The 112001-nt window shown below is 63.7% G+C and carries 113 protein-coding genes, 4 tRNA genes and 1 other RNA gene (2 of these 118 cut by a window edge); 66 read left to right on the top strand and 52 right to left on the bottom strand.

Features of this window, described 5'->3' with window-relative positions:
• Positions 1–160, bottom strand: partial view of an ATP-binding protein gene (locus tag K3163_RS03625; RefSeq protein WP_221552409.1) — the beginning only. Its footprint begins 1289 nt before the window's first position; only the first 160 of its 1449 coding nucleotides appear in the window; it begins with the start codon at positions 158–160; its stop codon lies beyond the left edge, outside the window.
• 120 nt (positions 161–280) lie between these two features.
• Here K3163_RS03625 and K3163_RS03620 point away from each other — a divergent pair, with 120 nt between their 5' ends.
• The 3 genes from K3163_RS03620 to K3163_RS03610 all read left to right on the top strand — a co-directional run bounded on the left by K3163_RS03620 (position 281) and on the right by K3163_RS03610 (position 5852).
• Positions 281–2485 carry an acylase gene (locus K3163_RS03620; protein ID WP_221552407.1) on the top strand — a complete coding sequence of 735 codons (2205 nt, stop codon included), beginning with the start codon at positions 281–283 and terminating at the stop codon, positions 2483–2485.
• Between the two features lie 41 nt (positions 2486–2526).
• A complete protein-coding gene (locus K3163_RS03615) occupies positions 2527–5385 on the top strand; it encodes a M16 family metallopeptidase (RefSeq protein ID WP_221552404.1) in 2859 nt (952 codons plus the stop codon).
• 161 nt (positions 5386–5546) lie between these two features.
• A complete protein-coding gene (locus K3163_RS03610; RefSeq protein ID WP_221552395.1) occupies positions 5547–5852 on the top strand; it encodes a hypothetical protein in 306 nt (101 codons plus the stop codon).
• 149 nt (positions 5853–6001) lie between these two features.
• Here K3163_RS03610 and K3163_RS03605 read toward each other — a convergent pair whose 3' ends face one another.
• Positions 6002–6247 carry a hypothetical protein gene (locus K3163_RS03605; RefSeq protein ID WP_221552394.1) on the bottom strand — a complete coding sequence of 82 codons (246 nt, stop codon included), beginning with the start codon at positions 6245–6247 and terminating at the stop codon, positions 6002–6004.
• A 40-nt stretch (positions 6248–6287) separates the two neighbouring features.
• Between K3163_RS03605 and K3163_RS03600 the strand changes: the two genes are divergently transcribed.
• The 5 genes from K3163_RS03600 to K3163_RS03580 are packed head-to-tail and all read left to right on the top strand — an operon-like array spanning position 6288 to position 9223.
• The gene (locus tag K3163_RS03600; protein ID WP_221429170.1) at positions 6288–7073 is read left to right on the top strand and encodes a hypothetical protein; all 786 of its coding nucleotides are present in this window, start codon (positions 6288–6290) and stop codon (positions 7071–7073) included.
• A gap of 15 nt (positions 7074–7088) precedes the next feature.
• Positions 7089–7703 carry a hypothetical protein gene (locus K3163_RS13550; RefSeq protein WP_247712447.1) on the top strand — a complete coding sequence of 205 codons (615 nt, stop codon included), beginning with the start codon at positions 7089–7091 and terminating at the stop codon, positions 7701–7703.
• Between the two features lie 23 nt (positions 7704–7726).
• Positions 7727–8215 (top strand): hypothetical protein, encoded by a 489-nt coding sequence (locus K3163_RS03590; protein ID WP_247710165.1) that lies wholly within the window; start codon positions 7727–7729, stop codon positions 8213–8215.
• Between the two features lie 23 nt (positions 8216–8238).
• Positions 8239–8700: an META domain-containing protein gene (locus K3163_RS03585; RefSeq protein WP_221552393.1), complete on the top strand. Its 462-nt coding sequence runs from the start codon at positions 8239–8241 to the stop codon at positions 8698–8700.
• On the top strand, positions 8690–9223 hold the full coding sequence (locus K3163_RS03580) for a hypothetical protein (protein WP_221552391.1): 534 nt from the start codon (positions 8690–8692) through the stop codon (positions 9221–9223). Before K3163_RS03585 ends, K3163_RS03580 begins: the two co-directional genes overlap by 11 nt.
• 6 nt (positions 9224–9229) lie before the next feature.
• Here K3163_RS03580 and K3163_RS03575 read toward each other — a convergent pair whose 3' ends face one another.
• From K3163_RS03575 to rpsU, 11 genes are all read right to left on the bottom strand, one after another.
• On the bottom strand, positions 9230–9466 hold the full coding sequence (locus K3163_RS03575; protein WP_221552389.1) for a hypothetical protein: 237 nt from the start codon (positions 9464–9466) through the stop codon (positions 9230–9232).
• Between the two features lie 86 nt (positions 9467–9552).
• Positions 9553–11715 carry a S46 family peptidase gene (locus K3163_RS03570; protein ID WP_221552386.1) on the bottom strand — a complete coding sequence of 721 codons (2163 nt, stop codon included), beginning with the start codon at positions 11713–11715 and terminating at the stop codon, positions 9553–9555.
• Positions 11716–11917: 202 nt separating this feature from the next.
• Positions 11918–12940 carry a hypothetical protein gene (locus K3163_RS03565; protein WP_221429175.1) on the bottom strand — a complete coding sequence of 341 codons (1023 nt, stop codon included), beginning with the start codon at positions 12938–12940 and terminating at the stop codon, positions 11918–11920.
• Positions 12937–13527 (bottom strand): hypothetical protein, encoded by a 591-nt coding sequence (locus tag K3163_RS03560; protein ID WP_221429176.1) that lies wholly within the window; start codon positions 13525–13527, stop codon positions 12937–12939. The genes K3163_RS03565 and K3163_RS03560 overlap by 4 nt, the downstream gene beginning before the upstream one ends.
• 101 nt (positions 13528–13628) lie before the next feature.
• Positions 13629–15128, bottom strand: a complete 1500-nt coding sequence (gatB, locus tag K3163_RS03555; protein WP_221552384.1) for an Asp-tRNA(Asn)/Glu-tRNA(Gln) amidotransferase subunit GatB — start codon at positions 15126–15128, stop codon at positions 13629–13631.
• Complete coding sequence (locus tag K3163_RS03550) at positions 15125–15466, bottom strand: hypothetical protein (RefSeq protein ID WP_221552383.1); 342 nt, start codon at positions 15464–15466, stop codon at positions 15125–15127. The genes gatB and K3163_RS03550 overlap by 4 nt, the downstream gene beginning before the upstream one ends.
• Positions 15463–16239, bottom strand: coding sequence for an FkbM family methyltransferase (locus tag K3163_RS03545; protein ID WP_221552381.1), 777 nt, complete (start codon positions 16237–16239; stop codon positions 15463–15465). The genes K3163_RS03550 and K3163_RS03545 overlap by 4 nt, the downstream gene beginning before the upstream one ends.
• Complete coding sequence (gatA, locus tag K3163_RS03540; RefSeq protein WP_221552379.1) at positions 16236–17717, bottom strand: Asp-tRNA(Asn)/Glu-tRNA(Gln) amidotransferase subunit GatA; 1482 nt, start codon at positions 17715–17717, stop codon at positions 16236–16238. The genes K3163_RS03545 and gatA overlap by 4 nt, the downstream gene beginning before the upstream one ends.
• Complete coding sequence (gene gatC, locus K3163_RS03535) at positions 17717–18019, bottom strand: Asp-tRNA(Asn)/Glu-tRNA(Gln) amidotransferase subunit GatC (RefSeq protein WP_006834589.1); 303 nt, start codon at positions 18017–18019, stop codon at positions 17717–17719. Before gatC ends, gatA begins: the two co-directional genes overlap by 1 nt.
• 59 nt (positions 18020–18078) lie before the next feature.
• Positions 18079–18645 carry an FKBP-type peptidyl-prolyl cis-trans isomerase gene (locus K3163_RS03530; protein ID WP_221429180.1) on the bottom strand — a complete coding sequence of 189 codons (567 nt, stop codon included), beginning with the start codon at positions 18643–18645 and terminating at the stop codon, positions 18079–18081.
• Positions 18646–18723: 78 nt separating this feature from the next.
• A complete protein-coding gene (rpsU, locus tag K3163_RS03525; RefSeq protein ID WP_034952298.1) occupies positions 18724–18930 on the bottom strand; it encodes a 30S ribosomal protein S21 in 207 nt (68 codons plus the stop codon).
• Positions 18931–19135: 205 nt separating this feature from the next.
• Between rpsU and crcB the strand changes: the two genes are divergently transcribed.
• The 6 genes from crcB to K3163_RS03495 all read left to right on the top strand — a co-directional run bounded on the left by crcB (position 19136) and on the right by K3163_RS03495 (position 22726).
• Positions 19136–19546: a fluoride efflux transporter CrcB gene (gene crcB, locus K3163_RS03520; protein WP_221552377.1), complete on the top strand. Its 411-nt coding sequence runs from the start codon at positions 19136–19138 to the stop codon at positions 19544–19546.
• Complete coding sequence (locus tag K3163_RS03515) at positions 19543–20679, top strand: RluA family pseudouridine synthase (RefSeq protein ID WP_221552375.1); 1137 nt, start codon at positions 19543–19545, stop codon at positions 20677–20679. Before crcB ends, K3163_RS03515 begins: the two co-directional genes overlap by 4 nt.
• On the top strand, positions 20676–21329 hold the full coding sequence (locus tag K3163_RS03510; RefSeq protein ID WP_221552373.1) for an HAD-IA family hydrolase: 654 nt from the start codon (positions 20676–20678) through the stop codon (positions 21327–21329). The genes K3163_RS03515 and K3163_RS03510 overlap by 4 nt, the downstream gene beginning before the upstream one ends.
• Complete coding sequence (locus K3163_RS03505) at positions 21322–21534, top strand: hypothetical protein (RefSeq protein WP_221429184.1); 213 nt, start codon at positions 21322–21324, stop codon at positions 21532–21534. Before K3163_RS03510 ends, K3163_RS03505 begins: the two co-directional genes overlap by 8 nt.
• Positions 21531–22226, top strand: coding sequence for an ATP12 family chaperone protein (locus tag K3163_RS03500; RefSeq protein ID WP_221552371.1), 696 nt, complete (start codon positions 21531–21533; stop codon positions 22224–22226). Before K3163_RS03505 ends, K3163_RS03500 begins: the two co-directional genes overlap by 4 nt.
• Positions 22227–22357: 131 nt before the next feature.
• Positions 22358–22726: a hypothetical protein gene (locus tag K3163_RS03495; RefSeq protein WP_221552362.1), complete on the top strand. Its 369-nt coding sequence runs from the start codon at positions 22358–22360 to the stop codon at positions 22724–22726.
• Positions 22727–22729: 3 nt separating this feature from the next.
• Here K3163_RS03495 and K3163_RS03490 read toward each other — a convergent pair whose 3' ends face one another.
• From K3163_RS03490 to K3163_RS03475, 4 genes are read right to left on the bottom strand one after another with little or no spacing between them, the layout of a single operon-like run.
• Positions 22730–23314 (bottom strand): ABC-type transport auxiliary lipoprotein family protein, encoded by a 585-nt coding sequence (locus K3163_RS03490; RefSeq protein ID WP_221552360.1) that lies wholly within the window; start codon positions 23312–23314, stop codon positions 22730–22732.
• Positions 23315–23331: 17 nt separating this feature from the next.
• Complete coding sequence (locus K3163_RS03485; protein WP_221429188.1) at positions 23332–24279, bottom strand: MlaD family protein; 948 nt, start codon at positions 24277–24279, stop codon at positions 23332–23334.
• A 3-nt stretch (positions 24280–24282) separates the two neighbouring features.
• Positions 24283–25182, bottom strand: coding sequence for an ABC transporter ATP-binding protein (locus tag K3163_RS03480; RefSeq protein ID WP_221429189.1), 900 nt, complete (start codon positions 25180–25182; stop codon positions 24283–24285).
• Positions 25182–26291 (bottom strand): MlaE family ABC transporter permease, encoded by a 1110-nt coding sequence (locus K3163_RS03475; RefSeq protein WP_221429190.1) that lies wholly within the window; start codon positions 26289–26291, stop codon positions 25182–25184. Before K3163_RS03475 ends, K3163_RS03480 begins: the two co-directional genes overlap by 1 nt.
• A 104-nt stretch (positions 26292–26395) precedes the next feature.
• Between K3163_RS03475 and K3163_RS03470 the strand changes: the two genes are divergently transcribed.
• Genes K3163_RS03470 through K3163_RS03460 form a run of 3 tightly spaced genes read left to right on the top strand, consistent with a single transcriptional unit; the run spans position 26396 to position 30204 of the window.
• Complete coding sequence (locus K3163_RS03470; RefSeq protein WP_221552350.1) at positions 26396–29104, top strand: valine--tRNA ligase; 2709 nt, start codon at positions 26396–26398, stop codon at positions 29102–29104.
• A gap of 4 nt (positions 29105–29108) precedes the next feature.
• Positions 29109–29468: a VOC family protein gene (locus K3163_RS03465; protein ID WP_221552342.1), complete on the top strand. Its 360-nt coding sequence runs from the start codon at positions 29109–29111 to the stop codon at positions 29466–29468.
• A gap of 1 nt (position 29469) precedes the next feature.
• Positions 29470–30204, top strand: a complete 735-nt coding sequence (locus K3163_RS03460; protein ID WP_221552340.1) for a 7-carboxy-7-deazaguanine synthase QueE — start codon at positions 29470–29472, stop codon at positions 30202–30204.
• A gap of 17 nt (positions 30205–30221) precedes the next feature.
• Here K3163_RS03460 and K3163_RS03455 read toward each other — a convergent pair whose 3' ends face one another.
• The 6 genes from K3163_RS03455 to K3163_RS03430 form a co-directional block, all read right to left on the bottom strand.
• Entirely contained in the window at positions 30222–30572 is a 351-nt protein-coding gene (locus tag K3163_RS03455; protein WP_221552338.1) for a hypothetical protein, read from the bottom strand.
• Between the two features lie 87 nt (positions 30573–30659).
• A complete protein-coding gene (locus K3163_RS03450; protein WP_247712446.1) occupies positions 30660–32678 on the bottom strand; it encodes an ATP-binding protein in 2019 nt (672 codons plus the stop codon).
• A gap of 99 nt (positions 32679–32777) precedes the next feature.
• Positions 32778–33488, bottom strand: a complete 711-nt coding sequence (locus tag K3163_RS03445) for a TIGR02186 family protein (protein ID WP_221429464.1) — start codon at positions 33486–33488, stop codon at positions 32778–32780.
• 35 nt (positions 33489–33523) lie between these two features.
• Positions 33524–34432, bottom strand: coding sequence for a sulfite exporter TauE/SafE family protein (locus K3163_RS03440; RefSeq protein ID WP_221429195.1), 909 nt, complete (start codon positions 34430–34432; stop codon positions 33524–33526).
• 79 nt (positions 34433–34511) lie between these two features.
• Positions 34512–34889 carry a hypothetical protein gene (locus K3163_RS03435; RefSeq protein WP_221552336.1) on the bottom strand — a complete coding sequence of 126 codons (378 nt, stop codon included), beginning with the start codon at positions 34887–34889 and terminating at the stop codon, positions 34512–34514.
• Positions 34886–36250: a glycosyl transferase family protein gene (locus K3163_RS03430; RefSeq protein WP_247712445.1), complete on the bottom strand. Its 1365-nt coding sequence runs from the start codon at positions 36248–36250 to the stop codon at positions 34886–34888. Before K3163_RS03430 ends, K3163_RS03435 begins: the two co-directional genes overlap by 4 nt.
• A 119-nt stretch (positions 36251–36369) precedes the next feature.
• Here K3163_RS03430 and nhaA point away from each other — a divergent pair, with 119 nt between their 5' ends.
• Positions 36370–37587: a Na+/H+ antiporter NhaA gene (gene nhaA, locus K3163_RS03425; RefSeq protein WP_221429197.1), complete on the top strand. Its 1218-nt coding sequence runs from the start codon at positions 36370–36372 to the stop codon at positions 37585–37587.
• Between the two features lie 27 nt (positions 37588–37614).
• On the opposite strand, the gene K3163_RS03420 is transcribed toward nhaA, so the two are convergent.
• A complete protein-coding gene (locus K3163_RS03420) occupies positions 37615–38052 on the bottom strand; it encodes a VOC family protein (RefSeq protein WP_221429198.1) in 438 nt (145 codons plus the stop codon).
• Between the two features lie 80 nt (positions 38053–38132).
• Complete coding sequence (locus K3163_RS03415) at positions 38133–38888, bottom strand: TorF family putative porin (protein WP_221552334.1); 756 nt, start codon at positions 38886–38888, stop codon at positions 38133–38135.
• A gap of 272 nt (positions 38889–39160) precedes the next feature.
• Here K3163_RS03415 and K3163_RS03410 point away from each other — a divergent pair, with 272 nt between their 5' ends.
• The gene (locus K3163_RS03410) at positions 39161–39964 is read left to right on the top strand and encodes a metallophosphoesterase family protein (RefSeq protein WP_221552332.1); all 804 of its coding nucleotides are present in this window, start codon (positions 39161–39163) and stop codon (positions 39962–39964) included.
• Positions 39965–41275, top strand: coding sequence for a UDP-glucose dehydrogenase family protein (locus K3163_RS03405; protein WP_221552330.1), 1311 nt, complete (start codon positions 39965–39967; stop codon positions 41273–41275). It abuts the gene before it with no gap.
• A 15-nt stretch (positions 41276–41290) separates the two neighbouring features.
• Here K3163_RS03405 and K3163_RS03400 read toward each other — a convergent pair whose 3' ends face one another.
• From K3163_RS03400 to K3163_RS03375, 6 genes are all read right to left on the bottom strand, one after another.
• Positions 41291–42073 carry a hypothetical protein gene (locus K3163_RS03400; RefSeq protein WP_221552312.1) on the bottom strand — a complete coding sequence of 261 codons (783 nt, stop codon included), beginning with the start codon at positions 42071–42073 and terminating at the stop codon, positions 41291–41293.
• Positions 42074–42114: 41 nt separating this feature from the next.
• Positions 42115–42519, bottom strand: an RNA gene (gene rnpB, locus K3163_RS03395) — RNase P RNA component class A.
• A 43-nt stretch (positions 42520–42562) separates the two neighbouring features.
• Complete coding sequence (locus K3163_RS03390) at positions 42563–42928, bottom strand: carboxymuconolactone decarboxylase family protein (protein WP_221552310.1); 366 nt, start codon at positions 42926–42928, stop codon at positions 42563–42565.
• 76 nt (positions 42929–43004) lie between these two features.
• Positions 43005–43733, bottom strand: coding sequence for an N-acetylmuramoyl-L-alanine amidase (locus K3163_RS03385; protein WP_221429466.1), 729 nt, complete (start codon positions 43731–43733; stop codon positions 43005–43007).
• A gap of 17 nt (positions 43734–43750) precedes the next feature.
• Positions 43751–44410: a histidine phosphotransferase family protein gene (locus K3163_RS03380; RefSeq protein WP_221429204.1), complete on the bottom strand. Its 660-nt coding sequence runs from the start codon at positions 44408–44410 to the stop codon at positions 43751–43753.
• 34 nt (positions 44411–44444) lie between these two features.
• Positions 44445–44840 (bottom strand): M67 family metallopeptidase, encoded by a 396-nt coding sequence (locus K3163_RS03375; protein ID WP_221552299.1) that lies wholly within the window; start codon positions 44838–44840, stop codon positions 44445–44447.
• 17 nt (positions 44841–44857) lie between these two features.
• On the opposite strand from K3163_RS03375, the gene K3163_RS03370 reads away from it, so the two are divergent.
• The 7 genes from K3163_RS03370 (at position 44858) to K3163_RS03340 (ending at position 50706) form a co-directional block, all read left to right on the top strand.
• Complete coding sequence (locus K3163_RS03370) at positions 44858–45802, top strand: RluA family pseudouridine synthase (RefSeq protein ID WP_221552292.1); 945 nt, start codon at positions 44858–44860, stop codon at positions 45800–45802.
• A gap of 140 nt (positions 45803–45942) precedes the next feature.
• The gene (gene rpoH, locus K3163_RS03365) at positions 45943–46830 is read left to right on the top strand and encodes an RNA polymerase sigma factor RpoH (RefSeq protein WP_221429467.1); all 888 of its coding nucleotides are present in this window, start codon (positions 45943–45945) and stop codon (positions 46828–46830) included.
• A gap of 137 nt (positions 46831–46967) precedes the next feature.
• Positions 46968–47636: a monofunctional biosynthetic peptidoglycan transglycosylase gene (mtgA, locus tag K3163_RS03360; protein ID WP_221552290.1), complete on the top strand. Its 669-nt coding sequence runs from the start codon at positions 46968–46970 to the stop codon at positions 47634–47636.
• Positions 47637–47819: 183 nt separating this feature from the next.
• Positions 47820–48758 carry a cation diffusion facilitator family transporter gene (locus K3163_RS03355; protein ID WP_221552287.1) on the top strand — a complete coding sequence of 313 codons (939 nt, stop codon included), beginning with the start codon at positions 47820–47822 and terminating at the stop codon, positions 48756–48758.
• The gene (locus tag K3163_RS03350; RefSeq protein WP_221552285.1) at positions 48758–49327 is read left to right on the top strand and encodes a sigma-70 family RNA polymerase sigma factor; all 570 of its coding nucleotides are present in this window, start codon (positions 48758–48760) and stop codon (positions 49325–49327) included. The genes K3163_RS03355 and K3163_RS03350 overlap by 1 nt, the downstream gene beginning before the upstream one ends.
• Positions 49324–50049, top strand: a complete 726-nt coding sequence (locus K3163_RS03345) for an anti-sigma factor (RefSeq protein WP_221552283.1) — start codon at positions 49324–49326, stop codon at positions 50047–50049. Before K3163_RS03350 ends, K3163_RS03345 begins: the two co-directional genes overlap by 4 nt.
• A gap of 84 nt (positions 50050–50133) precedes the next feature.
• Entirely contained in the window at positions 50134–50706 is a 573-nt protein-coding gene (locus K3163_RS03340; protein WP_221552274.1) for a fasciclin domain-containing protein, read from the top strand.
• A gap of 174 nt (positions 50707–50880) precedes the next feature.
• Here the strand turns inward: K3163_RS03340 and clpX are convergent, their stop codons facing one another.
• From clpX to K3163_RS03325, 3 genes are all read right to left on the bottom strand, one after another.
• A complete protein-coding gene (gene clpX / locus K3163_RS03335) occupies positions 50881–52137 on the bottom strand; it encodes an ATP-dependent Clp protease ATP-binding subunit ClpX (protein ID WP_221429212.1) in 1257 nt (418 codons plus the stop codon).
• Between the two features lie 201 nt (positions 52138–52338).
• Positions 52339–53052 (bottom strand): ATP-dependent Clp protease proteolytic subunit, encoded by a 714-nt coding sequence (locus K3163_RS03330; RefSeq protein WP_221429213.1) that lies wholly within the window; start codon positions 53050–53052, stop codon positions 52339–52341.
• 308 nt (positions 53053–53360) lie between these two features.
• The gene (locus tag K3163_RS03325) at positions 53361–55028 is read right to left on the bottom strand and encodes a methyl-accepting chemotaxis protein (protein ID WP_221552272.1); all 1668 of its coding nucleotides are present in this window, start codon (positions 55026–55028) and stop codon (positions 53361–53363) included.
• A 280-nt stretch (positions 55029–55308) separates the two neighbouring features.
• On the opposite strand from K3163_RS03325, the gene K3163_RS03320 reads away from it, so the two are divergent.
• The 4 genes from K3163_RS03320 (at position 55309) to K3163_RS03305 (ending at position 62626) form a co-directional block, all read left to right on the top strand.
• A complete protein-coding gene (locus K3163_RS03320; protein WP_221552254.1) occupies positions 55309–57402 on the top strand; it encodes a TonB-dependent receptor plug domain-containing protein in 2094 nt (697 codons plus the stop codon).
• A 225-nt stretch (positions 57403–57627) separates the two neighbouring features.
• On the top strand, positions 57628–59724 hold the full coding sequence (locus K3163_RS03315) for a TonB-dependent receptor plug domain-containing protein (protein ID WP_221552252.1): 2097 nt from the start codon (positions 57628–57630) through the stop codon (positions 59722–59724).
• Between the two features lie 43 nt (positions 59725–59767).
• Entirely contained in the window at positions 59768–61246 is a 1479-nt protein-coding gene (locus K3163_RS03310; RefSeq protein ID WP_221552250.1) for an amidase, read from the top strand.
• Between the two features lie 15 nt (positions 61247–61261).
• Complete coding sequence (locus tag K3163_RS03305) at positions 61262–62626, top strand: cation:proton antiporter (protein ID WP_345719694.1); 1365 nt, start codon at positions 61262–61264, stop codon at positions 62624–62626.
• 58 nt (positions 62627–62684) lie between these two features.
• Here the strand turns inward: K3163_RS03305 and tig are convergent, their stop codons facing one another.
• Both tig and K3163_RS03295 read right to left on the bottom strand, forming a co-directional pair.
• Positions 62685–64265, bottom strand: coding sequence for a trigger factor (gene tig / locus K3163_RS03300; RefSeq protein ID WP_221552242.1), 1581 nt, complete (start codon positions 64263–64265; stop codon positions 62685–62687).
• A 59-nt stretch (positions 64266–64324) separates the two neighbouring features.
• Positions 64325–64409 (bottom strand) — tRNA-Leu (locus tag K3163_RS03295).
• 158 nt (positions 64410–64567) lie between these two features.
• On the opposite strand from K3163_RS03295, the gene K3163_RS03290 reads away from it, so the two are divergent.
• The 6 genes from K3163_RS03290 (at position 64568) to K3163_RS03265 (ending at position 69407) form a co-directional block, all read left to right on the top strand.
• Positions 64568–64741, top strand: coding sequence for a hypothetical protein (locus K3163_RS03290; protein ID WP_221429220.1), 174 nt, complete (start codon positions 64568–64570; stop codon positions 64739–64741).
• Between the two features lie 39 nt (positions 64742–64780).
• A complete protein-coding gene (locus K3163_RS03285; RefSeq protein WP_221429221.1) occupies positions 64781–65065 on the top strand; it encodes a DUF3297 family protein in 285 nt (94 codons plus the stop codon).
• Between the two features lie 216 nt (positions 65066–65281).
• A complete protein-coding gene (gene der, locus K3163_RS03280) occupies positions 65282–66721 on the top strand; it encodes a ribosome biogenesis GTPase Der (RefSeq protein WP_221552219.1) in 1440 nt (479 codons plus the stop codon).
• A complete protein-coding gene (locus tag K3163_RS03275; RefSeq protein WP_221552217.1) occupies positions 66714–67202 on the top strand; it encodes a DUF2721 domain-containing protein in 489 nt (162 codons plus the stop codon). The genes der and K3163_RS03275 overlap by 8 nt, the downstream gene beginning before the upstream one ends.
• Positions 67203–67287: 85 nt before the next feature.
• Positions 67288–69063, top strand: a complete 1776-nt coding sequence (locus tag K3163_RS03270; RefSeq protein WP_221552216.1) for a tetratricopeptide repeat protein — start codon at positions 67288–67290, stop codon at positions 69061–69063.
• 131 nt (positions 69064–69194) lie between these two features.
• Positions 69195–69407 (top strand): hypothetical protein, encoded by a 213-nt coding sequence (locus tag K3163_RS03265; protein WP_221429225.1) that lies wholly within the window; start codon positions 69195–69197, stop codon positions 69405–69407.
• Here the strand turns inward: K3163_RS03265 and bfr are convergent.
• The 4 genes from bfr to K3163_RS03245 all read right to left on the bottom strand — a co-directional run bounded on the left by bfr (position 69404) and on the right by K3163_RS03245 (position 72663).
• Positions 69404–69895, bottom strand: a complete 492-nt coding sequence (bfr, locus tag K3163_RS03260) for a bacterioferritin (RefSeq protein ID WP_221429469.1) — start codon at positions 69893–69895, stop codon at positions 69404–69406. The two genes, K3163_RS03265 and bfr, sit on opposite strands and share 4 nt — an antisense overlap.
• A 121-nt stretch (positions 69896–70016) precedes the next feature.
• Positions 70017–70211, bottom strand: a complete 195-nt coding sequence (locus K3163_RS03255; RefSeq protein WP_221429226.1) for a (2Fe-2S)-binding protein — start codon at positions 70209–70211, stop codon at positions 70017–70019.
• A gap of 70 nt (positions 70212–70281) precedes the next feature.
• On the bottom strand, positions 70282–71565 hold the full coding sequence (locus tag K3163_RS03250) for a DUF418 domain-containing protein (RefSeq protein ID WP_345719693.1): 1284 nt from the start codon (positions 71563–71565) through the stop codon (positions 70282–70284).
• 102 nt (positions 71566–71667) lie between these two features.
• On the bottom strand, positions 71668–72663 hold the full coding sequence (locus K3163_RS03245; protein ID WP_221552214.1) for an SPOR domain-containing protein: 996 nt from the start codon (positions 72661–72663) through the stop codon (positions 71668–71670).
• 210 nt (positions 72664–72873) lie between these two features.
• Here K3163_RS03245 and K3163_RS03240 point away from each other — a divergent pair, with 210 nt between their 5' ends.
• From K3163_RS03240 to K3163_RS03230, 3 genes are read left to right on the top strand one after another with little or no spacing between them, the layout of a single operon-like run.
• On the top strand, positions 72874–73590 hold the full coding sequence (locus K3163_RS03240) for a ParA family protein (protein WP_221429228.1): 717 nt from the start codon (positions 72874–72876) through the stop codon (positions 73588–73590).
• A 31-nt stretch (positions 73591–73621) separates the two neighbouring features.
• Positions 73622–74362 carry a hypothetical protein gene (locus K3163_RS03235; RefSeq protein ID WP_221554020.1) on the top strand — a complete coding sequence of 247 codons (741 nt, stop codon included), beginning with the start codon at positions 73622–73624 and terminating at the stop codon, positions 74360–74362.
• Between the two features lie 42 nt (positions 74363–74404).
• Positions 74405–75775, top strand: a complete 1371-nt coding sequence (locus tag K3163_RS03230) for a tetratricopeptide repeat protein (protein WP_221552211.1) — start codon at positions 74405–74407, stop codon at positions 75773–75775.
• A gap of 69 nt (positions 75776–75844) precedes the next feature.
• Here K3163_RS03230 and K3163_RS03225 read toward each other — a convergent pair whose 3' ends face one another.
• Both K3163_RS03225 and K3163_RS03220 read right to left on the bottom strand, forming a co-directional pair.
• A complete protein-coding gene (locus K3163_RS03225; RefSeq protein ID WP_221552209.1) occupies positions 75845–77077 on the bottom strand; it encodes a dihydroorotase in 1233 nt (410 codons plus the stop codon).
• Positions 77074–78099: an aspartate carbamoyltransferase catalytic subunit gene (locus tag K3163_RS03220; RefSeq protein ID WP_221552207.1), complete on the bottom strand. Its 1026-nt coding sequence runs from the start codon at positions 78097–78099 to the stop codon at positions 77074–77076. Before K3163_RS03220 ends, K3163_RS03225 begins: the two co-directional genes overlap by 4 nt.
• 113 nt (positions 78100–78212) lie before the next feature.
• On the opposite strand from K3163_RS03220, the gene sppA reads away from it, so the two are divergent.
• The 4 genes from sppA to K3163_RS03200 all read left to right on the top strand — a co-directional run bounded on the left by sppA (position 78213) and on the right by K3163_RS03200 (position 82826).
• Positions 78213–80093: a signal peptide peptidase SppA gene (gene sppA, locus K3163_RS03215; RefSeq protein ID WP_221552204.1), complete on the top strand. Its 1881-nt coding sequence runs from the start codon at positions 78213–78215 to the stop codon at positions 80091–80093.
• A 72-nt stretch (positions 80094–80165) separates the two neighbouring features.
• Positions 80166–80240 (top strand) — tRNA-Val (locus tag K3163_RS03210).
• 228 nt (positions 80241–80468) lie between these two features.
• Positions 80469–81668: an acyl-CoA dehydrogenase family protein gene (locus tag K3163_RS03205; RefSeq protein ID WP_221429233.1), complete on the top strand. Its 1200-nt coding sequence runs from the start codon at positions 80469–80471 to the stop codon at positions 81666–81668.
• Between the two features lie 27 nt (positions 81669–81695).
• Complete coding sequence (locus tag K3163_RS03200) at positions 81696–82826, top strand: acyl-CoA dehydrogenase family protein (protein WP_221552202.1); 1131 nt, start codon at positions 81696–81698, stop codon at positions 82824–82826.
• Between the two features lie 296 nt (positions 82827–83122).
• Here K3163_RS03200 and K3163_RS03195 read toward each other — a convergent pair whose 3' ends face one another.
• Entirely contained in the window at positions 83123–83560 is a 438-nt protein-coding gene (locus tag K3163_RS03195) for a helix-turn-helix domain-containing protein (RefSeq protein ID WP_221552185.1), read from the bottom strand.
• Positions 83561–83831: 271 nt separating this feature from the next.
• Here K3163_RS03195 and K3163_RS03190 point away from each other — a divergent pair, with 271 nt between their 5' ends.
• From K3163_RS03190 to K3163_RS03170, 5 genes are read left to right on the top strand one after another with little or no spacing between them, the layout of a single operon-like run.
• Positions 83832–85193 (top strand): alginate export family protein, encoded by a 1362-nt coding sequence (locus tag K3163_RS03190; protein WP_221552183.1) that lies wholly within the window; start codon positions 83832–83834, stop codon positions 85191–85193.
• A 40-nt stretch (positions 85194–85233) separates the two neighbouring features.
• On the top strand, positions 85234–85620 hold the full coding sequence (locus K3163_RS03185) for a hypothetical protein (RefSeq protein ID WP_221429237.1): 387 nt from the start codon (positions 85234–85236) through the stop codon (positions 85618–85620).
• A 3-nt stretch (positions 85621–85623) separates the two neighbouring features.
• A complete protein-coding gene (locus tag K3163_RS03180) occupies positions 85624–86073 on the top strand; it encodes a hypothetical protein (protein ID WP_221429238.1) in 450 nt (149 codons plus the stop codon).
• A 24-nt stretch (positions 86074–86097) separates the two neighbouring features.
• Positions 86098–87441 carry a serine hydrolase domain-containing protein gene (locus K3163_RS03175; RefSeq protein ID WP_221552182.1) on the top strand — a complete coding sequence of 448 codons (1344 nt, stop codon included), beginning with the start codon at positions 86098–86100 and terminating at the stop codon, positions 87439–87441.
• Between the two features lie 58 nt (positions 87442–87499).
• Positions 87500–88801, top strand: a complete 1302-nt coding sequence (locus K3163_RS03170) for a mechanosensitive ion channel family protein (RefSeq protein ID WP_221552180.1) — start codon at positions 87500–87502, stop codon at positions 88799–88801.
• 126 nt (positions 88802–88927) lie between these two features.
• Here the strand turns inward: K3163_RS03170 and K3163_RS03165 are convergent.
• Both K3163_RS03165 and K3163_RS03160 read right to left on the bottom strand, forming a co-directional pair.
• Positions 88928–89003: transfer RNA gene (locus K3163_RS03165), tRNA-Thr, on the bottom strand.
• 19 nt (positions 89004–89022) lie between these two features.
• Positions 89023–89096: transfer RNA gene (locus K3163_RS03160), tRNA-Cys, on the bottom strand.
• A 114-nt stretch (positions 89097–89210) separates the two neighbouring features.
• On the opposite strand from K3163_RS03160, the gene K3163_RS03155 reads away from it, so the two are divergent.
• From K3163_RS03155 to K3163_RS03145, 3 genes are all read left to right on the top strand, one after another.
• Positions 89211–89990, top strand: a complete 780-nt coding sequence (locus K3163_RS03155; protein ID WP_221552178.1) for an acyl-CoA thioesterase — start codon at positions 89211–89213, stop codon at positions 89988–89990.
• A 130-nt stretch (positions 89991–90120) separates the two neighbouring features.
• Positions 90121–90939, top strand: a complete 819-nt coding sequence (locus K3163_RS03150) for a transglutaminase-like cysteine peptidase (protein WP_221552174.1) — start codon at positions 90121–90123, stop codon at positions 90937–90939.
• 100 nt (positions 90940–91039) lie between these two features.
• The gene (locus tag K3163_RS03145; RefSeq protein WP_221552173.1) at positions 91040–92473 is read left to right on the top strand and encodes an amidohydrolase family protein; all 1434 of its coding nucleotides are present in this window, start codon (positions 91040–91042) and stop codon (positions 92471–92473) included.
• A gap of 35 nt (positions 92474–92508) precedes the next feature.
• Here K3163_RS03145 and K3163_RS03140 read toward each other — a convergent pair whose 3' ends face one another.
• The 3 genes from K3163_RS03140 to K3163_RS03130 form a co-directional block, all read right to left on the bottom strand.
• Positions 92509–93303, bottom strand: coding sequence for a crotonase/enoyl-CoA hydratase family protein (locus K3163_RS03140; RefSeq protein WP_221552170.1), 795 nt, complete (start codon positions 93301–93303; stop codon positions 92509–92511).
• Entirely contained in the window at positions 93275–94045 is a 771-nt protein-coding gene (locus tag K3163_RS03135; protein WP_247710172.1) for a winged helix-turn-helix domain-containing protein, read from the bottom strand. Before K3163_RS03135 ends, K3163_RS03140 begins: the two co-directional genes overlap by 29 nt.
• A 104-nt stretch (positions 94046–94149) precedes the next feature.
• On the bottom strand, positions 94150–95334 hold the full coding sequence (locus K3163_RS03130) for an LL-diaminopimelate aminotransferase (protein WP_221429245.1): 1185 nt from the start codon (positions 95332–95334) through the stop codon (positions 94150–94152).
• 135 nt (positions 95335–95469) lie between these two features.
• On the opposite strand from K3163_RS03130, the gene K3163_RS03125 reads away from it, so the two are divergent.
• From K3163_RS03125 to K3163_RS03090, 8 genes are all read left to right on the top strand, one after another.
• Positions 95470–97347 carry a PHA/PHB synthase family protein gene (locus K3163_RS03125; protein WP_221429246.1) on the top strand — a complete coding sequence of 626 codons (1878 nt, stop codon included), beginning with the start codon at positions 95470–95472 and terminating at the stop codon, positions 97345–97347.
• Between the two features lie 123 nt (positions 97348–97470).
• Entirely contained in the window at positions 97471–98280 is an 810-nt protein-coding gene (locus tag K3163_RS03120; RefSeq protein ID WP_221429247.1) for a phasin family protein, read from the top strand.
• A gap of 246 nt (positions 98281–98526) precedes the next feature.
• The gene (gene clpS, locus K3163_RS03115) at positions 98527–98868 is read left to right on the top strand and encodes an ATP-dependent Clp protease adapter ClpS (RefSeq protein WP_244922094.1); all 342 of its coding nucleotides are present in this window, start codon (positions 98527–98529) and stop codon (positions 98866–98868) included.
• A 37-nt stretch (positions 98869–98905) separates the two neighbouring features.
• Positions 98906–99379: a DUF427 domain-containing protein gene (locus K3163_RS03110; protein ID WP_221552168.1), complete on the top strand. Its 474-nt coding sequence runs from the start codon at positions 98906–98908 to the stop codon at positions 99377–99379.
• A 63-nt stretch (positions 99380–99442) separates the two neighbouring features.
• The gene (locus K3163_RS03105; RefSeq protein WP_221552165.1) at positions 99443–100663 is read left to right on the top strand and encodes an LptF/LptG family permease; all 1221 of its coding nucleotides are present in this window, start codon (positions 99443–99445) and stop codon (positions 100661–100663) included.
• Positions 100660–101760, top strand: a complete 1101-nt coding sequence (lptG, locus tag K3163_RS03100) for an LPS export ABC transporter permease LptG (RefSeq protein WP_221429251.1) — start codon at positions 100660–100662, stop codon at positions 101758–101760. The genes K3163_RS03105 and lptG overlap by 4 nt, the downstream gene beginning before the upstream one ends.
• Positions 101757–102275, top strand: coding sequence for a GNAT family N-acetyltransferase (locus tag K3163_RS03095; protein ID WP_221552163.1), 519 nt, complete (start codon positions 101757–101759; stop codon positions 102273–102275). The genes lptG and K3163_RS03095 overlap by 4 nt, the downstream gene beginning before the upstream one ends.
• Before the next feature lie 69 nt (positions 102276–102344).
• Positions 102345–102584 carry a hypothetical protein gene (locus tag K3163_RS03090; RefSeq protein WP_221429253.1) on the top strand — a complete coding sequence of 80 codons (240 nt, stop codon included), beginning with the start codon at positions 102345–102347 and terminating at the stop codon, positions 102582–102584.
• 79 nt (positions 102585–102663) lie between these two features.
• On the opposite strand, the gene K3163_RS03085 is transcribed toward K3163_RS03090, so the two are convergent.
• The gene (locus tag K3163_RS03085; protein ID WP_221552161.1) at positions 102664–103755 is read right to left on the bottom strand and encodes a fatty acid desaturase family protein; all 1092 of its coding nucleotides are present in this window, start codon (positions 103753–103755) and stop codon (positions 102664–102666) included.
• Between the two features lie 162 nt (positions 103756–103917).
• Between K3163_RS03085 and K3163_RS03080 the strand changes: the two genes are divergently transcribed.
• Together K3163_RS03080 and K3163_RS03075 are read left to right on the top strand one after the other, a co-directional pair.
• Positions 103918–105075, top strand: a complete 1158-nt coding sequence (locus tag K3163_RS03080; protein WP_221552158.1) for a GNAT family N-acetyltransferase — start codon at positions 103918–103920, stop codon at positions 105073–105075.
• Positions 105076–105213: 138 nt separating this feature from the next.
• Complete coding sequence (locus K3163_RS03075) at positions 105214–105651, top strand: response regulator (protein ID WP_221552140.1); 438 nt, start codon at positions 105214–105216, stop codon at positions 105649–105651.
• Positions 105652–105902: 251 nt separating this feature from the next.
• Here the strand turns inward: K3163_RS03075 and K3163_RS03070 are convergent, their stop codons facing one another.
• Positions 105903–106649 (bottom strand): Crp/Fnr family transcriptional regulator, encoded by a 747-nt coding sequence (locus tag K3163_RS03070; RefSeq protein WP_221429257.1) that lies wholly within the window; start codon positions 106647–106649, stop codon positions 105903–105905.
• 155 nt (positions 106650–106804) lie between these two features.
• On the opposite strand from K3163_RS03070, the gene K3163_RS03065 reads away from it, so the two are divergent.
• The gene (locus K3163_RS03065) at positions 106805–107596 is read left to right on the top strand and encodes a response regulator (RefSeq protein ID WP_221552138.1); all 792 of its coding nucleotides are present in this window, start codon (positions 106805–106807) and stop codon (positions 107594–107596) included.
• Between the two features lie 116 nt (positions 107597–107712).
• Here K3163_RS03065 and K3163_RS03060 read toward each other — a convergent pair whose 3' ends face one another.
• Positions 107713–109371 (bottom strand): CHASE domain-containing protein, encoded by a 1659-nt coding sequence (locus tag K3163_RS03060; protein WP_221552130.1) that lies wholly within the window; start codon positions 109369–109371, stop codon positions 107713–107715.
• Positions 109372–109590: 219 nt separating this feature from the next.
• On the opposite strand from K3163_RS03060, the gene K3163_RS03055 reads away from it, so the two are divergent.
• From K3163_RS03055 to K3163_RS03045, 3 genes are read left to right on the top strand one after another with little or no spacing between them, the layout of a single operon-like run.
• Positions 109591–109761, top strand: a complete 171-nt coding sequence (locus K3163_RS03055; protein WP_221429260.1) for a NepR family anti-sigma factor — start codon at positions 109591–109593, stop codon at positions 109759–109761.
• The gene (locus K3163_RS03050) at positions 109761–110369 is read left to right on the top strand and encodes a sigma-70 family RNA polymerase sigma factor (protein ID WP_221429261.1); all 609 of its coding nucleotides are present in this window, start codon (positions 109761–109763) and stop codon (positions 110367–110369) included. Before K3163_RS03055 ends, K3163_RS03050 begins: the two co-directional genes overlap by 1 nt.
• Positions 110370–110411: 42 nt before the next feature.
• Complete coding sequence (locus tag K3163_RS03045; protein WP_221552128.1) at positions 110412–111590, top strand: AI-2E family transporter; 1179 nt, start codon at positions 110412–110414, stop codon at positions 111588–111590.
• Between the two features lie 55 nt (positions 111591–111645).
• Here K3163_RS03045 and K3163_RS03040 read toward each other — a convergent pair whose 3' ends face one another.
• Positions 111646–112001: the 3' portion of a superoxide dismutase gene (locus K3163_RS03040; RefSeq protein WP_221429263.1), read on the bottom strand. The gene runs 256 nt beyond the window's last position; 356 of the gene's 612 nt are visible here — the last part of the coding sequence; its start codon lies off the right edge, out of view; the stop codon is at positions 111646–111648.

The raw sequence follows: 112001 nt of genomic DNA, 5'->3' as shown, positions 1-112001 counted from the left end.
GGACCATGCCCGCGCTCTCTTCGAGCAGGCGGCGCAGCAGGTGCGACTTACCGCTTCCCGAATTGCCCTGCACGAGCAAGCGGGTGGCGAGGAGTTCCTCGATGTCGAATTCGACCGGCTTTCCGGACGTCTCGTGGCCGATGGTGATCTGCGCTGTCACGCGCATGTGGCTAGCGGGCCGAATCCGGAAGGCGGAAGGGCGCTAACCATCGTTTTGCCCAGTACGATTGCGAGTCCGGCCTTCGCTCGCTAGGCAGGCTCCAAGAGAGGACTGAATTCTATGCGGAAGTGGTTCGGGCGAATCCTGTTCGCCCTGTTCGTGGTCGTGCTGGTCGGTTTCGTCGCATTGGCGAGCTGGGAACCCTTCTGGGCCAAACGTGACCAGGTTGCGCTCACGACAGAAAGTTATTCCGCCGAGATCATCCGCGACGATTACGGCGTGCCGCATATCTACGGGGAGCGCGATCGCGACGTCGCCTACGGTGTCGCCATCGCCCATGCAGAAGACGATTTCGCCACGCTGCAGGACGTACTGGCCATGGCCCGCGGGCGCTACGGCGCGATTGCGGGCGAGGAGGGCGCAGCGATCGACTACGTCTACCACCTGCTCGATGCGCGTGGCACGGCAGAGCGGCACTATCCGCAGCTGCCCGAAGACACCCGCGCGCTGTTCGAAGCCTATGCCACCGGCATGAATGACTATGCACGCCAGAACCCGGAAGAAATAAAGCTGGCCAACCTCTTCCCGATCGACGGCAAGGATGTCGCGGCGGGTTTCGCACTGCGCCAGCCGTTCTTCTTCGGCCTCAACAATGTCATCCAGCCGCTCGTGCAGGGTGAAGATCTGCGGCGTGAGTTCGGCCCCGACATTCCCGGCTTCCCGCGCGAAGGTTCGCGCCCGCTGCGCGCTGGCGACCAGCAGGAGGGCGAAGACGTCGCCTATTCGCCGTTCGGACCCGACGGCGCGCACAACGGATCGAATGCCTTTGCCGTCGCACCCGAGAAGTCGGGCGGCCCGACCACGCTCATCTCGAACAGCCACCAGCCGCTGCGCGGCGGTGTCGCCTGGTACGAGTTGGTCGTCGAAAGCGAGGAAGGCTGGCACTATGCCGGAGCGAACTTCCCCGGCTCGCCCTTCCCCTTCCTCGGCCACAACCGCGACCTCGGCTGGACCAACACGGTCAACACCCCCGACATGGTCGATGTGTACCAGCTCGAGATGGACGAGACCGGCACGCGCTACCGCTTCGGCGGCGAGTGGCGCGACCTCGAAATTCGCACGGTCACGCTGCCGGTTCGCATCGGACCGGTCGTCCTGCCGATCCGCCGCGACATTCATCGCAGCGTCCACGGCCCGGTGATCGCCAACGAGAACGGCCATTTCGCCTTCCGCTATGGCGGTATCGACAATATCGGCCAGCTCGACGCCTATTACCGGCTCAACAAGGCGCAGAGTCTCGAGGAATGGGAAAGCATCCTTGCCCGGATGGACATACCCTCCACCAATTTCATCTATGCCGACAAGGCGGGCAACATTGCCTATGTCTACAACGCTGCCATTCCCGACCGGCCGGAAGGGCCGAACTGGCGCAGCGTACTCGATGGAAGCGACCCGGACCTGCTCTGGAACGGCCCGGTCGATTACGAGGAATTGCCGCGTTACGTGAACCCGCCCTCGGGCTGGCTCTATAATGCGAACAATGCGCCCTATACCGCCGCTGGGCCCGGCAGCGACCTGTCGCCCGAAGAATTCGCACCCGAACTCGGCGTGGAACTCAAGCAGACCAATCGATCGCGCCGCGCATGGAAGCTCCTGAGCGACGCGCAGCTGCTCGACCGCGAGAACCTGAAGCGCATCAAGTATGATACCGGCTATGAGCGTGACGGCTACGTCGCGCAGCTCTGGAGCGATCTCGAGGCACTCGACCTGTCGGACGAGGCGCGCCTTGCAGAAGCGCGCGACATGCTGATGGAATGGGATTTCACCGCCGACAGCGAAGGCCGGGCCGATGCGCTCGCGCTCCTGATGATCCGCGAGTACATGTCCTGCTCCTATCAGAACAAGCCGTGCCCCGACGTCCGCGAGGAGCTGGCGAAACACACCGCGCATCTCGAAACCCACTTCGGCCGGATCGACCCGCCGATGAGCGAGCTGCTGCGCCTGAGGCAGGGCGAGGTCGATCTCCCGCTCGATGGCGGGTCCGACACGCTGCGCGCCTCGACCCTGTGGGACGTGAACGAGGACGGGCGGCTCGCGCTTCGCCATGGCGACAGCTTCATCCAGTGGGTGGAGTGGGACCCCGGAGAACGCGTCACCTCGCAGTCGATCCAACCGTTCGGAGCGGCGACCACGCGGCCTGATTCCCCGCATTACGACGACCAGATGCAGCTGTTCGTCCAGCACCGATTGAAGCCGGTGCATTTCTGGCGCGAGGATGTCCTCGCCCATGCCGTCAGCCGGAAGAGGGTGACGCACACGCCGTAACCGCCTAGACCCCGCACAGATTTGTCTTGGAGAAAAGCAAAATGAAGCGTCTGATTTCGACCAGTATCATCGCCCTCGCCGTATCGGCGTGCTCGTCTTATTCCGACGCACCGGTCGCCAGCGCAGATGCTGCCATCGAGGCACCGGCCGCTGCCGAAGTCGCCAGCCTGACCGAGCTGGTCGATGAAGTCGCGATCCCTTATGAGAAGTTCACTCTCGCCAACGGGCTCGACGTGATCGTCCACGAAGACCGCAAGGCCCCGATCGTCGGCGTCGCCGTGTGGTACAATGTCGGCTCCAAGGACGAACCCGAAGGCAAGACCGGCTTTGCCCACCTGTTCGAACACCTCATGTTCAACGGATCGGAAAATGCCCCGAACGACTACTTCCAGTACCTGCAGGAAATGGGCGCGACCGATTACAACGGCACGACCAACTTCGACCGTACCAACTACTTCCAGACCGTTCCGCGCCCCGCGCTCGAACGCGCGCTGTGGCTGGAAAGCGACCGCATGGGATACCTTCTCGGCGCAGTGACGCAGGAGAAGCTCGATAACCAGCGCGGCGTCGTGCAGAACGAAAAGCGCCAGGGCGACAACCAGCCGGGCGGCCTCGTCTTCTATGAGATCCTCGAGAACATGTTCCCCGAAGGCCACCCCTATGGCCACTCGGTGATCGGCTCGATGGCCGACCTCGACAGCGCCTCGATGGACGATGTGCGCAGCTGGTTCCGCGACAAGTATGGCCCGAACAACGCCACTGTCGTGCTCGCGGGCGACATCTCGGCCGCCGAAGCGCGCCCGCTGATGGAAAAATGGTTCGGCCCGATCAACCGCGGCCCGGTCAATAATCCGGCTGAGGCGGCGATCCCCGTCCTCACCGAAGACAAGCGCAGCGTGATGCGCGACAATGTCGCCGCGACGACGATCACAAAGTACTGGGCAGTCCCTGGCATCACCAGCGAGGAACTGACCGCACTCAACGTGGGCGCAAGCGTCTTCGGCGGCCTCGCCTCGAGCCGCCTCGACGAAATCCTCGTGCGCGACGAGCAGCTCGCCGTGAGCGTCGGCGCAGGCAACTTCGACTTCCAGCGCGTCGGCATCCTGCTGGTCAACGCCACGCTCAAGCCGGGCGTGGAGCTTGAAGTGCTCGAAAGCCGCCTCGACGAGTTGATCGCCGAATACATTGCCGAAGGTCCGACCGAGGACGAAGTTCGCCGCGCAGCGACCAACGACCTCGCCGGAACGATCCGCGGCCTCGAACAGGTCGGCGGCTTTGGCGGCAAGGCCGTGACGCTGGCCCGCGGCGAAGTGCTCGCCGACGATCCGGGCTTCTACAAGAAGCAGTTTGACACGCTGGCCACGCTCACTGCGGCAGACGTGAAGTCGGCTATGGAGCGCTGGATGACGCGCCCCGCCTTCACCCTTGTCCTCGAACCGGGCGAGCGCGACAGCGACTACGAGGAGGCCGCATCCGTCGGCGGCGCGGACAACGCCTCGGAGCGTGATCGCGAAGCCGAAGAAATCACCGTCACCGAGGTGCGTCCGGCCCCGCCGATCGACACCATCGCGACGCTCGACTTCCCTGACATCCAGCGCGCCACGCTCGCCAACGGCATGGCCGTGACCTACGCCCAGCGCGATGCGGTCCCGGCGACTTATGTCACCATGTCGTTCAACGCCGGTAGTGCCGCAGACCCTGCAGGCATGCGCGGTCTGGAAGACCTGACCCTCAACCTCTTCGACGAAGGCACGGCGGGCATGACCAGCCAGCAGATCGCCGAAGAGCGCGAGAAGCTGGGCCTGACGATCTCGACCGGCGGTGGATCCGACCGTTCGACCTTCACCCTGTCGGCGCTGTCGGCGAACCTCACGCCCTCGCTCGAACTGCTGAGCGACATCATCCGCAACCCGGCCTTCAACGAAGCCGATCTGGAACGTGTGCGCACGCAGACGATCACCGGCATCCGCCAGCAGATGAAGTCGCCCAACGGCATCGCTTTCCGCGCCATGCCAGCCGAGATCTTCGGCGAGTCCAGCCCCTATGGCGGTACGAGCACGGTGGAGAGCGTCCAGTCGATCACCCGCGCCGACCTCTACGCCTTCAAGGATCGCTGGATCCGGCCCGACAATGGCGAAGTCTTCGTCGTTTCCGACCAGCCGCTTGCCGATGTGGTCGATTCGCTGAACGCCGTGTTCGGTGACTGGAGTGCGCCGGAAGCAGCCAAGGGTACGAAGACATTCGCGTCTGCCGCGCAGGCGACCGAAGGCAATCGCATCATCCTCTACAACCGCCCGAATTCACCGCAGAGCTACATCGTCGGGGCGCAGCTGACGCCGCTCGATGCGCGTGACGCGGATTACATCGACTTCACCAACGCGAACAACTCGCTGGGCGGCAACTTCCTCGCACGTCTCAACATGAACCTGCGCGAGACCAAGGGCTGGAGCTACGGCTACCGCGGCGGTGCGCAGACCTTCGAGAACGCGGTGGTCTACTTCACCGCGGGCGGCGTGCAGGCCGACCGGACCGGGGACTCGCTCGCCGAAGTTCGCCGCGAGATTTCCGAGTTCCTCTCGACCCGCGGCGTGACGTCGGAAGAGCTCGCGCGCAATGTCGCCTCGGAAATCGGCGAACTGCCGGGCCGCTTCGAAACCTCGGGCGCGGTCCTCAGCGCGCTGCAGAGCAATGCGCTCTACGGCCGCAGTGACGACTATTACGAGACGCTGGTCGAGAAGTACCAGGCCCAGACGACCGACAGCCTCGATGCCGCTGCACGCGCGGCACTTAACGAGGACGACTTCATCTGGCTGGTGGTCGGCGATGCAGAGCAGGTGATGAGCCAGCTCGAACCGCTCGGCCTGCCGATCGAAGTCCGCGAACTGCCGAGCGACGAATAAGTCCGAGGCTACCGATCAGAAAGAGGGCGGCAGGCGCGCCGCCGTCCTCTTTCGCTCCGCCTGCCAGTTGTGGTTGAACCTAACTGACACACGTGTAAACAAGCGCGCAGAGCCATAGCGGTCCGCTCCCCCAGAGACCGCCGCAATTTAGGAGAATACGCATGTCCGTAGCCGGTACTTATGACACCGTCGTCAAGAGCCCGATGGGCGACCAGAAGGGCACCTTCACTGTCGTTCCGGGTGACGATGGCCACACCTTCACCGGTTCGATGGCCGGCGGCATGGGTTCGATGGACGTCAAGGACGGCAAGATCAACGGCGACGAGCTGACCTGGGCGATGGACATGACCGTGCCGATGCCGATGACGCTCAACTGCAAGGCTACCGTCAATGGCGACCAGCTGACCGGCACCGTCAACGCCGGCGCATTCGGCGACATGGCACTGACCGGCGAACGCCAGGGCTGATCGTCCAGACCTGAAACGAAAGGGGCCGCCGGAGCGATCCGGCGGCCCTTTTTCGTGCCCGCAAGGCGCGCCCGGTTAGGGCGTGTCGTAAGGCCAGACTAGGTTGATGAGGAACATCGCCACGAAGACCGCGAAGAAAATCCGCCAGTTCATCTCGATTTCCCGGCACCAGCCTCCCCCTTGTCCCGCAACAGGAAGACGAGGATGCCGATAACAACTGCGCTGACGGCGGCATGAGCCAAATCGAAATGCATGGATAACCCTCCAGACTGACTAGCTGAATTAAATATCGGAAATCTCGGGAAGTTCAGCCGGGACCCCAATGCCATAATCTCGCCATTTTCGGTGATACCTTGGCCGAAAATACAAAACGTTCGGGTCGATTCGAAATTCACGCAGAGCGCCTTCATTCCGGAGGTGAGAAGGAGGACTTGAATGACCGTCGGACTGAAACATCTTGTCGCCGGAACCGCACTCGCCGCCATGGCTGCCGTTCCGGTTCTGGCCGAAAAGGCCAGCGAACTCACCTACATCAACGGCTCCTATGGGCGTGACGCGGAAAGCCAGCTGCGCGAGCGCGGCTTCGCCCATGTCTCGACCCACAAGAACGATAGTGGCTACGTCTACAGCTACTGGTGGGACGAAGGCGACGACGATTGCGTCAATGTCGAGGTCTATGACGGACGCGTCATGACGATCAACGATGCCAGCGATCAGGATTGCGGCCATCACAAGGGCAATGCCGGAGCAGCGGTTGCCGCAGTTGCCGGTGCAGCAATCCTGGGCGCACTGCTGAGTCACAAGTCTCACCACCATGACGACAACAGGCATCACGACAACCGCAACGACGAGGCGCATTACGAACGCGGCTATCAGGACGGCCTGCACAATGCCGCCTATCACAACTACGATCGCTCCGATGCCTATTCGAACGGCTACAGCGCGGGCGTGAACGAGCGGAATGCGAACCTGCGGCACCATCATGGTCATGGCGGCTATCGCCAGGTCGCGCAGTTCAAGGACTTGCAGGGTGCACGCGCGGCAGGCGGCATGAGCCAGCTCGAACGTCGCGGTTTCCGCCAGGTCGACAATTTCACCAGCGGCAACACGCGCTACTCGATTCAATGGCGGCGCGAGTCCCGCCAGTGTGTGCAGGTGACGATCGCCGACGGTCGCTTCTACGATATCCGCGATATCGGCCAGCATCCCAACTGCCGCTGATAGAGGAGAACACGGATGCGATTTCAGGCAATCATGGCGGGCGCTTCGGCGCTCGCCCTCGCCGCTTGTGGCGGCTCTCCGGCAGAAGATGATGCTGCAGGGGAGGATGCATCGGCAGAAACTCTGGTTTCCATTCCCGAGAGCCTCGCGCCCTTCGGTGAGGGCTATCCCAATGCAGGCGATCCCTGCCGGAACCTCGGCGAGAGCGCTGCAACCTCCAACTATCTCGACGACAGCGCTGTACTCGTCGGTTGTCCCAGCGAAGCTTCGGCCGAGGCACTGAACGGAAACATCGTTGGCAATGTCGAGGGTGTGCGCCTTGTCAGCGTGCCGATGGGCGATGCCAATGTCGGCATGGGAGAGAACGGCCCGGTCGCAAGTCCGGTGCAGGCGGAGGCTCCGCGAGAGATCCCCATTCGCGGCGCTAACAGCCTCGAGACGCGCTGTGCGGACAAGGTCGCAAGCACGACCGGGGCGCGCGTGATCGGCACCAACCGGATCGAGGAAAGCGAAGCCGCGATCGCGATCTTCGTCAATGTCGATGGAGCCGAAGCTCCATGGCGCTGCCTTGCCTATCGCGACGGAACGGTCGGCGAAGTCATGTACACCGGCAGCGAAGGCGCGCTTTGATACGACTGGGAGGAATTACCACCATGAGGATTGTACTTGTCACCTCCGCCCTGTCGCTGACCCTTGCCGCATGCGGCGATGGCGCCGCGACTTCCGAAGCCGATGCGACGGACGAAACTGCCGCAAGCGCTGAAGTGGCGGACACGGCAGAAGAACCCGCCGATGAGCAACCGGCCTATGGCGAAGGCGATGCGACCGTCGCCGGTACGGACTACAATGCCACCACCATCATGCCCTGCGGGTTCGACAACGCTCCGCCCGAACAGAGCTGCAACGCCGGCGTCAAACGCAACTGGGGCGAAGACGGCACACATCTGGTCGAAGTGACCAAGCCCGACGGGCGCAAGCGCGCGATCTTCTTCAACGGCACCACCCCCTATGGCGCGGATAGCGCACAGGCGGACGGATCGGCCGGATGGGAATTCAAGACCACGCGCGACGGTGACCAGGTCACGATCTCATACGGACCTGAAACATATGTCGTCGTCGATGCCCTGATCACCGGGGGGTAAACCGACAAACGAGGGAGGCCAGCATGGCCAGACGCAGGTTGAACACAGTCCTCATGCTGGGAGCAGCTGCGCTCTTGCTGCCAGCCTGCGAGGGAATTCCAGGCTTGGGCGAGGAAACGGTTCTCGACGACACGAGCTGGTCGCTTTTCGCGATCAGGGAAAACGGTGTTTCGACCCGTCTCGACCCCGATCTGCGCGAGCGCCACGGGATCACGTTCGAAAGCGACGGTGCCCTCTACGCCCAGTTGGACTGCAACCGCGGACAAGGGCGCTGGAGCGCGCGCGAGACGGGTCCGGATAGCGGGACTATCGTCATTAGCGGAATGACCTCGACGCGCGCATTCTGCCCGCGCCCGAGTTTCGGGGAGCAGATGGCCGCCGAACTGCCATCGGCCACCGACTTCGAAATCGCGCCGCGAACGGGTCGGTTGCGCGTGATCACGCGTGACGCGACCTACATCTTCGAACGGTCCTATGATCGCTGAGACAACTGCCCGCCTGATCCTCGTCGCGGGACTGTCCGTGCTCGGTTCCGCGACAGCACTCCATGCACAAGGCAGCGCCCAAGAAGGCCCGTGGGATTTCGTCGAGTTCGAGGTGAAGAGCTGGGGCGCACCGATGTCGTCCTGGCGTATCCTGCCTAATGGCGGTGGAAGCTGGACCGAAGCGGTTCGCGAGGATGGCCAGCTGCCCAATGTGCCTGCGGCGCAGGCCTGGCACGAGATCGAGCCCGAGGTTTCGAATTACACCGAACTGGAAACGATCCTCGAAAGGCTGCCCGATCCTGCCCCGGATTCGCAGGACTGCGAGAATTTCATGACCGACGCGGCCTACGGGACGCTGCGCATGACGCGCGGCGCCACGACAACGGAAATCGCCTGGAATTCGGGCTGCCTCGATGAAGACTACGTAGCTTTCATGGGCATACTGAAGGAAGCGGACGAGCACATGCAGGAGCTGGGAAAGGCTGCCCCGGTCAGCCGGGTCGAGCCTGCCGCCAGTCGCTGAACTCGCTCAGCGCTTCCAGAGCCAGTAGAGGGTCGCCGCATTGATGGCCGGCGAAAGGATCGCGAGCAGTGGTCCGCCCAGCCCCAGCCTGTCGCCCAGGATGTTCCAAGGTAGGCCGAGCGGCATCAGGAAGACGCCCGAAAGCGGATCCTGCTCCTGCCCGAACCAGCCGAATGTGCCCACTGCCAGCAGGAAAAGCGCCAGTGCGTAGAGCACCACGAAGACGATGAAGAGCCATTTCATGTCGGCAAGGCTATCCCGTTTCGCCTGAAACACAAAGGGCCGCCGATTTTCACCGGCGGCCCTTCATGTTTGCAGGAGGCCGTGGCTTAGTCGACCACGTCCAATTCTTCGATCAGCCCCTGCGCGCCGTCGACCTTGTCCATCACCCACAGCATGTAGCGGGTGTCGACATGGATCGTGCGCGTGGTGCGCGGATCGAAGTCCCAGTCCGAATTGACGCTTTCGAACGTACCGTCGAACAGCAGGCCGACCAGTTCGGCGCGCGCGTTGAGCGTCGCCGAGCCGCTATTGCCGCCGGTGCTGTCGAGGTCCGAAAGGAAGTTCACCGGCACCGAGCCGACCTCGGCCGAGTAATACTTGCCGTAGTCCTTCTCGCGGATTTCCTGAAGCTGGCGTTCGGGTGCGTTGAAAGGATCCTCGCCCATGTCCTTCTCGAGAATGCCCTCGAGCGTGGTGAACGGAAGGTAGGCCATGCCATCCTTGGGCGAACCGCCGAGCACGGTGCCGTAGGTCACGCGAAGCGTCGAGTTCGCATCGGGATAGGTCAGCAGGCCCTGGCTGCGCTGCCACTGGGTGATCGCTTCCATATAGGCCGGACGAAGCGCCTGTGCGCGGCCGGCGCGTTCCTCGCCTTCGGCTTCGAGGCCGCGCTCGTATTCGTAGAGCGCAACGGCAAGCTGCATGAACGGATCGTCGAGCGCTTCGAGCTCGGCCGGGGTCGCCTCCATCAGCGCGAGGCGCGTGTCGACATCGCCCAGCGTTGTACCGGCATAGTAAGCGTCGAGCTTGGCCGACAGCGCGGCTTCGTCGAGATCGGCATTGAGGCCGAGCGCCTCGTCGAACACGGCGACGCGGTTGCCCGCTGGCTCGTCCATGTAGGTATCGAGGAACAGCAGCCACTGCGCCTTGTCGACCGAGGCATCGTAGCGACGGTCGATCGCCTGCATGCCTTGGCGGAAGAAGGTCATGTCGCGGTCCTGGAAGCCGGGATCGCGAAGCGCGTCTTCCTTCTGGCGCTCATGCGCGAGGCGGTAGAGGCGCTGAGCGGTCGAGAGCAGCGTCGGGCGCGTCGCGAAATTGTACCAGAAGGCCTGGCGGGCCTTGGTCGCACTTTCTTCCGAGAGCGCCTGCAGGCCGGCAATCGCCTCGCCATAGGCGGCGCGGCTGTCGTCGGCAGCGATCCATGCGGCAAGCGCTTCTTCACGCTCCGCACGGCGCTCGACGAGGCCGACGCGGCGTGCGCCTTCGAGCTGGCCGCGGGTGTTCTTCTCGAAGTTGTTGAGGCCGGCGAGAAGCGATTCGTACTTCACGCGCGCGTCCGAACCTTCGGGTGCGGCTTCCTCGATCGTGTCGATCCAGTCGTTCACCAGCGTGACGTAGGTCGGGTAGGACCAGCTGAAAGTGTTTTCCACCTCGGCCAGCGTCGCATAGCGCGAGGTCGAACCCGGATAGCCGGCAGCCATCACGAAATCGCCTTCCTTCAGGCCCGATGCGCTCACCTTGAGGTGATGCTCGGGCTCGTAGGGGACGTTGTCTTCCGAATAGTCGGCAGCCGAACCGTCGGGCGCGACATAGGCGCGGTAGAAGGCGAAGTCGCCGGTGTGGCGCGGCCACATCCAGTTGTCGATGTCGCCGCCGTATTTGCCGATGCTGTCGGCCGGAGCATAGACGATGCGCACGTCGCGGATTTCGAGGCGTTCGATCAGCTTGTACTGCGCGCCGCCGTAGAAGCTGGCGACCTGGCAGCGGTAGCCGGCCTTCTCTTCGCACTCGGCGGTGATGTCCTTGCGGCGCTGTTCGATTGCGTCGTAGCGCTCGGTCGGTGTCATAGCGTCGATGCCGTCACGCACGCGGTCGGTCACGTCCGACAGGGCGGTGGTGACGTAAATGCGCGAGCCGGGAGCTGCGGGCAGTTCCTCTTCGAAAGCCTTCGCGAGGAAGCCGTTCTCGAGATAGTTGTTCTCGGCGGTCGAGTTGTACTGCACCGAACCGCGTGCACAGTGGTGGTTGGTGACCACAAGACCGATTTCCGACACGAAGCTTGCCGAGCATCCGCCCAGCGAAACGACTGCGCCCATCGGGAAGCCGGTAAGGTCGGACAGCGCGTCGGCGTCGATCTCGAGGCCGGTTTCACGCAGGTCCTCGGCGATTTCGGGCAGCTGATCGGGCGTGAACATGCCTTCCTTGGCGGCAAGCGGCGCAGAAGCGGCGCACGCCAGCAGGGCGGCGACAGTGGCGGATTTACGCATTTTTGAAAAAGTCCCTCAGATTACGCGCGACCCCTCGCGCGGGCTGGCCCGACGCTAGGGCTATCGGCGTCCCGTCGCAAGCCGCGAACCTTGTCGTTCGTCGAAGAGCCGACGGGGCACGGCCAGCGTCTCGCATGCAATGAAAAGGGCACCGCGAGCGCTGTGCCCGCGGTGCCCCTGATTGGCTGTCATGCCGGGTTCGTCAGTTTTCCGAACCGGCAGCCGTTTCTGCAGCGCTCTCTGCCACCACTTCGCCGAGGGCTGCTTCTGCATCCTCGATCGCTTCGGCGGCTTCGGCGACAGCCTCGGCCGCTTCCGCAAGGGCTTCGGCCTCGGCTTCCATCGCAGCGATGGCCTCGGCTTCCTTCACGTCGATCACGCGGTCGCGGTCGTAGGCGAGCACGCCTTCGACCGGCGGGTGGCGACCGATCAGGATGCCGAAGAAGTTGTTCATCTTGCCGGCGGCGCGCAGGTCGGCAGGAACAACATTGTAGTCGGCGAGGCTGGCGAAGGTCGGGTACTCGACCGGCTGCGGATCGCGGCCCATCGGTTCATAGCCGACGGTCGCCATTTGCATGTCCTCGTCGCTGGCCCAATCCTGTGCCATGAAAGTGCCGAGATCGGTGATCTCGCCGGCGCCAACTTCGAACTTCACCGAGCCCATGCAATAGCAGGTGCCCATGGTCTGCCCGTTGGGCATCAGGAAGATCGGACCGTAATAGGTGTAGGTGCCCGGCTCGACCTGGATCATGTAGGAATAGCTCTTCTCGCCATCCGTGTCCTTCGAGAACACGTACTGCGGGCCGAACGAAACCAGCATGCGACGCTCGATATCGCCGATGCTGAAGGTCTCGCGGGTCACTTCCTCCGGCTTTTCAGGGCGTGCGGTACGCTTGCGGCGCTGACGCTCCCAATATTCGAGCTGCTGCTCATAGCTCTTGAGCTTCTTGGCATAGCGCTCGGCAGCCTTCTCGTACTTCTCTTCCCACTCTTCGTTATATTCCGCGATGTCATCGGCATCGGGGGTTTTCACGAAAATGCCATTGCCTCGGGCGGGCAGCGTGAGAAGGATGTAGCCCTTGTCGGCTTCGATCGAGGCCTTGCCCTTGAGGAGGTTCTTTTCCTCGATGGCATCGTACTCGACTTCCTGCGCAGCGGCGGGAGCAGCGGCGGCCAGCGCGAGGCTGGCGGAAGCGGCGGCAATCAGTTTGTGGATGATGTTCATGGTGCCAGCCTTTCCTGCTCGGGCTGCGGGCCCGATGCGACGCGTGCCTGCATCAGCAGCTTGTTTTCGCGCTCGGTTTCCTCGGTCTTGCCGAGGCCTTCCTCGAAGTTGAATTCCTGCCACAGGTCCTTTTCGAGGCCGTAGCGGTCATAACCCTTGTAGAACATGCAGTTACGCATGTTCAGGCGACGCTGCTTGCGGCGCTCGCCCGAGCCGAAAATGGCGTCGGCCATGAGACCGCCGATGGCGCCACCGATGGCACCTGCGACGACGCCGTACTGCAGCATGTTCGACGCCATGTCGCCCGCAGTCGGGCCGGCATAGAAGCTGATGCCGCTGGCCAGCGCATCACATTCGGTGATGTCGTAGTAGGCAGTCGCGAAATCGGTTTCCGGACGGTGGAAGTAGAAATACTTCTCGAAATCGTCGACATTGGCTTCGGCCATGTCGAACTCCAGCGCGGGCATGGCCACGGCTTCGATCTGAGCTTCGGTAAATTCCCGCTGAGGCAGCGGTTCATCGACGTATTGCGCCTGCGCTGCCACGGAAAGCGGCAAGGCAAGCAGGGCTAGACGGGAAAACCCCATTAGCGACCCCCTGTTAAAGAATTGAACTTACGATCCGCGGATAGAACTAGCCGCAATCGTATAATGGTCAACTCAATAAAGGGGGCCTTCTACCGCTTTAGTTAGCCGTCGAGTTTCGACTTGAGGATCTGGTTGACGACCGCCGGGTTTGCCTTGCCCTGCATCGCCTTCATCGTCTGGCCGACGAAGAAGCCGAACAGCTTGTCCTTGCCGCCGCGATACTGCTCGACCTTGTCCTCGTTATTGGCGAGGATTTCATCGATCGCTGCCTCGATGGCACCGGTATCGCTGACCTGCTTGAGGCCCTTTTCATCGGCAATGGCTTCGGGATCGCCGCCGTCCTTGAGGACGAATTCGTAGATCTCCTTGGCCTGTCCGCCCGAGATTTCGCCCTTGTCCTGCATGGCGAGGATGCTGGCCTGCGCTTCGGCGGTGGCGTTCGCCATGTCCGCCTCGTCACCCAGCGACTTGGCGACACCCGGTGCGACCGAGAGCGCCCAGTTGGCTACCTGGGTCGCGACCTTTGCCTCGGGCTTGCCGATCTTGGCAGCGGTCGCCGCCAGCAGCGTTTCGAAGCGACCGAAAGTCTCGACTTCGGCGGTCAGTTCGCGGGCGTTGTAGGGCGTGAGGCCCAGCTCATTCTCGTAGCGCGCACGCTTGGCGTCGGGCAGCTCGGGCAGCGAGGCGCGGCAGTCCTCGATGAAGCTGTCTTCCAGTTCCAGCGGCAGAAGGTCGGGATCGGGGAAGTAGCGATAGTCATGCGCATCTTCCTTCGAGCGCATGGTCCGCGTGGTGCCCGTGTTCGGATCGAACAGGCGCGTTTCCTGATCGACCGTGCCGCCGTTCTCGATCACGTCGACCTGGCGGTTGGCTTCGTATTCGATGACCTGCATCACGAAGCGCACCGAGTTCACGTTCTTGGTCTCGGTACGCGTGCCGAATTCCTCGCCCGGGCGGCGAACCGACACGTTCACGTCGGCGCGCATCGAGCCCTCTTCCATGTTGCCGTCGCACGAACCGACATAACGCAGGATCGAACGCAGCTTGCGGACATAGGCGCCTGCCTCCGCAGGGCTGCGCATGTCGGGCTTGGAGACGATCTCCATCAGCGCGATGCCGACGCGGTTGAGGTCGACGTAGGACATGGTCGGGTGCTGGTCGTGCATCAGCTTGCCCGCGTCCTGCTCGACGTGGATGCGCTCGATACCGATGATCTTGTCTTCGGGAATGCCGGCCTTCTCGTCGGCCTCGATGTGAAGCTGCCCCTCACCCACGATGGGGTGGTAAAGCTGGCTGATCTGGTAGCCCTGCGGCAAGTCGGCGTAGAAGTAGTTCTTGCGGTCGAACCGGCTCCACTTGTTGATCTGCGCTTCGATCGCCATGCCGGTGCGCACCGCCTGGCGGATGCATTCACGGTTGGGGACCGGCAGCATCCCTGGCATCGCCGCATCGACGAGGCTGACCTGCGTATTCGGTTCTGCACCGAATGCGGTCGAAGCACCCGAGAATAGCTTGGCGTTGGAAGTCACCTGCGCATGGACTTCGAGGCCGATCACGACCTCCCATTCGCCGGTTGCACCCTGGATGCGATAAGTACTCATGTGCAATTCCTGATCTTGTCGAGCTCGGCGCCACGGCCGAGTTCACTGTCATATTCGACGATCGAGCCGTCGCCTTCGATTTTCTCAATCACCCGGTAGCGCAGCGCACCAACGCCGCGCGGCCGCCAGACGATATAGGCGCCATCCTCGAAACCGACTTTCGCATCCTCGCCGAGTTCCGTCGCGATACACTGGGCCAGTTCCTGCGGGGGTTTTTCGCTAGTATCACTGAAGGTGGCCTGCATCGGCACCGACCCGGGGATGCCACCGGTCGAGCAAGCGGAAAGCGATAGCAACGCGGCAATGCTCGCGAGCGAATGGACGCAATTTCTCATCATCGCCTGCCCTCCTCGCGGCGGATGTAGACCAGGTTCTCGCCCCTGATCAGCAGGTCGAAATTGCGCCTGCCCATTTCCGCCTGGAAATTCCTGCTCGTGCCCCTGCCGGGGAAGATGTGATCGTGTGGTTCGATATAGACCAGCGCGGCGCGGTCAAGCCAGCCGGTATTCGCGGCGAAAAGATCGTCTTCGAAACCCTCGATATCGACCTTCACCGCGAACAATTCGCCACCTTCGACCTTGGCGACGCAATCCTCGACGGTGACCACGCGGCAGCCGCTGTCGGCGCGCTTGGTGGTGACTGCATAGGCTTCCACCTCGCTGTCGACCGAGACGAAACCGGCCTCGCCGCCGATCGCCGCCTCGACGACCTCGATGCGTTCACAGCCCGCGCAGTTCTTTTGCGCCATGGCCACGTTGGCCGCATCGGGTTCGACGGCCACGATGCGCGCCTCGGGCCACTCACGGGCGAACCAGAGGGCCGCCGCGCCGATGTTGGCCCCGGCATCGACGATCACCGGCACCTTGCCGCGCGAACGAATGGCCGCTTCGAAGCGCTTGAGGCGGGCAAGCTGTTCGTCCTGCGGGATGACATATTGCTCGTCGCGCCAGACCTGGCGGACGACTTCAACGTCGCTCGTGCCCGGGCGTACCGAAATGCTCTCGCCCCTGCCGAGCGGAAGGCTTTTTCCGAAAACCGCCTTGGCAGTGAAGATCGGCCCGCCGCGAAGCAGGTCCTTGGCGGCGTCGAGGGCGCCGCCTTTCAAGCTCACCACCATTTCTCCGGCTGCGCTTCGAACCCGGCGCGCTGCTGGATCGCGAGACCGGCGTTGAGCACGCCCTGCTCGTCGAACGGCTTGCCCACGATCTGGAGGCCGAGCGGGAGCCCGTCCTCGTTGATCGTTGCCGGAACGCTCATCGCGGGAAGTCCTGCAAGCGATGCGGGAACGGCGAAGACGTCGTTCAGATACATCGTCAGCGGATCGTCGTTGAGCGAACCAAGCGGGAAGCTGGCGGTCGGCGTCGTGGGCGCGAGGATCACGTCGCACTGCTCGAACGCCTTCTCGAAGTCCTGCGCGACCAGCGTACGGATCTTCTGCGCCTGCGTGTAATAGGCATCGTAGAAACCGGCGCTGAGAACATAGGTCCCGATCAGCACGCGGCGCTTGACCTCGTCGCCAAAACCGGCAGCGCGGGTGGCGGCATACATGTCCTGCAGGCCTGCACCTTCGGGCAGGTCGCGCAGTCCGTAACGCACGCCGTCATAGCGCGCGAGGTTCGACGAGGCTTCTGCCGGAGCGATGATGTAATAGGCGGGAAGCGCGTATTTCGTGTGCGGCAGCGAGACGTCGACGATCTCCGCGCCAGCATCGCGCAGCATGGCCTTGCCCTGCTCCCAGCTGTCGAGGATCGCCTGGTCGGTGCCGTCCATCCGGTATTCCTTCGGGATACCGATCTTCTTGCCCTTCAGGTCTGCGGACAGCGCCGCTTCCCAGTTGGGCACATCCATCTGCAATGACGTCGCGTCCTTGGGATCGAACCCGGCCATAGCCTCGAGCATGATCGCACAGTCTTCGACCGAGCGCGCCATTGGGCCTGCCTGGTCAAGGCTGCTTGCAAAGGCGACGACGCCCCAGCGGCTGCAGCGGCCATAGGTCGGCTTGATGCCGCAAATGCCGGTAAAGGCAGCGGGCTGGCGGATCGAGCCGCCGGTATCGGTGCCGGTGGCTGCCGGCGCGATGCGCGCGGCAACGGCGGAAGACGAACCGCCCGACGAACCGCCCGGGCTCATCGCGGCATTGGTGCCGTCCTTCTTCCACGGCGAGGAGACATTGCCGAAATAGCTGGTCTCGTTCGACGAACCCATCGCGAACTGGTCGAGATTGAGCTTGCCGAGCATGCCCGCGCCCGCATCCCACAGGTTCTGCGAGACGGTGCTTTCATACTCGGGCTTGAAGCCTTCGAGGATGTGGCTGGCAGCGGTCGTCTGCACGCCCTTGGTGGCGAAGAGGTCCTTCATGCCGATGGGCACGCCGCCCATCTTGCCGAGATCCTCGCCTTTGGCGCGCTTCGCGTCCGTGGCGTCTGCCGCGGCGAGCGCATGGTCGGGCGTGGTGACGATGAAGGCGTTGAGTTCGGCAGCTGCGGCAACGGCGGCGTTGAAGCTTTCGGCCACTTCACGCGCGGTGAAATCGCCGCCGGCCACGCCGTCGCGGATCTGCTTGACGCCAAGCTGGGTGAAGTCGGTCATTATTCGATCACCTTGGGCACGCCGAAGAAGCCGTGTTCGGCAACCGGTGCATTGGCGAGGACATCTTCGCGGCGGCCACCCGAGGTTTCGGGGATCGCATCGACCACGTCGTCGCGCAGGCGCAGCGTGTTCGGGATGACCGCGGTCATCGGCTCGACGCCCGAGGTGTCGACCTCGCCGAGCTGTTCGACCCAGTCGAGGATGTTGTTGAGTTCGGGGACCATGCGATCCAGCTCCTCGTCGCCCATCTTGATGCGGGCGAGCGAGGCGATCTTGGCCACTTCTTCGCGTGTGACTGACATGGGCTGCGCACTAGCCGCGCGCGCCGCCCCCATCAAGCGCCTTCGAGCGCGAAAAAATCCTATTCAGGCAGAGATTCCGAAGGGGGCGGGCCGTTGCCGGCCGGACCTGCGCCCATCATCGACTGCAGAGCGGTCGCGCGGGCCTGGAAATCTTCCTTGCTCATGAAGTCGATCACTTCGACTTCAAACGTCAGCGCGGCGTTCGGCGGGATGGGCGAACCGGGAGGCGGTTCGGCGCCGTAGGCCATGTCGCCCGGGATGGTCAGCTCGTACTTGCCGCCCTTCTGCATCTGGCCAAGACCGTCGATGAAGCCGGGAATGATCGCACCCTCTTCCATCAGCAGCGGATTGCCTTCCGGGAAGATGCCCGGCGGAATGGGAAGCGGCTGCGAACGGTCGAATTCGCTGCCGTCGGCGAGCTTGCCGACATATTTCACGAACACGACATCGCCGATCTGCGGATTCGGACCGGTACCCTCGGTGATCGTGTCGACGCTCAGTCCCTTGGGAGCAGCGGCCCAGGCGAGGCCGGCACCCAGCAGGATGGCGACGAGGACGCCGAGCCAGAGCTTGGTCAGCGAGCCCTTCTTGATGGGCTGGAGCGGTACGCGGGTGATCTCGGTCATGTAACTCGTGTCCTGATACGCAAAGGGCGCGGATTTCTCCGCGCCCTCATGGCTTAGCTTAATGGTGCTGGCAACGGCTTACTTGATGCCGTCGCGCTCCATACGCTTACGCTCGAGCTTGCGAGCGCGGCGAACGGCGGCAGCCTTTTCGCGTGCGCGCTTCTCGCTCGGCTTCTCGTAGTGGCGGCGCAGCTTCATTTCGCGATACACGCCTTCACGCTGCAGCTTCTTCTTGAGCGCGCGGAGAGCCTGGTCGACGTTGTTATCGCGAACGATGATCTGCATAAATTAAAACACCTCAACTAAGCGGGCCAGAGCCCGCCATAGCGGGTTTTGCCTCCTAAAAACAGTTTCGCCAATAGAACGAAAAACGCGCCGAATCCGTTCCGGACCGGCTCGAACGGTGGCGCACATACGGATTCGAAGAGGAAAAGGCAAGAGCGCAGTAGGCGGCTTTCGCATTCGCCCGGCAGGCGCTAGAGGAGCGCCAATGTCCACCCTTCCTACACTTGCCGCAACCTTGCACGTCGCACTGGGCGGCGCGGCAGGCGCCGTGCTGCGATACCAGACCGGCCGCATGATGACCCATTGGCTCGGCCCGTCGATCGTCACGACCTTTCCTTTCGCAACGCTTGCGGTGAACGCGATCGGCAGCCTGCTGATGGGCATGCTGGCCGGTTGGCTTGCACGTCACGGCAACGAAAGCAGCGAGCAATTGCGCCTCCTGCTAGGCGTCGGCCTCTTGGGCGGCTTCACGACCTTCTCCGCTTTCAGCCTCGAGATGGTCCTGATGATCGAGCGCGGGCAGTACCTGTTCGCCTCGCTCTATGCGATCCTGTCGTTCGCGATGGGGATCAGCGGCCTGATGGTCGGACTTGCAGTGATGAGGATGGCGGGATGAAGACCTCCGACGAAGTTCGCACCTTCACGGTCGAGGCCGATGACGACGGCATCCGGCTCGATCGCTGGTTCAAGCGCCACCTGCCCCAGATCGGTTTCGGCACGGTCAGCAAATGGGCACGCACCGGCCAGATCCGCGTCGACGGCGGCCGCGCCAAGCCCGACGACCGGCTCGAGCAGGGCCAGCAGATCCGCGTTCCCCCGGGCGGCGATGCCCCGCACAAGAAGGCGAAGCCAAAGCGCGAACTGACCAATGCCGAACGCGAGCAGGCGGAAGAGATGCTCATCAACCGCACCAAGAGCGCGCTGGTGATCAACAAGCCGCCCGGGCTCGCGACACAGGGCGGCACCAACACGCACAACCACGTCGACGGGCTGCTCGACGCCTACATGGATGAAGACGAAGAACAGCGCCCCCGCCTCGTCCACCGGCTCGACAAGGACACCTCGGGCGTCCTCCTCGTCGCGCGCACACCTGGCAGCGCCGCCTTCTTCTCGAAGCGCTTCTCCGGCCGCAGTGCGAAAAAGATCTACTGGGCGCTCGTCGTCGGCGTGCCCGACATCAAGGAAGGCGTGATCGAGGCCCCGCTCGCCAAGCAGCCCGGTTCGGGCGGCGAGAAGATGCATGTCGACCACGAGGGCGGCCAGCCGGCCAAGACGAAGTACCGCGTCGTCGACACCGCGGGCAAGAAAGCCGCGTGGCTCGAACTCCAGCCGCTCACCGGCCGCACCCACCAGCTGCGCGTCCATTGCGCCGCGATGGGCCACCCGATCGTGGGTGACGGCAAATACGGCGGGAAGGATGCCTTCCTCACCGGTTCGGTCAGCCGCAAGATGCACCTGCACGCCCGCCGCCTGATCATCGACAGCCCCGATGGCGGCAAGCTCGACGTGACCGCCGAGCTGCCCGAACATTTCGCTGCGAGCATGGAGCAGATCGGCTTCGACGAGAATGCGAGCGATGCGACGCCGATGCGCGACGATCCTCCGCCCAAGTCGCGCGAGGAAAAGAAGCAGCAGGCGCGCCAGCACGCCAAGAACTATCGCAAGTCCCAGCGCGGCCCGCGCCGGGCGCGCGGCGGTGCAGGCGGCAAGCCCAAGGGACGTCCCGCCGGGCGCGGCAAGAAGAAGTGAGCCGCCTCGTCATCTTCGATTGCGATGGCACGCTGGTCGACGGACAGGCGGCGATTTGCGACACGATGGACGAGGCCTTCGCCGCGGCAGGACTAGCCCCGCCCGACCGTAACGAGGTGCGCCGCATGGTCGGGCTCAGCCTGCCCCATGCCCTTCGCATCCTTGCGCCCGATGCCAGCGAGGACGAGCACGCCGCCGCGCTCGAGGCGTACAAGGCAGGCTATCGCAGCAGGCGCGAGACAGGCATCCTCGAAGAACCTCTTTACGAAGGTATGAAGGCATTGATCGAACGGCTCGACGCCGCCGGCTGGCTGCTCGGCGTTGCCACGGGCAAGAGCGACCGCGGCCTGCACGCCTGCCTCGAGACGCATGGCATCAAGCACCGCTTCGTCACACTCCAGACCGCCGACCGCCATCCTTCCAAGCCACATCCCGCCATGCTCGAGGAAGCGCTTGCCGAGGCCGGTGTCGGCGCGGCGGATGCCGTGATGGTAGGCGACACCACATTCGATATCGACATGGCCATCGCCGCGCGCGTTCGCGCCATCGGCGTCGCCTGGGGCTATCACGAGCCCGGCGAGCTGCTCGCTGCCGGCGCGCAGGGCGTGGCCGAGACAATGGAACAACTCGAGGAGATGATCGGTGGCTGAGCCCGATCCCGCAGTGAGCCGCTTCTATATTATCCAGTTGCTGCGCCTTGGTGGCGCGATCCTGGTCGTCGCGGCCATCCTGATCCTGACAGACACGATCGATGCGCCCGACATCGTCGGATATGCGCTGCTAGCAGTCGGGCTCGCAGACTTCTTCCTGATGCCGACGTTTCTCGCCCGCAAGTGGAGCTCGCGCGAGAAATGAAGCGTTTCTACAAGGACGTCACCACCGCCAGGACCGACCTCGGCTGGACGGTGTCGCTCGACGGTCGCCCGCTAAAAACACAGGGCGGCGAGCCGCAGGTCGTGCCGAGCGAGACGCTAGCCAAGATGCTGGCCGCCGAATGGGACGGCCAGGGCGAGACAATCGACCCTGCTTCTTTCCGTTTTCGCGACATGACCGATTACGCGCTCGACGTTCTGTCGCGCGACAAGTCGGGCGTGGTCGAAAAGCTGCTCGGCTACGCGGAAACCGACACGCTTTGCTACCGCGCCGATCCCGAAGAAGCGCTCTACCGCCGCCAGCAGGAGGTGTGGGAGCCGATCGTCGCCGGCATGGAAGAGCGTGAAGGCGTGAAGCTCCACCGGATCAGCGGCATCGTCCATCGCCCGCAGACCGAAGAGACGCGCCGCAAGCTCGCCAAGCGGCTCGAGGCGCTCGACGCTTTCACCCTGACCGCACTCGAACAGACGACTTCGCTCGCCGCATCGCTGTGCATCGGTCTGGAAGCCCTCGAACCGGCGGCAGACGGCGAGGCCCTGTGGGACGCGGCCAATCTCGAAGAGGACTGGCAGGTCGAACTGTGGGGCCGAGACGAGGAAGCGGAAGAGCGCCGCACCAAGCGCAAGGGCGATTTCCTCGCCGCAATCGAGTTTGCACACGCTGTCCTGAAATAATTCAATACTTCAAAGACTTGGGTGGGTCCAGCGGTATCCCTGAAGTGCGTTAACCGCCTTGATTCGGCGCATGGTAGCTTTCTTGGCCCATGGTCCTCGCATCCGGCAGCGATGGTTTTCGAGGAGGTCCCATGGCGCACCGACAAGGCAATCTCACCCGCGCAATGTTCGCCGCGCCACTTGCGGCTTTTGCGGCGACCGGTTCGGTCCATGCAGGAGCGGCCGAGAAGCAGTATGTCTACTGCGTCGCCTCCGCTTCGGAGCCCGGCGGCAACGCCTATTTCAGCTCGATCTTCCGTGGCACCTGGGAACAGTCGGTCATGGACGAGGAGGCCTACTTCAACCACGTCTCCGGCCGCGTCGATGACGGGGTCGGACGCAGCACGACCTATTGCTACGTGCTCGACACTTTCGACGAGGCGACGCTCGACAAGGACAGCGGCATGTCGATGGTCCGCAAGCAGGGCTGGGAGCCGGTGGAGATGACCTGGCGCCCGTAGGCGTCAGCTGACCCAGTCTGCGACCTGTCCCGCGACATCGTTGGCGGCGCTATTGAGTGCGGGGCCAACACTGCGGACATCGGCAGCTACACCTGGCACCGTGGCTTCGAAGCGGCGCGTCTCGACGGCGCTTCCCTCGCCCGGGCGAACGGCATCGAAGACCACCACGACACTGCCCGTACGGGCATCATAGCCGAACTGGCGCAGCGTGCCTGTCAGGCGGTTGCTTGCGAGCGCGCCGGGATCGTCACCATCGACCACCACGCGGTTCGAGCGGGTGCGGATCGTTTCCGCAATCAGGCGGCGGAACAGGCGGGCAGGCTTTTCGACCCATACCGCTTCCTTGAGATAGGCGATCTCGGTGTCGGAAACCTGCACCGGCACGCGTGTCACGTCGATCGCGGCAGGTGCCTGGAATTCGACCAGCGCGATGGCGGAGCCCGATGCGCTCGATCCGCCGGTTCCGGCAGGTGCGGTCGCGCTCGGCGTCAGCGTCAGGAGGCTGTCGGGCGGCTCGCTGCCGAAGGACAGGCAGCCCGCCAGAAGGAGCGCGGGCGCAAGCACGGCGAGTTTGCGATGGTCGATCATTCTTGCGTTCCCCATGCTCAGTCCTCGTACTCGGGCAGCGGCTGGCTGCTCAGCAGTGCGCCAGCGCCCTGCTCGTCGAGCTTTTCGGTAACATCGCGCAGTGCCTTGCTGGTCGCACGCAGGTCGCGAAGGGTGGCTTCGGCGGCGGGCAGCGTGCTTTCCGCGAGCTGCTTGGTCGCAGGACGCGCTTCGGCGAGCACGCCTTCAAGTTCTTCCGACGCATCGCCGGCCTGCTTCAGCGTCACGCGCAGTTGCTCGGCAAGCTGTGCGCCTTCCTGGTTGAGCAGGCGGTCGGTCGAGGCGGTGACCTTCTCGAACTGGTCGAGCGCTTCGGACGCTTCGCGCAGGGTCACCTGCAATTCGGCCATCGTCCGCTCGAACTGCGGTGCAGTCTGCGCAAGGTCGGCGGTCATCTGGTTCGTATTGGCAAGGATGCCCGCGATCTCGCCCTGGTTCTCGTCACCCAGCAGCTGGGTCAGGCGCTCCGTCAGCGTGGCCAGCCGCTCGAGCAGGAGCGGCGCGTTAGACAGCAGCTCGCCAAGTCCGCCGGGCTTGGGCGGGATAATCGGCACGCCTTCGGTGCAGGCCGTGGTCTCGCAGGAAATGGCAGGCGCTCCGCTGCGCGCACCATCGAGCAGGATGGTCGAGACGCCGGTGAAGCTGCCCTGGATCGTTGCGGTCGTACCTACGAGGATCGGCACCTCGTCCTTCACGCTGATGCGCACGCGGACGAATTCGGGATCCTTGTCCCACAGCACGATCTGGCTGACCTGGCCTACGGGAACGCCGGCAAAGCTCACCTGGCTGCCATTGGCGAGGCCCGACACGCTCTCCTTGAAGAAGATGTCGTATTCCTTCTGGGCGCCTTCGCCCCAGCGCGCGATCCAGACGATGAACAGCGCCAGCGCCGCCAGCACTGCGAGCGTAACCGCCCCCACCCAAACGTAATTTGCCCGCGTTTCCATTCGCTAAGCCTTATCCTTGCCCGCAGGCGGTTTGTCCAACGCTTTGACCGCATGGGCCGCGACGGGCAGCTCCATGTGCTGGCGCAATTCGTCGAGCGCCTGCGCGGTGAGCGCCGCCCGGCCGCGCGGACCGTTGAAATATTCCTGTATCCAGGGGTGATCGAGTTCCATCAGGTTCGGGACGGTGTCGACCGCGATGATCTTCCTGTCGGCGATTACCGCCACCCGGTCGCAGATCTCGTGCAGCGTATCGAGGTCGTGAGTGATCAGGAACACGGTGAGGCCGAGCGTCTCTTTTAGCTCGCGCGTCAGCCGGTCGAACGCTGCCGCACCGATCGGATCGAGGCCCGCGGTCGGCTCGTCGAGGAACAGGAGTTCGGGATCGAGCGCCAACGCGCGGGCGAGGCCAGCGCGCTTCTTCATGCCGCCCGAAAGCTCGCTCGGATATTTGCGCACCGCCTCTTCGGGAAGGCCGGACAGCAGCACCTTGTAGCGCGCGATTTCCTTGCGCAGCGTATCGTGAATGTCCGGGTAGAACTGCTTCAGCGGCACTTCGACATTCTCGCCCACGGTAAGCGTCGAGAACAGTGCGCCGCCTTGGAAGAGCACGCCCCAACGGTCGCGCACGCCGATTTCCTCGTCGGGATCGGCCTGGATGATCGACTTGTCGAACACCCTTACATCGCCCTCGTTGGGTGTCTGCAGGCCGATGATCGAGCGCATAAGGACCGACTTGCCGCTGCCCGAACCGCCGACAACGCCGAGAATCTCCCCGCGCCTGACCTTGAGGTCGAGGTTTTCGTGCACGGTGATGGGGCCGAAGCGGTTGGTCAGCCCCTCCACAACGATCGGGTATTCGCCCTTGTAGCGCTCGTGCTTGTGGGTTTGCTTTGCCGCGTTCATCAGCCCCACCCCAGCTCGGTAAAGAAGACGGCGAAGAAGGCGTCGAGCACGATCACGGCGAAGATCGCCGAGACGACCGACATGGTCGTGCGAATGCCGACCTCTTCCGAATTACCGCGCACCTGCAGCCCGTGATAGCAACCGGCAAGGCCGATGATCAGCCCGAAGACAGGCGCCTTGATGAGGCCGACCCACAGGTCGTAGGTCGGCACGACTTCCTGGATACGCGAGAGGAAAGTCCAGAAAGGGATTCCGAGGATAAGGTCGCCGATTACCGCGCCGCCGATGATCGCCATGCACGAGGCGTAGAAGCCGAGCAGCGGCATCATCAGCACCGCGGCCATGATCCGCGGGATGACCAGCGCTTCCATCGGCGCAATCCCGATCGTGCGCATCGCGTCGACTTCCTCGGTCAGTTTCATCGTGCCGAGCTGGGCGGCGAATGCGCTGCCCGAACGGCCGGCGACCATGATCGCGGTCATCAGCACGCCGAGTTCGCGAAGGGTAATGCGCCCGACGAGGTTGATCGTCAGCGTCTCTGCGCCGAACTGCGCGAGTTGCACCGCACCCTGCTGGGCGATGACGATGCCGATGAGGAAGCTCATCAGGCCGATGATCGGCAATGCGGACACGCCGACCAGTTCGGCCTGCCTGACGAGGGCGACCATGCGGAAACGGCGCGGGTTGCGGATCAGCGACCACGCGGCGATCAGCAGTGCGCCAAGGAAGCTCAGGACACCATAAGTGCCCGTCCGCAGCTGGAAGACCTTCTCACCCAAAGCTTCGGGCACTCGGCTCCAGACGGGCAGGCGCGGGGCGGAGAGCTCGTCCTCGGCTTCGATATCCTCGAGCGCGCCGAGCAGCCGCTGTGCGCGATCGCCCGCCCCGGAAACCTCGGCACCGAGGCGCGAGGCGACTTCGCGGGCCAGCCATGCGCCGACAGTATCGATCTCGGAAACGCCAGAAATATCGACGCTGACGATATCGCCCTCGATAACGCGCAGGTCCTGGTCAATCGGACCGATCGTCGACACGAGATAGGGCCCGGTGAGCTTCAGCACCGATCCCCCATCGCCCTCTTGCAGTTCGTATTGCGCCAAGCCTGTCATGCGGCTCGCGGTATGCGTGGAAACGCCTCGCTTAACAAGCGCGTATCATTTCCGGTCCCCTACGGCGTTGCGTTGCACAATTCAGGCTGGCAAAGGCGCATGCCATGAGCACCGAGCTATCCAAGACCTTCGATCCCGCCGATATCGAGCAGCGCTGGTACGCGCATTGGGAAGAAAACGGCCTGTTCCGCCCCGAGCGGCCGGACGCCGAGCCCTTCACCATCGTGAACCCGCCGCCCAACGTCACGGGTTCGCTCCACATCGGCCACGCGCTCGACAACACGCTGCAGGACGTGGTGATCCGCTATGAGCGCCTGCGCGGCAAGGATGCGCTGTGGGTGGTCGGCACCGACCACGCCGGTATCGCGACGCAGATGGTGGTCGAACGCCAGATGGAGGCGCGCCAGGACAAGCGCACGAATTACTCGCGCGAGGATTTCGTGGGCAAGGTCTGGGAGTGGAAAGAGGAAAGCGGCGGCACGATCACGCGCCAGCTGCGCCGCCTCGGCTGTTCGATGGACTGGAGCCGCGAACAGTTCACTATGGACGAGCATTTCTCGAATGCCGTGCTCAAGACCTTCGTCGATCTCTATAACGACGGCCTGATCTACCGCGACAAGCGGCTGGTGAACTGGGACCCGAAACTGAAGACCGCGATCTCGGACCTCGAGGTCGAGACGACCGATGTGAAGGGCTCTTTCTGGCACTTCAAATACCCGCTCGAGGATGGCGTCACGACATCGGAGGGCAAGGATCACCTCGTCGTCGCAACGACGCGGCCCGAAACCATGCTCGCCGATATGGCAGTGGCGGTCCATCCCGATGACGAGCGGTTCAAGTCGGTCGTCGGCAAGCACATCGTGCTGCCGATCACAGGACGCCGCGTTCCTATCGTGGCCGACGAGCACGCCGATCCCGAACTCGGCTCGGGCTGCGTGAAGATCACGCCGGGTCACGACTTCAACGACTTCGACGTGGGCAAGCGCGCAGGCTTCAAGCCGGCCGAAATGCTCAACATGCTCGATGGCGAGGCGAACGTCTGCCAGACCGCCGACGGGCTGGTGCCCGAGGAGTTCATCGGCCTTCATCGTTTCAAGCGCGACGGGGTGGACGGTGCGCGCGAACTGGTCGTCCAGCGCCTCAAGGAGCAGGGCTACCTCATCCCGCACATCGCCAAGACCAAGAAGGGCGAGGAACAGGAACTCGACGCGGAACCGCGCACCATCGCGACGCCCTTCGGCGACCGCGGCGGCGTGGTGATCGAGCCCTGGCTGACCGACCAGTGGTATGTCGATGCCGAAAAGCTCGCCAAGGCGCCCATCGAGGCAGTGAAGGACGGCACGATCGAGATCGTCCCGAAGTCTTGGGAGAAGACCTTCTTCAACTGGATGGAGAACATCCAGCCCTGGTGCGTCAGCCGCCAGCTCTGGTGGGGTCACCGCATCCCCGCGTGGTACGATGCCGAGGGCAAGGCCTATGTGGCCATGACCGAGGAAGAGGCGCAGGCGCAGGCCGGTGAAGGCGTGGCCCTCACCCGCGACGAGGACGTGCTCGACACGTGGTTCTCTTCCGCGCTCTGGCCCTTCGCCACGCTCGGCTGGCCGGACAAGACAGACCTGCTCGACAAGCACTATCCCAACGACCTGCTGATCTCGGGCTTCGACATCCTGTTTTTCTGGGATGCGCGCATGATGATGCAGGGCATGCACCTGACCGGGAAAGCGCCGTGGCCGCGGCTCTATCTCCACGGTCTCGTGCGCGCTGCCGACGGGGCGAAGATGTCGAAGTCGAAGGGCAATGTCGTCGATCCGCTGGGCCTTATTGACCAGTACGGCGCCGATGCATTGCGCTTCTTCATGTCCGCCATGGAAAGCCAGGGCCGCGACATCAAGATGGATGAGAAGCGCGTCGAGGGCTATCGCAACTTCGCGACAAAACTCTGGAATGCCACGCGTTTCTGCCAGTCGAACGGCATCGGCGCGAGCACCAGCATCGTGGCGCCCACTGCAACGCAGGCAGTCAACAAGTGGATCATCGGCGAAGTCGTCGAGACCAAGAATGCGCTCGAACAGGCGATGGCCGACCTGCGCTTCGATGCCGCCGCGAACACGATTTACCACTTCGTGTGGGACCGTTTCTGCGACTGGTACATCGAGCTCATCAAGGGCAATTTCGACGAGGAAACGAAGGCGGTCGCCGGCTGGGCGCTCGACCAGATCCTCGTCATGCTCCACCCTTTCATGCCCTTCATCACCGAAGAGCTGTGGTCGAAGCAGGGTGACCGTCCGGACTACCCGCTGATCACCGCCAAGTGGCCCGATCCGCAGGCAGAGGTCGACGCCGAAGCGAAGGCCGAGATCGACTGGCTGATCGCGCTCACCAGCGCGGTGCGTACGGCCAAGAACGAGCTCGGCATTGCTCCGGGTGCGAAACTTGAGGCCTTCTGCCCTTCGCCGTCTTCGCTGGGCCGCAAGGTCGTCGAGGAGAACGCGGCAGCTATCGAACGGCTCGCGCGCCTGACACCGGTGAACTTCGCCGAAGCACCCGGCGGCGCTGCCATGCAAATTGCCGCGGGCGACGATGCCTTCATCGTCCCGCTCGAAGGCGTGATCGACATCGAAGCCGAGAAGGCGCGCCTCACCAAGGCGATGGAAGCGTCGACCAAGGAAGCCAAATCGCTCGAGGGTCGCCTGAACAACGCCAACTTCGTCGAACGCGCCAAGCCCGAGGCTGTCGAGAAGGCCCGCGCCGACTACACGCATCACACGGCAGAGATCGAACGCTTGAAGGCCGCGCTCACGCGCCTAGGTTAGGCGCATGAAGCTCGATCACATTGTGGTGCTGGTTCGTTCGCTCGAGGCGAGCCTGCCCTGGTACGCGGCCTTGCTGGACCTTATCGGGTTCACCAAGTCGCGTGACCACGTGTGGACGAGCGATGACGGTCTGAGCATTGACCTGAAACAGGCCAAGGCGAGCACTTCGGATTACGAACGCTATGCCCCCGGCCTCAATCACCTCGGCTTCACCGCGCCCGACATGGCGGCACTCGACGCGGTGCGCGATGGCATGGCCGCAGCCGGCTTCGAAGTGCCGGAAAAGCAGGCCTTCGCCGGCGAGACCGCGACATTCTTCCGCGATCCGGAAGGAATGCGCGTCGAAGTGACGGTGTACAGCTGACATGGCTCTCGTCCTCGCCACCGATGACGACGGCGGGCCGGAGATCTTCGCCTCCGTACAGGGCGAAGGGCCGAGCGCCGGCATGCCGGTGGCCTTCATGCGGCTGTCGCGCTGCAACCTCGCCTGCGAGTGGTGCGACACGGCCTACACCTGGCATTTCGAGGGCGACAATCGCCCGCACCGCGATGGCGTGACGTTCGAGCGCAAGGCCAACCAGATCACGCTGGACGAGGAAGAGGTCGCCGCGCGGATTACGGCGCTGGGGCAGAACCGCCTCGTCATCACCGGCGGCGAGCCGCTGCTGCAGGCGCCTGCGCTCGCCAAGCTGCTCGACCTGCTTCCCGATATTGCGGTCGAGATCGAGACCAACGGGACGACCAAGGCACCCGCCGCGCTCGACATCCGGATCGACCAGTTCAACGTCAGCCCGAAACTGTCGCACAGCGGCAATCCGGCCGACCTCGCGCTGATCCCCGAACGGCTCGATGCCTATGCCACCGACCCGCGGGCATGGTTCAAGTTCGTGATTGCCGAACCCTCGGATGTCGACGAGGTCATGGAGCTGCACGAACGCTATCGTTTCAAGCCCGGGCACGTCTTCCTGATGCCCGAAGGCACCGACAGCGAGACTTTGCGGACACGCGAGAAATGGCTCGCCGACCTCTGCGTGAAACACGGTTTCCGTATGAGCGACCGGCTGCATATCCACCTGTTCGGCGATACGCGCGGCACCTGAAGCCTGCGGCTACGCACTCAGCTCCATTTGATAATCTTGTAGGTGGCCTTGGTCGAGCCGTGGCCGGTCGGACTGCCGTTGTTCACTTGAGAGCAGCCCACGCGGCTTTCGCGGCCACCGGCGAGCACCTTGAAGCGCTCCCGCTTGATCGCCTTGCCTTTGTAGTCGCGATAGGAAATCCGGTAGGTGACGCGGATCCGACGGTCGGTGTTGTTCTTCAGGTACACGTTCTGGCCGGGCTTGCCCTTCGTGCATTCTCCGCGCTGGACAAAGCTCGGGCCGCCTTCGCCGCTGTCGGCAAGGGAAATGCCCGAAGCGCCAAGAAAGGCAGCGGCTCCGAACAGGTAAAGTGCTGGTCGAATGTGCATGGCCGACTCCTCGAGTTGGGAAGCCGATCATACCAGAATAGCGGCGCCTCCTCCATTTTGGGGAAGAAGCGCCGATTAGTGAGGAACTTAGCCCTGCGAGCGCCAGCGCTGCACGGTGCGAAGGACGATGTCCTCTTCGCCGCCGGGCTGGTTCCACATCTCGACGAAGCTCGGGTCTTCCGAAGCCGGACGCTTGACCTCTTCGAGGTTGTCGAAGCTCACGCGGATCGGAATGGCGACACCCTCGCCGCAGATGATGCACTCGCGGTTGCGCAGTGCCGGGATCGCGTCGAGGAAACCGCGCGCGCCTTCCGGCATGGCAGCGCGCACGAAGTCCTGGTCTCGGTCGTTGTTCAGACGCATCGAGATGATCGTACCGCACTGCGAGAGAACGCCTTCCGCAAGGTCGGATGGACGCTGCGTGATGAGTCCGAGCGAGATACCGTATTTACGGCCTTCCTTGGCGATACGCGAAAGGATCGTGCCGACCGAGTTACCGTCTGCATTCTTTTCGTTCGGAACGTAACGGTGCGCCTCTTCGCAGACCAGCAGGATCGGCGTACACTTTTCCTCGCGGCCCCAGATGGCGAAGTCGAACACCAAGCGGCTAAGCACGGCGACCACGGTCGAGGTAACGTCCGAAGGCACGCCCGAAACGTCGATGATCGAGATCGGCTTGCCGTTCGAAGGCATGCGAAAGATCTTGGCAATGAAGTCCGACATGGTGTCGGCGACCAGCATGCCGGAGAACATGAACTGGTAGCGCGGGTCGGCCTTCAGTTCGTCCAGCTTGTTCTTGATACGCATGTAAGGCGCCGAGTTGGTCGCCTTGTCGAGCTTGCCCATCTGGTCCTGGATTTCGTTCGACAGGTCCGAGAGCAGGTAGGGAATCGGTGAATCCACCGTAATCTTGCCCATACTTTCGGCAAGCTTGCTCTTGCTGCGCGCCTTGAGAAGGCACTTGGCGAGGATATCGGAGTCCACCTGACGTTCGTTGCCATTGCTGGTGAGGAGCACTTCGCAGTGTTCCTCGAAGTTCATGATCCAGTACGGCATCTGCAGGTTCGAGACGTCGAGGATGACGCCCGTCTGGCGGAATGCGGCCGAGTATTCGCCGTGAGGGTCGATCATCACGATGTGACCTTCGGGCGCGGCCTCGCAGATGCGGTGCAGGATCAGCGCGGCACTGGTCGATTTACCGGTACCGGTCGAACCCAGCAGCGCGAAGTGCTTGCCGAGCATTGCGTCGACGTAGAGGCCGGCGCGGATATCCTTGGTCGGATAGACCTTGCCGATGGTGACCGCGCTGCGGCCATCGCTGGCATAGACCTGCTTCAGGTCGGCGGTGGAGGCGGGATAGACCATCGATCCGGGGATCGGATAGCGGGTCACACCGCGGCGGAAGCCGTGGAGCTTTCCTGTCAGCTTTTCCTCGATCCCTTCACCGAGAAAGTCGATGTTGGCGAGGATGCTGCCGGCCTTGCGGTCCTGCCTCTGGTTGCGGACGCTGGCGAGCAGCCAGCTGTTGCCGACGCGGATCTTGATCTGGCTACCGACCTGCCCAGCCATGGCGATCGCCGGGTCTTCGTCGTCACCGCATTCGGAGAGACGCTGCAGGTCGATTGCGATCATCGACCCCGAGCCTGCGATCTCCAGCACGACACCGATGGGCTGGGTAGCGTTTTCACTGGGCTGAAGGTCTTCCGCTTCGTCCTTGGCCGCGGGCTGCGGAGCGGGCTCGGCTGCGGCCTGCGAGGGACGCGGCGGTGCGGCACCCGGATTGGCCTGTGCGGCAGCTGGGGCAGGAGCCGGGGCTGCTGCAGGAGCAGCTTCGGCCTTGGGCTGGACTTGTTCTTCGACCGGTTGCTGCGGAGCGGGCTGCGGCTCCGGCTGGGCGGGTGCGGGCTGCACGGCCTCAGGCTGGGCTTCAGCTTGGGGCTGGTGGACATAGCCCGAGCGCGACTGGCCCTTGCGCTCGGCTTCCTCGTTTTCCGCGCTACGACGGATACGGTCGCGCAGGCTGTTACCGCGGCTCGGGGGCTGCTCGCCCTCCATCTGGCGCTGCGGATCGTAGGAACCGAAGTTTCCGTTGCCCATGTCGTTCATCTGTATGCCCTGGCCCTTCTTCTGCGCACATGCGCCTGTCGCCAGCGTGATGACGGATAACGGTTAAGATCACGTCAACGATGGACCCGCTGCGGGGCGTTAGAGACGGGCAAAAAGGCGGCCTGCGCCCCAGCCCATGAGCACCGAGATGAGCACGGCGATGAGGCCATAGGCGAGGCCCCATTCATTTGCGCTGACTTCGACGAAGCGCTCGAAGCCCACTTTGCGGACTTCCACCTCGGCCACTGCGGAAGCGATCACGCGCCCGCGCGTCACGGCGAATGTCTCCGCCGAATAGGTGCCTGTGGTGACATTCGAGGGAAGCGAGATCCGCGCCTGGTAAAGCACGCCCTCGCTGATCTGCACGCCGCCGAAATCCTCCTTGTAGAGGCCCTGGCGGCGCTTGAGATCGACCAGACCCAGCGCGAAGCGAAGCTGTTCCTGCGGGTCGATGCTGCCGCTCGGCGAAAGCTGGATGTATCGCGTGCCGAACTCGTAGATCGCGGCCGTCTTGTCATCGACGATGTCGGAAATGGGCCGCGAGGATGCGACTGCGAAATAGCTCGGGACCGAGCGGAAGTCATTGCTGTCGGCATTGACCCAGACGCCCGCGAAACGCTCCTTCTCGCGCAGGCGGATCGGCTCGGCGGGGCCCTTGAGAACCACGACGATATCGTAGTCCTGCCCCGCCCTTCCGGCAGGGTCGAGCACGGCGCCGAACAGCAGCAGCTCGGTTCCCGTGAAGCCCTGTCGCACCTGCACGTCGTGCTGCGAGACCTCGGGAACGAGCACGGGATCGCGCTGCCCCATCAGCATGAGCGCCGCGAAAAGGATCAGCAGCGCCCTCACAGCGGGTAGACCGTGTAGATTTCGTCGGGCTGGTAGAACAGGCCGAGGAACATGCGGAAGGCGATCAGCAGCACGATCGCGGCGAGCACCAGGCGGAGCACTTCGGGCTTGGCCTTCACCGCGAGCTGCGAGCCGAACTGCGCGCCCGTGACCGAGCCGATGAGCAGCAGGCCGACCAGCACGATGTCCACCGCGCGCGTCGTCAGCGAGTGCATGATCGTGGTCGCGATGGTGACAAAGAGGATGTTGAAGAGGCTCGTTCCGACCACGACGTTCGCGCTCATGCCGAGGATGTAGAGCATGGCGGGCACGAGGATGAAGCCACCGCCCACGCCCATCAACATGGTGAGTATCCCGACGACGATGCCCACGATCAGAGGGGCAAGCGGCGAGATGTAGAGACCCGAGCCGTAGAAGCGCCAACGCCACGGCAGGTTCGCCACCAGCGGATGGTGGCGGCGACGGGCGGCCTGTTTTGCCGTGCCGGTCCGGCGGAGCAGCTGGAGCGATTCCCGCGCCATCAGGATGCCGATCGATCCCAGCAGCACGACGTAGAGCGCGTTGATCACCACGTCGATCTGGCCGATCGAGCGGAAAAACCGGAACAGCAGGGCTCCGAAGGCCGCGCCGATTATCCCGCCGCCTACCATGACCGCACCCATGCGATAATCGACACCCTTGCGCTTGCCGTGTGCGATCACGCCCGAAACGCTGGCACCGGTCACCTGCGTCGATGCGGAGGCGGCAGCGACCGTCGGCGGAATGCCGTAGAAGATCAGCAGCGGCGTGGTGAGGAAGCCCCCGCCAACGCCGAACAAGCCGGACAGGACGCCGGTCAGCGCACCGAGCGCGACGATCCACAGCCCGTTCACCGAAAGATTCGCGATGGGGAGGTAGACGTCCATACTTCCCGCCCTATCGCACGGCGAAGGTGTATTAAAGCCGAACCGTGCCTGCCGTGCGATATGGCAAGCCCGGCGTTACCTAGATGCCGCCGGAGGCTCCCTCGCCGGACATCGCATCCTGCGACGCTGCCATCCAGAGCATGTCGTGACCTGCCGCGACCGCTTCGCTCACATAGGCGCTGTGCTCGCTCGCGCTCGGGACCGGATCGAGACCTTCCACGAGAGTAGCCTGGTCCGGGGTCGCGTCGTTCTGGATAGCTGCCGTTGCCGGCTCGTTCGACGAAGTCTCTGCGGCAACAACCGACACGCTTGAAGCAGCTAGCTGCGGTACCGGCTCGCCCGCCGGCGCGGGAGAAGTGTTCCACACGACCAGCCGGACGCCTGCCCAGATCGCCAGCAGCGTCACGAGAAAGACGAGCGGCCTGCCCTTGCTGGCAGTGACGGTCTTGGCGCTCATGCGGTTTTCTCCCTTGTTATGACGATGGTCGGATGCACCTTGTGCTCGGTCTTGTCCCAGACGACCGGTGCGCCGCGCAGGGTGCGGATGTAAGCCATCAGCGCGCGCCTCCCGCTCATGATTGCAATGACGTTGGATACGAGCACGCGCGGGATCGAGCGGAGGCCCTCAGCTATCCCGAACTCGCGGGCGGTGAAGAGCACCCGCATGGCGATGCGCCAGAGGAGTCCGGCGAAAGTCGCGATGAGGAGCATCCGGAGAAGCGGAGCATCTGCAGCACCCGCAACATCACTTCCCTGAAACACCAGCGAGGAAACCAGCGTGGCCGGCACAAGAAGGTAAGCTATGAAGAGCAGCAGTGCGGCCAGCGGCCCGCGGCGGTCGCGCAGCGTCATCCAGCGCTGCACCAGAGATCCGGACCAGCCGAGCCTGTCCCAGCTCTGCAGCGCAATCCCGTGGACCCAGCGGGTCTTCTGCCGCACCGAGGTAACAAGTTCGGACGGGAAATAGGCGCGCGTCGCGATCAGGCGGCCGTCCTCTGTCCGGGCCCTCAGGAAGCGGCTCGAACCGCCCAGCGCATCGATCCTCAGGCCAAGCTCGTAGTCCTCGGTGAGCGCCGTGACCGCGAAAGGCTGCCCACCCTCCTGACGGGCGAGACGATCGAGCATACCTCGCGCGATTGCGCAGCCGACGCCCGCGCCCGGAATGGCGCAACCCAGCGCATCGCGAACGACCATGTTCTTGGCGTGCGCCTCTGCGAATTCGTCGGCGTAGTGACCCGCGATCCAGCGGGAATCGGACGGCGGAAGGGCCATGACCGGCAACTGGACAAAGTCGGCATGGCCGGTCGCCCGGTCGAGCAGGGGCAGCGCGGCACGGTCGACCATGTCCTCGGCATCATGCAGCACGACCATGTGCGCCTTCGATCCCGAGCGCGCCTCGTCTTCGCGCAAGGCTTGGTAGAGGCGGTTCAGGCAATGCGCCTTGGACGTCGGGCCGTCGGCGCCGAGCACAACCAGCCTCACCCGTTCATCGGCCCGCGCGGCGGCGACAACCGAAGCGATGGTCTCCGCGTCATTGCGATAGCAACCGACATAGAGCCTGAGCTCGCGTTGCGGCCAGACCTCGAGCGCATGTGCCAGCGTCGCGCCGATCACCGCATCCTCACGCCATGTAGGAATGAAAACCGCTGCCATCCCGCCGAGCGGCACGTCCTCGACGCTGTCGCGGATCACTCTCGGCGTATGCGCACGCCCGGTGATCCGGCACCAGAGATAGGCGAAGTCGACAGCGAGCTCGTCGATCATGCCAATAGCTATGAAGACCGCCGCAAAGAGCAGCAGCTCCATTTTAACGAGCAAAAACAGCTCGAAAAACGAGATTCCGGCTTGTGTCACGACCCTTTTCCCCCTTTCGCTTCCCTATAGCGGGGAATCCGGCCTTGCAACGGGGCACGCTTTGAGAAAAAGAGCCACCCGATATGAGTGAACGTCCTTCAGCATTCCGCCTTGTCTTCGCACCGGTTCGCGCGCTGTTCGTCAGCGACGCATCTGCCGGGATCCTGCTTATCCTGGTGGCCGTGGCCGCGATGCTCGCGGCGAACTCGACTTTCGCCGACGAGTACCAGCAGCTTTTCTACGGAAAGCTCGCGTTCACTCCGATCCCCAAGCTCTACGACCTGCACCTTTGGATCAACGACGGCTTGATGGCGATCTTCTTCTTCGTCGTCGGCCTCGAAGTGAAGCGTGAGTGGATCGAGGGACAGCTCTCGTCCGCACAACAGCGCCGCCTGCCCATTCTCGCAGCGGTCGCCGGCATGGCGGTCCCCGCCCTCTTCTACGTCGGCGTGATCGGCGGCGATGCAGAGCTGATGCGTGGCTGGGCGATCCCGGCAGCCACCGACATCGCCTTCGCGATGGGTGTTCTCGGCCTGCTCGGCAATCGCTGTCCGGCTTCGCTGCGCCTGTTCCTGCTGACTGTCGCCATTGTCGATGACATCGGCGCGGTGCTCGTCATCGCCCTCTTCTACACCGCCAACATCAAGTTGATGTGGCTGGCCGGCGCCGGTGCGATCGTGGTCGCGATGATGGCGATGAACCGGATGAAGGTGACGAACGTGTGGCCTTTCATCCTGATGGCGCTGGTCCTGTGGTACTTCGTCCTCAACTCGGGCATTCACGCCACCATCGCAGGCGTCGTCGCCGCGCTGACCATCCCGATGGTCGGCAAGGACGACGACACGATGCTGGAGCGTCTCGAGCACGGTCTTGCTCCCTGGAGCGCCTATCTGATCGTTCCGGTGTTCGGCTTCGCCAACGCGGGTGTGCCGCTTGCGGGTATCGGCCTCGAAGGCCTGCTCGCACCGCTTCCGCTGGCAATCGCCGCAGGCCTCTTCCTCGGCAAGCAGGTAGGCATCTTCTCGGCCATCTGGATCGCGGACAAGGTCGGCTTCGCGCCGCGCCCGGACAATGCCAACTGGCAGGAGATCTGGGGCGTTTCGATCCTTTGCGGGATCGGCTTCACCATGTCGCTGTTCATCAGCGGCCTCGCCTTCACCGGCGATGCTTTGCTCATCAACGAGGCGAAGCTCGGGATCCTCGGCGGATCGCTGTTCTCAGCAATTGCGGGCTACCTGATCCTGCGCCTCTCGACCGAGCACCCGGACGATGCGAAAAACCCCTACGTCGAGGAAGGCTGAGGCACCTCGGCGCCTGCCCCGGCGGCCTTACCAGCTGCCGGTGTTTTCCATGCTGGCCCAGGGTTCGACGGGGTCGAGATACCCCTCCTGCAGCAGTTCGATGGAGATACCGTCGGGCGAGCGCACGAAGGCCATGTGTCCGTCACGCGGGGGACGGTTGATCGTGACGCCGGCGTCCATAAGCCGCTGGCAGGTCTCGTAGATATTCTCCACCCGGTAGGCGAGGTGCCCGAAATTGCGTCCGCCGGTATATTCCTCGGGCGCGCTGCCGTCTTCGGGCGGCCAGTTGTAGGTGAGCTCGACCTCGGCCGCGCCCTCCTGTCCCGGAGCTGCAAGGAAGATCAGCGTGAAGCGCCCCTTCTCATTGTCGAAGCGGCGGACCTCCTCGAGGCCGATAAGCTTGAAGAAATCGACGGTTGCGTCCGGATCGGACACGCGGATCATGGTGTGGAGATATTTTGCCATGGCCCGCATCTAGGTGCGACACGCGCAAAGGAAAAGGGGCGCGCCCCCCGGCACGCCCCCCAATCATCGCCGGCGAGTTCTCAGAAACTGGCGCTGATCGTTCCCACAATTGCATCATCGGTAAACCCGTCGATCGAGGGGCCCTCGACGCCGACATAGGAAACGCCGACTTCGAGAATGCCTGCGCTCACGCTTGCGCCGATGCCCCAGTCGAGACCGGAATCGTCGGGATCGCCAGCCAGCAGCGGCGGAGCCAGAGCGCCGTCGGTGTAGCCGATATGAGCCGAGAGCGAGACCGGCGTATCGGGGATCGAGTAGCCGAGATCGGTGTAGACATAGAGGTTGTCGTCGCCGCCGAGCGAGTCCTGCTCGAACGCATAGGCGACGCCCACCGTGGCTTCTGCATCGCCGAGCGAGAAGCCGATCGAGGCATAGGGCTCGAGATAGTCGGTATCGAGGCCCAGCTCCTCTGCGGGATAGAGATAGTAGAGCAGGCCGACGTCGAGGGTCACGCCGTCGGAAACTTCGCCCGACCAGCCGCCGTAGATGTCGAATTCGAGTTCGCCATATGCAGGACCGCCATCGATCGACGAGGCCCAGGTGCCGACATAGAAGCCGCTTTCATGGGCAACGTCGACACCGCCCTGCACGGCCGGATCGCCGGCCGACAGCGAGACGCCGCGGAACCGGTAGTCGGTGGTCAGCGCCACATTGGCCGACACCGTGATGGGGCCGCTTTCCTCTTCTTCATCGGATTGCGCCATTGCCGGCGCGGCGAGGCCCATGGAAGCAAGGGCGATAGATGCGGCAAGCTTGCCGCGAAAGGACGTGAGCATTCTCGAACTCCTGTTGGTTCGTTTTGGTGCTTCGTCCCACCTGCGTTTTCGACGGGCCTCGGATTTATTGTTCAAGGTTCCTCGGTCGAAATCGAAATGATCGTGCATCAAGGAAGGTATCTGCGCAAGATGGGCGAGATAACTTTTCGCTATCGCAATAAAAAGCGTGGCTATTGTGCAACTGCGAAATGGCACGGGTGACGCACAAGCCTTGTGGGGATTTGGCCAGCCCCCTAAGTGGGGGCGCTCCCCGTATCCGCACACAACCAGTTATGCTCGATTCCATCCGCAAGATCTTCGGTCTCACCCAGCCAGAGCGTCGCATTGCGCGCGCTCCGGAAGGCGAACGCTGGTACGTGATCGGCGACGTGCACGGCCGCAAGGACCTGCTCGAAGCGCTGAAGGTCGCGATCGAGGACGACGATGCCGAGGCAGGTGAAGCGGATACGACCGTCGTATTCCTCGGCGACCTCGTCGATCGCGGCCCCGACAGTGCCGGCGTGATCAAGCTGGCCCGCAAATGGGGCAAGGAGCGCAAGGTGCGCTACCTCGCCGGCAACCACGAGGAAATGTTCCTCCAGAGCTTCGACGACAAGGAAGTGCTGCGCCACTTCCTCAAGCACGGCGGCCGCGAGACGGTGCTGAGTTACGGGATGAAGCGCAAGGAATACAACAAGCTGAAAGTCTCCGACCTGCAGGAGGCGATGCACGACCTCGTTCCCAAGAAGGATCGCGAGTTCCTCGAGTCCTTCGAGGAAATGATCGTTGTGGGCGATTATGTCCTTGCCCATGCCGGCATCAATCCTGCCAGGCCGATCGACGAGCAGAAGCGCAGCGACCTCTTGTGGATCCGCGAGCGTTTCCTGCGTCACAAGGAGCCGTTCAGCCACGTCGTGGTCCACGGCCACACGATCTTCGAAGCGGTCGAGGATCAGGAGCACCGGATCGGTATCGATACCGGCGCGTTCCGGACTGGACGCTTGACCGCAATGGTGATCGAAGGCGATAGGCGCCGCACGATCCAGGCCGTCGCCGACGAAGACGGTGCAATTTCTATCGAAAAGGTGGATGCGTAGATGAAGATCGCAATGGTTGGTTCGGGCTATGTGGGCCTGGTTTCGGGTGCCTGCTTCGCCGATTTCGGCCACGACGTGGTCTGCATCGACAAGGACCAGTCGAAGATCGACCGTCTCCACGAGGGCATCATGCCGATCTACGAGCCCGGCCTTGCCGAGCTGGTCGGATCGAACGTGAAGGCCGGGCGCCTCACCTTCACCACCAGCCTTGCCGAAGGCATCGAGGGCGCCGACGCGATCTTCATCGCCGTGGGCACGCCCAGCCGCCGCGGCGATGGCCATGCCGACCTGTCATTCGTCTATGCCGTGGCGAAGGAAATCGGCCAGAACCTCGCCAATGACGCGGTCGTGGTGACCAAGTCGACCGTGCCCGTCGGCACCGGCGACGAGGTCGAACGCATCCTCAAGGACAGCGGCACGAGCCACAAGTTCTCGGTCGTCTCCAATCCCGAATTCCTGCGCGAAGGCGCCGCCATCGGCGACTTCAAGCGCCCCGACCGCATCGTCATCGGCGCGGAAGACGATTTCGGCCGCGAGGTCATGCGCGAGGTCTATCGCCCGCTGTTCCTCAACGAATCACCCATCCTTTTCACCGGCCGCCGTACCAGCGAGCTGATCAAATACGCCGCCAACGCCTTCCTCGCGACGAAGATCACCTTCATCAACGAGATGGCGGACCTGTGCGAAAAGGTCGGCGCGGACGTTCAGGATGTCAGCCGCGGTATCGGCATGGACAACCGTATCGGTTCGAAATTCCTCCACGCCGGCCCGGGCTATGGCGGTTCGTGCTTCCCCAAGGACACGCTCGCCCTGCTCAAGACCGCCGAGGACTACGACAGCCCGACGCGGATCGTCGAGGCAGTGGTCAAGGTCAACGACACCCGCAAGCGCGCCATGGGCCGCAAGGTGCTCGATGCTCTTGGCGGTGCGGATGCGGCGCGCGGCAAGAAGGTCGCCCTGCTCGGCCTAACCTTCAAGCCGAACACGGATGACATGCGTGACAGCCCTGCCATCGCGGTGGCGCAGACGCTGACCGACGCGGGTGTAAAGGTCGAAGCCTATGACCCCGAAGGCATGGAGCTGGCGAAACCGCTGATGCCTGAGGTCACCATGGTCGAGGATCCCTATGCCGCGATCAAGGATGCCGACGTGATCGCGATCGTGACCGAGTGGGATGCTTTCCGCGCGCTCGATCTCACCCGCGTGAAGGACCTCGCCAAGGCGCCGGTCCTCGTGGACCTGCGCAACATCTATCGTCCGGAGGACGTTCGCGCGGCAGGCTTCGAATATTCGAGCATCGGTCGGGGCTAATCCGCTCCTGACGCGTCAGCCGAACCAGTGATGACGGTTGGCGCGGTCCTTGAGGCCGACGACCACGGCACCGATCACAAGCACGCCGGAGATCAGGCAGGCGAGCGCGATCGCGCCGCTTTCCTGTCCTCCGCGGTAGTAGATCGCCAGCAGCGCCCAGCAGAACACCAGCGCGTACCAGGGATTGCCGCGGCTACGCGCGACCGCGAGCGCTGCGATCACTCCGCCGACTGTCACGATGGCCGCGGTGATCAGCGGATACTGCATGTCTCCGCCGATGCCGTAGTAGGCCAGCGTCGCCGAGATGTTCACGATGCTTGCCGCAGTCAGCCAGGCGGCGAGCGCGCTGAAGGTGATCGTGACGATGATTCGCTCGGCCAGCGAAAAGGGACGTTCGAAGGCGACGAGGCGGCGAAGGATCACCAGCAGCGCGCCGAGCGACGTGAGGATGATGATTGCCGAGATAACCGTCAGATTGGCGAACTGTGTATAGGTCGCCCAGATGCCCTGCATCGAGAGAGCGATCACCGAGGGCCAACCGATCTGGTCGAGCAGCACATTGTCGCGCTGGCCGGGAAGAGCCTGCCAGAGCGCATAGACTGCCGAACCGAAGAACAGCGGTCCCCAGATTGCGAAGGCCCATCCCGAGGGAGTGATCAGCGTGCGCACGCTGTCCGAGCGGTCGCCGATGGGCTCTCCGAAGCCGAGCTGCGGAAGGAAGGTGGCGCCGATCTGGATGACTACGGCAAGGACGATGGCGATGCGCTGCAGGGCGCTGCGATGCGTGTGTGTGCTCATGACCGGCCCAATCGCCGGAAAGGCCACAGGTTCCGGAAGATAGTGCCAGGGGGCCTGTAAGCCGGGTTCTGTTCCGCACGCGATATGCTTGCACATCAGCCGCGCGGCGGCAGCCATTCGTCTGGGCCACGGATTGCTCCGTGGCTCGAGCAGCCAACCCGGGCGGTCGGTACGAAACGCACCTGCTGTTTCCAGCGCGCCGCCCCTATTCGGCCTTGCTCCGGGTGGGGTTTGCCATGCGGGCCGCGTTACCGAAGCCCCGGTGCGCTCTTACCGCACCCTTTCACCCTTGCCTGATCCCGTGCCTTCCGAAGAAGTGGCGGGCCATCGGCGGTATGCTCTCTGTGGCACTTTCCCTGTGGTTGCCCACGGCGGGCGTTACCCGCCACCCTTGTTTCGTGGAGCCCGGACTTTCCTCGCCTAAGCGCGGCTGCCCGGCCCCCTGGCAAGGGTGCACATAGTGTGCGCGGGGCCGGATTGGAAGCGTGCTCAGCCTGCCGCGCTATCGGTGTACTGGTCGTAGGCCTCGAGCGCCTGCGCCGCATACATCGCGCTGGGGCCTGCCCCCATGTAGATCGCCAGCCCCATCGTCTCGGCGATTTCCTCGCGCGTCGCGCCTTTCTTGCGCGCGCCCTCGACGTGATAGGTGATGCACGGATCGCAGCGCACCGCGACCGAGATGGCTACTGCGAGCAATTCCTTCGTCTTGGCATCGAGTGCCCCGCCCTCGTGCGCCGCGGCGCCCATCTCGCGAAAGGCCTTCATCACTCCCGGTGTGCCCTTGTGCAGCTCCTTGATCGCGGGAATGAGATTGGCGGCCATGCCCGGCCAGTCCTTGAATTCGGTATGCGCCATGTGCGGCTCCTCGATTGGTGTCGAAGAGCGCCCTGCACGCACAGGTGCAGCACATCATTGATGCAGATCAATTGCGCTAGCGAGAAAGCCCGCGGTCGCGGTCGAGCAACAGCTGGAACAGGATCGCGCGGACTTCGCCATCGATCTCGCCGTTGATCTTTTCCGGGCGCCAGCGGCGCTGGAATGCCTCGACCGCCTTGTGGCCGTCGGTGATGTCGTAGCCATAGCGTTCGAGCGCGAGGTAGAAGGCCGCGTCATTGTCGAAAGGATCGCCGCGTTCGAGTTTTTCGGGGCGCGGGATGCACAGCCCGTATTCGGCAAGCCGATCCCACGGAAAGAGTTCGCCCGGATCGATCTTGCGCGCGGGCGCGATGTCGGAATGGCCGACGACGTTGGCGCGCGGGATATCGTATCGTTTGACGATACGCGCCACCAGCGGGACCAGCGCCTCGAACTGGGCATCGGGAAAGGGGCCGTAGCCATGCAGGTGGCCGGGGTGATCGAGCTCGATACCGATGCTGGACGAGTTCACGTCCTTGACCCCGCGCCAATACGAAAGGCCGGCGTGCCAGGCGCGTTTCTCCTCCGGCACCAGCCGGACGACTTCGCCGCATTTGCCGATCAGGTAATGCGCGGAGACCTTGGCTTCAGGATCGCACAGCCGCTCGATGGCGACGTCCTTATCCTGCATTTCGGTATAGTGGATGACCACCGTGTTGACGGGCAGCTTGCGCTCGTCGTGATTGGGCGAGAGAGCTTCGCGGTCGACCAGCTCGTCGTCGGTTTCGGGAGGGCCGGAACCCATCTCGCCGAAATCCTTGCTCACCCGATCAGTCCCTCGGCCTCGGGAAGGACGGCACCGAGAACCAGCGTTTCGTCGGTCCTGGCATATTGGAGGCCGCCGCCCGCCTGTTCGGCAAGCAGCGCGATCATGTGCGCGGCCGCTGTCCGGCTGGAGAGTTCGGAATGCGGCAGCGTGCCGTCGAGCGCCTTGCCGATATTCTCGTCGAAGCCGATCTTCGAGCCGGTTGCGCGAACCACGATCTCGCAGTTCTTGCCGCGGACTTCGGCGCCGATATCGAGCGAGCCGCCGCGCACCAGCGCGTCGATCGCGATCTGCGCGAAGTTCAGCAGCACCTTGACCGCGGGCTTGGCGAGATTGGCAGCATCGATCGCCCAGTTGATCTCGACCTTGTCCTTGTCGGCCACCAGCGCATCGATCAGCGCCTTGGGCTCTTCGACGTCGACACGGTCGCCGAACCCGCCGGCTGCACCGAAGGCGAGACGGAAGAACTTGAGCTTGTTGGTCGAGGTCTTCGAGCTCTGTTCGAGCAGTTCGATCACGCTCCTGCGCATTTCCGGATCGGTTTCCATCGCCAGCAGCTCGAGCCCGTTGCTGAGCGCGCCGACGGGGCTGAGCATGTCGTGGCACAGCCGCGAGCAAAGCATTGCGGCAAGATCGATGGATTCACTGTCGTTCATGGATTTCCCGTAAATACGCTTGGAGCAGAGCCTTCTAGCTCTCCGTAACCTCATAGGGAAGCTCGGCGAAACCGCCAGCCCCGCTGCGGAAAAAGCGCACGCCGCCCGCCGCGATAATCGCCCAGACTGCCCCGTCGCCTGCGGCCAGTTCAAGATCGGTGGCGGAAGGTTCGCCAAGACCGTTGGGATGCGAATGGTAATAGCCGACCACCTGCCGGCCGCCCTCCCGTGCTGCGCGGTGCGCGTCGATCAGCGCCTGGGGGTCGATTTCGAAGTGGCGCTCGGGCTCTGCGTGCACGTTGGCAGCAGCATGTGCAGCCTCGATCGTCCCGCCCTCTCCCAGCAGCATGCCGCAACATTCGCGCGGGTGCGCCTGCCCCGCCTCGGCCAACATGCGTTCGAGAACTTCGCTTGAGACTTGCAGCGCCATCGCGCATGGCTCCTAGCATGGCTTCGCCCGATGTCCTCACCGGAACTCTCGAAACGGCCGGCCGCCTCGACAAGGCGCTTGCCGAGGCGACGGGGCTGTCGCGCGAGCGGGTGAAGGGACTGATCGCCGATGGCGCAGTCGAAATCGGCGGGGCACGGGCAAAATCGGGCTCCTCCAAGCTCTCGGGCGGCGAGAGCTATCGCATCGCCCTGCCACCGCCCGAACCGCTCGAAGCCGAACCGCAGGACATCCCGCTCGATATCGTGTTCGAAGACGAGCACCTGCTGGTGGTGAACAAGCCCGCCGGAATGGTCGTGCACCCCGCTGCCGGAAACCCTGACGGCACCCTGGTGAATGCGCTGCTGTTCCACTGTGCAGGCAAGCTTTCGGGCATCAACGGCGTGGCGCGACCGGGGATCGTGCACAGGATCGACAAGGACACCTCTGGCCTCCTCGTGGTCGCCAAGAGCGATGCCGCGCATGAGGGCCTTGCCAAGCAGTTCGCCGACCACTCGATCACGCGGCGCTACCTCGCGGTGTGCGCAGGCCATCCCAATCCGCCGTCGGGCACGATTTCAGGCCGACTCGGGCGTTCGGACCGCGACCGCAAGAAGATGGCGGTGCTGCCCGACGATGCGACGCGCGGGAAACACGCGGTCACGCATTACGAAACGATCAAGCGTCTCGACCACGCCGCATTGATCGAATGCAGGCTCGAAACGGGGCGCACGCACCAGGTCCGCGTTCACTGTGCGTCAATCGGCCATGCGCTATTGGGAGACCCAACATACGGGCGCACTCCCAAACCGCTGCGCACCCATCTCGAGAGCCTCGATTTCCGGCGCCAGGCGCTGCACGCGGCACGACTTGGATTCATACATCCTATCAGCGGTGAAAGCCTGGATTTCTGCGCCGAATTGCCCGCCGATATGCGGGAACTGATCGACGAAACCACTCGTTGAAATCGATGAAAGGCAGTGCAAGTTCGCGCCGTTTGCGCTATATGTAACCAAGTGGCCCGAAAGACCGGATGCCCATCAGGGGTCCGGCGAGCGAGGTCGACGAAAGAAAGGTCAGGGTTAGAGTGAGTAATTCCAAGAGTATGAGCGTGCCTGCGCTCGGCGGTGAGCAGAGCCTCAACCGCTATCTTTCCGAAATCAAGAAGTTCCCCGTGCTGACGCAAGAGCAGGAATACATGCTCGCCAAGCGTTACGAAGAGCACGAGGACAGCGAAGCTGCAGCGCAGCTCGTTACCTCGCACCTGCGTCTCGTGGCGAAGATCGCCATGGGTTACCGCGGCTACGGCCTGCCGGTGTCGGATCTCATTTCCGAAGGCAATGTCGGCCTGATGCAGGGCGTGAAGAAGTTCGAAGCCGATCGCGGCTTCCGCCTCGCCACCTATGCGATGTGGTGGATCAAGGCATCGATTCAGGAATACATCCTACGCAGCTGGTCGCTAGTGAAGATGGGCACCACCGCCGCGCAGAAGAAGCTGTTCTTCAACCTGCGCCGCATGAAGAAGAACCTCGATGCCTATGAAGACACCGACCTCCATCCGGACGATGTGAACAAGATCGCAACCGACCTCGGCGTGCCCGAGCAGGAAGTGGTCAACATGAACCGCCGGATGATGATGGGCGGCGACGGTTCGCTGAACGTGCCGATGCGCAATGGCGAAGAAGGCTCGGGCGAATGGATGGACTGGCTGACGGACGATCGTCCGCTGCAGGACGAAACCGTTGCCGATGCCGAAGAAAAGGAAGTGCGTCACGAAATGCTGGTCGAGGCGATGGACGCCTTGAACGAGCGCGAGCAGCACATCCTCACCGAACGCCGACTGACCGAGAGCCCGCAGACGCTCGAAGAGCTTTCGCAGGTCTACAACGTCAGCCGCGAGCGCATCCGCCAGATCGAAGTGCGCGCGTTCGAGAAGCTCCAGAAGGCGATGCAGCGCATTGCCGGCGAAAGGCTGCTCCCGGGCGTCGCCTGAGGCAGCTTCAAACAGATAACAGCGAGACAAGCCCGCGCCCGAAACGGCGCGGGCTTTCTTATATGTGCGGCAAAGGCTGCGCCTGATCGCCGCCTATCGATTGCCTGCAGCCTCGCCGCATCCTACAGGCTGGCATCATGCGCCGCGCCAGGATCTTCATCTTCAAGTTCATCGTGGGCATTTTCGCCCTCAGCATCCTGTCGGTGATCGTCTTCAAGTTCGTGCCCGTGCCCGTCACGGCGACCATGCTGATGGACGAGAACGGCATCACCAAGGACTGGGAGCCGCTTTCCGACATCGACCGCGACCTCGTGAGGGCAGTCATCGCTGCGGAAGATGGCAAGTTCTGCGAACACAGCGGTTTCGATGCAGAGGCCATCGCCAAGGCGATTGCGAGCAATGCCCAGGGCGGCCGCATCCGCGGCGGCTCCACCATCAGCCAGCAGACGGCCAAGAACGTCTTCCTGTGGCAGGGCGGCGGATATCCGCGAAAGGCGATGGAGGCCTATTTCACGCTGCTGATCGAGAACATTTGGGGCAAGCGCCGGATCATGGAGGTCTATCTCAACGTCGCCGAGACGGGGATAGGGACTTACGGTGCAGAGGCAGGGGCGCAGAGATATTACGGCAAGAGCGCAAGCTCGCTCAGCCCGCTCGAAGCGGCACGCATGGCCGCCGCACTCCCGCTGCCCAAGAAACGTTCGGTGACCAATCCGCGCGGCTGGCTGCGCGGCCACGGGCAGACGATCGCAGCGCGCATCGGCGTTGTCGGGCGCGACGGTCTCGACGCCTGCGTTTACGAGTAGTTGCGCGGCCCCGAGGAAAAGCAGCGCAGTTTCATGACCTTAGGACTTGCCAAGCCCTTGTGATACTATATCATGTATTGGTTGTTATTCCGTATCATGCTGTTTTTGCGTGATTTTTCTTGCCTGCGGCCACGGCTTTGGTCACACCGGCCTACCGGGATCGCGCGAAGGGGGAGAGCCTGATTGGGACTGGGCCACAGCCACGACCACGACCATGACCATCACGATGGGCACGGACACGGGCATGGACATAGCCATGCACCGAAGGACTTCGGCCAAGCCTTCCTGATCGGCGTCATCCTCAATTCCGTATTCGTGGTCGTCGAAGCGGTCTACGGCTGGATTTCCGGTTCGATGGCGCTGATCGCCGATGCCGGGCACAACCTTTCCGACGTGATGGCGCTGCTGCTGGCATGGGGTGCCAGCGTCGCCGCCAAGAAGCCGCCTACCCAGCGTTTCACCTATGGGTTCAAGAGCTCGACCATCCTCGCAGCGCTCGCCAATGCGGGCCTGCTGCTGGTTGCCATCGGGGCGATCACTTTCGAGACGCTCCACCGCATCGCCGAGCCCGCGCCGGTCGAGGGAACGACGATGGTGATCGTCGCCGGGATCGGGATCGTCATCAATACCGGCACGGCCCTCCTGTTCCTGCGCGGGCGCGAACACGACATCAATATCCGCGGCGCTTTCCTTCACATGGCGGCCGATGCGCTGGTCAGCCTCGGCGTAGTGATCGCAGGGGTCGCGATCCTCTTTTCCGGCGCGACCTGGATCGATCCGCTGGTGAGCTTGCTGATCGTTGCCGTCATCGCCTGGGGAACCTGGGGCCTGCTCAAGGATAGCGTAGCCATGAGCCTGCTTGGCGTACCGAAGGGGATTTCCGAAAGCGGTGTCCGCAGTTACCTTGCCGGGCTCGAGGGAGTGAGCGAGATCCACGAGCTGCATATCTGGCCGATGTCGACGACCGAGACCGCACTGACGGCGCATCTCGTCATGCCCGGTGGACATCCCGGAGATACCTTCCTCAAGCAGGTCGGTGACGAGCTGGAACAAAAGCACCGGATCGGTCATGCGACGATCCAGATCGAGCAGTCGCGCATCCATTGCAGGACCCGGTGCTGATGCAACCTGCCAGCGCGAAAGCACGCGAAAGCCTCAAGGCGGCGATGGCAAGGCTGGCCGATGGAGACCGTTCGGCGCTCGAGGAAATCTATCGCAAGACCTCGGCGAAACTTTTCGGAATCTGCTTGCGTATCTTGAAGGACGAGAAAGAAGCAGAGGACGCCTTGCAGGACGTCTACATCACCCTCTGGCGGCGCGCAGACCGCTATGATCCTTCCCGGGCCAGCCCCATCAGCTGGCTCGCCACCTTCGCGCGCAACCGCGCGGTGGACCGCCTTCGCGTGGGCAAGGTGCGCGCCGGCAGTGTGCCCGAGGACGAGGCCGCGCCGGTCGCCGACAAGGCGCCGCTCGCAGAGGACATGATGATCGATGCCGAGCGTAGCGCGCGGGTCCACACCTGCCTTGAAAAGCTCGACGAGAAGCCGCGCGATGCGATCCGCACCGCGTTCTTCGAAGGCCGCACCTATGCCCAGATCGCCGAAGCGGGCGGCGTGCCCCTCGGCACGATGAAGAGCTGGGTTCGCCGCGGCCTGCAGAAACTCAAGACATGTCTGGAGAGGGGTGAATGAGCGACGATATTCCCCCCGAAGACATGATGGCCGCGGAATATGCGCTCGGCCTGCTCGAAGGCGAGGAACTGCTTGCCGCGCGCAGCCGCGAAGCCTCCGATGCCGCTTTCGCGCAAGAGGTCGCCTTCTGGCAGGACCGGCTGGCACCGCTGCTCGACCAGATCGACCCGCAAACGCCGCGCGCCGAGGTGTGGGAGCGTATTTCCGCCGAGCTGGAAAGCACCGGCGACAGCGCCGAGATCGTCTCGCTGACCGCGCGCCTGAGGCGCTGGAAGATTGCAGCAGGCTCTGCCGCGGCAGCTGCCGTTGCCGCGGTCGCACTGCTGGTCCTCAGCCCCGCGCAACAGGCCATCGCGCCTGTCCCGCAAGAGCCGGTCGAAGCACCGCTTGCCGCCTCGATCCCGATCGGTGACACGCAGCTGCGGCTCGCGGTCACCTACCTTCCCGAACGGCAGGAGCTGCTGGTCTCTGCGAGCGGGCTGACGGCCGACGGTGTGCACGACCACGAATTGTGGCTGGTGCCCCAGAGCGAGGACACGCCGCTGCTCTCGCTCGGTGTGATCGAGCCGGGCGTGGAACGCCGCGTTACTCTCGATGCAGCTGTCGCCTCCGAATTCGCCGATGGTTCGGCGCTGCTCCTGACGCGCGAACCGCTGGGCGGAAAACCGGAAGGCGTCGATGCCGGACCGGTGGTCGCCGAAGGGCGTATGCAGGTCATCTGAAAAAAATTTGCATCCGCTCCGGCGGCGCTTTCGTAACTCCATTCACAGGCAGGACGGGGCCTAGTGAGAAGAGGAGTTACACCAATGACCATTTCCACCAAGCTTCGCGCAGCCGCCGCAGCCAGCGTCCTCGCGATGGGCGGTTTCGCCCTCGCCAGCACCGCGCCGGCGCTTGCCCATCATCATAATTCGAAGCCCGCCAAGGCACAGGCCAACATCGTCCAGACCGCAGTCGGCACCGGCGTCCACGAAACGCTCGTGGCAGCCGTGAAAGCCGCCGATCTCGTCGACACTCTTTCCTCGCCGGGCCCCTTCACGGTCTTCGCACCGACCGACGATGCCTTCGCAGCCCTGCCCGACGGCACCGTGAGCACGCTGCTCCAGCCGCAGAACAAGGGCCAGTTGCAGAACGTGCTGACCTATCACGTCGTCAGCGGCCGCGTGCCCGCATCGGCTCTCTCGGCAGCGATCAAGCGTCACGGCGGCACCTACAGCTTCAAGACGGTGGCCGGTGAGGAGCTCACCGCCAGCTTCTCGGGCGACAACAACATCGTCATCACCGATGGCGCCAACCGCACCAGCACGGTCACCATGGCCGATGTGAACACCGCAAATGGCGTCATCCACGTAACCAACGGCGTATTCCTCCCGGGCTAACCCATGGCCCTCCTACCGCGTCGCCCGAGCTTCCCCTCGTGGAGCGGCGCACCCTAGCCCCGTCATGCCAACCCCATCGGCATGGCGGGGCTTTTTTGCCCTGCCCGAAAAGGAAAACGCCGCGCAGTCCCGGGACCGCGCGGCGTTTTCTCGAATTGGATGTGAAGCTGGCGCTTAGGCCGCTTCTTCCTTGGGACCGTGGACCTGGATCGGGTCCTTCTTGCCTTCGACGACATCGGCATCGATCACGATCTCGGTGACGCCGTCCATGTCCGGCAGGTCGAACATCGTGTCGAGCAGGATGCCTTCGACGATCGAACGCAGGCCGCGGGCACCCGTCTTACGGGCGATAGCCTTCTCGGCGATCTTCTGCAGCGCGTCCTGCTGGAAGGTGAGTTCCACGTTCTCCAGCTCGAACAGCTTCGCATACTGCTTGCACAGCGCGTTCTTCGGTTCGGTCAGGATGGTGATCAGCGCATCGGTGTCGAGATCGCGCAGCGTGGCGATGACCGGGAGACGGCCGACGAATTCGGGGATCAGGCCGAACTTGAGGAGATCCTCCGGTTCGCCCTTCTCGAGCAGTTCGCCAACGCGGCGCTTGTCCGGATCGGCGACATGCGCGCCGAAGCCGATCGAACGCTTCTGCAGGCGGTCGGCAATGATCTTTTCCAGACCCGCGAATGCGCCGCCACAGATGAACAGGATGTTCGTGGTGTCGACCTGCAGGAATTCCTGCTGCGGATGCTTGCGGCCGCCCTGCGGCGGAACGCTGGCGGTGGTGCCTTCCATCAGCTTCAGGAGGGCCTGCTGGACGCCCTCACCCGACACGTCGCGCGTGATCGAGGGGTTTTCGGCCTTGCGGGTGATCTTGTCGATCTCGTCGATGTAGACGATGCCGTGCTGCGCCTTCTCGACATTGTAGTCGGATGCCTGGAGCAGCTTGAGGATGATGTTCTCCACGTCCTCGCCCACGTAACCGGCTTCGGTCAGCGTGGTAGCGTCGGCCATGGTGAAGGGCACGTCGAAGGTGCGCGCCAGCGTCTGTGCCAGCAGCGTCTTGCCGCAGCCGGTCGGGCCGACGAGCAGGATGTTCGACTTGGCGAGTTCGACGTCGCCAGCCTTGCCGCCGTGCTTGAGACGCTTGTAGTGGTTGTGCACCGCGACCGAGAGGACACGCTTGGCGCGGTCCTGGCCGATCACGTAGTCATTCAGCGTTTCGAAGATTTCCGACGGGGTCGGGACGTCGCCGTCCTTCTTGCCCGAGATGCCGGCCTTGGTTTCTTCGCGGATGATGTCGTTGCACAGCTCGACGCATTCATCGCAGATGAAAACGGTCGGGCCCGCAATCAGCTTGCGCACCTCGTGCTGCGACTTGCCGCAGAAGCTGCAGTACAGCGTGGATTTGCTATCGGTTCCGCTCAACTTGGTCATTTCCTGCTCTGTCCCGCGACATCCCGTAAATCAGGGGATTCGCCGACTCTAGGCCGGTCACGGGATGGGTCAATAACTGACTACCACCAACCCCTTGCCATAAGCTGAAGACAGGGGATTGGCCAATTTCCAGCACAAATTTGCAACAGTCCTGCCCCGGGACACTCCCAAGGCGCTCAGAAGCAAGGATTAATCCGCAGATTACTCGGGCGCGCCGCCCGAACCCTTGTCCTCGTCCTTGACCGGTTCATCGTCGCCCTCGTTCTCGGGACGTGCTTCGAACACCTTGTCGACGATGCCGAACTTCATTGCTTCCTCGGCCTCGAGGAAGGTGTCGCGGTCCATCGCCTTCTCGATCTCGGAGAGGCTCTTGCCGGTGTACTGAACATAAAGGTCGTTCATCCGCTTGCGAATGCGGAGGATTTCGCGTGCCTGGATCTCGATGTCCGAGGCCATGCCGCGGGCACCGCCCGAAGGCTGGTGGACCATGATGCGGGCATTGGGCAGCGCGATACGCATGCCCGGCTCACCTGCTGCGAGCAGGAAGCTGCCCATCGAGGCGGCCTGGCCGATGCAGACGGTCGAGACGCGCGGCTTGATGTACTGCATGGTGTCGTGGATCGCCATGCCGGCAGTCACCACGCCGCCCGGCGAGTTGATGTACATGCTGATCGGCTTCGAGGGGTTTTCGCTCTCGAGGAACAGCAGCTGCGCCACGATCAGCGAGGCCATGTTGTCTTCCACCTGACCGGTGACGAAGACGATGCGCTCGCGCAGCAGGCGGCTGAAAATGTCGAAGGCGCGTTCGCCGCGGCTCGACTGTTCGACCACGGTGGGCACCAGTGCCCCGGTGACGGGGTCGCGGGTAAACTGGCCCTGGCTTGCGTGTGCGTCGCTTCCGAACAGGTCGATCATGAACATCCTTCCGTGAAAATATCGAGCGCCTATGTCGCCATCGTCATCGCGATGTTCAAGGGGGTTAACCCTGCGTTGGCAACGCTTTTCCCCGTTCCGCCTCGTGACGGGCCTCAAGTTCGCACAGGAAGCCGTGCAGCGCCTCGGCCGAAAGACCGTGCCACATCAGGCGGAAACCGGCCTACAACCTGCTTTCGGGGACCAAGGGATGGGCATTGTTGACCATGGCGAGATGCTTTCCCTCGGCGTTCAGCGCGCCGCTGTGCAATTCTCGGCTGCTATCCTTCCCGCAAGATCATTTGCCAGGATCAGGCGGCTCGGACATGGGCGAGAAATTCGCCGACCTGTTCGCGCAGCATTTCGGCCTGCTGTTCGAGCGAGGTGCACCCCGACAGAACCTGGCTCGCCGCCGCACCCGTTGCGGTTGCCATGCGGCTGACCTCGGTCATGTCGCTGCTCACCGCTTCGGTATTGCGGGCGGCGGCATCGATATTGCGCGCCAGCTCCTGACCCGCGACCGCCTGCTGGTCGACCGCTGATGCAATCGATGTCGAGGTGACGCCCAGCTTGCCGACTTCATCGGTAATCTGGCGCAGCGCCCCCGCGCTTGCGGTCGAGGAATTCTGGATCATCTTGATCTGCGCCTCGACTTCCTCGGTTGCGCGGGCGGTCTGGGCGGCAAGCTCCTTCACTTCGCTCGCCACAACGGCGAAGCCGCGACCGGCCTCGCCGCCGCGTGCTGCCTCGATGCTCGCATTGAGCGCAAGCAAATTGGTGCGTTGTGCGATCTGGCTGATCATTTCGACGACCTGGCCCACGTGGTTGGCCATCTGGTCGAGATCGCTGATCGTGCGGTCGGCCTGCTGTGCTGCCTCGGTTGCCTGTCCGGCGCGCTCGGCGCTGGATGCGGCCTGGCGGCTGATCTCGCTGATCGACATCACGAACTCGTCGCTGGCCGCTGCCGCATTGGTCACGCCGTTCGATGTCTCTTCGAGCAGGCGCGATGCGTTGGATACGCGCTGCGAGGACACCTCGGCATTGTCGGCCATGGTGCGTGCGACCTCCTTGAGCTGACCGCTGGCCGATGCGACGTCCTGCGCCACATTGCCGACCAGCCTCTCGAACGCGTCGGCAAGTTCCTGGACCTGCGCCAAATTGCGATCGCGCTCCTTCCTCGAGGCCACCTGGTTTTCGAGCTCGTTGGCGGCATCGAGACGCGCGGCATCCTGCATGACACGCAGCGATTCGAGCGCGCGGGCCATTTCCCCGATTTCGTCCTGCCGGTGGATTTCCGGAATCTCGAGATCGCTCGCCCCCTCGGCAAGCCGGGCGCTGGTGTCCGCGATGTTGCGGATCGGTGCGATCACGCGCCGCGCCACGAAGTAGCGGCCGAGCAGGACGGCGACGATGGCGACAAGCGCGAGCACCGCCATCCACGTCAGCGTCGTCTGGATAGTGTCGAGCGAGGTATCGCCTGCCGCGACCAACTTTTCCTCGGCCCGTTCGCGCACGCTGATGGTCTGCTGTCCGGCGGCATAGCCATAGTCGAAAATCGGGCGGATGGCCTCGCCGATCTGGTAGTCAGGCGTCTCGTAAAGGACCTCGATGTTGGTCTTGAAGCCGGTGAGGTCGGCGCGCAGTTGGTCGGTCTTCGGCAGGTAGGCCGGATCGACTTCGCTGGCGACTTCGGCCAGTTGCTCGTTGTAGTCGATCGCTGCCTGCGCCTTGGCGACTGCCGCGTCGAGATCGGACAGGTTGCGCCCCTTGTCGAGATAAGTCCCGAGGCTCGACTGTGCATCGTAGACACCGGTGTAGACCTTCGCCGTCAGCAGTACGATCTGCGTCAGGTCCTGCTGGCGCGATGCGCGGTCCTGCACTTGCAAGAGGCCGTAAGAAGCGGCGGCCCCCAAGAGCACGACGAGCGCTGCGCAGAGGATGAAGAGCCCCTGCAGCTGTTTGCCGATAGATCCGCTCACGAGGCTCTGAAGAAAACCAAAACCCTTCTTGGGAACGTTCTCATTTCTAGACACCAAAGACATTGTGCGTACCCCGCCCCCGCGAAGGAGCGCTCCTTGTCCGAATGGTTGCGGTCCCCACCCCGGTGGACCGCGTCCTTCGTCTTTAGGCGAAAAGGGTTAACGCCGGGTTTTGCAAAGGCGGGAACGTGGTTCGTCGGGCCATGTTTTGCATATGTCGAGCGTCTCTTAACAGCCGCGAGCACACCATTAGCTGCCTGCGGCGGGACTGACGATAAGAGTGAATACAATCTTTGAATTGAGATGGATTGCCGCTGCCGTGACGCTCACGGCACCTACGCTTGCGTCCGCGCAGGACGAGCAGCCCGCACTTGCCGCGGAAGAATCTTCCGAGCAGGCGACCAAGGGCGCGCGCGTATTCGAGCCGGGGTATTTCGCGCAGTTCGCCCCGCGCAATGCGCTCGACATGGTCGAGCAGCTGCCGGGTTTCCAGATCTCGGGCGGCGGAGGCGGCGGAGGCCGCGGGCTCGGCCAAGCGAGCGACAATGTCATCGTCAACGGCGCGCGCCTCACGTCCAAGTCCGACAGCGTAAGCGACCAACTGCGCCGCATCCCGGCCGACAAGGTGCGCCGCATCGAGCTGGTCGAGGGCGCGACGCTCGATGTGCCCGGTCTCGTCGGCCTCGTTGCCAATGTCATCGTGGAAGCCGGCGGTCTGTCGGGCCAGTTCATCTGGGAAGGCGCGGTGCGCACCACCGAAGTCGATCCCGAATGGTACGGCGGCGAGGTCTCGATCTCGGGCACCACCGGCAATCTGGGCTTCACCTTCGCCATCGAGAACAACAACAACCGCTTCGGCTCCACCGGCCCGACGGTCTTCCGCGATGCTGACGGCAACGTGATCGAGCGGCAGGAGACCATCTTCACCGGAGCCTTCGACGAACCGCGCGTCAGCGGCGCACTGCGTTACGATTTCGGCGGCGGGACGACGGCCAACGTCAACGCCTTCCTTGCCCGCACATATTTCGACAGGCTCGAGGACGAGCTGCGCTTCTTCCCCGACGACAGCGTGATCACACGCTTCAACGCCCGCGATGGCGGCGCGCCGGAGTACGAGATCAGCGCCGACCTCACCTTCCCGCTCGGCCCGGGACGGCTGAAGCTGATCGGGCTCGAGGCGTGGGACGGCGACGTCTCTTCGGCCACCGTGATCGACACGCCAGACGACGGCTCGCTTGCCGTCGGCAGCCGCTTTGCATCGGAAGGCGGATCGGGCGAGCGGATCGGGCGCTTTGAATACAACTGGCCCATGCTGGGCGGCGAATGGCAGCTGGCGGGCGAGGCAGCCTTCAACCGGCTCGAGCGCGTCTCCGGCCTGTTCACGCTCGATGACCAGGGCGATTTCGTCGAGATCCCCTTCCCCGGCGGTTCGGGCGGGGTGAAGGAAGACCGCTACGAGGGCGTGCTCACCTTCACGCGCCCGCTGACAAACCGGCTGGTGCTGCAGGCATCGGTAGGCGGTGAATACTCGAACATCCGCCAGACCGGTTTCGGCGCCAATTCGCGCAGCTTCCAGCGCCCCAAGGGAACCGCCTCGCTGGCCTGGCAACCTGAAGAAGGCCTCGACATCTCGCTCGCTGCCGAGAGGCGTGTCGGCCAGCTCGACTTCGGCGATTTCCTCGCCAGCGTCGCGCTCGACCAGGACAACGAGAACGCGGGCAATAACGAGCTGGTGCCCTCGCAGACCTGGGAGATCACGCTCGAGGTCGCCAAGGTCCTGGGCAACTGGGGTTCGACCACGCTGATGGTCGAGCAGCGCTGGATCGAGGACTATGTCGACCTCATCCCGCTTGCCGGTGGCGGCGAGGCCAATGGCAATATCGACAAGGCCCGGCGCACCGAAATCGAATGGTCGACGACCCTGCGGCTCGACAATCTCGGCTGGAACGGCGCGCAGCTCGACGTGCGTCTCGAATATGAGGAAGGCGAGGTTGCCGACCCTGTGACCGGTCTCCTGCGCGACTTCTCGGGCCGCGCCGATCGCGAGGCCGAGATCGACCTGCGCCACGATATTCCCGGTAGCGACTTCGCCTGGGGTGGCGGCCTCCAGTACAACCGCATCCGTCCGCGCTTCCGCCTGTCGGAGGTCTCGCGCGAATGGGAAGGCCCGGTGCTCGTAAGCGCTTTCATCGAACACAAGGACATCTTCGGCCTGACGGTAAACCTCAGCGCATCGAACATCTTCGGCGGGCGCGAACGCTTCTTCCGGACCGTTTACGACGGTCCGCGCGATGAGGGCATCGTGCTGTTCACCGAGGACCGGAACCTGCGCATCGGGCCGATTTTCCGGTTCAATGTGGCCGGAAGCTTCTGACGCCCAGTCCGCAGTAGCGGGCGTCTGAATCCACTATAAATCAATAAGTTCACTGCCCGTCGGGCGAGCACCTCCCGTGCCGTCGGGTAAGGTTTCGAAGCGCCACCCATCTCGCCGTTCGTCGATGAAGCGAGTCGTTCGTCGTGATCCGAACGCCCCCGGTCGATGCCGGATTGGGCGTTTCGTCTACAGATGTAGGCGAAGGCTCGGATCGCAGGAGAGATTATGGGTCACCGTCGCTACACCGTCAGCCTTTTCGCCATTGCATGTGCACTGTCGACACCCGCACAAGCCAATGCGGAGGACCCTGCGGCGAGCGGCGATCCCAACGTGCCATTGCAGCCCGTCACCGAGGGAGCGCGCGTTTTCGAGCCTTCCTATTTCGAACAGTTCGCGCCCCGCAACGCGCTCGACATGGTGCAGCGCCTTCCCGGGTTCTCGATCAAGGGCGGCAACGACCAGGGCCAGCGCGGCCTCGGCCAGGCGGACCAGAACGTCATCGTCAATGGCGAGCGCTTTTCCAGCAAGTCGGATACGATCCGCGACCAGCTCGCCCGCATCCCGGCCGGCGACGTTATCCGTATCGAGCTGGTCGACGGCAACTCGCTCGACATCCCGGGTCTCACCGGCCTCATCGCCAATGTCATCTATGCCAGCGAGGGCGCATCGGGCCAGTTCAGCTGGCGACCCGGCTTCCGACCCTACAACACAGAGGCGCGCTACCTCGGCGGCGAGATATCGATGACGGGCAGCGACGGCCCGCTCGATTTCACCGTCTCGCTTTCAAACGACAACAACCGCTTCGGCGCCGACGGACCCATCCTGGTCACGGCTGCCGACGGATCGCTGATCGAGGAACAGCAGACCAAGTTCTCCGGCGGGTTCGACAATCCCAAGCTGGCGACCAATTTCACCTATGACTTCGGTGGCGGGGCCTTTGCCAATCTCAACCTGAGCTACGGCGAGGACTTCATCTTCCGCGACATGCCAGAGACCGGCTTTCCGCTCGTGGGACCGGTAAGAATGCGTGATGCCCATGTGCGCGAGCGCGGCCCGCGATACGAGATCGGCGGCGATATCGAGTTCCCGCTCGGCCCCGGCACGCTCAAGCTGATCGGCCTCGAGCGCTACCAGCGCGACAATATGACCGCCGTGGTCGTCGACACATTCGACGACGGCAGCACCGCCGAAGGATCGCGGTTCGAGCGCCGCGACGGCGAAGGCGAGCGTATCGGCCGTTTCGAATACGGCTGGAACATGTGGAACGCCGACTGGCAGCTGTCGGGCGAAGCGGCCTTCAACCGGCTCGACCGTAGCTCGCGCCTCTCCATCCTCGAACCCAATGGCGAGTTCGAACAGGTCGCCTTTCCCGCCGGCAATGGCGGCGTGACCGAGGATCGCTACGAAGGCACGCTCAGCTTCTCGACCCAGCTCAGCCCGACACTTTCTCTACAGGCGATCGCGGGCGGCGAATATTCGAAAATCGAACAGACCGGCTCGGCTGCCAATGCCCGATCGTTCCAGCGGCCCAAGGGATCGCTCGCGCTGAGCTGGAAGCCTGCGGACGATTTCGACGTGTCGATCACCGGCGCGCGGCGGGTCGGCCAGCTGTCCTTCGGCGCCTTTCTCGGCAGCGTGAACCTCAATGACGACAACCAGAACGGCGGCAACAATGCGCTCGTCCCGCCGCAGAGCTGGGAAGTCGATGTGGAGGCGAACAAGAGCCTCGGCGCATGGGGTTCGCTCAAGTTCACCGCCAGGCAGGCCTGGTTCGAGGATTTCATCGACTGGTTCCCGCTCGACGATGGCGGCGAGGCACGCGGCAATATCGGCGATGCGACGCGTACGCATCTCGAACTCACCGCGACAATCAACATGGACCCGATCGGCTGGAAGGGCGCGCGTTTCGACATCAACGGCGTGAAGCGCTGGATGAGCGTGACCGACGCCTTCACCGGCGAGGACCGGCCTTTCTCGAACGACCTGATCGACCGGCTCAACGTCGATTTCCGCTATGACATTCCCGACAGCGACTGGGCGGTGGGCAGCGGCATCAACACCTTCAACCCGGCCGGATATTCGCGCCGCTACGAGGTCGGCCGCGGCTGGGAAGGCCCGACATTTGCCTGGCTCTTCGCCGAGCACAAGGACGTCTTCGGGCTGACCGTGCGCGCGACGGCGGGCAATATCCTCGGAGCGCGCAATTACTTCGAGCGCACCGTTTACGAGGGCGACCGGCCCGACGCGCCGGTGGCCTTCCGCGAGTATATGGACCGCCGCATCGGCCCCATCTTCAACTTCCAGATCAGCGGGGATTTCTAGCGCGCGCTTGCAATCGCGTCGCGCGCTGGCAGGTTGCGGAGCCATGAAGCACCGGACCCTTGCGCTCGCCCTTGCCCTCATTGCCTCGCCAGCCGCCGCGCAGCAGGCCGAAGAGGATGCCCGCATCTATCTCGACAGGATCGCAGCGCTCGACGATGCGGGGCCGCAGCTCAACGCGGTCATCTCGGTGAATCCGGATGCCCCGCGCGAGGCTGGCGAAGCGGAAGCGGCCGGCCTCACGCTCGCCGGGCGTACGGTGCTGGTGAAGGACAATATCGAGACCGCCGAATTGCCGACGACGGCGGGTTCTCTCGCGCTCGCGGAGAATCTCACCGGCCGCGACGCGCCGCTGATCGCCGCTCTGCGCGCGAATGGCGGCGTGGTCCTCGGCAAGACCAACCTCTCCGAATGGGCAAACATCCGCGACAATTCCTCGACCAGCGGGTGGAGCGCGGTGGGCGGGCTCACCCGCAACCCGCACGCCACCGACCGTAACAGTTGCGGTTCGTCGAGCGGCAGCGGCGCGGCCGTGGCAGCCGGTCTCGCGTGGGCGGCCATCGGCACCGAGACCAACGGATCGATCACCTGTCCCGCCAGCATCAACGGCGTCGTCGGCTTCAAGCCGAGCGTCGGGCTGGTCAGCCGGACGCATGTCGTGCCGATTTCAAGCACGCAGGACACCGCCGGCCCGATGACGCGCAATGTTGCCGATGCCGCCCTGCTGCTCTCGGCAATCGCCTCGGAAGACGAGGCTGACGCGGCGACCGTGGGCGTGCCGCGGCGCGCCGATTATCACACGGGGCTCGAGAACTTCTCGCTCGAAGGCGTGCGCATAGGCGTCATGCGCAACCAGGTCGGCAACCGCGAGGACCTGACGCAGGTGTTCGATACCGCGCTCGCCGATCTCGAAGCTGCCGGCGCCGTGCTGGTCGATATCGAGTTCGATCCCAATAACGAGATGTATGGCGACAGCTTCGCTGTGCTCATGTTCGAGTTGCGCGAGGAAATGGACAAGTATCTCGCCAGCCTGCCGGGCGAGAACATGCCGCGCAGCCTCGCCGACCTCATCGCCTTCAATGAAGAGAATGCCGAAGCCGAGATGCGCTGGTTCGGGCAGGACCTGTTCGAACTCGCCGAAAGCTCGACCGACCGCGAGGCCTATGAGAGCGCGAAGGCAGATGCCGTTCGCATAGCGGGCGAGGAGACGCTCGATGCGCTGATGACAGAGCACCAGGTCACTTTCCTCGTAGCGCCAACGCGCGGCCCCTCCTGGACCACGGACCTCGTCAATGGTGACAATTTCAACGGGCGGATCGGGTTCGGCTCTCCCGCCGCGATCGCGGGTTATCCGCACCTGACCGTGCCGATGGGCGATATCGAAGGCCTGCCTGTCGGCATCAGCCTGTTCGGCGCCAAATGGGCGGACTTCGAAGTGCTGCAGCTGGGCGCGGCCTATGAACGCGTGCGCAGCGCCACGCTGCCCGAACCCCGGTTCGGCCCGTGGGAACCGGCGGCGCGCTGACAGGATTAGGGGACCGTGGAGTTCGAACCGCGCATCCTGATGTTCGTCATCTTCGGGCTGGGCCTGACGCTGGCGGTTTCGCTCGAGAAGAGGCTCGCCCGCTTCTGGCTGTCGCTGCCGATCGTCTATGTCGCGGCCGGGTTTGTCCTCTATTCGCTGCCTCTCGGGCTGCCCAACATCAATCCCTCGCTCGACGGCTTCGACGCGCTCGCGCTCGAATACATTACGGAATTCATCGTCATCGCATCGCTGATGGCTGCAGGCATCGCGATCGATCGTCCGGTGAGCTGGAAGAACTGGGGCCAGATATGGCCGCTGCTGGTGATCGCCATGCCGTTGACGATCGCCGCGGTGGCCTTCCTCGGATGTTGGGCGCTCGGCCTGCCGGTGGCGAGCGCGCTGCTCCTCGGCGCTGCGCTGGCGCCGACCGACCCCGTGCTCGCGCGAAGCGTCCAGGTCGGCCCGCCGGGCGAGAACCAGCGCCATGACGTGCGCTTCTCGTTGACTGTCGAAGCCGGCATCAACGACGGGCTCGCCTTTCCCTTCACCTATCTCGCTATTGCCGCTGTCGGCATGACCTCGCTGGGCAGCTGGACGCTCGAATGGGCGGCGCTCGACCTCCTGTGGCGGATCGTCGCGGGCGTGGCAGTCGGCTGGGCGGTGGGCCGCGCAGGCGCATGGTACGTCTTCGAGCGCGAGGCCGATGCGCCGATGAAGGAGATCGAGGAAGAGGACGACGCCGCGCAACCGAAATATTCCACCAGCGAGGGGCTGATCGTGCTCGGCACGCTGTTGCTGGGCTACGGGCTGGCGGAACTGGTCGAAGGCTACGGTTTCCTTGCCGTGTTCGTCGGCGCGGTAACGGCACGCCAGCGCGAGAACCGCAGCCGCTATCACAAGCTCAGCCACCACTTCATCGACCAGATCGAGCAGATCGTGCTGGTCGCCGTCCTCTTCGGCTTCGGCGCGATGCTGGCAAGCGGCGTGCTCGATGCGCTGACCTGGCCCGCCGCGCTGGTCGGCATCGCGCTGATCTTCGTGATCCGCCCGCTGGGCGGCCTCTTGTCCGAAAGCCTGTGCGACCTGCCGCTGATCGGCAAGCTCGCGATCGCCTTCCTCGGCGTTCGCGGGATGGGCTCGATCTACTACCTCGCCTACGGGCAGAACCATGCCAGTTTCGAGGGCCTCGATATACTCTGGGCCACCGCCAGCTTCACGATCCTGCTGTCGATCGTGGTCCACGGCATCGTGGCTGGCCCCTTCATCGCCTATGTGGAGAGGCGGCGCGCGCACATCCACGAGGGTCAGGACGAAGAAATGGTCGGACTCGCGCCAGATGACCGCAGGCTGGCGATCGAACCCTTCTCGAAACCGGAATAGCAAAAGGGCGGCAGGATCGCTCCCGCCGCCCCTTCGATAGCGTCAAACTGCGCGAAGATTACTTCTTGGCAGCGGCCTTCTTGGCCGGAGCCTTCTTCTTGGCAGGTGCCTTCTTGGCTGCGGGCTTCTTCTCGCCCTCGTCCTTCTTGGCGGCAGCCTTCTTGGCCGGGGCCTTCTTCGCCGGAGCCTTCTTGGCAGCAGGCTTCTTCTCGTCCTTCTTGTCGTCGGACTTCTTGGCGGCTGCCTTCTTGGCCGGAGCCTTCTTCTTCGCCGGCGCCTTCTTCTTGGCGGGCTTCTTGGTTTCCTCGGTCTCGTCGGCTTCGATAGCGGCTTCGAGTTCCTCGCGCGTCACTTCGCGGTCGGTGATCTCGGCCTTGTCGAAGAGGAAGTCGACGACCTTGTCTTCATAGAGCGGAGCGCGCAGCTGGGCGGCAGCCATCGGCTCGTCCTGGATGTACTGCATGAACCGTTCACGGTCTTCCGGGCGATACTGCTGGGCGGCCTGCTGGATGAGCATGCTCATCTCGTTCGGCGTGACCTGCACGTTGTTCGCCTGGCCGATTTCCGACAGCAGCAGGCCAAGGCGCACGCGGCGCTCGGCGATGTTGCGATAGTCGTCCTTCTCGGCTTCCATCTCCTTGAGCATCTCTTCTGGGTTTTCCGAACGAGCGGCTTCCTGCTGGAGCTGGGTCCAGATCTGGCTGAACTCGGCATCGACCATGCCCTGCGGCACTTCGAAGTCGTGGCCGGCAGCCAGCTGGTCGAGCAGCGAGCGCTTCATCTGCGTGCGGGTAAGGCCGGCAGTTTCCTGCTCGAGCTGGCCGCGCAGCAGTTCCTTCAGCTTGTCGAGACCGTCGAGGCCGAACTTCGAGGCGAAGTCGTCGTCGATCTTGCTCTCGCCTTCGACCTGGACCTTCTTCACGGTGACGTCGAACTCGGCCTTCTTACCGGCCAGATGCGTCGCCTGGTAATCTTCGGGGAAGGTTACCTCGATGGTCTTGGTGTCGCCGGTCTTTACGCCGGTGAGCTGGTCTTCGAAGCCGGGGATGAACATGCCCGAGCCGAGCACGAGGGCTGCGTCTTCGGCCTTGCCGCCTTCGAATTCCTCGCCGTCAACGCGGCCGACGAAGTCGATGATCAGCTGGTCGCCTTCGGCTGCCTTCTTGGTCTTGGCAGCGTCCTTGTAGCTCTTGTTGTTCTCGGCAAGCTTGCCGATCGCGTCCATGACTTCCTCGTCGGTGACGGGAACGGTCAGGCGTTCGATCTTGATGTCGTCGGTCGAGGGTGCCTCGACTTCGGGCAGCACTTCGAGTTCCACGGTGAGGGTGGCGTCCTTGCCTTCCTCATAGCCTTCGCCCAGCTCGACCTTCGGCTGCATCGCCGGCTTGAGCTTGTTGTCGGCCATGGTCTTGTCGACCGATTCGCGAATCATGTCGTTCACGGCCTGTGCGTGAAGCTGTTCGCCATGCATCTTGCGTACGAGGTTCGCCGGGACCTTGCCGGGGCGGAAGCCGGGCATCTTCACCTGCGGGGCGATCTTCTTGATCTCCGAATCGACGCGATCGTCGATTTCCTTGGCCTTGATGGTGATCGCGTAGGCGCGCTTGAGGCCTTCGTTGGCGGTTTCTTTGATCTGCATGGGGTTGGAACTCGTGGTTTACTGTCTGTCTGTGCGAGAGGCCTGCAAGAGGGCGAAACTGGTGCGGGCGAAGGGACTCGAACCCCCACATCTTTCGATACTGGTACCTAAAACCAGCGCGTCTACCAATTCCGCCACGCCCGCAAACCGCAAAGCGAGGCTGTGCGCCAACGTGGGTACGCCGCGCATATAGGCGCGTGCCTCTAGTAGGATGCGACCAAAAGGGCAAGCGGGAGGGAGAGGAATGGAACCGGCAAATATGATAGTCTGTTTATTCCAGCGCCCCAGCGAAGGATTTTGACATGGCGACGCAGCCCGACCCAGACACGATAAACCCCGGTGCGCCGCCGGAAATGCCGCCGGATCCGCAGCCGAACGAGGCTCCGATGGAAGAGCCGCCTTCGATCGAGCCGACGCCGCCCGATTTCGACGAACCCGGCCCCTCGCCGCTCGAAACACCGCCGCCGCCCGATTGATCTTGCCGCGCCGCCCCGCGCACATTACAGGCGCGCGCCATGACCGAAGAAACCAAAGCCCAGACCCCGCCCCTGCACCTCTCGGTGAACCCGAAGAGCGAGCATTTCGACGTCGACGTGCTCCAGCGCGGCGTGGGCATCAAGTTCAAGGGTCGGACCCGCACCGATATCGAGGAATACAACATCCCCGAAGGCTGGGTGCGCGTGCAGGCGGGCAAGACCGTCGACCGCAAGGGCAACCCGCTCACCCTGAAGCTCAACGGTCCCGTCGAGGCCTGGTTCGAAGACCTCGGCGACAATCCGCCGGTCGCGAAGGCCGACTGACCCGGCCCTTTCCTACAGGGGCCGCGCGATGGCAGGGGGCATGAAGATGCCGACTGTCTCCCGCCGGAAACCGTTGAAAACCGCCGCCTGCGCCCCAAATTCGCGCGGCGGCGTTTTTCTTTCCAGGACCGTGTTCCATCCGTTCCAAGCTGTTGGAACACCCTCCCGGCCTTGCCAAACCCCCGGCAATCGCCCACCTGCCCGCAAGGCAAGACCATGAGCGCAACACAGAAACCCACAGTCATCATCATCGGCCGGCCCAACGTCGGCAAGTCGACGCTGTTCAACCGGCTCGTCGGCAAGAAGCTCGCGCTGGTCGACGACCAGCCGGGGGTGACGCGTGACCGCCGCATGGGCGATGCGGAGATTGCCGGTCTCGAATTCACAGTGGTCGATACCGCTGGCTGGGAAGACGAGGACGCGGAAAGCCTGCCGGGCCGGATGCGCAAGCAGACCGAAGTCAGCCTCGAGGGCGCAGATGCCGCGCTGTTCGTGATTGACGCGCGCGCCGGCCTCACCCCGCTCGACGAAGAGATCGCCCGCTGGCTGCGCTCGGAGGAAGTGCCCGTGGTGCTCGTCGCGAACAAGGCGGAAGGCAAGGCGGCCGAAGCCGGCATCCTCGAAAGCTACAGTCTCGGGCTGGGCGAACCTCTCGGCGTGTCGGCAGAGCATGGGGAAGGCATCGCCGACCTGTTCACGGGTCTCTGGCCGATCATCGGCGCCAAGGCCGAAGCAGCAGAGAAAGCCGCCGAGATCGAGGCGGAGCAGGACGAGGAAGACCTCTCCGGCCCGCTCAAGCTCGCCATCGTCGGACGCCCCAATGCGGGCAAGTCGACGCTGATCAACCGCATGCTGGGCGAAGACCGCCTGCTGACCGGCCCCGAGGCCGGGATCACGCGCGACAGCATCGCCGTCGACTGGGAATGGCACGATCCCAAGACCGACGAGATGCGCCAGATCCGCCTGATCGACACCGCCGGCATGCGCAAGCGCGCCAAGGTCACCGAGAAGCTGGAGAAGCTCTCGGTCGCCGATGCACGCCGCGCGATCGACTTCGCCGAAGTCGTGGTGCTGCTGCTCGATGCGACCAAGGGCCTCGAACACCAGGACCTCAAGATCGCCAGCCAGGTCCTCGAAGAAGGCCGCGCGCTGATCGTTGCGATCAACAAGTGGGACATCGCAGAGAATGCGTCGTCGCTGTTCAACGGCATCCGCGAGGCGCTGAACGAAGGCCTCAGCCAGGTGCGCGGCGTGCCGCTGTTCGCGGTCTCGGCAAAGACGGGCAAGGGCATCGACACCATGCTCTCCGCCGCATTCGAGATCCGCGAGGCATGGAGCCGCCGCGTTCCGACCGCAGCGCTCAATCGCTGGTTCGACGATGCGCTGGCCGCCAACCCGCCGCCCGCGCCCGGCGGCCGCCGGATCAAGCTGCGCTACATCACGCAGGCGAGCACGCGCCCGCCGCGCTTCGTGGTCTTCGGCACGCGCCTCGACGATCTGCCCAAGAGCTACGAACGCTATCTTGTGAACGGCATCCGCGCCAAGCTCGGCTTCGATGCGGTCCCCGTGCGCGTCGTGCTGAAGAGCCCCAAGAACCCCTACGATTCTAACCGCGGCGGTGGCGGCAAGTTCTCCGGCGGAGAGGGGCGTGACTGACGCGCTGCTGCTCATCCCCGGTATCGAGCTGCTGGAGCGAACCAGCTCCTCGATCCGCGTGCAGAACGTGGTGCAGCTGTCGATGGCACCCGCCTTCCTGCTCGCAGGCATCGGCGCCGTCATGAACGTCATGACCAACCGCCTGATCTGGGTCGCCAACAAGATCGAGAAGATCCTCAAGGTGAGCGACGGCGACGAGGGAAGCGAGCTGCTCGTCGAACTCCCCGCGCTGGAGAAGCGCCGGGTACACGCACAGCGCGCCGTGATGCTCAGTACGGCATCGGCATTCACGATCAGCATCGTGATCATGCTGCTGTTCGTGAGCGCTTTCGTGAAGGCTCCCCTGGGGACGTTCGTTGCCCTCACGTGGCTCATCACCATGGGCCTGCTGATGGCCGGTCTCGCCTCTTTCCTGCTCGAAACGAGGGTCGCGGCCCGGCGCAATCGCGAACGAATGGAAGAACGCACCTACGGCCCGTAGATTTGGCCGACTCGCCTCGCGGGTGCTAGAAACCAAAGAAAACAGCATCTGCCAGCATTTCATGGGTCGCGGACGGAGACCGACCATGAAAACCCCCATCACCCTCGGCATCGCCCTCGCCGCGCCGCTCGCGCTGTCCGGCCCGATGAGTTCGCCCACCTCCGCCGCGCTTAGCGAGGCCCAGCTGGCCGCGCTCGACCCCACCCTGCCCGGCCGCAACGCCTGCCGTGGTTTCTTCAGCGGCGCTGCCGCGCTCGACCGGCGGCTGGAACTGGCACGGTCCTTCGGTGCGAGCCAGCTTGCCACTTCGGCGATCGGCCTGATCGGCAACACCGGGAAATACGACCTGCCTGCCACCGGCCTCACCGGCGAGGCACGCAGCTATTTCGACCAGGGCATCGCGCTGACCTACGGCTTCAACCACAAGGCCGCGATCCGGTCCTTCCGCGAGGCTGCCCGCCTAGCTCCCGACTGCGCCATGTGCTGGTGGGGTGTCGCGCTGGCCAATGGACCGAACATCAACGCGGGCATGGACGATGCGGCGAACCGCGATGCACTGGCCGCACTCGAACGCGCGAGCAAACTGGCGGTTGATGCCAGCGAGACCGAACGTGCGATCATCGCCGCGCAGAAAGAGCGCTATTCGCTCGAAGGCGACCGTCCCGCGCTCGACGCGCGATATGCAGACGCGATGGCGGGGCTCGCCGATGCGAATGCCGGGAACGACGATTTGCAGATCCTCGCGGCCGAAGCGGCGATGAATACCACGCCGTGGAACTACTGGACCGAAGCCAAGGAAGCGCAGCCGCGCATCGGCAAGGCGGTCGAGCGTATCGAGACCGTGCTCGCGCGCAATCCTGAGCACCCACAGGCCTCGCACCTGCTCATCCACCTGCTCGAGAACGGGCCCGATCCCAAGCAGGCAGAGGCCGCAGCGGACGAGCTCAACCGAAGCGGTCCGCGCGCCTTGGGGCACCTCGTGCACATGCCTGCGCATATCTACTACCGGATCGGGCGATACGGGGATTCGATCGAGGCAAATATCGCTGCGGCACGCGCGGACGAGGCCTATCTCGCCAGCGCGCCCGAGGACGCGCTGTATCGCTACGGCTATTATCCGCACAATGTCCACTTCCTGCTGACCAGCGCGCAGATGATCGGCAACATGCAGGCGGTGGCGAGCGAGACTGCGCGGCTCGAGAGCATCCTCGATGCCGATATCGCGCGACAGCTGGCCTGGGTGCAGGCGATCCATGCGGCGCCGCATTTCGCGCTCGCACAGACGGGTTCGCCGCAAGCGATACTTGCGTTGACGAATGAGAAGTCCGACCTCGCCTATGTCGACGCGATGCGGCTCTATGCCCGCGCGGTCGGCTATGCGCTTGCGGGTGACGCAACCTCGGCCGAGGAAGTGATCGGCGAGATCGACGCGATGATCGACGCCCCCGACGTGCAGGCTATGACCGAGCAGGGCTTCCCCGCTCCCGATATCGTCAAACTGGCGGGACTGGCCGCACGCGGGCGGCTGGCACTGGCCAACGGCGATCCGGCAGCAGCGGTGCGCTATTTCGAACTGGCGGAAAGCATCGAGGCGACCATCCCCTATTCCGAGCCGCCATTCTGGTACTACCCGGTCGCGCAGTCGCGCGGTGCGGCGCTCTACAAGATGGGCCGCTACGAAGAGGCCGTAGCGGCCTTCCGTAAGGCATTGTTCCAGGCCCCAAACAATGGCTGGGCGCTGTATGGCCTGTCGAAGGCGCAGGCGGCGGCGGGCAACCGGATGGAGGCGCGCGCGGCCAGCGCCAAGCTCGACGAGATCTGGCAGGGCGAGACTGCCTGGCTGTCGATGGACCGGCTCTAGAAGGTTCGGTTCACCGCGTAATTCCGCCCGAACGGGGGCAGGCGGTTCCTGCGGCGAGACCGTAGGCGGGTGGTTGCGTCCTGTTCATGCCGGCTGCGCATCAATCCGCCTCAGCAAGAGAGGAGAACGCCATGTCGCGGATTCACTTGTCGATCGAGCAGAGGTGCTCGGATAGCTGCGGCCCGATGGTCGTCGACGCGCTGGATGTGCCTACGGCCCTCGCCATTGCCGACATCAACATGCGCGATGGCAGCGCGGAGCTATGGGACGGCGAGCACAGGCTGGGCCGGCTTATCAAGCACGGCGGCGATTACGCAACCTTCTGGGAGCTGGGGCGGAACTAGCCCTCTTCGCCCTCACCCGCAGCCTTGGAGTTGAGCTGCACGTAATTCTGCAGGCCCATGCGCTCGATCATGTCGAACTGGGTCTCGAGGAAGTCGACATGCTCTTCCTCGCTCTCGAGGATACGCTCGAAGATCTCGCGGGTGGTGTAATCGCGCACTTCCTCGCAATGCGTGATCGCATCGCGAAGCAGGGGGATCGCTTCCATCTCGACCGCAAGGTCGGCCTTGAGGATTTCCTCGACGGTCTCGCCGACCTTGAGCTTGTGGATAGCCTGGAAATTGGGCAGCCCGCCAAGGAAGAGGATGCGTTCGGCAAGCACGTCGGCGTGCTTCATCTCGTCGATCGATTCGTGCCGCTCGTATTCGGCGAGCTTGGTCACACCCCAATCGGCGAGGACACGGTAATGCAGCCAGTACTGGTTGATCGCGGTCAGTTCGTTGGTGAGCGCCTTGTTCAGGAACTCGATGACCTTGGCATCGCCCTTCATGCTTTTCATCTCCGTCGGAATGTGTGCGCATTCTATGCGCGCAGCACGCCGACGGCACAAGCCGAAAAGGTGGAAAAACGGCGGAATTCCGCCAGTTGCGAGCGATTTTCAGTAGCGGAAACTAGGCCGCGACGCTGGTCGGCTTGAAGGCCAGTTCGCGCTCTTCGAAGATGATCGCCTCGGCTTCATCGAGGCAGGTTCCGCAAGCAGGACGCTTGCCGAGCGAAGCGTAACAGGCTTCCGCATCGCCCGGACACCGGCGCGCTGCGTTGCGCAGATCGGTCTCGCGAATGGCGTTGCAGATGCAGGTGTACATGCGCTCGAGCTTCCTTTGCGATTGATTCGCAAGAGCAGATGTAGTGCGAATCATTCGCATTAGCAAGCCTTCAGCGACGCAATGCGAACCGCTTCCCATAAGTAAGGCAGCGCCACAGCCATTCGAGCGGACCATACCGAAAGCGATCGAGCCATTCTTTGGACCAGAGAAGCATTGCGGCCCAGGCGACGAGGACCACGCCATACAGCTCTGTCCGGCCGAGCTGACCGAAGAGGTCGAGCCCCCAGTTCCCGAACACGACCAGCATGACGAGCGAACAGCCGAGGTAGTTCGTGAACGCCGCCCTGCCCGCGGCGGAGACCCGGTCGCCCAGCCAGCTGCCTGCGTGCGGCGCGTAGAGCGCCAGCAAGGCTGTCAGGCCGAGCACCATGGCAAGCCTCGGGAAATGCGAAGTGCCGACGAAAGCGGTGAGCGCACCGTAGTAGGTGACGCCCCCTTTCATCGTCTCGAGCGCTATGACCAGAAATGCGGCCGCCCCCACTATCAGGCCGGTCCAACCCCAGAAGCGCTGCTTTCGCCGGTTCATGCGACCCTCGAAGAGACCCCACCTGTAGAGCGCCATTCCGATCAGCATCAGCGGCAGGGTCTCGAAGGCGAAGAAACCCAGCATGCTCAGCTGGTCTGCAGCGTGCTTGTCGAACGTGTGTCCCACGAAATCCGCATAGCTGCCGTCCTGCCTGATCTGCGTTTCAGCAACCCCGTCGGCGAGGTCCTTGTCGCGCGTTTCGTTGAACTGCTCCTGCATTTGCTCGAGGGCGACACTGCCGCCGTGATCGCCTTCCGCGATGTTTTGCATGAACAGCATCGTCGCCGCGTAGAAGATGCCACCAGCGACATAGCCGAGAAGGCCGAGCACCATCTGCTTCTTCGCGCTCAGTCCGATGAAGAAAGCGACCGCAATCAGGCCGCACACCGCGTAGAGAAGCAGGATGTCGCCGCGCCAGATAAAGTAGTAGTGAAGCAGTCCGAAGACGCCCAGCCAGGCCAGTCGCCGCGCCTGAAGCCAGCGCGTCGCACCCTTCGCCCAGGCTTTCTCCATGAAGAGATAGAGGCCCGCGCCGAACAACAGGGTGAACAGCCCGCGCATCTTTCCGTCGATCAGGACGAATTGCGCCACCCACATCCAGTCTTCGCTTGCCGAATGATCTACCGTGAATGCGGTCGGATACATGTAGGCCGTGAATGGCTGACCCATGGCGATGATGTTCGCGGCAAGGATCCCCATGACCGCGATCCCGCGGATGAAGTCGAGGCTGGCGATCCGCCCCCCTGCCTCGGCGACCGGTTTCACCTCAGCTGGCACAGGACCTGTATCGGAATGCGCATCGCTCACGTCGTTTCCTCCCGCCTCATGCCTCCTTCATAGAGCGAGGAGGCGCTGCAGGAAGACGCACTTCCAGTGAGCGCACAGATTTCGGATCGCGTCCGCGCCTCGTCAGCGGGTAACGAGGCAGTCGTCCCCGCGCCGTTTGAGGGCGGCACATGCCCGGCGTGCTTCCTCGCGATTCGCATAGCCACCGGCCTGCAGGATGGTGAGGCGCCCGGCAGCTTTCTCGATTCGCTGCCGCCCCGCGAATTCGGGCATGTCCGCCACCTTCTGCCACATCCGGCCGACGTTGCCCGGGACCCCGAACGCACCGAGTTGCACCTTCCACGGACCGCTGGACGCAGGCGACGCCGTGGCGGTTGCAGGTGCAGATGCCTGGCGCGCAGGTGCCGGAGAGGGCGGCGGCGGTGGCGCCGGTGCTGCCACAGCCGCAGGAGCCGGAGCAGGAACGGGAGCAGGAACGGCGGCCCGCGCCACTCCTCGTGCAGGCGCTGCAACGGCGAGCCTGTTGTCGACAGAAGGTGCCTGCGCCGTTTCGCGAATCCGCGAGGCGAGCATCACGGCCTCGCTCTTCTGCTCCTCGTTCAGATAGGGCTCCATCCGCGCAAGCGCCCTTCCGGCCTGCTGCAGCCCGTCGTCACTCGCAAGAGAGGCCAGTGCAAAGGCGAGAGGCCAATCGCGTTCCGCGACGTCGCCGTTGAAATGCGCGATCGACAGGAAATAGCGCGAGGCCGCATCGCCGCGGCGCGCTGCTGCTCGCAGGAAAGGCAAGGCATCGGCTTCGGCGCCGCGCTGAAACAGGAGCACGCCGTAAATGTCCGCCGCCTGCTCGTTCCCTGCTTCGGCGGCCTGCGCATAATAGCTCTCCGCGCGCACGAGGTCCTGCGAAACGCCGAGTCCCAGGCGATATGCCTGGCCGAGATTGAAGAGCGCGTGGCTGTCGCCGGATGCCGCTGCTGCCTCGAATTCGCGCACTGCCTCCCTGTAGTCGCCTGCCTGCCATGCGGAGACGCCGGCGCGCGTATCCGCCATTGCGGGCGCGGTCACCAGCACCGCAATCGCCGCGGCGCAGGGCAGTACGAATTGTTTACCAGATATCGCCATAACCCAATCCCATACGAAGCGGCGCCGGACCTCACCGGACCGCTGGGACCGGAATAGCAGGCCGCGTCTTAACATCCCGTCGCTACCCGCAAAATGCGGAATGTTTAACGGGATTAACCTTAAATTAGGGGTAGTCTGCGATCCCCGTTTCGAGACCGCCGCAAACACCGCGGCAGATTGATTGAACAGGCGCTATAGGGGGACCTAGCCTTGCGTGTACTGGCTTTGGCATCGCAGAAGGGCGGATCGGGTAAAACCACGCTCTCCGGACATCTGGCCGTTCAGGCCCAGCGAGCGGGCGCTGGCCCGGTCGTCCTCATCGATATCGACCCGCAGGGGTCGCTCGCCGACTGGTGGAACGAGCGTGAAGCGGAACTTCCCGCCTTCGCACAGACCACCGTTGCACGGCTCGCTTCGGACCTCGCGATCCTTCGTCAGCAGGGCTTCAAGCTCGCTGTGATCGATACGCCGCCGGCAATCACCATGGCCATCCAGTCGGTGATTTCGGTCGCCGAGTTGATCGTCGTCCCGACTCGCCCCAGCCCGCACGATCTGCGCGCTGTCGGTGCCACGGTCGACCTTTGCGAACGCGCCGGCAAGCCGCTGATCTTCGTGGTCAACGCTGCAACGCCCAAGGCAAAGATCACCTCAGAAGCAGCAGTCGCGCTCTCGCAGCACGGCACGGTTGCCCCGATCACGCTTCACCACCGCACCGACTTCGCCGCCTCGATGATCGACGGCCGCACGGTGATGGAAGTGGACCCGGAAAGCCGTTCCTCGGCCGAAATTACCGCTCTCTGGAAATACGTCGCGGACCGGCTCGAGAAGCAGTTCCGCCGCACCGTCTTCTCTGCGCCCAACCAGCAGGCGCAGCAGCCCGGTGCCTATCGCCCAGCCGGTGGCTTCGGCCGTCGGGTGGCACAGTAAGAGCAACTAAGGAAAGGCGGAGGCCAGCCGGATGTCAGACGCCAATTTCGCTTCTCTTTCTTCGACCCTGCTCGCACGCAAGGGCGGCGCCAAGCCTGCCATGCGTCCGCAGTCGGCGGCACAGGGCCCGGTCGACGGCGTCTCTGCCGCGGCCAACCTCGAAGACCTGGGCTGGAACGACATGGGCGAAGACGCCCCTGCGCCCTCGCCCGCAAACTTCGATGATGCCGATGCAGGCGAAGCACGCCGCTTCATGCCCAAGGCGCCCACGCTGGCGGAAACGGGCCTGATCAAGAGCGGCGTCGCAGAAGACAGTGAAGATGCGGATCTTGCGCACGACAACGATGCGCATGACCACGAAGCTGCAAGCGCGGAAATCGTGCCCATCGGATCGCGCCAGAACAACGAATCGCAGAGCGCGAACAGCGTGCGCGAATCGCTCGACAAGATCGCCAGCCAGCTCGGCCAGCAGGAAGCCGGAGACGAGGTCGCAAGCCCGACCGAAGTTCGCTTCGACGCTGCCGCTGCCATCGCTGCGCCGACGAAGAAAAAGAAGACCAAGCCCGCCAAGCGCACCAGCGCGGCGAGCAAGGGTAAGCGCGCTGCCTTCACGCTGCGCCTCGACCCTGAGCGTCACCTGATGCTTCGCCTTGCCTGCACCGTTCGCGGCAGCAGCGCACAGCAGCTGGTGACCGACGCACTTGACGGCCTCCTGGCCGAAATGCCGGAAATCGCGAGCCTCGCTGCCCAGGTGCAGCAGCGCTCACACTGAGAAACTTGAAGGACGTGGGATCGCCTTTTGAGGGGTAATGCAATGACGAACAGGAACACCTTGATCCGGCTCGCCGTCACGACGGCGCTCGCTTCGACCGCCCTCGCCGGCTGCACCGGCAAGGTCGCGCCGACGGCGGCCCACTCGGCTGCAAAGGCCGAAACCGCGCTCCAGAAAGGCAAGGCCAGCAAGGCTGTCGACCATGCCGAAGCCGCGGTCCTTGCGACCCCGCGCGACGCATATGCCCGCACGCTGCTCGGCAATGCCTACATGGAAGCCGGCCGTTTCGCTTCGGCTAGCCAGGCGTTCTCGGACGCGATCGAGCTCGGCGACACCTCGCCGCGCACCGTCGTGAGCCTCTCGCTTGCACAGACCGGCATGGGTGACCGCGCCGCCGCGATCTACACGCTCGAGCGCCATGAAGCCGCTCTCGATGCTGCAGACTTCGGTCTCGCCATCGCCCTTGCAGGCCAGCCGCAGCGCGGCGTGCATGTTCTCTCCAACGCCCTGCGCGATGGCCAGAACACTGCCAAGGTTCGCCAGAACCTCGCCTATGCCTACGCTATGAGCGGCCAGTGGCGCGAAGCGCGCATCATGGTTGCCGAAGACGTTCCGGCCGACAAGGTCGGCGAGCGCATGGCCGAATGGGGCGCCATCGCCCGTCCGGAACAGTATCGCACCCGCGTCGCAAGCCTGCTCAATGTCGAGATCAGCAACGATCCCGGCCTGCCGACCATGCTCGCGCTGCACAACAATCCCAGCGTCGACATGCTGGCATCGGAAAACGTCGAGCAGGCTGACAGCGACTTCGCTTTCGTCGCCGAGCTTCCCGCTGCCGATCCGGCCGCTGAAGAAGAGATCGTCGCATTCGACGTCGATGCCGCTGACGAAGTCGTAGTCGCCGCTGCAGCTCCTGCCGCACCGGTGCGCGACGAACCGCGCTTCGCGCCGGTCGATGCCGATCGCTCGAAGCCGGTCGTGGTCGCGTCGCTTGATGGTGAAGATGAGGTTTCCGCACCGGCGGCGAAGCCCGCCGTTGCCGCGAAACCGGCACCGGCTGCAAAGCCCGCTGCGGCATCGAAGCCGGCAGCTGCTCCGACCCTCGCGGTCTCGAAGGGTGACTACAACATCCAGCTCGGCTCGTACTTCACGATGGAAGACGCGCTGGCCGGTTGGGAAAAATTCAAGGCCATGTATCCCGAACTGGCTGATGCCGAGCGTTCGATCAGCAAGGCCCGCGTCAACGGCCGCCTGTACTTCCGCGTTGCGGCAGTCGGCTATGCCAAGGACTCGGCGCGCGACATGTGCTCGAGCGTCAAGGGCAAGGGCGGCGGCTGCATAGCCTACGCACAGAATAACCCGCTGCCGGGCGCACTGCTCGACAACGGAACGGTACGGGTCGCAGCGCGCTAAGCGCTCAGACAGAAATACCACCGAGCCTCGCCCCTTCCGGATCCGTCCGGGAGGGGCTTTTCTTATGCGCTAGAGGTCGATTGCGACTCCGCCCTTCCACAGCGCGGTGACGCGGCCCTGCGTGGGCTGTCCGTCGAAGGGCGTATTGCCCGCAGTCGCCGCCATCTTGGCGCCCTGGATCACCCAGGGCTTGTCCGGATCGACCAGCGCGATGTCGGCTTCGAAACCGGGCTTGAGCTCGCCTGCATCGACATCGAGCAGGTTTGCCGGGTTGCGCGATACAAGGTCGAACGCACGCGGCAGGTCGATGACCTCGTCGCGCACCAGCGAAAGTACCATGGCGAGCAGCGTCTCGGCCCCCGCCATACCCGGTTCGGCGTCCGAAAACGGCAGGCGCTTGTCTTCGGGACCACGCGGATCGTGGCCGCTCGAGACGACATCGATCGTGCCGTCGGCAATCGCTTCGCGCACCGCGCCGCGATCGGCTTCGCTGCGCAGCGGCGGCGAGAGGCGCGCAAAGGTCCTGAACTCGGCGGTGGCGAGATCGGACAGCATGAAGTGCGCCGGCGTCACGCCCGCGGTCACGCGCTGTCCGCCTGCCTTCGCCTTGCGGACGAGATCGAGGCCGGCCCTGGTCGTGACCTGGCGGAAATGGATCCGTGCCCCGGCCATTTCTGCGAGCGCGAGATCGCGCGCGATGGCGATCGCTTCGGCTTCCGCAGGCGCGCTCGGGAGGCCGCGACGCGTTGCATATTCGCCTGCCGTCGCAACCGCTTCGCCCGCCAGTGCCGCGTCCTCGGCATGGGTGATGACCGGCATGTCGAGCATCGCTGCATATTGCAGCAGGCGCAGCATGACGCCGCTGTCCGAAATCCACTTGCGGCCTGTGGCAATGCCCCTCGCCCCTGCCTCTCGCATGAGGGCGATCTCGGCGATTTCACGTCCTTCTAGACCGCGCGTTGCCGCGGCGAGCGGGTGAACCCAGAAATCGGGCTTACCGCTCTTGGCGATGTAGGAAACGCGGCTCGGCAGATCGAGCATGGGCGACTGGTCGGGCATCAGCGCCGCGCGCGTGATCCCGCCGAAATGGAATGCCGGCTTGTCGACCGCGAAGACGCCGAGGTCGACGACGCCGGGCGCGACCAGCCTGCCCCGCGCATCGACGATGCTGTCCCCCTCTTCGGCAATGTCCTGCCCGATGGCGGCGATCGCGCCGTCCGCAAGCCGCAGTGCGCCATCCTCAATGCCCGAGGGCGTCAGGATGCGGCCATTGGCGATGATGATGGGGGTCATTTGCTTCATGCCGCGTCTCCCCATCCCTCTACCCCTCGGCCGCGTCGCGTCAGCACATCGAGGCATGCCATGCGGATCGCGACGCCCATCTCGACCTGCCGCGTGATGATCGAACGGTCGATCATGTCGGCGACTTCGCTGTCGATCTCTACCCCGCGGTTCATCGGGCCCGGGTGCATCACCAGCGTATCGTCCTTCGCCCTTTCGAGGCGCGCTTTGGTGAGCCCGTAAAGGTGGTGGTATTCGCGCGCCGAGGGGATGAACTGACCGCTCATTCGCTCGGTCTGGAGGCGCAGCATCATGGCGACATCCGCCCCGTCGAGCGCGGCGTCGAAATCGTGGTAGACTTCGGCGCCCATCGCCTCGATCCCGCTCGGCATCAGAGCAGGCGGCGCGCATAGCCGCACGGTTGCACCGAGCGCCTGCAGGCAGAGCAGGTTCGAGCGCGCGACGCGGCTGTGCAGGATATCGCCGCAGATCACGATGACGAGACCGGTGAAGTCGTCCGCCGTCTCGCCGCGTTCGCGCAGTGCGTGGCGCAGCGCCAGCGCATCGAGCAGTGCCTGGGTCGGGTGCTCGTGCTGGCCATCGCCGGCATTGAGGACGGGACAGTCGACCTTGTCCGCGATCAGTCCGGTCGCCCCGCTCGACCCGTGGCGGATCACGATAGCATCGGCGCGCATGGCATTGAGCGTGATCGCAGTGTCGATCAGCGTCTCGCCCTTCTTCACGCTGGACTGCGCGGCATGCATGTTGACCACGTCGGCGCCGAGGCGCTTGCCCGCGATCTCGAAGCTCAGCAGCGTGCGCGTCGAGTTCTCGAAGAAGGCATTGATGATGGTGAGCCCGGCCAGCGTATCGCTGTGCTTGGTCCGCTGGCGGTTCAAGTCGACCCATTGTTCCGCCTCGTCGAGCAGGAACAGGATTTCGTGTCGCTCCAGCTGGCCGATGCCGAGCAGGTCGCGGTGCGGGAAGGCCAGCGCACCCGCAGGATAGCGGGCCGCATGAGGCGAGGTGTCCGAAGCTGTCATTAAAGCCACGCCCTTAGTCGAGTGGTTTAAGCGCCTCAAGCATATTCCTGTGGCACATCGCACCGCCCTTCCCTACGTCTAGCGTGAAAGACGCAAACAAGGGGCGAGAATTCATGGGTTTTGCAGGCAAGGTCTGGCGCTTGCTGGTCGGCATCAAGGACGGCCTCGTGCTGCTGTTCATGCTGCTGTTCTTCTGGGCGCTATTCGCTGTCCTTACCGCGCGGCCGAGCCCGGCGCAGGTCCGCGAGGGCGCGCTCCTGATCGAACTCGACGGTGTCGTGGTCGAAGAACGCACCCCGATCGACCCCTTTGAAGCCCTGCTTTCCCAGACCGCCCCGATCGGCGAATTCCAGTCACGCGATCTCGTGCGCGCGATCGACAAGGCAGCCGAGGATGATCGTATCACCGCCGTGGTACTCGACCTCGACGGGTTTCTCGGTGCCGGCCAGGTCCACCTGAACGATATCGGCGAAGCGCTTGATCGCGTCCGCAAGGCCGACAAGCCCGTCCTCGCCTATGCCACTGCATATGCCGATGACGGCGTCTTCCTCGCCGCACATGCGACCGAGGTCTGGATGAACCCGCTCGGCGGCGCGATCGTCGCGGGTCCGGGCGGCGACCGCCTGTATTTCGCGGGTCTGCTCGAGCGCCTGAAGGTCAACGCACGCGTCTACAAGGTCGGCACCTACAAGAGCGCGGTCGAACCCTTCACCGAAAGCGGCATGTCCGATCCTGCGCGTGAAAACGCCAATGCGCTCTACGGCGCGCTGTGGGAGGAATGGCAGGCCAGCGTGAAGGCTGCCCGTCCCGCAGTCGACCTCGACCGGGTTACCAAGTCGCCTGCCGAGTGGGTGGAAGCCGCCAATGGCGATCTCGCGACCGCCGCTCTCGAGGCGGGCCTCGTCGACAAGCTGGGCAATTCGGCTGAGTTCGGCGCGCGCGTTGCCGAACTGGTGGGCGAGGATGAGTGGAGCGACCTTCCCGGCGCCTATCCCTCGACCCCGCTCAACGCATGGCTCGAAGCAAACCCGTGGGACAGCTCGGGCAAGGCGATCGGTGTCATCACCGTGGCCGGCGAGATCGTCGACGGCGACGCGGGTCCCGGCACGGCCGGCGGCGCGCGCATTGCCGAACTGCTCGACGAAGCGCTCGACCGCGACTTTGCAGGCCTCGTCGTGCGCGTGGATTCGCCCGGTGGTTCGGTGCTCGCATCAGAAGAAATCCGCGATGCGATCATGCGTCACAAGGCGCGCGACATTCCCGTTGCCGTGTCCATGGCCAATGTTGCGGCAAGCGGCGGCTACTGGGTTTCGACCCCGGCCGACCGTATCTTTGCAGAGCCCGAGACGATCACCGGATCGATCGGCATCTTCGCCGTCATCCCGACCTTCGAGGAAGCCGCAGCCAGCATCGGCGTGACCAGCGACGGCGTGGCAACCGGCCCTCTTTCGGGCCAGCCGGATCTGATCGGCGGTTTCACGCCCGAGGTGGACCGCATCCTGCAGGCCTCGATCGAGGACGGCTATGAAGACTTCCTCTCGCGCGTCGCATCCGCCCGCTCGATGACACGCGACCAGGTCGACACCGTCGGTCAGGGCCGCGTCTGGGACGGCGGCACCGCACGTCAGCTCCAGCTCGTCGACGAATACGGCGGCATGGAAGAAGCCCTCGCATGGGTCGCTGCCCAGGCCGAACTCGGCGATGGCGATTGGCACGCAGCCTATCTCGGCGACCAGGCAAGCAGGACCGACACGATCCTGCGCCAGCTTCTGATCGGCGAAGAAGATGCGGAGGGCCGTGATGTCTTCGCCATGCTCGCAGGCCAGGAAGTCGCGCGCACCGGGATGATCGTAACCGATGCCCAGCGACTGCTGACAACGCGCGGTGCGCAGGCCTATTGCCTCGCCTGCCCGTCGCCCGCTTCTGCCAAGGCGCAGGGGCAGCGAACGCTCGATGGATTCCTCGCGCGCGTGGCGGCCTTCTTCACCGATTGAGGCGCTTGCCATGGGGCGATTCGCCGCGTAAAGGCGCGCCCCTGCCCGGTGCTTCAGGCACCGAAAACGGGCGGGCGCGTAGCTCAGTGGTAGAGCACACCCTTCACACGGGTGGGGTCGCAAGTTCAATCCTTGCCGCGCCCACCATCCTCCCCGGCCACGATATTTCCGCTACGGCTTCCTGCCGGGCGCGATGAGCTTCGGTCTGCTATGCTGCAGACGCGGCTTTCGCACGCCCGAAGGAATCTTCGCGCCGGTCCCGCCCAGCCATTGCGATTCCCGCTGACCTTCGCCTAGGTGAGGTTATCTGCCGCCTTCAGGCACTGCCCCAAGGGCATGGCGAGCACGGCTGAACGACTATCGGAGCTTGAGCACATGAATCTCGAATTCACCCCCGAAGAACAGGCTTTCCGCGAAGAGGTTCGCGCATTCATTGCCGAGAACTATCCCAAGCACCTCGGCGATGTCGGCCTCCGCGAAGACCTCTCGCGCGAGGATTTCCTCGCCTGGCACAAGATCCTCGGCGAAAAGGGCTGGTCGGTCCCCGCATGGCCGACCCAGTACGGCGGCACCGGATGGACCCCGACGCAGCGCTACATCTGGTCGGAAGAGAACGCCCGCGTGAACGCGGTCATGCCGCTGCCCTTCGGTGTCTCGATGGTCGGCCCCGTCATCTACACCTTCGGCAATGAAGAGCAGAAGGCGAAGCACCTCCCCGGCATCCGCAGCGGCGACGTCTGGTGGTGCCAGGGCTATTCCGAACCGGGCGCAGGTTCCGACCTCGCCTCGCTCAAGACCACCGCGGTCCGCGACGGCGACCACTACGTCATCAACGGCCAGAAGACCTGGACCACGCTGGCGCAATATGCCGACTGGGGCTTCTTCCTGTGCCGCACCGACACCGATGCAGCCAAGCCGCAGGAAGGCATCAGCTTCATCCTCGTCGACATGAAGACGCCCGGCGTCGAAGTGAAGCCGATCAAGCTTCTCGACGGCGGTTACGAGGTCAACGAGACCTGGCTGACCGACGTGCGCGTCCCGGTCGAAAACCTCGTCGGCGAGGAAAACAAGGGCTGGACCTACGCCAAGTTCCTGCTCGCCCACGAACGCAGCGGCATCGCAGGTGTCGCCCGCTCGAAGCGCGGCGTTGAAAAGCTGCGCGAGATCGCTGCGAACGAGACGGTCGATGGCGAACCGCTGATCGAGGACTTCGAATTCGCCCGGAAGGTGAGCCAGCTGGAAATCGACCTTGCCGCGCTCGAAATCACCGAGCTGCGCACGCTTGCAGGTGAACAGGCGGGCAAGGGTCCGGGACCGGAAAGCTCGATCCTCAAGATCAAGGGCACCGAAATCCAGCAGCGCCTGACCGAACTCACGCTGGAGGCGGTCGGCAGCTATGCCGCGCCCTACTATCACAGCGTCGCGAACGACGACGGCAGCAACGAATATCCGGTCGGCCCCGATTATTCGTCGCATGCGGCGGAAACCTATTTCAATATGCGCAAGACCTCGATCTATGGCGGATCGAACGAGATCCAGCGCAACATCATCACGAAAATGATCCTCGGCCTCTAAGGCCTGGGCACGATCGGAGAGAGACCCGTGGATTTCAACTTCACCGAAGAACAGGACATGGTGCGCGACGGACTTTCGCGTCTTGTCAGGGAACAATACGACTGGGAAACGCGCCGCGCGGCGATCGCCAGCGATGCCGGATGGCGCCCCGAAATCTGGGCGCAGCTGGCCGAACTCGGCATCCTCGGCATGCCATTTAGCGAAGAAGTCGGCGGCTTTGGCGGCGGCGCAGTCGATGCGATGATCGTGATGGAGGAATTCGGTAAAGGTCTCGTGGTCGAGCCCTTCGTCCCCACCGTGGTCTGCGCAGGCGGCTTCCTGAAGCACGCCGGCAGCGAAGCGCAGCGCGAGGAACACCTCTCGGCCATCATCGACGGCAGCCGTGTGTTCGCCTTTGCCTATGCCGAACCGCGCGGGCGCTACAATTACGCCGATCTCGAAACCACAGCCAAGAAGGACGGCGACAGCTATGTCCTCAATGGCCACAAGGCCGTCGTCATCGGCGCGCCCTGGGCGAGCCATCTCGTCGTCACCGCGCGCACCGGCGGCGGGCGCCGCGATGCCGAAGGCGTGAGTGTCTTCATCGTCGACAAGAGCGCCGACGGCATCACCACGCGTGACTACGAGACCGTCGACGGCCGCCGCGCTTCGGAAGTCTATTTCGAGAACGTCTCGGTCCCCGCAGACGCGCTGATAGGCGAAGAAGGCGCCGCCCTGCCGCTGATCGAGCAGGTGACGGACGAAGCCATCGCAGCCCAGTGTGCGGAAGCCTGCGGAGCGATGAAGGTCGCCCACGCCATGACGCTCGAATATTCGAAGCAGCGCAAGCAGTTCGGCGTGCCGATCGGCAAGTTCCAGGTGCTCCAGCACCGCATGGTCGACATGTACACCGCTTACGAGACCGCGGTCTCGCTCACCTATCTCGCCACGCTCAAACTCGATGCTGGCGAAAAGGAGCGCAAGCGCGCTGCCTCGTCGGCCAAGGTCGGCGTCGGTCAGTCGGCCCGCTTTGTCGGCCAGGAAGCGGTCCAGATCCACGGCGGCAACGGCGTGACCGACGAATATGCTATCGGCCACTACTTCAAGCGCCTGACGATCTTCGAAAGCGAATTCGGCAGCGTAGATCACCACCTCAAGCGCCACATCTCGCTGGCATAAGAGAAAACCTGGCTACCCGGCTCAGGTCGCAAGACCGGGCCGGGTGTCAGACTGCCAAGGCCGGAAAATGGTGGTGCCGAACACGTGTCCCCATCATAACGAATTGAAAGTCAGGAAACCGGAATTCGGCGGCGATTCATAGCCTTGCGGCCGACCCTCTTGACGGTGGTCTCCAATCCCCAAGCCCCTCCCAGAGCGGCTAAAGGCCTCTGCTTTTCGAGAATGCACTCGGCGCACTTCAACTAGGTCGGGAATCTAGAAACGTCCCCCCCCCGGAACCCACCGTTCTCGTTACGCTAAGCCCCTCTCGCCAGATCGAGCCCCTCGGCGATGCTGGAGATGTACTTGAGTGAGAGTTCGGTCATGGGGCGCAGATCCTCTGAACCTCGTCTTCCCATCTTCCAGTGACCCTTCTCGTCGCGTTCCACCCATAGCTTCGCTTCCATCGTGGCGAGCTTGCGGCGAACTGTCTCGCGCGGAATGCCCGTCACCTGGGAAATCGAGAGGGTGTTCAGCGGCTTCCTGAAATCGATGTCACGCTGTTTGAGCAGGTCGGAATAGCTGAACGAAATCGGCAATTCGTCCTTCGGCAAGAGGGCCGCGCCGATCACAGCGAGGATGAGCGTGGAATCGAGGTCGCCCTCGAATGCTTCCCGCAGTTCGCTCAGCAGGGCGATCATGCCTTCGACGTGGCGAGGCCACAGGATCGAGAAATGGTCTTCGGCAATGCTCAAAGGATCATCCTGCATTCAATTACATAGGAGCGGATGATGACAGGAGTGCCCATTTTGGGCAATAAGGGTCTGGTCAATAATGCTCGCCTGATGAAAACAGGGGTCAACGGGTCGCCGAATCCACTTTGCATGGAGTTGGCGAATGAACCTTCGAGCTGTCATTACTCGGGCTACCGGTCCTCGTCCCGCCCTACGCGATTTGCCGATTGCCACCGGTCTTCTGACGGCCTGTCTTGCCTTTGCCCCAGTGGCGCATGGTCAGGACGAACCATTGCCCGATACCGACACCGTCGAAAGCAGCGATACCCAAATCAAGTTCACTCTCGAAGGCGGCATCAACGCGGTTGCCGAAGAGAACCTCTACTGGAACCTCGCAGACCGCTTCGCGCCCTCGGCCAATTTCGATTCCGACACGCAGTGGCTCGAAGTCTACGCGAAGCCCGGCGTCGAACTTACGCATGACCTCGACAGCTCGAGCCAGATTTATGGCGGGTTTTCGGTAGTCGCATCGGCGACGCTCGGCACCGATGCCTTCGACCAGAAGAACACGGGGCGCGTGACGATCGAAGAGGCTTTTCTCGGTTACAGGACCGGGTCTGTCGAAACGGGCCAGTTCGATCTCTCGATCGGCGCGCAGGAGCTCAAGCTCGGCACCGGGATGCTCATTTCGAACGGCGCCTCCAACGGTTTCGAGCGTGGCGCGGTGAAGCTCGGTCCGCGCAAAGCGTGGGAGCGGACGATCATCGCCCGTTTCCGCAGGCAGGACCTGACCGCCACGGCATTCTTCATCGACCCCAACGAACTCGCATCCAACAACACGAAGACGCACAGTGTCGGCGGGGACATCAGGCTCGATTGGGGCAAGGGTGACTTCGCAGGCGTCAGCTACGTCAACGTCCTGCAGTCGGGGGCACCCTATCCGCAGGCCGCGCCCGGCGGCATCGGCCCGCCCGACTTCCTCGACGGCGGCCGCGAAGGCCTGAATGCCGTCTCGTTCTACAGCCTCGTCCACCCCGCTCCGGATGCCGTTCCGGGGCTCTATGTCGGCCTCGACGGGGCCTACCAGTGGAACGACCGGATAAGCCTCGACGCCTGGGGCGGGCGCATCAAGATTGGCCATGCCTGGAACGACAAGCCGTGGCGCCCCGACCTCTTCTGGTCATACCAGACTTTCTCGGGCGACGATCCGGACACGCCCGAGCTCGAACGGTTCGACCCGCTCAACTACGAGGGCTCGCCGGCGAGCTGGGCGACGGGATCGAAGGCCGCGCTGGTCTTCATCAACTCGAACGTCCAGTCCCACCAGCTGACACTGAGGACCATGCCGAGCCCCAAGGACTTCCTGACTTTCAGGGCAGCGCATATCCGGGTGAACGAGCTGCGAAGCCCGATCCAGTTCGGCCAGGCGACACGCCTCGAAATCAGCGATGACCTGGGCAGCGTCATTTCCGGCGTCACGGCCAACCATCTCGCTGACGATTTCTTCGTCGAATACACGCGCGTGCTCACGCCGAACATCTTCCTGACAGGCGGTTTCAGCATCTCGATCCCGGGTGAGGGAATAGAGAACGCATTCGGCGGTGACGCTCCCAGCTGGACCGGAGGTTTCGTGAACGTCGTCGTCAATTTTTAAGCGCGCCGCAAAGGCGGCTTCCCCAAGGAGAGGAGTTCAAATGATGAAAAGGCTCATGACCCATTCACTGGCGGCAGGTGCGCTCATGCTTACCGCCGCAGGGATGTCGCCCGTCAGCGCGCAGGACGATGCTGGCGAAGCGCTCAGCGAGGAGGAGCAGGTCGACAACGGCCTCAAGAACTTCGGCTATATCGCCGGTCTTTCCCGCGGGTGTGTGGCCGAGAACCAGCAGGCCGCATTCGAGCGTGACGTGCTCGAAATCCATGCCTCGATCACGCGGCTGCTCGGAGTGGACCGGGCGTTCCTGTTCTCCGCCGCATTCGGATACGGCACGAGCGTGATCACCGACAATGAGAACTGCGTCGAAGTCCTCCGGCAGTACGAGAGCCGCTCGGAAAAATTCCGCGGCGCAGCGCAGGGAGGCTGAGCGATGTACGGCAAGATATTAGTATTGGTCGGAGCCGCGACAGTGCTCACCGGCATGCCGGTCGAGGTGCAAGCCCAGAGCTGGGAAGTGCGCCGGGAAATCCGTGAGGCGAACCGCGAGGTCAACCGGGAGCGCCGCGAGGCCGATCGGCGCATCCGCCGGTGCAAGGACCGCGAGTGCGTCGAACGCGAATATCGCCGCGCCAATCGCGAGGTTGCGCGTGAACGGCGCGAGGCTCGGCGGGAAGTCAGCCGCGAGATCCGCGAGGATTATTACGACCGCTTCTATCGCGGCAACGGCCGTTGGTGGCGCGACGGGCGGTACTGGAACCGCAACGACTACCTGCGTCGCTACTACAATCGCCGCGACAACGACGGCGCGGATGTTCTCACCGGAGTCCTAGTGGGTGCGGCCGTGGTCGGGGTGATCGCAGCTGTGACGGACGACGACTGACAGCCTTGAACAGGGAGTATATCCATGCGCTTCATCTCTAAGATTTCCGGGGCCCTGCTCTCGCTGTCGGTTGCTGGCGGGATGGCCACCACGGCGGCCGCCCAGCAGGGTCAGGCGCCCCTCTCGGCGGAGGAATCCGATCCGCGAGTGATGGGCTGGATGGTCGGCTCCCCGCCGCCGGAAGACAAGATCATCACCCAGCCGGATTCGGTCTATTTCAGCTTTCCGCGTCTGAGATGGAGCGTGTGTCACTTGCGCGAATTCCTCCCGACCGAAGAGATCAGCCGCGGACTGGGCGCGCCCGTCCCCCTTTCCTACCTGCCGCCCGACCAGCTCGGCGAATATGCGGATGAGATCGATGCGCTGACCTTCACGCCAATGAATTCCGACGAGGATATGACGTGGGAGGAATCGCTGGGCGCGAACTACACCGACGGTCTCCTGATCATGCACAAGGGTCGCGTGGTCTATGAGAAATACTCGGGCTGCCTGACCGAGGACGGCAAACATGCCGCAATGTCGATGACCAAGTCGCTCACGGGCCTCCTCGCGCAGATCCTCGTGACCGAGGGCCGGCTCGACGAAAACGCGCGCGTAATCGACATCATTCCTGAAATCGAGGGCAGCGCCTTCGCCACGGCTACGGTGCGCGAGGTCATGGATATGACCACCGGCGTCAAGTATTCCGAGAATTATGCCGACCCTAACGCGGACATCTGGGTCTATTCGCGCGCGGCGAGCCCGCTCCCTAAGCCGGAGGGCTACACCGGTCCCAACGGCTATTGGGAGTATCTGCAACAGGTCCAGCCGGACGGCCGCCACGGTGATGAATTCCACTACAAGACGATCAATTCGGACATGCTTGGCTGGATCATCACGCGCGTCACCGGGAAAGAGGTGACGCAGCTGGCCTCGGAACGGCTCTGGTCGAAAATGGGCGCAGAGCAGGCCGCATACCAGACCGTGGACGGCAAGGGCGTTCCCTTCGCCGGTGGCGGGCTGACCGCAGGCCTACGCGACCTCGGCAGGCTGGGCCAGCTCGTGCTCAATGGAGGCGTCATCAATGGAAAGCGCCTGTTCCCGGCCGAAGTGACCGAGCGGATAAGTCAGGGCGGCGATCCGTCCAAGTTCCTTGGTTTCCCGACCATGCCGGGTGGCAGCTACGCCAGTCAGTGGTGGTCCTTCCACAATGACCACGGGGCCTATGCCGCTCGCGGTGTCCATGGCCAGACGATCTATATCGACCCGACTGCCGAAATGGTGCTCGTCCGGTTTGCTTCGTTCCCGACTGCAGCGAACGGGCGGATCGATCCGACCTCGCTACCGGCATACCAGGCAGTGGCCGAATACCTGATGTCGAAGGACTGAAGCCAAGCGCAGCGGGGGGAATTAGATGTCGGCAGCAAGGTTATGGGCGCTTTTGATCGTGGCTTTCGTGACGCTCGGGTTTCCGACGGGTGTGCTCGCACAGGAGGCCGAACCGGATAGGCAGGAGCCAGAAGTCACCGAGGCTCCTGCCGAACCCGCACCCGACGAACTGCTCGCTCTTGCCAGCCAACCGAATATCTCCGTGGCTCAGCTTTCACATCTGCTCGTGCCGTTGACCGTGGAGGAACTGGAGGAAGTCAGCGAAACCTGGCTCCAGCTCGTCCGCGGCAAGACTGCAGAGATCGCGCGGGCGCAAGCTGAACGCGTAAGCAGCGCAAACCCGTCGGACGAGGCGAAGATCGCCGCGATCGTGGGCCTCGTCGAACAGCGAGCCCGCCTGCTTGAGCGATATACACTTGTCGTCGACTCCCTGGAGCGCAAAGGTGGCAATCCGGATCTGGTTCAGAAGCTTCGCTCCTACCGGCAGGGCATCCTATACGAGGAAACCGCGCTGGCTCCCGCAAGAGCTCTCTTTGGCTCCTTCATCGAGTGGCTCGGGAGACCTGACGGCGGCATAGCCGTGCTCTGGCGGATATTCGTCGCCTTCCTCGCGGTCGCAGCCATCATCCTCGTGGCCCGGATTGCGAGAGGCTTCGTGAAGCTCTGGATCGGCAGGTTCACGAAGCTTTCGAAACTGCTGCAGGCATTCATCGTCGGAGCTTTCTTCTGGCTGTTCATCCTCGCTGGCATCATCGTCGTGCTGGCCTCCGTCGACGTCGATATTACGCCCGTCTTTGCCCTCATCGGCGGTGCCTCATTCATCCTCGCATTCGCCTTCCAGGATACGCTCGGCAATCTCGCCAGCGGACTGATGATCATGATCAACCAGCCATTCGACGAGGGCGACTACATCGAGGTCGGCGGCGTCGGCGGGACAGTCAAGAATGTGAACATGGTCGGCACCACGGTGGCGACGCCGGACAACCGGATCATTGTCGTCCCGAACAAGAACGTCTGGGGCAACGTGATCGTGAACGCGACAGCGAGCGCTACGCGACGCGTCGACCTCGTTTTCGGAGCTTCCTACGAGGATTCCATCCAGGAGGTGCTGGACCTTCTCAAGGAACAGGTTGCGGCTCACCCCAAGGTCCTGTCCGACCCGCCGGCAGATATCCGACCCACCGAACTGGGCGCTAGCGCGGTCAACTTCGTGTGCCGCCCATGGGTCAATGCCGAAGACTATTGGGACGTGAAATGCGAGCTCACGCAGAAGGTCAAAGAGGCCTTCGATGCGCGCGGGCTGACTATGCCGTTCCCGCAGCAGGACGTGCATGTGAAGTCGCTGCCGGAAAACAAATGAAGAATACTTCGGTCCTCAAACGCTCGATATAGCGCAGGTTACGAAAGTTTTCCCAAGAGGGACCCAAACCACTTTCAGGCCCAGAGCACGTTACGCTGGGACTTCAGTTCTAGGTTTTTGAAGGGGTGGTGCCGCTTACGTGACTCGAACACGTGACCCCATCATTACGAATGATGTGCTCTACCAACTGAGCTAAAGCGGCACATTCCCGAGGAGGGAAGTGGAGGCCCGAGCCGGAATCGAACCGGCGTACAAGGATTTGCAGTCCTCTGCGTCACCACTCCGCCATCGGGCCTCGCCCGACCTTTGGGAGGCGGGAAGCGGCCCACTAGCGATTCTCAGGAAGCTTTGCAATCGCCTTACGTAACGTCAGTCTGGACGAAGACAGATTGGCGGGCGATGGAGGGGCATGAGCATTGCCAGCCTGACCGATCCGATCACGCCCGAGGGCGGGAAAATCCGCTTCGAAAACCTCGAACACTGGCTGCAGGGCCGGACCATGTATGGCGGGGCTTCCGCGCTCATCGCCTATACGGCCGCCGTGCGTGCCTTCGACGACCTGCCGCCGCTGCGTGCGGGTCAGGTGGCCTTCGTCTCCCCGACCGGCCCCGAAGTCGAACTGAAGCGCGAGATCGTGCGCCAGGGACGCAATGTGGCGCAGGTCCGCAGCGAGATCTGGTGCGAGGGCAAGTGCACGCTGACGGCCTTCTGGCTGTTCGGCACCGAGCGCGAGCCCAATGCAGTGCACGAGGCAGCGCCGGTCGAAAACTGGCCCGGCCCGCCCGAAGAGGCCGATGCGGCTATGGAGGGCAAGGGCCCTGCATTCCTGCAGAACAATTTCGAGATCCGCCGCGCACAGGACATGCGCGGCCCCGGTGCGCCGGTGGTCCGCCGCTGGGCGCGCCTGAAGGACCGGGGGGGCCTCGATCCGATCAGCGAGCTGATCCTGCTCGGCGACGTGCTTCCGCCGGGGGCGATGCGCGCCATGCAGCGGCAGGGACCGATCAGCTCGATCAACTGGTCGTTCAACCTGCTCCACACCGCACCGACGACCGATGACGGCTGGTGGCTGTCGGAGAACGCCAGCCAGCACGCGGCGGGCGGCTATTCGTCGGAGCGGCTCCGTCTCTGGAACACCGAGGGACGGCAGGTGCTCGACGGGATGCAGAGCGTCGCGATCTTCGGCTGACACGGGCGCTTGCCGGTAGGGGACCGGAAGCCTCATGCGGCACGCGGTGCTGCATTCGAGTCGGACCGACCCGTCTCCAGCTTGCCGCCGACGCCGGCGCTTGGCATCTTGCAGTCTCGACGGGATCCGCATGAACAGGCACTCACTCGCAAAGGCAATTCCGGCAGCGCTGCTCCTGGCGAGCGCCACAAGCGGCTTGCCCGCAGCGCAGGCTCAGACTGCGCAGGCAGGACCGCTCCAGATGGTCCAGTCGATCCCTCCGAGCGCCGATTGCGTTTTCGAGGAAAGGGCTGAAGAACCCGCCGAAGAGGCATTCGTGATGCCCACGACCGGCTTCGTTTTCACTCTGCCTTCCGACGAGCCCGAAATGGCCAAGGAAACGCATCATTGCGCCCCGCCCCTGCCGCCCCCACCGGTCCGTCCGCCGAACCCCAGCCTGTTCCGCATGATCGCCATGCCGGTCGGCTACGAAGCTGCGCCGATGACGAAATGGGACAGCGTTCGGCTCGCCGACCTCGGCGATGAAGCCGGCCCGTGGCGCGAGCTGATCACCAATGCCAGCCAGCCGGGCGCACGCGATCCGGTCGCCATGGTGAACACATGGGTCAACTGGAACGTGCGCTACCGCGACGAGCCGCCGGGCGTCGACCAATGGTCGAGCGCGCCCGCCACGATCCGGCGCGGCTTCGGCGATTGCGAGGATTTCGCGCTCGCCAAGATGGCGCTGCTCAAGGCGATCGGCGTCCCTTCGGACGACATGTTCCTCGTGCTGCTGCGTGACAGGCAGCAGGGCGAACATGCAGTGCTGGCGGTCAAGCAGCGCGGGCGACTCGTCATCCTCGACAATCGCACCGACATGGTCCTGCCCGCCTACCAGGTGGAGGACTACACCCCGATCGTGAGCTATTCGGGGCCGTTCGCGTGGATATATGGCGAGGTTGCTCGCTAAGGCTGGCGAGCCTGTCCGGGTGATCCACTTGCAAACCGAACGTTTTTGACCCGTCGCAAACTTCTGTCAGAAGGAAGGCGCAACGGATTCGGAGGGTGGGATGAAAGCGTTCGCGAAGCTGGTCGCAGGGCTGTGCCTCTTGATGGCAGCATTGGCGATGCCCGTGCATGCCGATACCGGCCAGTCTCTCCTTCTCAAGAACGTGAGCATCCTCGACCTCGACGGCGAGCAAGCCGACCTCGCCCCCGGCATGTCGGTCCTGATCGAGAACGGGAGAATCACCAAGCTGGCTCCTGCAGGGGAGATCGAACCGGATACTGCCACGCGGGTCGTCGAGGGCGATGGTCGCGTCGTCATGGCGGGGCTGGTCGACATGCATGTGCATATCTGGGACCGCGCGTCGCTCGGCGCCTATCTGGCGCATGGCGTCACGACGGTTCGCAACGCGTCCGGCATGCCCTTGCACCTGCGCCTTGCCAGCAAGATCGAGGCCGGCACGCTTGCAGGACCACGCCTTCTGACCACCGGTCCGATCCTCAACAGCCCGGGCCCGAACCAGCAGATCAACCACCAGTTCGTGACCACTGCAGAAGAGGCGCGCGCGGCGGTGCGGAGCCAGCACGAGCAAGGGTACCGCCAACTCAAGGTCTACTCCAACCTCACCCGCGAAGCTTACGAGGCACTGCTCGAGGAGGCCGCGAGTCTCGACATGACCGTCATGGGCCATACGCCCGAGGGCGTGCGCAAGAAGGGAATGCCTGCGGAACTGCCCTTCGAGATCGCATTCGAGGAAATCCTCGATGACGGCCTCGTCACGATCGAGCATGTTGAATCGATCGTGTGGCACGGCTTGCGCGACCGCCACGATGAGGCCGCGGCGCGCGAGCTCGCCAAGCGGATTGCCGCCGCGAATGTCCCTGTCGATGCCACCTTGCTGGCATTCTACAATTTGCTGAGGGTGGCCGAGACGAAGGGTGAATACCTCGGGCGCAAGGGGACCGGCCTCATGAACCCGCTGCTGGTCGCGACCAGCCAGGCCGAATACGACCGCTGGAGCAATGAAGACGTGCCACGGAACCGAGCGGCTTTCGAATTCTACAAGCTCATTACGAAATACCTGTCGGAAGAGGGCGTGCTCCTCGTGGCGGGGAGCGATGCTGGCATCTTCACCAACGTCCCCGGAATGTCGCTGATCGATGAGCTCGAACTGCTGGAAGAAGCCGGTCTCGACAGGCTAGAAGTTCTGCGAGCAGCCACAATCAACCCTGCAATCGCCCTTGGCGAAGAAGCAATCGCGGGCCGGGTCGCAGAGGGACAGCGGGCGGACCTGATCCTGCTGGACGCCGATCCGACCGAGGACCTGGCCACGCTGCGCTCGGTTTCTGCTGTCGTCGCGGGCGGGAAGTTCCACGATCGCGCCGCGCTCGATGCCATGCTGGTCGAAGCGGCCGAACACGATGTCGGCAGGACGCAGGCGAACTTGGTCGAAGCGCTTGAGGCGCAAGGTACCGATCCCGCGGCGCTCGGACTCTAGCGATCGCCGCCGGCAACCGCGGGGGTGGTTGCCCTCTAGACGTCGGTGAAGTTGGGCGCCCGCTTCTGCATGCCGGCCATGACCGCCTCGATCTGGTTGGGCTTGCGCATCACTGCATCCTGCTCGACGCTTTCAGCCATCAGGATCTCGTCACCCGATTTCTCGAACATCGCTTCGGAGAGGCGCTTGGCGCCGCGGATGGCTTCGGGATTGCGGTTGGCGATCTCGTTCGCGATGTCGTTCGCCTTGCCCAGCGGATCTTCGGTCACGTGGGTCGCGAGACCGTATTCCTTCGCCTCCGCACCGGTGAACTCGCGGTTCGTGTAGACCAGCTCGCGCAGCACGTCGTCGCGGATAAGGCCGCGCCACAGGTTGTAGCCGCCCATGTCGGGGACGAGGCCCCATTTCAGCTCCATGATCGCCATGCGCGTTGCGGGATGGACCACGCGGATGTCAGCGCCGCTCGCGATCTGCAGACCGCCGCCGAAACATACTCCGTGTACCGCAGCGATCACCGGCACGGGACACTTGCGCCAGGTCATCGCCGCTTCCTGCGCCCTGTTGGCATTGCCATGCGTGCGTTCTGCGAGTGGCTTGCGTTCCCCGTCGGCAGTGAAGCTCGAAATGTCGAGCCCGGCGCAGAATGCCTTGCCCTCGCCCGCGAGCACCACCACACGAAGCCCCTTCATCGTGCGCAGCTTCTCGCCGGCCTCGATGATCGCTTCGAACTGTGCCGGATCGAGCGCGTTCATCTTGTCGGGGCGGTTGAAGCGGACCTGCGCGACGCCGTTGTCGGCAAGGTCAATCGTAACGCGGTTCTCGGTGCTCATGGCGTTCTGCTATTCCCAGCTGGTGTGAGCGCCTTTCCTGCTTGATCGCGCCCGTGCTGTCCAGCTTGCGCGTGGCAAGGATGGAGGCGCGCCTTTCGCCCGCCTCTCCCGGAGTGCCGATCCGGTAGCCGCCGCCGGGATGCGTCTGCACGATCCAGCCGAGGCCGGAGACCGCCAGCTTGGCGCGCAGCCGCGAGACATGGACTTCGAGCGAGTTGGTTTCCGGCTCGTGCTTCAGCCGCCACACGTCCTGCAACAGCTCCTTGCGGGACACCTGCCGATCGGGCGTTTCAGCCAGCCGCCAGAGCAATCCGAATTCGCGGGGGTGCAGCCCGATCCAGCAGTGATCGACACGCGCATCGCGGTGGAAGAGGTCGAGCACCAGCGGACCGACGCGGCGCTGCTGCGGAATGGTCTTGGCAAGCCCGTCGAGCTTGAGCAGCCGGGCTGCCAGCTCGACCAGTGCATGCTGCGAATCGAGCGCGTCGCCGAAGCCTTCGCCCAGCAGCTGGGCGCGGGTCTCGGCATCGTCGACGCCGATCGCGATGACGTTCTGCTTGTCGGACAGCAGGCCCCAGTCGGGACATCGGCAGCCGATCCGCCAGTCGAGCAGTGTCGGAATGCCCGAAGGCAGATTTTCGCAGCGGAAGTATGGCCTCATTCGCCATCCAAGCATGCGCAGGTCCCACCTGCCCGGAGGGCTCGGTGCGACCGATAGCCATGAATATTCAGCAAGGGACATAGTGGACTCCTATGCCCACCCGTCACTTAACCAATGGCTGACAGCGCACTTTTTCTAAATTCCGCACAAATACTTAGGTGATTTCCCGAGGACCTCGGGAGCGATCACCGGGCGTAGTCGGAGAGGAACTTCTTGATGTTGCGCGCGGCCTGCCGGATGCGCTGTTCGTTCTCGACCATGGCGATGCGGACGTAGCCCTCGCCCTCCTCGCCGAAACCGACGCCCGCAGCGACGGCGACCTCGGCTTCCTGCAGCAGGCGCTTCGAAAATTCGAGGCTGCCCATGTGCTCGAAACCGGGCGGGAGCTTGGCCCAGGTGAACATGCTGGCTGGCGGCGAGGGGATTTCCCAGCCTGCGCGGGTGAAGCTCTCCACCATCACGTCGCGGCGCGCCTGGTAGCGCTGGCGATTCTGTTCGACGACATCCTGCGGGCCGTTGAGCGCGGCGCAGGCGGCCGCCTGGATCGGGGTGAAAGCACCGTAGTCGAGATAGCTTTTCACGCGCGTGAGCGCGGCGATCAGCTTGGGATTGCCGACGCAGAAGCCCATGCGCCAGCCCGCCATGGAATAGGTCTTGGACATGGAGGTGAACTCGACCGCCACATCTTTCGCGCCGGGCACCTCGAGGATCGAGCGCGTCGGGTTTCCATCGTAGTAAAGTTCCGAATAGGCGAGGTCGGACAGCACCCAGACATTGTTGTCGCGCGCCCAGTCGACCAGCCGCTCGTAGAAGGCGAGATCGACCGTCTCGGCCGTGGGATTGCTCGGATAATTGACCACCAGCACGGTAGGGCGCGGGACGGTGAAGGCCATCGCGTTCTCAAGCGCGCGCCAATAGCGCTCGTCGGGCGTCGTCGGCACAGAGCGGATCGTCGCGCCGGCAATGATGAAGCCATAGGTGTGGATCGGATAGGCGGGGCTCGGTGCGAGGATCACGTCACCCGGCGCACTGATAGCCGTCGCCATCGAGGAGAGGCCCTCTTTCGAGCCCATGGTGACCACGACCTCGCTCTCGGGATCGAGGCTCACTCCGAAGCGGCGCTCGTAATATTTGGCCTGCGCGCGGCGGAGGCCCGGAATGCCCTTCGACTGCGAATAGCCATGCGCATCGGGTTTGGAGGCCACCTCGCAAAGCTTGTCGATGACGTGCTGCGGCGGGGGCTGGTCGGGATTGCCCATGCCAAGGTCGATGATGTCCCTGCCCGCCTGGCGTGCCGCGTGGCGCATCGCGTTGACCTCCGCGATGACATAGGGCGGCATGCGTTTGATGCGGTAGAATTCGTCGGACATTTAGGCTCCGTCGGGCGTTTATCGTGTCATACTGATTACCTATTCATGCGGCACGCGCAAACGGCATAGATGCATGGGGGCGCGGAATATTCTAAGTCCGCGACAAACAGCGCTTCGCCACGCTAAGGAAAGAGAATGAACGAAACGCCCGATCCCTTCACCAATCTCTTCGAACATCCAGCCAAGCTGGCGCGCGCGATCTTCGCGCCGATGACAGGAGCGGTCGATCCGGCGATCATGGGCGAAGCGGCGATGAAGCCCGAGGACGCGCAGGCATGGGCCGAAACCGGCGCGAAGCTGCAAGCACTGTGGGCGCAGTACCAGACCGAGCAGATGAGCAACCCGCAGGCGCTGGTCCCCTATTTCGATCCCGCGCGCTGGATGGCGCTGGCCACCGACTGGTACAAGCAGATGCCGATCGCTCAGGCCGAACAGCAAAAGGCGCTCTGGGAAGAGGGCATGGCGCTGTGGAACGACGTGCTCGGCCAGTACGGGCTCGGGCCGAAGGCTTCCGAGAAGGCCGACGGCGAGGTCGAACTGCCGCGCAAGGACCGGCGCTTCGCCGATGAAAAGTGGCGCGCCCACCCTGCCTTCGCCCTGATCCACCAGACCTATCTTTTCCTTGCCGAGCGGGTCGAGGAGATGGCCGACCGGATGGATGGTCTCAATCCGCAGCAGCGCGAACAGCTGCGCTTCACGACCAAGGCGATCACCGAGGCGGCGAGTCCTGCCAACTTCCCGCTCACCAACCCCGTCGTGATGGAGCGCACGCTCGAGACCAAGGGCCAGAACCTCGTGAAGGGCATGGAGCACCTGCTCGCCGACATGCGCCGCGGACAGCTCTCACATACCGATGCCAGCGCCTTCAAGCTGGGCGAGAACATCGCCACGACCCCGGGCAAGGTCGTTCACGAGACCCCGCTCTACCAGCTGATCCAGTACTCGCCGACGACCGAGAAGGTCATGGCGACCCCGCTCGTGATCTTCCCGCCGTGGATCAACCGGTTCTACATCCTCGATCTGAACGAGAAGAAGAGTTTCGTGAAATGGGCAGTCGACCAGGGCGTGACCGTCTTCATGGTCAGCTGGAAATCGGCCGATGCCAGCATGAAGGACGTGGTCTGGGACGATTACGTGCGCGGCCAGATCGACGCGATCGACCACATCCGCACCCGTCTCGACGTGCCGAGCGTGCACACGATCGGTTACTGCGTCGCGGGCACCACGCTCGCGGCAACGCTCTCGCTGCTTCACACCCGCGGTGAAGAGGACAAGGTGAAGAGCGCCACCTTCTTCACTGCGCAGGTCGACTTCGAGAAAGCGGGCGAGTTGCTCAACTTCGTCGACGACCAGCAGCTGGGTGCGATCAAGGCTCTCTCGCCCGACGGTTATCTCGACGGGCGCTACATGGCGGCGACCTTCAACCTGCTTCGCGGCACCGACCTCATCTGGAATTACGTCGTGAACAATTACCTGCTGGGCGAGGACTATCCGGCCTTCGACCTGCTCCACTGGAATGGCGACGTGACCAACCTGCCTGCCAAGTGGCACCAGCAGTATCTGCGCGATCTCTACCGCGACAACCGGCTCGTGGAAGCGAATGCGCTGAGCGTCGACAACACGCCGATCGACCTCGGACAGGTCAAGACGCCCACCTACGTGCAGGCGGGTAAGGAAGACCACATTGCGCCGGCCGAAAGCGTCTGGCGCCTGCAGGAACACTTCACCGGCCCGATCAAGTTCGTGCTGGCTGGCTCCGGCCATATCGCCGGCGTGGTGAATCCGCCCTCCTCGGGCAAGTACCAGTACTGGACCAACGATGGCTCGCCGCGCACGCTGGCAGAGTTCCGCGAAGGGGCGGAAGAGCATCCGGGCAGCTGGTGGCCGGACTGGATCGACTGGTTGCGCACGCAGGACGGCGAAACCGTACCCGCCACGGGCAAGCGCAAACCGGGCGGAAAAGGCGATAAAGTCATCGAAGACGCGCCGGGACGCTACGTCGCCACGCGCTGATTTGCGCTTTAACTTACTGAAAAAACAGCTCGTCGCGGCTTATTGTGCACTGCACAAAAAATCCTTGACTTCGCAGCTGCAATGCCTATTTTGTGCAGTGCAACATAAAGCGAGGTTAATCCCATGGCCGAGAGCCAGACCAAAATCGATGCTGCTGCCGAGAAAGCCTACGCCGAGGCTGCCGAGAAGAAGACTGCCGAGGTGAACACCAAGGCTGTCGAGAAGGCTGTCGAAGCTGACACGACCGCTCCGGTGAAGACCGCGAAGGTCGCCAAGGCAGTTGCAGCCAAGCCGAAGAAGGCGCCTGCCAAGAAGAAGGCAGCTCCGACCAAGGCGAAGAAGGTTGCTGCCAAGAAGGCCCCGGCAAAGAAGCCGGTCGCCAAGAAGGCTGCTCCGAAGAAGGTCGCTGCCAAGAAGGCCGCTCCCGCGAAGAAGGCCGCGAAGACCTCGACCACCCCGATTACCAAGTTGAAGGAAACCATCATGGCCACTGCCAAGAACGCAAAGACCACCGATTACACCGCCAAGGCGAAGGAAATGGCTGCTGACATGCAGACCCGCGCCAAGGCCGCTTACGACAAGGGTGCAGAAATGACCCAGGACGCTGTCGAATTCCAGAAGGGCAACCTCGAAGCTCTCGTCGAGAGCGGCAAGATCCTTGCTGGCGGCGTGCAGGACATGGGCCGTACCTATGTCGAAGAAGCCAAGTCGGCTGCCGAAACCGTCCAGGCTGACGTCAAGAAGATGGTCGCTGTGAAGTCGCCGACCGAGCTGTTCCAGCTGCAGGGCGAAATCGCACGTCGCAACTTCGACGCCATGGTTTCGACCACCTCGAAGAACACCGAAGCCATGCTCAAGCTCGCCAACGAAGCTTTCGCTCCGCTCTCGAGCCGCATGAGCCTCGCCGCTGAGAAGGTCCGCAAGGCCGCCTAAGCGCGAAACGCATTAACCAGCTTCAACCCGCCGGGCATCTCTCTCCTCTCTCCCTTTGCCCGGTAGTTGGAAACGGCGGGTCGGATGGCACCAAGGTGTCGTCCGGCCCGTTTGCTTTTGAGCCCGTGCGTGGGCGCGCGTTGACACTTTCTTGACCCGCCTCGACGCATGCTCTCGCTATCAACGCTTGCGAATTGGCAAAGCGTTACGATATTGGCGCCTCCGATGACCCAGTCGCATCATCTCATGAACATCCGCGCCGCAGGCGGCGATGACGACCAGCGCGATGGCGAGGGCCAGACGGGTCTCGCCACCAAGACGCGCACCAAGCCCAAGAAGCCCAGCCAGTACAAGGTGCTGCTGCTGAACGACGATTACACGCCGATGGAATTCGTCGTGATCGTGTTGAAGCGCTTCTTCCGCATGGACATGGAAGAGGCGACCCGCGTCATGCTGCACGTCCACCAGAAGGGCGTCGGGGTTTGCGGGATCTTCCCCTATGAAGTCGCCGAGACCAAGGTGAACCAGGTGATGGATTTCGCCCGCCAGAACCAGCATCCACTCCAGTGCACGCTGGAAAAGGCCTGAGCCGATAGCCTTCTTCGGCCACCCCGAGCCCGATCCTGTGGGCGAAGGCCAGGAAAGCGTCTGGGATTATCCGCGACCCGCAATCGCCGAACCCACCGACCGCCATATCGTGATCCGCCATCAGGGCGTGACGCTGGCCGATACGCGTTCTGCATGGCGGACGCTCGAGACGAGCCATCCGCCGACCTACTACCTCCCACCCGCCGATGTGGCGACGCAGCATCTCGCGCCCAATGCCCGTCGCTCGATGTGCGAATGGAAGGGGCAGGCGCGCTACTGGGACGTGGTGATCGGCGAAGAGCGCCTCGAGGCGGCTTGCTGGAGCTATGCCGAGCCGACCAGGAGCTTCGCAAGCATCGCCGGCTATTTCGCATTCTACCCCGAGCCTTTCGACGAATGCCTCGTCGATGGCGAACAGGTCCTTCCGCAGCCGGGCGGCTTCTACGGCGGGTGGATTACCAGCCGCGAGGCGGGTCCATTCAAGGGCATTCCCGGCAGCCGTTTCTGGTAGGGCATGACGAACCGGAATTTTCCGGCTAGGGCCGCAGCAGACCGACGATAGACCGGAATTCGAGTGCTCAGTTTCCTCCCCGCAATCGACCGATACATCTTCCGGCTGGTGATCGTGCCGATGCTGGGCGTGTTCGCGCTCGCGGCCTCGCTGCTGCTGCTCGACAAGATGCTGCGCCTGCTCGATTTCGTCGCGGTGGAAGGCGGGCCCATCGGCGTCGTCTTCCAGATGCTGGCAACGCTGATCCCCGAATATGCGAGCCTCGCTATCCCACTCGGCCTGCTGCTCGGCATCCTTCTCGCATTCCGCAAGCTGGCGACCACCAGCGAACTAGACGTGTTCCGCGCGGTCGGCCTGTCCTATGGCCGCCTGCTGCGCGTGCCCTTCGCAATCACGGCCGTGCTGATGACGGTCAATGTCGCACTGGTGTTCTTCATCCAGCCGGTCAGCCGCTTCACCTACGAAAGGCTCGAATACGAGCTGCGTTCGGGCGCTCTTGGCGCATCGATCAAGGTGGGTGAATTCACCACGCTTGCCGACCGCATGGCCTTGCGCATCGAGGAAAGCGAAAACGACGGGCGCGACCTGAAAGGCATTTTCGCGCGCGTGGCCAACGATCGCGGACAGGTGCTGTCGATCAGCGCCAAGGAAGGCTCGTTCCTTGCCACGACCGACGATCCCGACACGATCATCCTGCGCCTTTCCGAAGGCACCATCGTCCAGGACACCGGCAGCCAGACGCCGCGCGTGCTCACTTTCACCCGGCACGATCTGCCGATCGACCTGCCCGCAATCGAGGAGTTCCGCGATCGCGGTGTGGAAGAGCGCGAGTATATCCTGCCCGAGCTGTTGCGCATCGGCTGGGCCGACAATGCGAGCGAGAGCAAGCGAGACGCGTCTCAGGCGAGTTTCAATTTCCGGCTGGTCGAAGTGGTGATGATGGCGTTGATGCCACTCCTGGCCGTCGCGCTCGGCATACCGCCAAAACGAAGTACCAGCGCGCTTGGCGTGTTCCTTTCGATCATCATGGTGGTCGCCTATCACAAGGTGAACCAGTATGGAGAGGATGTCGCCGCGCTCGGCATTGTCGACCCGATCATAGCGCTGTGGTTGCCGTTCTTCCTTTTCGCGGCGCTCATCATCTGGATGTATTACCGCGTCGCCATCGTGCCCGGCGGGCAGGCTATCGGCGCGCTCGAAAACTGGTTCGCCAAGGTGACCAAGCGTTTCGGCAAGCTGTTCAAGCGCAACCGCCGCGTGGTCCTCGACGAGGCCGACGCATGACGCAGTTCGACTTCTTCCCCTCGCGTACGCTGACGGCCTACCTCGCCAAATTGTTCGTGGTCCGCATCCTCGCGGTGCTGGTCATGCTGGTGCTGGTCCTGATGATGCTCGACCTGCTTTCCAACAGCGGCAAGATCCTTGCCGTCCCGGGCAACGGCCAAGGAGAGCTGCTGACCTATGCAGGGCTCAGGATACCGCAGCTGATCCAGCGCTTCCTGCCCTACTCCGTGCTGCTCGCGACGCTGATCACGCTGGTCACGCTGAACCAGAACAGCGAGGTCATCGCGATGAAGGCGGCCGGCCTGTCGGCCCACCAGGTCCTTGCCCCGCTATTGCTTACCGCGCTTGTCGTTGGCGGTTTCAGCTTTGCCTTCAACGAACGCGTGGTGACCCGCGCGACCGCCACGCTCAAGGCCTGGGACGCGGCGGAATACGGCCCGATCCCCGCCGAATCGAGCGTGCGGGCGAACGTCTACCTCGCCGAGGGTTCCAACGTCCTGACCGCCGCCCAGCTGACCGGCAGCGGCGAGACCATCCGCATGCGCAACGTGACCTGGTACCGGCGCAGCCCCGACGGCGGCATCATCGAGCAGGTCGATGCCCGGAGCGCGAGCTATGCCGGCCCCGGCTGGCTGCTCGAAGACGTGAAGCGTTTCGATGTCGGCTCTGCCTCGACACAGGAGATCGACAGCCTGGTTGTCGGCGAAGAACTGACCCCCGACCAGATCGACCTTGCCAAGATCGACCCCGAAGCCGTGCCCTTCTGGGAGCTCGGCCCGCAGATCGACGCATTCGAAGCTGCCGGACGCAGGACGGGCGAGATGCGCGCCAAGTGGTGGCACAAGCTCTCCGGCCCGCTGTCTTCCTTCCTGATGCCGCTGCTTGGCGCAGTCGCCGCGTTCGGCCTCGCGCGCTCGGGCCAGCTCTTCGTGCGCGCATTGATCGGCATGGCGCTGGGCTTTGCCTATTTCGTGGTCGACAATGCCGCGCTCGCGATGGGGAACTTCGGCGGCTACCCGCCCTTCCTCGCTGCTTGGGCGCCTTTCCTGCTGTTCGCCCTGATCGGCGAGACAGTACTCATCCGCACCGAGGAATGAGCGACTTCTCCATCCGGCTGGCGCGCGCCGAGGATGCGGAAGCCCTCCCCGCGATCGAACTGGCCGCGGGGAAGCTTTTCGAAACTGTCGAAGGTCTGGCGAACGTAGCCGGCATGCATGCCATCCCGGCCAACGAACAGCGCCGCATGATCCGCAAGGGCCACTGCCTCGTGGCGACGAGCGAGGACACCATCATCGGCTTCTTATCGACCGAGCCCTTCCGCCGCGAACTCCATATCCGCGAATTTTCTGTCCATCCCGATGCGCAGGGCCAGGGGATCGGCGGTGTGCTGCTCCGCGCAATCGCCATCGATGCAGGCAATAGCGGCTTTCAGGCCATCACGCTTACGACCTTCAGCGATGTGCCGTGGAATGCGCCCTTCTATGCGAGGCATGGTTTCGAGACGATTGCCGACCTCGAGGCCCATCCGCGCCTCGCGGCCGACATAGAGCAGGAAGTCGGACACGGTCTCCCCCGCGAGCGGCGCTGCGCGATGATCAAGTTCCTCAGCTAAACATCTTTACGGGAACCGCCCCATTTGCGGCGCATTGATGCCACAATGCTGCCACAAAGGAGATACGGCATGAACAAGTTTGCAATTCCCGCCCTCGCCGCAGTCATCGCCCTTGGCGCCTGCGCCGAAGCCGACGCACCGGCTGATGACGGCACCGACACGGTCGTGATCGAAGAACCCGCGGCAACCGAAACGGTCGTTGCCGAGCCGGTCGAAGGCGAAGAAGGCTCGAGCGTCACGATCGACGGCGCCGATGTCGACGCGACGATCAGCGAAGACGGCGTGCAGGCGAACATCGACGCCAACTAAGCACGATTTTCACGGGGTCGCATGACCCGTGTTTCGAAGGGCTGCCCCCAATCACCGAGGGGGGCGGCCCTTTTTGCTGTCAGGAACGGCGCCCCATGGTGCTGCGCGCGATGCGGGCAACCAGTACGCCCATGCCTGCGTGGTTCGCACCGTGATAGGTCGAGCTCTCGCCCAGTTCCTTCACAAGGCGGCGATGCGCCTCGGGCAGCGAGTGATAGGGCATCGAGGGCATCAGGTGGTGCAGCGCGTGATAGCGCAGGCCGACCGGCGCCCAAATCTCGGCAATGCGGCCGGGCGGCGGAACATTGACCGAATCGAGGAACTGCGCGGTGACGGTCATCGCTTCGCCCTCGTTCTCCCACAGGTGCGCCACAAGCGTGCGGAGCTGGTTGAGCAGCGCCACTGCCGAGGCAACGCCCAGCGCGACGAGCAAGGGCTTCCAGCCGAACGCGAAGACACTGCCGATCAACACCCACGACCAGATGAAGCCAGCGGCTTCCTGCATGAGGACACGCGGACGCAGTTCGCCTTCGGGCGGACGGCGACGGAATTCTGGATTGATCGCGAGCGCGCTTGCGCGCTGCCAGGTGAGTTGGCGGATCGGCGGGATGATCGCGCCCAGCGGCACGAGCACCGCAAAGCGGAACAGGAGCGCCACGGGCGCGAGGATCGCGATGATGACGAAAAGCGGCAGGCTCCACGCATTCATCAGCGCGAGCGGCAGGTACTCGGGATCTTCCACCGTGCCGTATTGCGTGCGCTTGTGGTGCAGCGTGTGCACCTGTTCGTACATGAAGGACGGCGTCAGCATGGGCACGCCCACCAGCGCGTTCCACGCAGTCCGGAAGCCCGGGAGCGCCCCGTTACGGAAGTGCGAGATTTCGTGGATGAACAGCAGCGCACGGTAGAGCGCCAGAACCGAAACCACGGCCAGCACGACTGCCAGCGCGGTATTCTCGACCAGGATCGCACCTGCCAATGTGCCATAGCCGATCAGCGCCGAAGCGATCATGTCGCTCCAGTAGATCGAGGCGCGATGCTCGGCGATATCCTTGGTCAGGTCACGCGCAGCGCGCAGCATCGCCTTGTCGTCGGCGATCTGCGAATGCCAGCCGCGCTTTTCGCGCAGTTGCGCGGGATTGGCGGCAGAAAGGGTCTGGTCGAGCTTCATTTCGGATTTCCTGGGGGCGGCCTATAGCGAATCGCGCGAAAAATGACAGTCTTCGCTATCGATCATTGTGATCGAAAGGCGCGCGATTCCTTGACAAAGATCAAATGCCACACGCAGGGCTAACCTTGGCTGAACAACCCGTCTCAACAGGGAACCACGTGCGTGTCTGACAGGAATATTGTGATCGAAGCCGTCGAAGGCAAGAAGCAGCGGGCGGCATTCGTCGACATCGGGCGCGAGTTCGCTGCACGCGAGCCGCACAATGTCCCGCAGTTGCGTTCCGAGCAGCTCGAACTGGTCGACCCCGACAAGAACCCGTTCTTCGGCCACGCCGAAGCCCAGCTCTTCATCGCCTACGAAGGCGGCAAGCCCGTGGGCCGGATTGCGGCCCATATCGACAAGCTCGCGCTTGAACTTCCCCCCGAACAGGGCATGGGGCCCGGAACCGGCATGTTCGGTTATTTCGATGCCGAGGACGGGGAGGTCGCCAAGGCCCTCATCTCGCGCGCCGAGGATTGGCTGCGCGCAAAGGGCATGACCCGGGTCATCGGCCCGATCTCGCTTTCGATCTGGGAAGAGCCCGGCCTGCTGGTGAAGGGGCAGGACCACTCGCCGATGATCATGATGGGTCACGATCCGGCGCATTACGCAGGCTGGATCGAAGGCGCAGGCTTCACCCATGCCAAGAGCCTGCTCACCTACGACCTCGACATTTCGACGCCCTTTCCCCGCATCGTCCAGCGCATCGTGCAGTCGGGCGAACGCAACGAACGCATCCGCCTGCGCGGTGTCGACAAGTCGCGCTGGGTCGAGGAAATCCGCACGGTCCTCGAAATCCTCAACGATGCTTGGTCGACCAACTGGGGCTTCGTGCCCTTCACCGAGGCCGAAATCGAACACGCGGCGAAAAAGCTGAAACCCGTCGTCCGCCCCGAACTCAACATGATCGCCGAGCTCGACGGGCGTCCGGTCGCTTTCATGGTGGTGCTGCCCGACCTCAACGAGGTGCTGAAGAAGGTGCGCGGCAAGCTGTTCCCCTTCGGCTGGTTCCACCTGCTGCGCGCGCTGCGCAAGCCCACCGGCCTCGGCATGCGCGTGCCCCTTATGGGCGTACGCAAGGAATTCCAGAGCTCGCGCCTCGCCAGCCAGCTCGCTTTCATGATGATCAGCAAGATCCGCGACAATGCCACCGAGCAATACGGATCGAAGCGTGCGGAGATCGGTTGGATCCTCGATGACAACAAGGGGATGGTGGCGATTGCCGACGCCATCGAGAGTTCGATCAATCGCGAATATGTGATCTACGAAAAGGCGCTCTGACACCGGGGCTCAGTAACGAGTGGCCTTGCGGCAACACATGCATGGCTGAATGTTGCACGGCGGGAACGCCGGGCTGCCGACACCGTTCGAGTTACTGGAGCCCGCGATGGGGCTGTGCTCCTGCATCGACGGGTTAGAATGAAGTCCAGCAGCAAGAAGACTGCAGCACCCAAGCTGCCCAACTACGTCCTGGTCGTGGAGGATGACGCCATCCTTTCGCTCAACCTCCAGGGCGCGCTGGAAGATGCAGGCGTCAAGGAAGTCGTGCTGTGCACCACCACCGACCAGGCCCTCGAGGCGCTGAGGCGCAAAAAGCCCGATGCCATCGTCCTCGACGTACACCTTGCCGATCGTGACGATGGATGGGCGGTTGCCGAGCTGGTGGAAACGCTCGGCCCGAAACCCCCGCGCGTGATCTTCTCGACCGGCGCGCCGCAGGACATTCCGGAAGACGTGGCCGTTCTCGGCTGCGTGCTGGAAAAGCCCTATGACAGCGCGGATCTATTGAGCCTGCTGGGCCAGCCCGAGCGCACCGGCATCATCAAGCGCCTGCGCGGAGCACTGGGCGCGAAGTAAGCGCCCGCTCGCCGCACCTCTCTCCAGCTTCGAAATGCGTTTGCCGTAATCCCACGGCGCCGCATTTCTGCGTGCACAAGAAAAAAGGCCTCCGCTCTCATGGAGCGAAGGCCTTTCGGGATCGTATCACCAGCCGCTTGGACGGGAGGGGGGGTCTCGGCGGTGACATAAGCTAAATGGACCAACCGGAATGGGGTTCCCACGCAGGTCAAAATTTTTTTGGCCCGCGCAGAAACTCTGCATTTTCCAAATCAGATGAAGGGCCTGGAGCTTCGGCCGGCGCGGTCGAAACCGGCGTAATCGGCGGCCTTGTCCATGTTCGGCACGCAAAGCTCGCGCGAATTCCATTCGACGAGGCCTTCGCGGTCGAGAGCGCGGATTGTGCGATTGGTGTGCACTAGCGAGAGGCCGAGCATGTCGGCGATCTGCGACTGTGTCACCGGAATGGTCAGCCTGTTGCCTTCGTCGGCGAGACCGGTCGCGAGCGCGCGGTCGACCAGCCATGCGGCGAGGAACACCACTCTCTCTTTGGCACTGCGCTGCCCGAGAGAAACGATGTGGCCTTCCAGCTCGGTCTCTTCCTTCGCCGCCAGCCAGGTGATGTCGTAGCCGAGACGCGGATGTTCCTTGATGAGCGAGACGAAGTCGGAGCGCGGGAACACGCACAGGCGCGCCTCGATCAGCGCCTCGACCGAATGGCTCGCCGGTTCGTCGAACGCACCCTGCAGCCCCACGAGGTCTCCGGGGAACATGAAGTTCACGATCTGGCGCCGCCCGTCCTCGAGCGAGCGGAAACGGATCAGCACGCCTTCGAGAACGGTGTAGAGGTGGTTCGCATCCTCGCCTTCTTCCAGAATGGTGTCCCCGCGCTCGAAGCGAAGCTCGCCCTTCTTGAAATCGTTCATGTAGGCCCGCTGCCGCCTTTCCAGCGGGCGCAGGCCGGGACAGTCCTGCAACGGGCAATTCAGGCAATCATACGGATCGGCAACTTCGAACATGTGCAGCTCCCCATAGGCCACAGGAATCCGGTTCGGCAGCGCGGGCTTAGTCCGCGCAATAATATCATTTGTCAAATTGCGAGAATTGCTAAGAGGTTGCTGGAACCGATGGCGCGGGCAGGCGTTCTCATCGCGCAAACCACGGAAGGGGTTCTATGTCGCTTGGTGACCAGATTGCTAAAAACCTACCTTATCTGCGCCGCTACGCGCGTGCGCTGACAGGCTCGCAGGCAACGGGGGACGCATTCGTCCGCGCGACGCTTGAAGCCGCGCTGGCAGACGAACAGCTCAAAGCCTCGCTCGAAGGCGGCCGCGTGCCGCTCTACCGCGCCTTCAACAAGGTCTGGTCGAGCGCCTATATGGATGTGCCCGACAGCGAAGGCGATACCGGCCGCGAGGGCGCGGCGCAGGATCGGCTGAAGTCGATCACTCCGCTGAACCGCCAGGCACTTCTCCTGACCACGCTGGAAGACTTCTCGGTCGACCAGGCCGCGGAAATCATGGAGCTCGAGGGCGATCAGGTCGAACGCCTCGTCCAGGAAGCCGTCGGCGAAATCGACCGCGAGAGCGCGACCAGCGTTCTCATCATCGAAGACGAGCCGCTGATCTCGATGCAGCTCGAAGACCTCGTCACCTCGCTGGGCCACGAAGTGTGTGGCACGGCCGCCACGCGTACGCAGGCACAGGAAGTGGTCGCCGAGAAGACGCCCGGTCTCGTGCTCGCCGACATCCAGTTGGCCGACGGTTCCTCGGGCCTCGATGCGGTGGACGACATTCTCGCCATCGACAGCGTGCCGGTGATTTTCATTACCGCCTATCCCGAGCGCCTGCTGACCGGCGACCGTCCCGAGCCGACATATCTCGTGACCAAGCCTTTCCAGGAGCAGACGGTCCGCGCGGCGATCAGCCAGGCGCTGTTCTTCGGATCGAGCCGCCCGCTGGGCTGAGACAGCTTACAGTTCAAAAGGGGAATGGGCCGTCCGGAGCGATCCGGGCGGCCCTTTCTATGCGATGATCGGAAAACGATCAGCCGGATGCTGGTCCCGGCGGCAGGCGCGCAGGATCAGCTATCGTGGTTGTTCTGGGAGCTGCTGCGAAGCTCGAATTCGCTCGGTTCGCGTACCGGAACGAGAAGCTTGCACCGCACGCCCTCGGGCAGGAATTCCAGTTCGACCGGATGGCGCAGCTCGTGGGCGACGATCTTCTCGATGAGGTCGATGCCGAAACCGCGCTTCTTGGGCAGGGTGACTTCGGGGCCTTTGCTCTCGACCCATACGATGCTGGCCAGCTGCTCGTTGACCAATGACCAGGTGATCTCGACTTTTCCGCCACTCGTGCTGAGCGCACCGTATTTTGCTGCATTGGTCGCAAGTTCGTGGATCGCGAGGCCAAGCGAAAGCGCATCGTTCGGCGCGAGCTCGACTGCGGGCCCTTCGATCAGCACGGTGTGGTCCTGGTCGTTGGCATAGGGCGCGAGCTCCACGCCCACGACAGATGCGATGGGCGTCGTTCCCCATTCCGACTGGGTAAGGAGATCATGCGTCGCCGACAGCGCGCGGATGCGGTTGTCGATACCGGTCGCGAATTCGTCGAGCGAGTCGGCGCGGCGCCGCGTCAGCGAAACGATGGACAGGACGTTCGCCAGCGTGTTCTTCACGCGGTGATTGAGTTCGCGCGTGAGCGAGTTGCGGATCGAGTTCTGTTCGGCGAACCAGTCGAGCGAGCGGCTGTCTTCCTGCGCCTGCTGGGTGAGCAGCCGGGCGACGACCATGAGGAGGCTGGCGACGGCGAGGCCGAACAGCAGTGTGATCATCGACAGGGGCGAAAGCGTCTCGTCGTTTGCAGACTGCACCACGAGCAGCATGTCGCGGTTCGCAAGGTCGACGTCGCGCTGGATCGTTTCGCCGTCCTCTGTCCAGCTGCCCATCTGCGCGAGGAGCCGGCGCTCGCCGCCATCGATGTCGTAGAGCCGCACGCGCTCTTCGTCGCCACTGACAAGCTCGGCCGCCGAGGCGAGGAACTGCGACGCGTTGAAGGGGCTGTAGATGAACCCCTTCAGGTTTCGCGAAGCGCCGAAGCCGTCGATGACCGGCATGTAGATCAGGAAACCGTAATCCTCGCCCTCACCTTCCTGGACAAGCGTGATGCGTCCGCTCGCCGTCGGCCTGATGGTGCGCTGCGCTTCGTCCATCGCTTCGCGGCGGGTGGTCTCGGAATACATGTCGTAACCGAGCGCGCGGCGGTTCCTCAGCGTGTCGGGCTGGAGGTAGAGTATGGGGACCAGCTGCTGGCGTGGGCTCTCCACCAGTGAAGGCGAGATCCGCGTGAACCCGATCCGCCCCTCATTGAGCGTTGCCTCGAAATTGGCGGCCTCCGAAGCACCGATGGCTGGAGCCCAGCCGATACCTTCGGCACCGCGATAATCGGCATCGAGACGCAGTTCGGAAACGAACTGACGGAACATTTCCGGCGTGACCTCGCCCTGCGACCCGAAGAGCGCAGCACCAGCGCGAAGGAAGGACGAGTTCGAATAGGCGCGGCGCTCGATCGCCGAGGTCATCGAGATCGATTTGCGGTTCAGTTCCGCGGACGCGCGGGCGCGCTCCCCGCTTTCGATCGAGAAGACGCTGAGTGCCGTAATGGCTGCAACAAGAAGGAAGATGCCCAGGGGCACCGCGCGCGGATAGTCGACCAGCCACCGCCGGCGCTGCCCACGTCGCATAAGATCGTCTTGTACCAGCTTTTCGCCTCTCTCGCGTTCGACCCGTGCGCCTAGTATCCGCTAGTCGGCGGATGGTTCCACGCCTGACGGCAAATTTCCCCCGTTTCGGAACGGAATGCGGGTTTCTACGTTGTGCGAGGACCTGTGGGATTGAAATCGGGGGCCGGCGCTGCAGATTGGGCGCGCGCTTCCGTCATGGTAAGGACGTATTCTCAGAGCATGAACGCGAAAGCTACTTCCGAAACACCGGCCGAAAAGGGTGCTGGCCAGGAAGCCAAGGAGAAGCCCGAATGGGCCAATGGCTTGCGCGAGCTCTACGATTCGGTGGTCGAAGAACCGCTGCCGGACAGCTTCAAGGATCTTCTCTCGAAACTGGATGACAAGGACTGATGGGGGGTACAAAACGGACGGCCTCCGAGAAGGCCGATTTCAAGAGAGAGCTCACCGAGGTGGTGCCCCACCTCCGCGCCTTCGCGCGCGGGCTTTGCGGGCGTGCCGACATGGCCGACGATCTCGTGCAGGAAACCCTCCTCAAGGCATGGGCGGCGCAGGAGCGCTTCCAGCCCGGGACGAGCATGCGTGCATGGACCTTCGTGATCCTGCGCAATGCCTACCTCACCGACATGCGCCGCAACCGCTTCCGCGGCGAATATGACGAAACGGTCGCCGAGCGTGTGCTGACGGCTCCCGCCGGCCAGGAGGAACCGATCCACCTGTCCGACATGCACCGCGCACTGCTGACGCTGCCGCCGGAGCGCCGCGAGGCATTGCTGCTGGTGGGCGCTGGCGGCTTCTCTTACGAAGAAGCGGCAAACATCTGCGGCTGCGCAGTCGGCACGATCAAGAGCCGCGTGGGCCGTGCGCGCTCAGCGCTCAACACGATGCTTGCCGACGGCACCATTCCCAAGCGCTCGATCGACGACGACACCGCTCACCGCGCCATCCTCGAAGAATTGGATGACGTGGCTGCCGGACAGGGCGTCGCTGCGCGAAGCTAAGCAACTTGCTCTCGCACCGCCGGCGCGGCAGAAATGGTTGAGATGAGCGACGGCGATCCTGCACCTGAGAACGGCAATGACTCCGCACCCGCGCCCGTGCGCGGACGGCGCATGGCGTTTGCCGAACAGGAATTGCGGCTGATCTCGGCATTGGTGGTGCTGATCGGCCTCGGCCTGTTCTTCGCGCTGCCCTTCGTCCTCTCGATCGGATCGGTCGTCTTCCTGCCGGTCGTGACCGCCGTGATCCTTACGGTGATTCTCTCGCCGCTCGCCGACAAGCTCAACGGTTGGGGCATTCCCAACCTCCTCGCCTCGATCATCTCGCTGCTCTTCTTCTTCGCCATCCTGCTGCTTGCGCTGGCGCTGATCCTGCAGCCGGCCGTAGCGCTGTTCGACGAGCTTCCAGCGATGGCCCAGAACGTCGCCGACCAGTTTGCGGCCCTACGCGACCGCTTCGCCTGGATCGGCCAGATGAACGAGCAGCTTGCCGATCTCATGGACCGCGGCGAATCGCGCGAAGTCGTTGTGGCAACGCCCAGCCTGCTCGAGGAACTTGCATTTGCAACGCCGAGCCTGGTGATCGAGACGATCCTCACGCTGCTGATGGCCTTCTTTATGATCGAGGCGCGTGTGCGCCTGCGCCAGCGCCTGCTGTTCGGCCGCACAAGCTTCGGCACCAGCATCAAGGCGGCACGCGTATTGCGCGAGGTGCAGGACCGTGTCGCGGCCTACATACTGACCGTGGGCCTGATCAATGTCGGGGTGGGCGTGATCGTCGCGCTCGGCGCATGGGCGCTGGGCGTCGATGCGCCGATCATGTGGGGCGGCCTCGCCGCGATCCTGAATTTCCTGCCCTATATCGGACCGACGCTGATGGTCGCGCTGCTCGCCCTGTTCGGGATCGCCACGACCGAAACAGTGTTCATCGGCCTGATCCCGGCTGCCGCCTATCTCGGCCTGCACACGGTCGAGGCGAATGTGGTGACGCCTTCCATCCTCGGCGCGCGCTTCACCATGAACCCTGTGCTGATCCTCATCGCCCTTTCCTATTTCACGTGGATATGGGGCGTGTTCGGTGCGCTTCTTTCGGTGCCGATCCTGCTGATGCTCACCGCGCTGTTCGACCATGTCGGGAGGCCGAACCTCATCGGCTTCATCTTCGGAGAGCCGCTCTTCTCGACCAATGTACTCGAGATGTCGCAGGACGCTTCGACAAAATAAAAAGGCCCGCCGCGTCGATACGCAGCGGGCCTCTTCGAATTTCCGGATCAGGCGATCAGGCGGGATATGCCCAGGTCGTGCCGCGCGCGAGGTTCTCGCTCGCGAAGCTCCAGTTGAGCTTGCCGTTGACCGCATCGAGATATGCCGGGCGAGCATTCTGGTGGTCGAGATAGTAGGCATGCTCCCACAGGTCGATCACGAGCAGCGGGTTGACGCCATCCTGGTCGGCCAGCGTGTCGCCATCGTGGGTTTCCTCGATCGTCAGGCCGCCATTCTTGACTGCCAGCCAGACCCAGCCGCTGGCGAAGTGGCCGGCACCGCGTTCGGCGAGCTTCTTCTTGAGATCGTCGATCGAGCCGAAAGTGCTCTCGATCATGCTCTTGAGTTCGTCCGATGCGGAGGTCTCTTCCG

The sequence above is a fragment of the Qipengyuania xiapuensis genome (assembly GCF_019711395.1).
GTDB lineage: Bacteria > Pseudomonadota > Alphaproteobacteria > Sphingomonadales > Sphingomonadaceae > Qipengyuania > Qipengyuania xiapuensis.
This window is presented reverse-complemented; position numbering and strand designations above follow the sequence as displayed.

Coding starts and splice junctions, on each gene's coding strand:
- K3163_RS03575 (WP_221552389.1), bottom strand. CDS start 9,466: ATGAAATGGCTCTTCATCGTCTTCGTGGTGCTCTACGCACTGGCGCTT.
- K3163_RS03290 (WP_221429220.1), top strand. CDS start 64,568: ATGGCGACGCAGCCCGACCCAGACACGATAAACCCCGGTGCGCCGCCG.
- K3163_RS03410 (WP_221552332.1), top strand. CDS start 39,161: ATGCTCGATTCCATCCGCAAGATCTTCGGTCTCACCCAGCCAGAGCGT.
- K3163_RS03450 (WP_247712446.1), bottom strand. CDS start 32,678: ATGAACGACATGGGCAACGGAAACTTCGGTTCCTACGATCCGCAGCGC.
- K3163_RS03435 (WP_221552336.1), bottom strand. CDS start 34,889: ATGAGCGCCAAGACCGTCACTGCCAGCAAGGGCAGGCCGCTCGTCTTT.
- K3163_RS03480 (WP_221429189.1), bottom strand. CDS start 25,182: ATGAACGCGGCAAAGCAAACCCACAAGCACGAGCGCTACAAGGGCGAA.
- K3163_RS03585 (WP_221552393.1), top strand. CDS start 8,239: ATGGCCAGACGCAGGTTGAACACAGTCCTCATGCTGGGAGCAGCTGCG.
- K3163_RS03055 (WP_221429260.1), top strand. CDS start 109,591: ATGAACGCGAAAGCTACTTCCGAAACACCGGCCGAAAAGGGTGCTGGC.
- K3163_RS03065 (WP_221552138.1), top strand. CDS start 106,805: ATGTCGCTTGGTGACCAGATTGCTAAAAACCTACCTTATCTGCGCCGC.
- K3163_RS03225 (WP_221552209.1), bottom strand. CDS start 77,077: ATGAAGCAAATGACCCCCATCATCATCGCCAATGGCCGCATCCTGACG.
- clpS (WP_244922094.1), top strand. CDS start 98,527: ATGAACATCCGCGCCGCAGGCGGCGATGACGACCAGCGCGATGGCGAG.
- K3163_RS03465 (WP_221552342.1), top strand. CDS start 29,109: ATGAAGCTCGATCACATTGTGGTGCTGGTTCGTTCGCTCGAGGCGAGC.
- K3163_RS03370 (WP_221552292.1), top strand. CDS start 44,858: ATGGCTTCGCCCGATGTCCTCACCGGAACTCTCGAAACGGCCGGCCGC.
- K3163_RS03470 (WP_221552350.1), top strand. CDS start 26,396: ATGAGCACCGAGCTATCCAAGACCTTCGATCCCGCCGATATCGAGCAG.
- K3163_RS03490 (WP_221552360.1), bottom strand. CDS start 23,314: ATGATCGACCATCGCAAACTCGCCGTGCTTGCGCCCGCGCTCCTTCTG.
- K3163_RS03045 (WP_221552128.1), top strand. CDS start 110,412: ATGAGCGACGGCGATCCTGCACCTGAGAACGGCAATGACTCCGCACCC.
- der (WP_221552219.1), top strand. CDS start 65,282: ATGAGCGCAACACAGAAACCCACAGTCATCATCATCGGCCGGCCCAAC.
- K3163_RS03445 (WP_221429464.1), bottom strand. CDS start 33,488: ATGGGGCAGCGCGATCCCGTGCTCGTTCCCGAGGTCTCGCAGCACGAC.
- K3163_RS03405 (WP_221552330.1), top strand. CDS start 39,965: ATGAAGATCGCAATGGTTGGTTCGGGCTATGTGGGCCTGGTTTCGGGT.
- K3163_RS03380 (WP_221429204.1), bottom strand. CDS start 44,410: ATGAACGACAGTGAATCCATCGATCTTGCCGCAATGCTTTGCTCGCGG.
- K3163_RS03255 (WP_221429226.1), bottom strand. CDS start 70,211: ATGTACACCTGCATCTGCAACGCCATTCGCGAGACCGATCTGCGCAAC.
- K3163_RS03120 (WP_221429247.1), top strand. CDS start 97,471: ATGGCCGAGAGCCAGACCAAAATCGATGCTGCTGCCGAGAAAGCCTAC.
- gatA (WP_221552379.1), bottom strand. CDS start 17,717: ATGACCGACTTCACCCAGCTTGGCGTCAAGCAGATCCGCGACGGCGTG.
- K3163_RS03350 (WP_221552285.1), top strand. CDS start 48,758: ATGCAACCTGCCAGCGCGAAAGCACGCGAAAGCCTCAAGGCGGCGATG.
- K3163_RS03590 (WP_247710165.1), top strand. CDS start 7,727: ATGAGGATTGTACTTGTCACCTCCGCCCTGTCGCTGACCCTTGCCGCA.
- K3163_RS03085 (WP_221552161.1), bottom strand. CDS start 103,755: ATGAAGCTCGACCAGACCCTTTCTGCCGCCAATCCCGCGCAACTGCGC.
- K3163_RS03610 (WP_221552395.1), top strand. CDS start 5,547: ATGTCCGTAGCCGGTACTTATGACACCGTCGTCAAGAGCCCGATGGGC.
- gatB (WP_221552384.1), bottom strand. CDS start 15,128: ATGAGTACTTATCGCATCCAGGGTGCAACCGGCGAATGGGAGGTCGTG.
- K3163_RS03565 (WP_221429175.1), bottom strand. CDS start 12,940: ATGAACATCATCCACAAACTGATTGCCGCCGCTTCCGCCAGCCTCGCG.
- K3163_RS03390 (WP_221552310.1), bottom strand. CDS start 42,928: ATGGCGCATACCGAATTCAAGGACTGGCCGGGCATGGCCGCCAATCTC.
- K3163_RS03245 (WP_221552214.1), bottom strand. CDS start 72,663: ATGGCGATATCTGGTAAACAATTCGTACTGCCCTGCGCCGCGGCGATT.
- K3163_RS03145 (WP_221552173.1), top strand. CDS start 91,040: ATGAAAGCGTTCGCGAAGCTGGTCGCAGGGCTGTGCCTCTTGATGGCA.
- K3163_RS03615 (WP_221552404.1), top strand. CDS start 2,527: ATGAAGCGTCTGATTTCGACCAGTATCATCGCCCTCGCCGTATCGGCG.
- K3163_RS03090 (WP_221429253.1), top strand. CDS start 102,345: ATGAACAAGTTTGCAATTCCCGCCCTCGCCGCAGTCATCGCCCTTGGC.
- K3163_RS03060 (WP_221552130.1), bottom strand. CDS start 109,371: ATGCGACGTGGGCAGCGCCGGCGGTGGCTGGTCGACTATCCGCGCGCG.
- K3163_RS03500 (WP_221552371.1), top strand. CDS start 21,531: ATGAAGCGTTTCTACAAGGACGTCACCACCGCCAGGACCGACCTCGGC.
- K3163_RS03400 (WP_221552312.1), bottom strand. CDS start 42,073: ATGAGCACACACACGCATCGCAGCGCCCTGCAGCGCATCGCCATCGTC.
- K3163_RS03580 (WP_221552391.1), top strand. CDS start 8,690: ATGATCGCTGAGACAACTGCCCGCCTGATCCTCGTCGCGGGACTGTCC.
- K3163_RS03495 (WP_221552362.1), top strand. CDS start 22,358: ATGGCGCACCGACAAGGCAATCTCACCCGCGCAATGTTCGCCGCGCCA.
- K3163_RS03340 (WP_221552274.1), top strand. CDS start 50,134: ATGACCATTTCCACCAAGCTTCGCGCAGCCGCCGCAGCCAGCGTCCTC.
- K3163_RS03385 (WP_221429466.1), bottom strand. CDS start 43,733: ATGGGTTCCGGCCCTCCCGAAACCGACGACGAGCTGGTCGACCGCGAA.
- K3163_RS03285 (WP_221429221.1), top strand. CDS start 64,781: ATGACCGAAGAAACCAAAGCCCAGACCCCGCCCCTGCACCTCTCGGTG.
- K3163_RS03220 (WP_221552207.1), bottom strand. CDS start 78,099: ATGACAGCTTCGGACACCTCGCCTCATGCGGCCCGCTATCCTGCGGGT.
- K3163_RS03620 (WP_221552407.1), top strand. CDS start 281: ATGCGGAAGTGGTTCGGGCGAATCCTGTTCGCCCTGTTCGTGGTCGTG.
- K3163_RS03175 (WP_221552182.1), top strand. CDS start 86,098: ATGCGCTTCATCTCTAAGATTTCCGGGGCCCTGCTCTCGCTGTCGGTT.
- K3163_RS03345 (WP_221552283.1), top strand. CDS start 49,324: ATGAGCGACGATATTCCCCCCGAAGACATGATGGCCGCGGAATATGCG.
- K3163_RS03600 (WP_221429170.1), top strand. CDS start 6,288: ATGACCGTCGGACTGAAACATCTTGTCGCCGGAACCGCACTCGCCGCC.
- K3163_RS03460 (WP_221552340.1), top strand. CDS start 29,470: ATGGCTCTCGTCCTCGCCACCGATGACGACGGCGGGCCGGAGATCTTC.
- K3163_RS03205 (WP_221429233.1), top strand. CDS start 80,469: ATGAATCTCGAATTCACCCCCGAAGAACAGGCTTTCCGCGAAGAGGTT.
- gatC (WP_006834589.1), bottom strand. CDS start 18,019: ATGTCAGTCACACGCGAAGAAGTGGCCAAGATCGCCTCGCTCGCCCGC.
- K3163_RS03180 (WP_221429238.1), top strand. CDS start 85,624: ATGTACGGCAAGATATTAGTATTGGTCGGAGCCGCGACAGTGCTCACC.
- K3163_RS03375 (WP_221552299.1), bottom strand. CDS start 44,840: ATGGCGCTGCAAGTCTCAAGCGAAGTTCTCGAACGCATGTTGGCCGAG.
- K3163_RS03230 (WP_221552211.1), top strand. CDS start 74,405: ATGACGAACAGGAACACCTTGATCCGGCTCGCCGTCACGACGGCGCTC.
- K3163_RS03560 (WP_221429176.1), bottom strand. CDS start 13,527: ATGGGGTTTTCCCGTCTAGCCCTGCTTGCCTTGCCGCTTTCCGTGGCA.
- K3163_RS03515 (WP_221552375.1), top strand. CDS start 19,543: ATGAAGACCTCCGACGAAGTTCGCACCTTCACGGTCGAGGCCGATGAC.
- K3163_RS03075 (WP_221552140.1), top strand. CDS start 105,214: ATGAAGTCCAGCAGCAAGAAGACTGCAGCACCCAAGCTGCCCAACTAC.
- K3163_RS03270 (WP_221552216.1), top strand. CDS start 67,288: ATGAAAACCCCCATCACCCTCGGCATCGCCCTCGCCGCGCCGCTCGCG.
- K3163_RS03135 (WP_247710172.1), bottom strand. CDS start 94,045: ATGTCCCTTGCTGAATATTCATGGCTATCGGTCGCACCGAGCCCTCCG.
- K3163_RS03570 (WP_221552386.1), bottom strand. CDS start 11,715: ATGCGTAAATCCGCCACTGTCGCCGCCCTGCTGGCGTGCGCCGCTTCT.
- K3163_RS03235 (WP_221554020.1), top strand. CDS start 73,622: ATGTCAGACGCCAATTTCGCTTCTCTTTCTTCGACCCTGCTCGCACGC.
- K3163_RS03155 (WP_221552178.1), top strand. CDS start 89,211: ATGAGCATTGCCAGCCTGACCGATCCGATCACGCCCGAGGGCGGGAAA.
- K3163_RS03330 (WP_221429213.1), bottom strand. CDS start 53,052: ATGATCGACCTGTTCGGAAGCGACGCACACGCAAGCCAGGGCCAGTTT.
- K3163_RS03455 (WP_221552338.1), bottom strand. CDS start 30,572: ATGCACATTCGACCAGCACTTTACCTGTTCGGAGCCGCTGCCTTTCTT.
- K3163_RS03070 (WP_221429257.1), bottom strand. CDS start 106,649: ATGTTCGAAGTTGCCGATCCGTATGATTGCCTGAATTGCCCGTTGCAG.
- tig (WP_221552242.1), bottom strand. CDS start 64,265: ATGCAGATCAAAGAAACCGCCAACGAAGGCCTCAAGCGCGCCTACGCG.
- K3163_RS03475 (WP_221429190.1), bottom strand. CDS start 26,291: ATGACAGGCTTGGCGCAATACGAACTGCAAGAGGGCGATGGGGGATCG.
- lptG (WP_221429251.1), top strand. CDS start 100,660: ATGACGCAGTTCGACTTCTTCCCCTCGCGTACGCTGACGGCCTACCTC.
- K3163_RS03125 (WP_221429246.1), top strand. CDS start 95,470: ATGAACGAAACGCCCGATCCCTTCACCAATCTCTTCGAACATCCAGCC.
- K3163_RS03050 (WP_221429261.1), top strand. CDS start 109,761: ATGGGGGGTACAAAACGGACGGCCTCCGAGAAGGCCGATTTCAAGAGA.
- rpsU (WP_034952298.1), bottom strand. CDS start 18,930: ATGCAGATCATCGTTCGCGATAACAACGTCGACCAGGCTCTCCGCGCG.
- K3163_RS03265 (WP_221429225.1), top strand. CDS start 69,195: ATGTCGCGGATTCACTTGTCGATCGAGCAGAGGTGCTCGGATAGCTGC.
- K3163_RS03140 (WP_221552170.1), bottom strand. CDS start 93,303: ATGAGCACCGAGAACCGCGTTACGATTGACCTTGCCGACAACGGCGTC.
- K3163_RS03150 (WP_221552174.1), top strand. CDS start 90,121: ATGAACAGGCACTCACTCGCAAAGGCAATTCCGGCAGCGCTGCTCCTG.
- mtgA (WP_221552290.1), top strand. CDS start 46,968: ATGCGCCGCGCCAGGATCTTCATCTTCAAGTTCATCGTGGGCATTTTC.
- K3163_RS03550 (WP_221552383.1), bottom strand. CDS start 15,466: ATGATGAGAAATTGCGTCCATTCGCTCGCGAGCATTGCCGCGTTGCTA.
- rpoH (WP_221429467.1), top strand. CDS start 45,943: ATGAGCGTGCCTGCGCTCGGCGGTGAGCAGAGCCTCAACCGCTATCTT.
- K3163_RS13550 (WP_247712447.1), top strand. CDS start 7,089: ATGCGATTTCAGGCAATCATGGCGGGCGCTTCGGCGCTCGCCCTCGCC.
- K3163_RS03485 (WP_221429188.1), bottom strand. CDS start 24,279: ATGGAAACGCGGGCAAATTACGTTTGGGTGGGGGCGGTTACGCTCGCA.
- K3163_RS03440 (WP_221429195.1), bottom strand. CDS start 34,432: ATGGACGTCTACCTCCCCATCGCGAATCTTTCGGTGAACGGGCTGTGG.
- K3163_RS03310 (WP_221552250.1), top strand. CDS start 59,768: ATGAAGCACCGGACCCTTGCGCTCGCCCTTGCCCTCATTGCCTCGCCA.
- bfr (WP_221429469.1), bottom strand. CDS start 69,895: ATGAAGGGCGATGCCAAGGTCATCGAGTTCCTGAACAAGGCGCTCACC.
- K3163_RS03415 (WP_221552334.1), bottom strand. CDS start 38,888: ATGCTCACGTCCTTTCGCGGCAAGCTTGCCGCATCTATCGCCCTTGCT.
- crcB (WP_221552377.1), top strand. CDS start 19,136: ATGTCCACCCTTCCTACACTTGCCGCAACCTTGCACGTCGCACTGGGC.
- K3163_RS03185 (WP_221429237.1), top strand. CDS start 85,234: ATGATGAAAAGGCTCATGACCCATTCACTGGCGGCAGGTGCGCTCATG.
- K3163_RS03315 (WP_221552252.1), top strand. CDS start 57,628: ATGGGTCACCGTCGCTACACCGTCAGCCTTTTCGCCATTGCATGTGCA.
- K3163_RS03420 (WP_221429198.1), bottom strand. CDS start 38,052: ATGGCAAAATATCTCCACACCATGATCCGCGTGTCCGATCCGGACGCA.
- K3163_RS03530 (WP_221429180.1), bottom strand. CDS start 18,645: ATGACCGAGATCACCCGCGTACCGCTCCAGCCCATCAAGAAGGGCTCG.
- nhaA (WP_221429197.1), top strand. CDS start 36,370: ATGAGTGAACGTCCTTCAGCATTCCGCCTTGTCTTCGCACCGGTTCGC.
- K3163_RS03130 (WP_221429245.1), bottom strand. CDS start 95,334: ATGTCCGACGAATTCTACCGCATCAAACGCATGCCGCCCTATGTCATC.
- sppA (WP_221552204.1), top strand. CDS start 78,213: ATGGGTTTTGCAGGCAAGGTCTGGCGCTTGCTGGTCGGCATCAAGGAC.
- K3163_RS03095 (WP_221552163.1), top strand. CDS start 101,757: ATGAGCGACTTCTCCATCCGGCTGGCGCGCGCCGAGGATGCGGAAGCC.
- clpX (WP_221429212.1), bottom strand. CDS start 52,137: ATGACCAAGTTGAGCGGAACCGATAGCAAATCCACGCTGTACTGCAGC.